This window comes from Azospirillum sp. TSH64, assembly GCF_003116035.1.
Classification (GTDB): domain Bacteria; phylum Pseudomonadota; class Alphaproteobacteria; order Azospirillales; family Azospirillaceae; genus Azospirillum.
On the sequence record NZ_LGQW01000015.1, the window covers coordinates 1552302 to 1661615 of the forward strand.

A 109314-nucleotide genomic window follows, 5' to 3' on the forward strand; every position below is an offset into this window, starting at 1 on the left:
GTTCGCGGCTCAGCACATGGTGGATGACCAGCCGGCCGATGTAGCGGTTCTTCAGGTCTTCCAGCTCCTCCCGGAAGATGATCGAGGAGACGGTGCGGTTGCCATAGACCAGCACGAAGCGGCTCTTCGGCTCCTGCGCCAGCACGGTCTTCAGGATCGACATCACCGGGGTGATGCCGCTGCCGGCGGCGAAGGCGACATAGGTGCGGGATGCTGCCGGATCGACGGGGGTGTGGAAGCGCCCCATCGGCGTCATCACCTCCAGCACCGCGCCGGGCGCCAGCGACTGGTTGGCGTGGGTGGAGAACAGCCCGCCATCCACCTTCTTCACCGCCACGCGCAACTCGCCGTCGCCTGCGCCGGAGCAGATGGAATAGGAGCGCCGCACCTCCTCGTCGCCGATGCGGGTCTTGAGGGTCAGGTACTGGCCCTGGACGAAGCGGAAGCGGTCGGCGAGATCGGCCGGCACGTCGAAGGCGATCGACACGGTGTCCGCCGTCTCCCGGCGGCACTCGCGGATGGTCAGCGGGTGGAAGCTGGGGCTGGTCATGGGGTCCGTCCTTGCGGCGCGGAGGGTGCTCCGCCGAAGCCGCTCAATGGCATTTGGATCAATGGCATTTGAACACGTCGAACGGTTCGAGGCAGGCGTTGCAGGCGTGCAGCGCCTTGCAGGCGGTCGAGCCGAAGCGGCTGATCTGGCGTGTGTCCTCCGATCCGCAGCGCGGACAGGCGATCACCTCGTCCGGTGCCGTCAGCGCCCGCTTGCCGGAGTGCGGCGGCGGGACGATGCCAACCTCGGCCAGCTTGTCCCGGCCGGCGTCGCTGATCCAGTCGGTCGTCCAGGGCGGGGCGATCACCACCGAGACGCGGGCGTCGAGGCGTGCGCGGGCCAGCGCGGTTTCCGCCTCCAGCACGATCACGTTGGTGGCGGGGCAGCCGGAATAGGTGGGCGTCAGGGCCACCGACAGCCGGCCGTCCGCATCGGCCGAGACGGCGCGGACGATGCCGAGATCGACGATGCTCAGCACCGGGATCTCCGGATCCATCACCCCGGCCAGCGCGCCCCAGGCGGCTTTCACCACCGCATCGGCACCCGGTTCCGGTCCCCAGCAGCCCGCTGCATCCGGCATGGCATCCTCACCAGGTCGCGTCGGGATAGGCGCGCGGCAGGAACTGCATCTCGGCCAGCAGATAGCCCAGATGCTCGCTGTGCTCGCCGCGGCGGCCGCCCTTCTGCATCCAGCCGTCGGCCGGGCGGTCGAGCGTGGCGTCCTCCAGAACCGCTTCGACGCGGGCGGTCCAGGCGGCCTTCAGCTCGGCCGGGTCGGGAACGATGCCGGCGGCGACCAGCGCCTGTTCGGCCTCGTCGCGCTCAAACATTTCGCCGGTGTAGGGCCAAAGCCGGCCCAGTGCGTCGGCGACCTTGGCATGGCTGATGTCGGTGCCGTCGCCCAGCCGCACCAGCCAATCGCCGCTGTGGCGGACATGGTAGCGCACCTCCTTCACCGCCTTGGCGGCGATGCCGGCCAGCGTCTCGTCCGTCGAGGCGCAGAGCCGCCCGTACAGCTCCACCGCCCAGGCATCGTGCAGGAACTGGCGGACGATGGTGTGGCCGAAGTCGCGGTTGGGCTGCTCGGCCAGCAGGTGATTGCGGTAGTCGAAGACGTCGCGCCGGTAGGCGAGGCGGTCCTCGTCGCGGCCCTTGCCCTCCAGCTCGCCGGCATAGGTCAGCAGCATGCGGGCATGGCCGACGAGGTCGAGCGCGACGTTGGTCAGCGCGATGTCCTCTTCCAGCTCCGGCGCATGGCCGCACCATTCCGACAGCCGGTGCCCAAGCACCAGCGAGGTGTCGCCCAGCCGCAGCGTGTAGCCGAACAGGGCCTCCTTGAGATCCGTGCTCATCAGATGGTCTTCCGGCTAGATGTTTTTGACGTCTGCGGGGATGTCGTAAAAGGTCGGGTGGCGGTAGACCTTGTCGTCGGCCGGGTCGAACAGGCTGGCCTTGTCGGTCGGGTCGGACGCCGCGATGCTGGATGCCGGAACCGCCCAGATGCTGACGCCCTCGCCGCGGCGGGTGTAGACGTCGCGGGCATTGTCCAGCGCCATGCGGGCGTCGGCGGCGTGCAGGCTGCCGACATGCTTGTGCGACAACCCGTTCTTCGGCCGGATGAAGATCTCGAACAGCGGCCAGTCCTTACGGTCCATCGTCTCTTCCCCTCGGGATTCTTCGGTCAGCCGGCCTTCTTCAGGGCGCGCTGCTTGCGTTTGGCGGCATGGGCGGTGGCGGCCTCGCGCACCCAGGCGCCGTCGTCCCACGCCTTTTGGCGGGCCTCGATGCGTTCGCGGTTGCAGGGGCCGTTGCCCTTCAGGATCTCGTTGAACTCGGTCCAGTCGATGGCGCCGAACTCGTAATGACCGGTCTCGGCGTTGAAGCGCAGCTCCGGGTCCGGGATGGTCAATCCCAGGAACTCGGCCTGCGGTACCGTGGCGTCGACGAAGCGCTGGCGCAGCTCGTCGTTGGAGAAGCGCTTGATCTTCCAGGCCATGTTCTGGGCGGAGTGGGCCGACTGGTTGTCGGACGGGCCGAACATCATCAACGACGGCCACCACCAACGGTTTAGCGCGTCCTGCGCCATCCGCTTCTGCTCGGCCGTGCCCTGGGCCAGCGCCAGCATCAGCTCGTAGCCCTGGCGCTGGTGGAAGCTCTCCTCGCGGCAGATGCGGACCATGGCGCGGGCATAGGGCCCGTAGGAGCAGCGGCAGAGCGGCACCTGGTTCATGATCGCAGCACCGTCGACCAGCCAGCCGATGGCGCCGATGTCGGCCCAGGTCGGGGTCGGGTAGTTGAAGATGCTGGAATATTTGGCCTTGCCCGACAGCAGCTGGCCGATCAGCTCGTCGCGCGACACGCCCAGCGTCTCGGCGGCGCTGTAGAGGTAGAGGCCGTGCCCGCCCTCGTCCTGCACCTTGGCCAGCAGGGCCACCTTCCGGCGCAGCGTCGGCGCGCGGGTGATCCAGTTCCCTTCCGGCAGCATGCCGACGATTTCCGAATGGGCATGCTGCGAGATCTGGCGGACCAGCGTGCGGCGGTAGCCTTCCGGCATCCAGTCGCGCGGCTCGATCTTCTCCTCCGCATCGACGCGCTCCTGGAAGCGGCCCTGGAGAGCCGTTTCCTGCTCCGTCACCAGCCGGGGGGACGGTTGAGCGCCCTGCTCGGTCTTGGCATCCAAACCCTGCGTGTACATCGGCATCCCCGAGATGGATTGCGCGTCCAGCGAACAATTTCTGAAGGAAAAATATGATACAGATCAAAGACTGTAAAGAGGAATTGTGTGTCGCTTTAGGGGTGGGGCGGCGTGGGCGCATAAAAGCGTTTCATAACAATGCATTGATTTGAAAATCCCGAGCGCATGCCGGGGTGGTGCGCAGGGAGAATGGGCACAGGAATACCGCCACCGATACACCGATGCTGCGGTTTTGCGGATTTTGTGCGGCGCAGAAAAGGCTGGGCGGGCAGGGGGGATCGCTGCCGGACCGATGGTTGACCCCGGCGCTGCGGATTGGGCCGGCGGCACGCATCGGTCGGGCGCAGGCGTCCCGTCAGGAGCCGCTCCGCCGGGCGGGGGAGGGCTGGTGACGGGGAACTGCGACGCTAGCGGATGGGGGGAGGGAGGCGCGGCTTCGGGGGGATTTGAACGGCCGAAGCCAGCGCCTTACGCGCCGGCGCCGGAAAAGGTGCGCTCCAGGCGACGGGGGGCGCGGATCATATGGAGGTACAACTCGTCGAACTGACCGACGGAGGCAAGCTGGCGCACGTCGTTGACGGTGATGCGCTGGCCATTCACTTCGATCAGGCCACTGTCGCGCAGCCGGCGCAGGGTCCGGTTGATGTGGACGATGCTCAGACCCAGCGCGTCGGCCAGGATCTCCTGCGTCACCGGCAGGACGAAATGGCCGTCGGTCACCATGTTGACGATGCTGAGGCGGCGCAGAAGTTCGACCAGCAGGTGGGCGGTGCGCTCCAGCGCGGTCCGCCGCCCCAGGCTGAGCAGCCGCTCCGCCAGGATCGCTTCCTCGCGTGCGCCCGACCAGGCGAGCGCCGCGGCGAGGCGCGGAAAGGAGCGGAACATCTCGCCGAGCCGTTCCGGCGGGAAGCTCGCCACCTCGACCGGGGTCAGCGTGGTGACGCTGTGGTCGGCCGATTCGAACAACGTGCAATACATGCCGATGATGTCGCCCGGCAGGACGAAGTTCACGACCTGACGCCGGCCATCGGGCAAAGCCTTGTGACGGATCGCCCAGCCGTCCCGCATGATCCGCACGTCCCGATATCTTTCACCCTGTTGGAGTAGATCGGTTCGTGGAGACACTCGGGCAATTGTCCTTTCCAAATCGGTAAGGTACAACTTTTCCTCGTCCGACAGGATGAGGTAGCTGCTCAATTTAAGCCACAATGGAGTGGGCTCTAGGGCGCGGCTCGCCGGTGCGCGAGTCATGGTCGTCTTTGCCTTCTTTGTCCTAATATTGGCGCTTTGATAAACGGACGCGCAGTTGACCCGGTTCCGCGTGAGCTCGAACGTTTAGGGTTTTCGGCAAAGGCGGCCACAACATAGGTTAATCAGCCAAATATTTTTCTCGAACGGTCTGTGACGCGCGGCCGACCGTGGTGTTGTTCCCTATGCAATTGGACGTACCGGCAGCATGGCCGGACGGTAAGCACCATCCAATAACACGGGGGGCATGATGACGGCGGAGGATGGGGCGGCGGGGATGGCCGCTCTCTCGATTTGTGAATCGTTGGTGATCGCCATGGTGGAAAAAGGCCTCCTTACGGTGGAGGAGGCCCGGGGCGTGCTTGAGGACGCGGCGGCGGCTCATCTGCGGCAGGAGACTGCCGGATTGGCGGACGGGTATCAGCAAAGCGCCGTAAGGGCGATAGAACGGCTGGTTCTGCAGGTGGACGCCGCCGGGCAATCCGGCCGCAGATGACCTGAGGGGCGCGTCGGCCCACTCGAACCGGTTCAACCGGTCAACCGGTTCGAGTGAGCCCGGCGCGATCAGCCCGGCAGGATGACGGGATTGCGCCGGCTGCCGGTCTTCCGCCCACCCTCGGTTCCGGCCCGCTCCGGAACGGCGTCGCTCAGCAGTTGCGCGACCTCCTTGGCGGCAATGGGCTTGTGCAGGATGCGGTAGCCGCTGGCCTCCGCGTCGGCGATACGCTGCGGTGCGGTGTCGCCGGTCAGGACCACGCTGGTCGGAACCCTGAAGCCCCGGCCGCGCAGGGCGACCTCGACGGCCTGGATGGCCTGCAGACCGGTGGCGCCCGCCTCCAGCCGGTAATCGGCGATCACCAGATCGGGCGGACGGTCCTGGCCGCTCAGCAGGCGCAGCGCATGGCCGGCGCTGTCGGCCGCGGTCACCCTCCAGCCGAAATCCTCGATCAGCAGGGTCAGGCCTTCGCGGACCAGAGGATCGTCGTCGATGACCAGGGCGGTGCCGCGTCCCGGCTCCGGCGCCTGTTCGGCCGGTGCCGGTGCCGACGGCGCCTCGACGGCCGGCAGGGCAGGGATGGGGATCTCCAGCGTGAAGCAGGACCCCTTGTTCGGCCGGGAGGCGACATGCACGCGGTATCCCAGCAGCCGTGCCAGCCGGTCGACGATGGCCAGCCCCAGCCCCAGCCCCTTGCCGCGGTCGCGGGTGGGGTTGGAGACCTGATAGAATTCGTGGAAGATCCGCTCCAGATGTTCGGGCGGGATGCCGATGCCGGTGTCGTAGACCTGGATGCGCAAGACCCCGCGGGCATGGCGGCAGCCCAGCAGGATGCGGCCATGGTCGGTGTAGCGCAGGGCGTTCTCCACCAGATTGCGGATGATCCGCTCCAGCAGTGCTGCGTCGGCGTTCAGCCTCATGCCGGTGGGAACGCTGCGGAAGGCGACACCCTTCTCCGCGGCGCGCAGGCGGTACTCGTCCTCCAGCCGCGCGAAGATGGTGCCGAGCGACACCGCCTGCACATTGGGCGACACCGTGCCGGCATCCAGCTTGGAGATGTCGAGGATGGCGTCGAGCAGGCGGCACAGCGCGTCCATCGACGCCTCGATGCTGCCGACCAGGGAGGCGGCGGGGTGGTCGCCCAGCCGGATCGCCAGCGCCGAGGTCAGCAGGACCAGCGACTGCACCGGCTGGCGCAGGTCGTGGCTGGCCGCGGCCAGGAAATGCGTCTTGGCGGCGTTGGCGCGCTCCGCCACCATCAGCGCCATCACCGCCTCCTGGCGCGAGCGTTCCGTCTCGTTGCGCGCGCTTTCCGCCTCGGCGCGGGCCTGCTCGGCGCGCTCGGCCAGCGTGCGCTGGATGGTGATCTCCTCCGCCGCGCGCATCTCGCGGTCGCGCTGGATGCCGGCGATGTGGTCCAGCATGGCGTTGAAGCCGCGCGCCAGGGCGGACACCTCGTCGTTGCCGCGCACCTCGGCGCGCTGGCCGGTGAAGCCGTCGGTGGCGATGGCGCCGGCCAGCCGTTCCAGTTCGCGCAGGGAGCGGGTCATGTGGTTGCCGACGGCGCGGCTGCCGACATAGATCGCCAGCAGGGCGGCCAGCCCCACCATCCCGTAGGCGGGCAGCATCCAGGAGAGCAGCGCCGAGGGCGGTGTTTCCGGTGCCTCCAGCCGCAGCGTCAGCCCCAGCGACGCCAGCCGTTCCGGCACGCTCAGCGGCACCGTCACCGCCATCATGTCGGGCGGCGGCGGCTTCGGTGCGTCACCGGCGTAGAGAAGCTCGGCCTCCGGATGCAGCACCAGGAAGTCGAGCGGCACCTTGTAGAGCAGCGCCCCTTCCGGCGACATCGTGCGGGAATAGATCAGCATCTCCGCCGCCAGCAGGAACTGCGTGTCGCCCTGCTGCACCACGCGTGCGGCCGGCTTGCCGGCGGCGATGGCGGCGCGCAGCCAGGCCATGTCGGCGGGTGCGACGGCCAGCGGGTCGGCATGGCGGCCGTTGTCGGCGATCGGCTCCCCTTCGAAATCGGTGAAGACCAGGGCTACCGGAACGCTGGCGATGTGGTTGAAGCTGCCCAGGAAGGGGATCAGGTAGGTTTCCTTGCCGGCGGAATCGACCAGCGCGGTGGCGAGCATGCTGTTGTCCGCCAGCTCGCGCACCGTGGTCACCAGCGTGTTCAGCAGCCCTTCGGTCTGGCGGGCGGCGAGGCTGGCGTTGGCTTCCACATTGGCATGGTGCTGGCGGGCCAGATGGCGGCTGGACACCACATACAGGCTGGCGCCGATCAGGATGGCGATCAGCACGCCCAGCATCAGCGACACCAGCGCGAAGCGGCGCGCCAGACGGCCCGAGGTCAGCATCCGCTGCGCGGTGCGCGGGATGGTGCCGTAGGCCGGCGGATCGAGGGGGGTGGGATCGGTCATCCGTGTTCTCAATCCACCGGGACCAGCACGCCGTCGCTGCGGAACCGTGCCATCAGCAGGTCGTCGGACCCAAGCGCCTCGTGGCGGCCGGGGGCGAAGGGGCGGTCGAAGTCACGGATCACGCCGCGATAGGGGCCGACCTGTTCCAGCGCGTCGCGCACCGCGGCGCGGTCGGTGGTGCCGGCACGGTCGATGGCCAGCGCCAGGATGCGGGTCAGATCGTAGGCATGCAGGAAGCCCACCGGCGACACGATGTCCTCCGGCCGGCGGATGCCGAACAGCCGCCCGGCGGTCTCCAGCACCGGGGCCAGCCGGTCCGGCGGGATGCGGAGGGGGCTGACCGTCTGGATCACGGTGAAATCGACCTCGCTGAGCGCCGCGCCTGCCTGTCCGACGAAGTTGCCGCCGGTGACGCCCCAATGGCTGAGGATCGGCAGCCGCTGCTGCGCCGGCAGGGCGGCCACCTCGCGCACCAGAACGGCGGCCTCGTCGTCGTTGGCGACCAGCAGGATCGCCTGGGCGCCGTCCTCGGCCAGCGCCTGATACTTGTCGAGCAGCGAGCGGTCGCGCCAGTTGTACCAGGCGGTGCCGGCCAGATCCGGGATCTTGTGGCCGGCGAGATGGCGTTTGGCGGCTTCCAGGTTGGAGCGGCCCCAGGCGGTGTTGGTCAGCAGCAGCCCGACACGGGTGAAGCCGCGGTCGGCGGCGCGCTTCAGCAGGAAGGGCATCGCCAGGCTGTCGCGCAGCGACAGGCGGAAGATGTAGTTGGGCTCCATGTCGTTGTCGACGATGGCGTCGGCCGACGACCAGGGGGCCAGGAACAGGGTGCGGGTCTGTTCCAGGACCGGCAGCTCCTCGATCACCACCGGGCTGAACCGGCCGCCGAACACGGCGATCAGATCCGGAATGGTGGCCAGTTCCCGGATGTTCTTGATGCCGCGGGCGGAGATCGACCGGTGTTCGCGCGTGATCAGTTCCAGCGGCCGCCCGCCCAGCACGCCGCCCTGGCGGTTGATGTCGTCGATGGCGGTCAGGATGCCGCGTTCGATGGCCTCGGCCGAGGTGCTGTTGGTCAGCCCGAATTCACCGTCCAGCGCCAGGATCACCGGCTCCCGGCCCAGTTCCCCACCCAGCTCCCTGCCCAACTCTCCCACGGTCTGGGCGGCGGCAGCCGTCGCCAGCGCCGCGAGCGGCAGCGCGAACAGAAGAAATATCGGCCGGCAAAGGCGAAGGACTGCGATGAACATTGACCGTCGTTCGATGGGATCGGCGGACGGAAGATGGGCTCCCGCACACGCAAGGCCGCACTATGGGTGGGCGGAAGCGGCGGGGTCAATCTGCCCTTCGGCAGAGCGGAAGGTTTGGAAGACATGAAGCGCCGCGGCAGCTTCGCCGCCGGTGGCTCGCTGCATTATCTGCACCGGTACGCTTGCTGCCGCGGGACGCTGCCTTTTCTGCGGGACGGGTCAGAGAAGCTTGGCGGTCAGGCTGATCTGGGTGCCGGCCAGCGCCTTCGACACCGGACAGTTGGCCTTGGCGCCGTTCGCCTGTTCCTGGAAGGTGGCCTCGTCGATGCCCGGGATTTCCGCCTCGCACTCCAGCTCGATCCGGCTGATGGCGAAGCCGGCACCGGCCTTCTCAAGATGCACCTTGGCGGTGGTGTGGACGCGGGTCGGCGTGTGGCCGGCCTGGGAGAGCCCGGCCGACAGCGCCATGGAGAAGCAGCCGGCATGGGCCGCCGCGATCAGTTCCTCCGGATTGGTGCCCTGGCCGTTCTCGAAGCGCGACGGGAAGGAATAGCTGCCTTCGAAGGCGCCGCTGCCCAGCCGCATCGTGCCGCTGCCCGATTTGAGGTCGCCACGCCATTCGGCGTCCGATTGCCGCATCGCCATGTTGATGTCTCCCTTTGAATATCGTGGTTGGTCCGGTGGCTCGCTGTCGCGTGACCGGTCCGGCCTGACCTAGGGCAGGGGAACGCCACTGCCAGCCATGTACCACCTCCGCGCTGCCTGCCGTCCGTCGCCAGCCGTCAGGCCTCCTGGACGGTCTCGATCTCCGACAGGTCCGACAGGCGGCGGGCCAGACGTTCGGTGCAGCGCACTTCCAGAATGCCGAAGCCGGCGTTGGGGGCGATGGTGTGGAGGTCGCCGGCCATGCCGTTCTCGCTGGCCAGCCGCCGCACCCGGTCCACCATGGCGTCGCGTTCCGGCCGTCCCGGACGCAGCCCCGGCAGCGGGCGGGTGAAGTGCAGCTTGTATCGCTTGAAGATCGAGGGAGCCATTCTGGTCACGGATGCCGGGTCATGGGTGCGACGTGGGGGCGGCCCCCCGGCATGAAGCCTGCGGATGCCGCCCCCGGATCTCGCACAGGCCGGCGGTGCGATGCCAGCCTGAAAAGCCCGTATTCCCGCAGCCTACTTCTTCGGCTCGACATTCTCGGCACCGGCACGGGTGCCGCCGAAGCGGTCGGCGCCCTTGGCGTCGGGGGCGTCCGGCTTCTTGTGGTTGCCGGTGTTCTGCTCGCCCTCGGTATGGCGGACGGTCTCTTCGGTGTGGGGCTGCTTGTTCTGCTGGCCGGTCATCGGCGACGCTCCTTCTATATATAAGGTGTCTTCCGTTAACCGGATCGGGCCGCTTTGGTTTCGGGCGCTCTCACCGTTGCCGTGCGATCTGCTGGGCGATGGCCTGGGAGATGGCCTGCGCCAGGGCGATCCAGCGCTCCTCCTCGTCCGCTCCCTCCCCCTCGTCGCGCAACACGCGCAGGGGCGGCCAGACGCCGAGCCGGCTGGAGCGGCGCAGCGCGAAGAACCGGTCGAGTTCCTCGTCGGTCGGCAGGCGGTCGTCCTTGCGCTGGTTGCAGCGGCGGTGCGCCAGCACGACGTTGGCCGGATCGTCGATCCCGCCATAGGCCTGGGGGATCAGATGGTCGAAGGTGGCCTTCGCCCCCACCGGCCCGTCGCAGAAGAAGCAGCGCCCGCCCTGCTGGACGTCCATCAGTCTGGCATCGTCCGGCGTGACGGGCATGGCGCTCTCCAGTCGGTCGATAGACAGGGTTCAGAGATCGCGCTCGACGCTGCCCCACAGGTCGTACTCGTCGGCATGCTCGATGGTGACGTCGACCATGTCGCCCGGCTTCAAGCCGGTCTCGCCGTTCAGGAAGACGTTGCCGTCGATCTCCGGCGCATCGGCATAGGAGCGGCCGATGGCGCCGTCCTCGTCGACCTCGTCGATCAGGACGCCCAGCGTATAGCCGACCTTCTGCTGGAGCCGTTCGGCGCTGATCGCCTTCTGCGTCTCCATGAAGCGCTCCCAGCGCTCCTGCTTGACCTCTTCCGGGACGGCGCCGGGCAGGTCGTTGGCGGTCGCACCCTCGACCGGCTCGTACTTGAAGCAGCCGACGCGGTCGAGCTGGGCCTCCTTCAGCCAGTCCAGCATGAACTGGAAGTCCTCCTCCGTCTCGCCGGGGAAACCGGTGATGAAGGTGGAGCGCAGGACCAGATGCGGGCACTCGTCGCGCCACTTGCGGATGCGGTCCAGCTGCTTTTCCTGGGCGGCCGGGCGGCGCATCGCCTTCAGCACGGTGGGCGAGGCATGCTGGAACGGGATGTCGAGATAGGGGAGGATCCTGCCCTCCGCCATCAGCGGGATGACCTCGTCCACATGCGGGTAGGGGTAGACATAATGCAGGCGGACCCACAGGTCGAAGTTCGCCAGCTCGTTGCACAGGTCGAAGAAGCGGGTGCGGACCTCGCGGTCGTACCATTTCTCCGACTTGTACTTCACGTCGACGCCGTAGGCGCTGGTGTCCTGCGAGATGACCAGCAGTTCCTTGACGCCGGCAACCGCCAGCTTCTCCGCCTCGCGCAGGACCGAATGGATCGGCCGGCTGACCAGATCGCCGCGCAGGGACGGGATGATGCAGAAGCTGCAGCGGTTGTTGCAGCCTTCGGAAATCTTCAGATAGGCGTAATGGCGCGGGGTCAGCCGCAGCCCTTCCGGCGGCACCAGATCGGTGAAGGGGTTGTGCGTCGGCGGCACCGCCTCGTGCACGGCGCTGACCACCTGCTCGTACTGGTGCGGACCGGTGACGGCCAGCACCCCGGGGTGGACTTGCCGGATCATGTCCGATTCCACGCCCATGCAGCCGGTGACGATCACCCGCCCGTTTTCCTTGATCGCCTCGCCGATGGCGTCCAGAGATTCCTTCTTGGCGCTGTCGAGGAAGCCGCAGGTGTTGACCAGCACGACGTCCGCGCCGTCGTAGCTGGGGGAGATCTCGTACCCCTCCGCGCGCAGGCGGGTGAGGATACGCTCTGAATCGACGAGCGCCTTCGGGCAGCCGAGGCTGACGATGCCGACCTTCGGGGCGCCCATGGTCTGGGCGGCGGCCGGCGATGCGGACTTCGGAACGGGGGATGTGGTCATCGCGCGCGTATACCGCCGATTCAAAGATTACGCCAGTGAAACATGGCGTTTGAGCGCCCGGGCATGGCCGGCATGCCGGTTTTGCCGGGGTCTGTCATGCCTTTGAGGTCTTCCAGCGCCTTGTCCATCCCTTTGCTCCTCCTTCGCCGGGCTCAAGCCAATGCGACAATTTGCAACAAAAGGATGAAGTGTTCGATGTTCCGTTTTGTGTTCAGCCACGCTAGTATGTATGACGATCTTATGATCGATGTGGCTGCCGCCTTACAGCGATAGCCGCCAGCCTTGTGATGCGCCCATCGTATAGCCACTAAACTTTATAGAGTGGAAAAAATGGACTTCGCAAAAGTGCGCGGTGTTGCTGCGGGCCGGATGTCGGTCCGGAACAACGGGACGCTGGACCGGACGCCGATCGGAGCCGGAGCCATCGGAGCCACCATGGACTTCGCCGAACCCGATCACGCGGGGGCTGCCTCGCCGCAGGCCATCGCCGACGTGATGCTGCAGATCTCCCATATTGCCGACAGCCTTGGCTATACCCATGGCCTGAAGCCGTCGCAGTGGACGGCGCTCCGCTATTTCGCCGGGGCCAACAACAGCCAGCGCACCGTGTCGGCCTTCGCCGATTTCCACGCCACGACCCGCGGGGCCGCCTCGCAGATGGTCGAGGTGCTGGTGGGCAAGGACCTGCTGGTCCGCGTGCCGGTTCCGGAGGACCGCCGCGTCACCCAGCTGCACCCGACGCCGAAGGCGCTGGAACTGCTGCGCCACGACCCGCTGAACGACTTCGCCGGCATCATCGCCGCGCTGCCGGGCGACGAGCAGTACAAGCTGGCCGAGACGCTGACCAGCCTGCTGCGCGGCCTGCTGGAAAAGCGCCAGTCCGTCTGACCGCCCGGCGTGGTTCGGGCGTTTGAGCCCGGCCGCCCGTCAGGGCTTGCGGCAAGCGGCGACCGCCGCCTGCAGACCGCGCTGGTCGCGCTCGTTGAGGCGGTTGGCGACGAAGCCCTCCCATAGGCCATTGCGCGCCAGTTCGGATTGCACGCAGCCGCAGTTGGCGGTGCAGGTGACTTTCGCCACGCCGGCGCGCTCGCAGCTTGCCACGCAGGACGCCTGGAAACTGCGTACGGCGAGCGTTTCCGCCGGCATCAGCTGCGCCGCGGCCCAGGCGATCCCGAACAGCAGAGGCTGGTGCAGCAGATAGACGGCAAGGCTGTGCCGGCCGCCGAAGGCGAGCAGCCGCGCGGCGCGGCCGTTCACCGCCACCCCCTCGCCCAGTCCAGGCCGCAGCCGGCCAAGCCCGATCCCGGCCAGCACGCCGCCGATCCAGGGCAGAAGCGGCACGTAATCGTTGGAATCCGGCGCCACGCTGGTCAGCCCGATCCAGCGCAGCCAGGGGCTGTCGAACAGCGGGAAGCCCTGGGTCGTCCCGACCAGCACCGCCGCTGCCGCCGCCGTCAGGGTCACACTGGCGGGCAGGCGGACGAAGGCGAGGCCGATGACGCTCGCCACCGCGATGTGGTGCAGCACGCCGAAGAAGATCGGGCTGTCGGGAAACAGGGCATAGGATGCCGCCGAGACCGCCGCGGCCCCGGCCGCCACCCGCCCCAACCGGCGCAGGAAACGCCCGGCGTCGATCCCGTCGCGGCTCGCCAGCACCAGCCCGATGCCGGCCAGCAGCAGGAAGCTCGACAGAATCGCGGTGCGGGCAGCCAGCCACAGCGGGTCGCCCAGCAGGTCGAAGCCGGCGAGGCCGAAATAGGTGGCGTCCCAGCTTCCGTGATAGGCCGCCATCGCCAGCAGCGCCAACCCGCGGGCCACGTCGATTGCCGGCCGGCGCGAGGGCCGCTGTGCGAGGCCCTGTGCCGACGTGATGCCGATTGCGCTCATGATCCGGTCATTCCCACCCCGAAGATCCACCCCTCCTGCCGCCTTGCGGTGTCGTCCAGCCCCGGCGGTGCCCAGGCGCGCGGGGTGCCGGCGAGCCAGCGCAGGCCGGCGGCCGACACCAGCGCATCGCTGTCATGGTCGCTGACCGCCCCGGTCCGCTCCAGCGGATGCGAGCCCAGCCGGCGAAGCGCCTCGTCCATCTCGGCGCCGTCGCGGATCTTGCGCTGGCCGAAGCCGGTGTGTTTCAGGAACAGGCGCGGGTAGATCTCCACCATCACGCTGGCGCCCGGTGCCGGGTCATCGAAGGGCCAGACCGCTAGCCGGCCGGGCAGGGCGGTGCGCAGGGCGCGCAGCACCCGCATGCCGGCAAGCGCCCCTTTGCCGACCTGACGCGAGCCGATCAGCTTGTAGGGGCTCTGCGGGTGGCCCAGCCCATCGGCGCGGCAGGCCCATTCGGTGGCGCGGTGCGGGTCCTCGTACCAGTCCGGCTGCGGCCCGCCATGCCAGAAGCCGACCCCGTGCAGCGGATGGCTGGCGAAGGGACCACCGCCGAAGTCGGGCTCCGCCGCGCAGATCTCCTCCACCGCGTCCCATAGATCGAAGACGGTGGCCTCGCGCCCAGGAAAGCCGTGCGCCGCCACCGCGAAGGGCAGGGAGAAGGCGCAGTCGATTCCCACCAGGGCCGGTTCTTTCGGCAGTTCCGCACGCAGCCAGTCGAACACCGCCGTCCGCGACCACCAGCCGCCGGGGCCCTCGACCAGCCGTGGGGCGGCATCGCCCGCGGCACATTCCGCCACCGCGATGCCGGCGTAGCGCTTGGCCAGCGCGCCGGACCAGTCGATGGCGATGAAGCGCCCGAAGGCGGGCGCCGCCACCGTCATCAAAGCTCCGCCACCTCCACCACGCCCGGCACCGCCTTCAGGGCCGAGCGGCTCTGCGCGGTGATGGTGTAGCTGCCGGGCAGCTCGATCTCGATCTCCTTCAGCGGGTCGACCTCGACCAGCACATTGATGCGGCTCTTGCCGCGCGACAGCCGATCCAGCGTGGCGCGCAGATGCTCGATCGGGCCGGGGTCGCGCAGGACGACGCGCAGGCCGGCGCTGACCGAGGCGACGGCCTCCTCCAGCGGCTTGATCTCCTGGCAGGTCAGGCGGATCTCTTCGCCGTTCAACTGGACGTCGACGGTCAGCAGAACCGCGTTGCCCGGCTCCAGCAGGGCGCGGTTGGCCGCCAGGATTTCCGAGAACAGCGTGACCTCGTAGCCGCCGGCGGCGTCCGACAGCTCGACGAAGGCGAAGCGGTTGCCGGACTTGGAGGTCTTCTCCTTCTTCGACACGATGATGCCGGCCATCGCGCGGCGGGTCATGCCGCCGGCCTTGGCGACGTTCGCCAGATCGGCCGAGCGCACCACCTTCATGCGGCCGAGCGGGCCGGAATAGGCGTCGAGCGGGTGGGCCGACAGGTAGAAGCCGATGGCGCCGAACTCGTGCTTCAGCTTCTCCAGCGGCTCCCAGTCCTTGACCTTGGGCAGTTCCGGTTCGGGCAGGCCGCCCCCGCCGCCGCCAAACAAGTTGCCGATGCCGCTGTCGCGCTCCGCCGCCTCCGCCTGGGCGTAGCGGATGATGGTCTCCAGCGCGGCATGGACCTGGGCGCGGTTGGGGTTCAGCCCGTCGAAGGCGCCGGCGCAGGCGAGATTCTCAAGCTGGCGCTTGTTGATGGTCTTCAGATCCAGCCGGCGGGCGAAGTCGAACAGGCTCTTGAAGGGGCCGTTCTTCCGCCGCTCCTCCACCACCGCGCGCATGGCGGGCTGGCCGACGCCCTTGACGGCGGCCAGCGCATAGCGCACCGCCTTGGTCCCGTCGGCCAGCTGCTCGACCCCGAAGATGGAGTCGGATTTGTTGATGTCCGGAGTCAGCAGCTTGACGCGCAGCCGCGCCAACTCCTGGCGGAAGACGTTCAGCTTGTCGGTGTTGCCAAGGTCGAGCGTCATCGACGCCGCCATGAACTCCACCGGGTGGTTGGCCTTGAGATAGGCGGTGTGGTAGGCGACCAGGGCGTAGGCGGCGGCGTGGCTCTTGTTGAAGCCGTAGCCGGCGAACTTCATGACCTGGTCGAAGATCATGCTGGCCAGATCGGCCTTGACGCCGCGCGACTCCGCGCCGTCGCAGAAGATCTTGCGCTGGTTGTCCATCTCCTCCTTGATCTTCTTGCCCATGGCGCGGCGCAGAAGATCGGCGCCGCCCAGCGAATAGCCGGACAGCACCTGGGCGATCTGCATGACCTGTTCCTGGTAGATCATGATCCCGAAGGTCTCCTTCAGGATGCCTTCCAGGCTGTCATGCATGTAGTCGGCTTTTTCCTCGCCGTTCTTCACCCGGATGTATTTCGGGATGTTGTCCATCGGGCCGGGACGGTAGAGCGACACCAGCGCGATGATGTCCTCCAGCCGGTTCGGCTTCAGCCGGCGCAGGACGTCGCGCATGCCCGAGCTTTCCAGCTGGAACACGCCGGTCGCCTCGGCCCGGCTGAGCAGCTGGTAGCTCTTCTCGTCGTCCAGCGGGACGGTGGTCAGGTCCGGCTTCTCGGGGATCAGGTCGACCGCCGTCTTCAGCACGGTCAGCGTCTTCAAACCCAGGAAGTCGAACTTCACCAGGCCGGCCTGTTCGACATATTTCATGTTGAACTGGGTGACCGGCATGTCGGAGCGCGGGTCTCGGTAGAGCGGCACCAGCTCCTGCAAGGGCCGGTCGGCGATCACCACGCCGGCGGCGTGGGTCGAGGCGTGGCGATAGAGGCCTTCCAGCTTCAGGGCGATGTCGATCAGGTGGCGCACGGTGTCGTCGCCATCGCGTGCCTGCCGCAGCATCTCCTCGCTGTCCAGCGCCTGCTGGAGCGTCACCGGGTTGGCCGGGTTGTTCGGCACCATCTTGCAGATCTTGTCGACCTGACCGTAGGGCATCTGCAACACGCGGCCGACGTCGCGCAGCACGGCGCGCGCCTGGAGCTTACCGAAGGTGATGATCTGGGCGACGCGGTCGTAGCCGTACTTGTTCTGGACGTAGCGGATGACCTCTTCGCGGCGGTCCTGGCAGAAGTCGATGTCGAAGTCGGGCATCGACACGCGCTCGGGGTTCAGGAAGCGCTCGAACAGCAGCCCGAAGCGCAGCGGGTCGAGGTCGGTGATGGTCAGCGCCCAGGCGACGACGGAGCCGGCGCCCGACCCGCGGCCCGGACCGACGGGAATGTCGTGAGTCTTCGCCCATTTGATGAAGTCCGACACGATCAGGAAGTAGCCGGGGAACTTCATCTTGACGATGACGTCCAGCTCGAACTCCAGCCGCTCGAAATAGGTCCGCCTCGTCTCCGCGCGCTGCTCCGGCGTCATGTCGGGGGTGTAGACGACCTTCTCCAGCCGCTCCTCCAGGCCGGCGCGCGACTGGGCGCGCAGCTCGTCGTCCTCGGTACGGCCGCCTTCGCAGGCAAACGGCGGCAGGATCGGCTTGATCGGCTTCAGCAGGAAGGAGCAGCGCCGGGCGATGGCGACGGTGTTGTCCAGCGCCTCCGGCAGATCGGCGAACAGCAGCCGCATCTCCTCCGCCGACTTGAAGCGGTGGTCGGGGGTCAGGCGGCGGCGGTCCTCCTGGCTGAGATAGGCGCCCTCGGCGATGCACATCAGCGCGTCGTGCGCCTCGTACATGTCGGCAGTGGCGAAATAGCAGTCGTTGGTGGCGACCAGCGGCAGGCCGTGGGCATAGGCGAGGTCGATCAGCGCCGGTTCGATGGCGTTCTCCGCCGCGGCGAAATGGCCGCGCCCGCCCTCGTGCCGCTGAAGCTCGACATAGAGGCGGCCGGGGAACAGCCGCTTCAGCCGCTCCAGGACGTCGAGCGCCAGATCCTTCTGCCCCTCGTGCAGCAGCCGGCCGACCGAGCCGCCGGGTCCGCCGGTCAGCGCGATCAGCCCGGCCGAATGGCCGTCCAGCGCGTCCAGCGTCACCTGCGGGCCGGCCAGCGGGTCCGACTCAAGGAAGGCCTTGGACACCAGCGCTGCGAGGTTGCGGTAGCCCTCCTCGTTCTGGCAGAGCAGGACGAGCTGGTCGGGGGTGGCCGCCGCCTTGCCGGGCAGGCCGGGCTTGGTCTGAGCGGGGCCGACGCGGGTGATGCCCAGCACGGTGCCGATGATCGGCTGCACGCCGGCATCGGAGGCAGCCAGCGCGAATTCCAGGGCGCCGAACAGGTTGCCGGTGTCGGTGACCGCGACGGCCGGCATCTGCTGTTTCAGGCAGAGCTTGACCAGCTCCTTCACCTTGATCGCACCTTCCGACAGCGAATAGGCGGAATGGACGCGCAGGTGGATGAAGTCGGCGTGGGGCATGGCAACCGGGGGCTTGCTTGCTACGGGGCCCCTGGTTCTAGCACAGCCCGGACGCTTCCCGCGACGGTCGCGCGGGGGCATGCGAACGTGGTATGGAAGTCGCCGCAACACGTTCAGGGATGGGGAGGACGCCGCGATGGATCGGCAGCACCTTGCACCCGTCGTCCGACTGCGGCCGGTCCTGCGGGACCGCCATGCCGTCCGGGCGGCGACGCCTTCGGCCCTGCTGACCGGGGCGCTGCTGACCGGGTTGGCGCTGGCGCTGTCCGCCTGCGAGACCGTGCCGCCGCCGCCGGCAGCGGCCCAACAACCCGCAGCCGGGCTGCCGGACGGGCCGTCCAAACCCTTCAGCTCCGGCAAGGGCTGGACCGTCACCATCCACACGCCCCCCGGCGGCAAGCCCTTCTGCGTCGCCGAGCGCGGCATCCCGGTCGGCCAGAACGCCGCCCCGCGCCTCAGCTTCCGCACCGCCGCCGCCGAGTCGGGCTTCATCCTGTCGGGCTTCACCCCGTCGGACAGCGGGGCGACGGTGAAGCCCGGCGAACGCTACGACCTGGCGGTGATGTCCGACCTGGGGCCGCGCCTGTCCTTGAGCGCCCGCGGCCTGCCCAACGGCAGCCTCTACGTCGCCGTGCCGACCAAGGGGTTCCTGGAGGAGATGGAGCCGCTCGCCCGCGCCCACCGCGTCAGCTTCCGCAGCAGCGGGTTGGGGGATATCGGCACGATGCTGCTGTCGGGATCGTCCTGGGCGATCAACGCATCGGACGAATGCCGGATCCTGCACGCGGAGTCGTAAAACCTGCTCCCCGCCCGTGGGGGTGACGCGCAGGTCAGCCACGCTGGCCGCGCGCTCCGCCGCCGATTGACCGGTCCGGCAGGGCCCGTTTAGCCTTCCGATCATGCGCGCTTCCCACATCCTGCTCGCCGTGGCGGTCGCCGCCGTCTGGGGCCTGAACTTCGTCGCGATCAAGGTCGGATTGCGCGATTTCCCGCCGCTGCTGTTCTCCTGCCTGCGCTTCGCGCTGGCGGCGCTGCCGGTGGTGGTGCTGGGCTGGGGCAAGGGGCCGCCGGTGCCCTGGCGCTATGTCATCGGCATCGGCGTGATGCTGGGCGTGGTCAAGTTCCCGCTGCTGTTCCTGGGCATCGACGTCGGCATGCCGGCGGGGCTGGCCTCGCTGGTGTTGCAGGCGCAGGCCTTCTTCACCGCGATCTTCGCCGCCTTCGCGCTCGGCGACCGGCCGGGGCCGCGTCAGGTCGGCGGCATGGCCGTCGCCTTCGCCGGCGTCGGGCTGATCGCGCTGGAGATGCCGGCCGGCGATTCGCTGCTCGGTCTCGGGCTGACGCTGGCGGCGGCGGCGGCCTGGGGTGTTGCGAACATCGTGATGAAGCAGGCCAAGGCCCCCGACCTGTTCAGCCTGCTGGTCTGGGTCAGCCTCGTTCCACCGCTGCCGCTGCTGGCGATGTCGCTGGCGCTGGAGGGGCCGGACCGCATCGTCCATGCCTTCACCACCCTGACAGTGGTCGGAGTCGGCTCGCTGATCTACATCGCGGCGGGGGCGACCTTGTTCGGCTTCGCCGCGTGGGGCTTCCTGATGCGGCATTATCCGGCGAGCCTGGTCGCGCCCTTCTCGCTGCTCGTCCCCATTTTCGGCATGAGTTCCAGTGCCTTGCTTCTGGGCGAGACCTTCACCACGGCGAAGCTGGCCGGCGGACTGCTGGTGTTCGCCGGGCTGGCCCTGTCGGTGCTGAGACTGCCGGCGCGGGTGCGGGTGCGGGCCTGATCATAGGCCGATTTGGGGCCGACTGGGGGCCGATTGGAGATCGGATGGGGCTGGCAGGAGGAACCAGCCGCATTAAAGTCCTATTGAACTCGATGAGCTTGACGCGGCGCTATGGCGTCCGGATCATTCCGGTCGATAGTTGCGTCCCTAAACCATAGGCAAGCCTTGATCTCTTCCGACAGGACCGCGCAACCGAATGGTGGAATGCCAAACGGTGGAATGCCGATTCCGCCGATCAGGCACTGGCAGGCCCATCTGCGCGCCAGCCGGCCCCTGCGCGTCCTGCTGCTGATCGGCGGGCTGTCGGTCGCCGTGCTGCTGGCGGCGACGGTCCAATACATCGACAGCATGCGCGACCGCGAGATGGAGGGGGCGGAGCGCGAGCTGTCCACCCTGAACCTGTCGCTGGCGGAGCAGACGGCCAGCGCGACTCAGAGCGTCGATCTGGTGCTGACCACCATCATCGAGCAGCTGAAGTCGGACGGGATCGACACGCCGGAGGAGTATGTCCGCCGGATGGGCGGGCGCGACACCTACCAGATGCTGCGGGCGCGCATCACCGGCCTGCCGCAGCTGGATGCGGTGACGATGATCGCGGCCGACGGGCACCTGATCAACTTCTCGCGCTATTACCCGATCCCGCCGGTCAACGTGTCCGACCGGGATTACTTCGCCTATTTGCGCGACCACGACACCACCGCCCCGTTCATCAGCGAACCGGTGCAGAATCGCGGCAACGGCAGCTGGACGGTCTATCTGGCCCGCCGCATCAGCGGCCGGGACGGCAGCTTCGTCGGGCTGGTGCTGGGCGCCATCGAGCTGAGCTATTTCCAGAGGATCTACAAGGCGCTGCAGCCCGATGGCGACGGCAGCATCAGCCTGTGGCGCCGCGACGGCATCCTGCTGGCCCGCCACCCGGTGCTGCCGGACATCGGCCGGCCGCTGGGCCAGCGCCAGTTCCTGAAGGTGCTGGAGCGCGCCAAGTCCGGCGTCTATTTCTCCTCCGGCGGGCTGAACGACGGCGCCCGTCTGGTGGCGACGCGGGCGCTGGCGGACTATCCGCTGGTGGTCAACGTGACGCGCAGGCTGGACGCCGTGCTGGACAAATGGCGCATCCAGGCCTGGACCATCGGTGCGGCGAGCGCCGTCGGCATCGCGGCGCTGCTGCTGTCGCTGTGGGCGCTGGCCCGCCAGTTCAGCGCCTACGAGGCGGCGACGCGGGCGATGGATGCCGCCCGCCGCGCCGTGGAGGGACGGGAGCAGGCCGAACAGGCGCTGCGCCAGAGCCAGAAGATGGAGGCGATCGGCCAGCTGACCGGCGGCGTCGCCCACGATTTCAACAACCTGCTCCAGGCCATCGGTATCAACCTGCACGTCATCGACAGCCGCACCGAGGACGAGCGCATCGCCGGCCCGGCCCGGCTGGCCTTGCAGGCGGTCGAGCGGGGCGCCACCCTGACCCAGCATCTGCTGGCCTTCTCGCGCCGGCAGCAGCTTCGCCCGGTCCCGGTCGATGTCGCGACGCTGGTGGAGCGGAGCAGCCGCCTGCTCGGCCGCACGCTGGGCCAGTCGGTGCGGGTCGAGACGGAGGTGGCACCCGGCCTGTGGCCGGCGATGATCGACCCGACCCAGCTGGAAATGGCGGTGCTGAACCTGGCGCTGAACGCCCGCGACGCCATGCCCGGCGGCGGCACGCTGTGGATTCTGGCCGGCAACCGGACGGTGGCCAGCCCGGAGGCCGGCGAGCCGGCGGCTGGCGATCCGGCGATTGCCGGCCGGTTGCCGGGCGCCGGTCCGCTGCCGGTGCAGGTGGAGGGGCTCGCGGGCGGCGACTATGTGGTCCTGCGGGTGCGCGACACCGGCACCGGCATGGCGGCCGAAGTCGCCGCCCGCGCCTTCGAGCCCTTCTTCACCACCAAGGAGGTCGGGCGCGGCACCGGGCTCGGCCTCAGCATGGTGCATGGGCTGGCGACCCAGTCCGGCGGCGGGGTGGAACTGGACAGCCGGCCAGGGCTGGGCACCACGGTGACGCTCTATCTGCCGCGCGCCGAGCAGGCGGCGGACGTGGCCGCGGTACCGCCTGCGCCGCCGCCGGCGAGGACGAAGGTAACGGACACGGCAGCGATTGGCGCCGGCTGCGCCATCCTGCTGGTGGACGACGAGGAACTGGTGCGCTCCGCCACCGCCGGCTATCTGGCCCAGGCCGGCTTCGCCGTGCGCGAGGCGGCCGATGCGGCGGCGGCGCTGTCGCTGCTCGACCATGGGTTCCGGCCGGACGTGATCGTCACCGACCACATGATGCCGGGGATGACCGGGCTGGAGATGGCCCGCACCCTGCGCGCCCGCCAGGACGAGACGCCGATCCTGATGGTCACCGGCTATGCCGAGGATCTGACCTCCACCGCCGCGGTGCGCGAAGTGTCGCTGACGGTGCTGTCCAAACCGATCGAACCGTCGCGGCTGGTCCGCTCCATCCGCGACATGGCGTCGGTCGAGGGGTGAGGGCAGGGCGGCGTTTCGGGAAGGCCTCGTGGGGAACATCGGGGGAGTGGCGGCGTTGGAAGGGCGATCCCACCCATTTTAGCCCCCGGAGAAGCCATGAACGCCCAATCCACGATCCGCGACGCCTATGACAGCGTCTTTGAAGGCCACACCAACCTCGGCATGGGCGAGCGCATCGTCTCGACCGGCCTCGGCCTTGCCGTCGCGGCGGGCGGGCTGCGCAAGGGCGCCAGCATTCCCGGCGCCATCATGGGCCTGGTCGGCGCCGCGCTGGTCGCCCGCGGCATGAGCGGCCATTGCCCGCTGAAGGACCGCCTGTCCGGCGATCACCAGGACCGGCTGGGCCATGGCGGCTCCTATGGCGAGTCGCAGGCCGTCGACCATTCGCGCATGGCGGAAACCTACTGATCCGCCCCGCGACGGGTCCATCCCGTCACCGGATGACGCAGTCCGGTCACGGGAATGTGTGACGCCATTAACCCTGATGGTGAATTGTTGGGCAGGCCAGCGACGGGGTGAAGACCGGGGACCGCGGGTGTGACATCCTGCGGGGCCCGGGCAGCAGCCCCCGACCTGACGTCCCGCTCAGGAGTTTCACCGCATGTGGTTCCCCGCTTTCCGACCCCGGTCCACCAGTGCGGCGGTGACGGCGTTCTGCGTCGGCTCCGCCCTGGTGCTGCCGGTGCCTGCGCCCGCCCAGACCGCTGCGGCCCCGGTATCGACCCAGGCCCCGGCCCCCGCATCGGCATCGGCTTCGGTCCGCTACGACCTCGGCTACAACATCTTCTATCCCGTCCGCAGCCGGAACGGGATGGTGGCCTCCGAGCACCGGCTGGCGACCGAGATCGGCGTCGACATCCTCAAGCGCGGCGGCAACGCGGTCGATGCGGCGGTGGCCGTCGGCTTCGCCCTGGCGGTGGTGCTGCCCAATGCCGGCAACATCGGCGGCGGCGGCTTCATGGTCGTGCATGACGCCAAGAGCGGCAAGGACGTCGCCATCGACTTCCGCGAGATGGCGCCGGCCAAGGCCTTCCGCGACATGTATCTCGACCAGCAGGGCAAGGTGGTCCCCGACCGCTCGCTCTACACCCATCTGGCGGTCGGCATCCCCGGTACCGTCGCCGGGCTGGCCCATGCGCTGGAAAAATACGGCACGATGACGCTGGCCGACGTGCTGGCCCCGGCGATCAAGCTGGCCCGCGAGGGCCACACCGTCACGCCGCAGCTCGCCGGGCTGCTGGAGGTCGAGCGCGACCATCTGGCCGCCTGGGACTCCACCCGAGCCATCTTCTTCAAGGACAACCGCCCGCTGACCGCCGGCGAGACGCTGGCCAACCCCGACCTCGCCAATTCGCTGGAGTCGATCGCCCAGCAGGGGCCGAAGGCCTTCTACGAGGGGGCCATCGCCGACAGGATCGCCGCCGAGATGTCCCGCCACGGCGGCTACATCACCAAGGACGATTTGAAGGCCTACAAGGTGGTGGAGCGCGAGCCGGTCAGCGGCAGCTACCGCGGCTATACCGTGAAGTCGATGCCGCCGCCCAGTTCCGGCGGGACGCACATCATCCAGATGCTGAACATCCTGGAGCGCTGGCCGCTGAAGGAGTACGGCCCGGACAGCGCCAGGTCGATCCACCTGATGGCGGAGGCGATGAAGCTGGCCTATGCCGACCGCTCCGAATATCTGGGCGATCCCGACTTCACCAAGGTGCCGGTGAAGGGCCTGACCTCGCGCAAATATGCCGACGAGCTGGCGGCGAAGATCGATCCGGAGAAGGCGACCCCGGCCGGCAGCATCAAGCCCGGCAAGCCGGCGCCCTACGAGAGTGACCAGACCACCCATTTCTCGGTGGCGGACAACCAGGGCAACGTCGTCAGCACCACCTACACGCTGAACCTCAATTTCGGCAGCGGCATCGTCGCCGAAGGCACCGGCATCCTGCTGAACAACGAGATGGACGATTTCTCGGCCAAGCCGGGCGTGCCCAACGCCTTCGGTCTGGTCGGCGGCGACGCCAACGCCGTCCAGCCCTACAAGCGGCCGCTCAGTTCGATGTCGCCGACCATCGTGCTGAAGGACGGCAAGCCCTGGCTGGTCACCGGCAGCCCCGGCGGCAGCCGCATCATCACCACCACCATGGAGACGGTGATCGATCACATCGACTTCGGCATGAATCCGGCCGAGGCCGCCGCCCTGCCGCGCGTCCATCACCAGTGGACCCCCGACGAGCTGCGGGTGGAGAAGGGGCTGAGCCCCGACACCGTCCGCCTGCTGGAGCAGATGGGCCACAAGGTGGCGGTCAAGCCGACGATGGGCCGCACCCAGACCATCCAACTGCGCGAGGACGGCCTGTACGGCTTTTCCGACCCGCGCAATCCCGACGGGATGACGCTGGGATATTGAGGGAGCAATTGGGGAGGGAATTGGCCGGAGGGCAGTGACCGGATGGGAAGACGGGCGCCCGGCGACGGCCGGGCGTCACAATTCCCGTATACAAAGAAAAAGCGGCGTGCTTTGGTAACCTTCGATCCGCCATGACCGGCGGCGCAGGGGCCAAAGGCTCGTGCCCGTTCGGGAAAGGCAACGGAACAGTTGGATTAAGGCGGGCCTGTCGGTTAGCCTTTGCAGGAGTGAACCGGAGCATTTGCCGTGGACAAGGCCTTGGTTGAAAAGAACCGCGAGTGGACCTATCAGCGTGAAGGAAAGCAGCCCGTCACCATCCGGGTCGCCGATTTCGAGCGCGAGGGGAAGCGCATCGTCGCCTTCCTGGAACAGACCGACATCGCCAAAGCGGCCGGGTTGCCCCAGCCGGCCGTGAACGATTGGCCCCGCATCGCCGAGGCCTATGCGAAGGAACAGGGTGTCGGCCTCAACGACATCTATTGGTACGAGCTGCATCCGCGCCGCTTCGCCAATGGCCGCCCCAACGTTTCGGAATACCGTCCCGGCATGGCCGAATGGCGGTTCGAGACCAGCATTCCGCTCGCCCGCGCCATCGTGGAGCAGCTGGGCTTCGACCCGGACAACCTGCCGCTCGACATCTGACAATCCTGCATGCGGCCCCCGCGCGCAGCCCCTGTGATGCGCCGCGGGACCGGTGTATGATGGCGCCATATCTCAGGCGGCCGGCGGGACGGTTTCCGCGGACCGCTGCCGGGAGATAGAGGCCGGGAGACGAAGATGAAGACGGTGCGGAGGGCGGTCGCCCTGGGTGCTGCGATGCTGGCGGTTGCGGCCGCAGCCGCCGTGATGTCCGTTCCGGGTGCTGCACAGGCGCGCGCGTCGGTATCGGTCGGCATCGGCGTTGGACCGATTTTCCCGGCCTACGGCTATTACCACCCGTACCGCTACTACGCGCCGCCCCCGCCGGTGGTGCAGTATTACGCGCCGCCGCCGGTCGTCTACGCGCCGCCGCCGGTGCAATATTATGCACCGCCTCCGGCCACGGTCGGCGCCGATCCGGCCGGACCGGTCTATTATTCGCGAAGCGGCCAGCAATGCCGCGAATACCAGAGCAGCGCCATGGTCGGCGGCCGGCCTCAGCCGGTCTACGGCACCGCCTGCCTCCAGTCCGACGGGACCTGGCGGATCGTGAACTGAGGGCAGGTCGAATCAAGGGCGGATCGTGAAACGAGGGCCTCACCGGCCCTCGCGCCCGTTCAGGCACGTCCTTTCAGCCGCGCTTTTCAGTGATGAATCGCTTCGGGAACGAGGTCGGACGGCTCTTCGGCGTTCTCGTGGTGGATCCTGCACACGTCGTCCCAACGCGACAGGAAGGCGTCCAGCAGCGCCGGGTCGAAATGGCGGCCGCGGTTCTCGGCCATGTAGGCGCGCGCCTCCTCCAGCGTCCAGGACTGCTTGTAGGGGCGGGCGGAGGTCAGGGCATCGAACACGTCGGCGATGGCGACGATGCGGCCGGACAGCGGGATGTCCGTCCCGGCCAGACCGTTGGGATAGCCGCTGCCGTCGAACTTCTCGTGATGGCTGAGCGCGATCTCCGCCGCCAGACGCAGCAGCGGGATGGGGCTGTCCGCCAGGATGCGGTGGCCGATGGCGGCGTGCTGCCGCATCACCGTCATCTCTTCCGGCGACAGGCGTCCCGGCTTCAAGAGAATCATGTCCGGGATGGCGATCTTGCCGATGTCGTGCATCGGCGCCGCCTTCATCAGCTCCTGGGCGAAGGCGCCGCCGCAGCCGGCCGCTTCGGCGACCAGCTTCGAATAGAGCGCCATCCGCTCGATGTGGGCGCCGGTCTCCGGATCGCGGTATTCGGCGGCGCGCGACAGGCGGTTGACCAGCTCCTCGCCCTGGCGCTGGAGGGCGGCGGTCACCCGCTCGACCTCGGCAGCCAGCAGGGCGGCGCGGTCGCGCAGCAGGGCGCGGCTGTGGCGCAGCGCCAGCAGGTTGCGCAGGCGCGCCTGCACCTCCGGCACGACCACCGGCTTGGTCAGGAAATCGCTGCAGCCCTCGTCGAGCGCCCGCACGCGGATGTCGACCGCCGTGTTGGCGGTGATCATCACCACCGGCACGGTGTCCAGCCGCGCATCGTCGCGGATGTGGCGCAGCAGCTCGATGCCGTCCATGTCCGGCATCATCTGGTCCAGAAGGATCAGGTCCGGCTCGTTCCCGCGCAGCCATTCGACGGCCTCCAGCGGGCTTTCCATGGTCACCGGCTCCGCATCGTCCAGGCGGCGGACGATGGCGGCCATGATGAACAGATTGGTGCGGTCGTCGTCGACGATGAGGATGTTCATCTTGCGGCGTCGCCTTTCCGGTCGCTGTCCTTGCGGGCGGCGAGCAGCCGGCCGACCTCGGCCAGCAGGGCCTTCAGGTCGACCGGCTTTTCAAAGGCCGCCTCGGCCCCCAGCAGGCGGGCCATCCCCGGCAGTTCCATCCGCAGGCGCACGCTGCCGCCGGTCACCGCAATCAGGGGCGGGCGCGACTGTTGTGACTTCAGCCGCAGGATGATCTCGTACCCGTCGGCCTCCGGCATGATGATGTCCGTCACCACCAGATCGACCGCGTGCCGTTCCATGACCGCCAGTGCTGCGTTTCCGTTCTCAGCCTCGTGCACGGTGTAGCCGGCGCGCTGGAAGGCCGTCCGCACCATCCCGCGGAAGTCGGGGTCGTCGTCGACCAGCAGGATCGACGGAGCGGATTCAGTTGTTGTGGAGGGGGTGGACCGGCTCCGCAACTCGAAAAGGGACATTTCCATGGTTGCCGCTTCCGTAAACCGCCGCGTGACCGCCGGGCCGCGCTGAAGAGAAATCGCTAGGCTTCACCATAACCGGCTGCCGGCGCGCGCACCCGCTGTGTCTGGGATAGTGGAGACGGGAAATGGGATAGCGGGGATATTATCCTGCGTCCATGAAGACGCGGCGCCGGACGGAGATGGAGAAATATGACCGGCATGCAAAATTATGACTGGCATGAAATATGGGGAAGCCACGAAAACTTAAGATTTCGGCCAGTATAACAGAAAATCTTGATACTATGGGACGAGTGGTTGCCGAGGGTGGCGGAGGCTGGTTGATGAAGATCCTGGTGGCGGACGACCATCCCTTGTTCCGGGACGCGTTGGAGCTGTCGGTCCGTCAGGCTTGGCCGGATGCGGAAATCGGCTGCATCGGCTCGCTTTTGGAATTGCCTGCGGCGCCGGCTTCGGCCGACGGCAGCCCTGCCATGCTTTTCCGCTATGACCTGATCGTGCTCGACTGGCGGATGCCCGGTGCGGAGGGAAGCAATCCGATCGCCGTGCTTCGCCAGGCGGGGGTCCAGGGGCCGGTCGCCGTGGTGACGGGTGCGGAGGATGCGCTGACCGCCCTGGAGGTGCTGCGCTGCGGGGCCGAAGCCTTCCTGCCGAAGACGACGCCGCGCCGAATCCTGGCCCAGGCCCTGCGTCTGGTGGCCGAAGGCGGAAGCTTCGTGCCGAAATGCGTGGCGCTCGACCTGCTGCACATGACCGACTTGTCGCTCGACATCGACGAGGCGGAGGAGGCCGACGGACCGCCGCTGGAGGGGGAGGGGGCGCCGTCCTCGCCCCTGACCGACCGGGAGGAGCAGGTGCTGTCGATGCTCGCCACCGGGGCGACCAACAAGGAGATCGGGCGTCACCTCGGCCTTCAGGAGGTGACGGTCAAGCTGCACACCCGCCGCATCCTGCGCAAGCTGGGTGCCCGCAACCGCACCGACGCCGTGCGCCGCGCCCAGCAGGCCGGGCTGCTGTCCCGCAGCCTGGACGAAGCGTCGTCCTGACTCCGGCAAGACCGCTTGCCGCATAGGGCTGGTCCCAGCAGCGGAAGGCCGGCCGTTCTGGTATGGTCGCCTCCTCTCGTCACACGCCTTCGTCCGGTGCGGCAGAGATGGGCTAACCGCTATAGGGCCGCAAAAAATGGGGCCGCATTCCGAGTCGCCGATGAGCCCATCCGACCATCCCCTGCCTGCTCCGCAAACGGTCCGCGCCGCGCCCGCCACCGCCGCGCCCGCCATCGCGGCGCTGTGCGGTGCGGCGGTGCTTCTGCTGTCCGCGCTCGACCCGCTGCGCGAGGCGGCGCCCCTGGCGCTTCCGCTGCTGGCCGCCGGCTGCGGTGCGGCGGCCGGGCTGACGCTGCTGTCGGTCTGGAATGCCGGGCGCCGCAAGGCCGCGCGCGACAAGGCGGCGGAGTCCACGCCGTTTGCCGTCCCGTCCACCATCCCTTTCCCTGGCCCCATCCCCGGTCCGGTGACGCCGCCGGGGCGGCCGGCCTCCCCCACAGTCCCCGACATGGCTGCCGACATGGCCGCCGGGGCCACCGTCCGCATCGCCGCGCTGGAAGAGGCGTTGCGGCAAAGGGACAGGCAGGCTGCGGAGCGGCTGCGCAGCCAGCAGCTGGCGGCGATGGACGTCCGTGCCGAGCTTGCCTGCGCCATCGTCCACGACATGAACAATGCGCTGGGTGCCGTCTCGGGCTATGCCGACTTCCTGGTCAGCGACCTGCCCGCGGACTCGCCCCAGGCCGACTATGCCAACCGTGTCCTGGCGGCGGTGACCCGCGTCGGTCCCGGACTGCGCAGGCTGGTGTCGGCTGCAAGGATGGAGCCGGTCCCGCTGAAGCCCGAGCGGGCCGTCGGCATTCTGGACGAGGCGGCCGCACTGCTGCGGACCGTTCCGGTGCAGCCGGGCAGCCTGGCCGTCCGCCACGATCCCGGCGTGCCCGATCCGGTCTGCAACGCCGACCTGCTGGCGCGGACCCTGGCGGGTCTGGCGGCGGAGATCCTCGCCGCCTCCGGCCGGGCCGGCGATGCCCGGCTTTGCCTGCGCGCCTCGGTTCCGGGCCAGTTGGGGGCAGGGCTGGGGGCAGGGTTGGGATCGGAGCTGGGTGCGGATCAGGACGATCCGGATCGGGACGCCGCCGGCTGGACCGTCCGGCCGCTCCTGACGCCGCGCCGCGGGCCGCACATCCTGTTCGAACTGCGGGTCGATGGCCCGCCGCTGGCCGACGCCCTGCTGTCCATGCTGGTCGACCCGCTGCTGTCCGCCCGCGCCTGCTACCGCCGCGGCCAGTCGGAGCGGGAGGAGGGCACCTCCTGGCCGGCAGCCCTGCTGACCGCGCGGCTCCATGACGGCGGGCTGAGCCTGCTGACGCACCCGGTGGAAGGAACGGCGGTGCGGCTGCACATTCCCGCCGTCCCGCCGCCGCCCCGCACCTCCAGGGCGGCGACACCGCAACCGGAGAACGCGCCGCCACAGCAGCCGCAGCAGGCGCCGCCGCTGCTGCCCCGGCAGGTGCCGGGTCCGGCGACGCGCAGTTCCGCGCCGGCCTGCAAGGTTCTGGTCGTCGATGCCGACCCGGCGTCCGGAGACCGGTTCCAGACCGGGCTGGAACGGCAGGGATTCGAGGTGTCGGTCTGCGACGACCTTCGCGATGCGCTGGACGTCGTCGCCGACGAGCCGGGTTTCTTCGATGCGGTGGTCATCGGTCCGGGGCTGAGCGCGCTTCCCGCCGGCCTTGCGCTGGCCGGCCGCCTGAAGGCGCTGCGGCCGGACCTGCTGTGCGTGCTCTATGGTGCGGCCGGCACGGAGCTTTCGGAGGCTGGCGCCGTCCCGCTTCCTGCCGAGGCCGGCGGACCGGCCGACCTGCTGCTGCCGTTGCCGGTCGACCTGCCGCGGCTGGCGCGCGCGGTGGCGGCACTCGCCGCCGGCGGCAGCCGGATGGGCAGCGGGGACGGGATGGCCGGAGGGCGGCGCTGATGCGTGGACGTCTTCATCTGCAAGGCTTCATCGGCGCCATCTGGACGGCGACCCTGGTGATCGCCACCGGACTGTGGGCGGCGGCCCTGACGCTGGCCCATTACGACGATGCCGAGGCGATGGCGCGGGCCGAGCGCGACAGCGGCAACCTTGCCCGCGTCGTCGCCGAGCAGGCGACACGAACCATCGCCGAGGCCGACCAGATCCTGCTGTTCCTGATCGACGATTACCACGAGCATGGCGACAGCTGGACCCAAGGCATCACCCAGATGCTGCGGCAGGCGGTGGAGCGGTCGAGCATCCTGGTCCAGCTGGCGGTGATCGACGAGCATGGCGACCTCATCCACACCAGCGTCGAGGATGCGCCGGCCCGCATCCATCTGGCCGACCGCGAGCATTTCCGTGTCCATGTCAACAACCCGGCCACCGGCCTGTTCATCGGGAAGCCGGTGTTCGGCCGCGCCTCCGGCAAATGGTCGATCCAGCTGACGCGGCGCATCGACAACAGCGACGGCAGCTTAGCCGGGGTGCTGGTCGCGTCGATGGACCCCTTCTATTTCAGCCGCTCGCTGGAGGAGCTGGACGTCGGCCCCAACGGGGCGGTGGCGATCATCGGCACCGACGGAATCCTGCGCGCCCGCTCGCTGATGAACGACCGCATCGTCGGGCGGGACGTCGGCGGATCGCCGACCCTGCAGATGGCGCGCCTCCAGCCCACCGGCTTCGTGCGCACCGCCAGCCCGATCGACGGCATTCCACGCCTGCAATCCTTCCGCACCCTGTCCACCTATCCGCTGGTCGTCACCGCGGCCTTCGACGAGGGCTCCTTCCTGGCCGACACGCGGCGGCGGCAGCGGGTCTATCTGCTGGCGGCGGTGGCGTGCAGCGCCGGGCTGGTCGGGCTGGCCCTGCTGGCGACGCGGCAGACGGCGCGGCTCGCCGCATTGGCCCGCCAGCTGGCCCAGAGCGAGGAGCGGTTCCGCGACCAGGCGGAAACGGCGTCCGACTGGTTCTGGGAGATGGACGCCGACCTGCGCTTCTCCAACCTGGCCGGGCCGCTGGTCCCGCATGTCGTCAACGGCACGCTGCCCATCGGCCTCAGGCGCGAGGATGTCGCGCTGCGCGAACCGGGGGATGCGCCCAAGTGGGAGCGGCACCGTCAGGCGATGGAGCGGCGGGAGCCGTTCCGGAACTTCCGCTACCGGGTGATGACGGCGGCGGGCTTGCGCTATTTCAGCGTCAGCGGCCGTCCGGTCTTCGACGAGAGCGGGGAATTCCGCGGCTACCGCGGCTCGGCCACCGACATCACCGAGCGGGAGTTGGCCGCCAACCGGCTGGCCTCCAGCGAGGCGCGCTACCGCGCCATGTTCGAGGCGGTCGGCCAGCCGATCGTCACCATCGACGAGCATGGCACCATCGACGCCTTCAACCGCGCGGCGGAGCGGCTGTTCGGCTACCGTGCGGCCGACATGGTCGGCGGGCCGATGACCCGGCTGATGCCGACCGCGATGGGCGCCGTCCATGACGGGCTGCTGGCCACCTACCGCGAGAGCGATGCCTCCGCGCCGCGCTCGGAGGTCCGGGAGCTGACCGGCCGCCGCAAGGACGGCAGCGAGTTCCCGCTGGAGGTGACTTTGGCCGGCTGGCGCGAAGGCGACCGCCGCTACGTCACCGGCGCGCTGCGCGACGTCACCGCCCAGCGCGAGATCGAGGCCAGCCTGCGCCGCGCCAAGGAAGCCGCCGATCAGGCCAACCGCGCCAAGGGCGAGTTCCTGGCGACCATGAGCCACGAGATCCGCACGCCGATGAACGGGGTGCTGGGGGCGCTCGCCCTGGTCGAGGGGCCGAACCTGAACGAGGAGCAGCGCCAGCTTCTGGACGTCGCCAACCGGTCGGGCAACGCGCTGTTGCAGATCATCGACGACATCCTCGACCTGTCCAAGCTGGAGGCCGGCAAGGCGGAGGTCGAGCCGGTGGATTTCGAGCTGCGCGCCGTGCTGGGCGACAGCATCGACCTGCTGGAGCCGACCGCCTGCGGCCGCGGCCTGATCCTGACGCGGGAGGTGGCGCCCGCCGTGCCCGACCGGGTGCGGGCCGACCTGCGCCGCATCCGGCAGGTGCTGGTCAATCTGGTCGGCAACGCGCTGAAATTCACCAACCGGGGCGGCGTGTCCGTGCGGGTCGGGCTGGAGGCGGCCGGAACGGGGGCGGCAGATGGCGGCTTCGTCCTGCGGTTCGAGGTGGCCGACACCGGAATCGGCATTCCGGAGAATGTGCAGCAGACCCTGTTCCGCCGCTTCACCCAGGCCGACAGCTCCACCACCCGGCGCTTCGGCGGCACCGGGCTGGGGCTGGCGATCAGCCGGGAACTGGTGACGCTGATGGGCGGGCGCATCGGTGTGGCCAGCACCGAGGGCAAGGGCAGCACCTTCTGGTTCACCGTCCGCTGCGAACCCGCCGCCGATCCGTCGGCCGGGGTGCTGACCGTGCCTTGCGCCCCGGAACCGGTGACGGCGGCAGGGGGCGGGGCAGCGGGCGGGGCAGCGGGCGGTGCAGCGGGCGGAACCGCGCAGGCGGCCGGCCTGCATGTCCTGGTCGCCGAGGACAACGAGATCAACCGCGACATCGTCGTCACCATGCTGCGCCGCGCCGGCAATCGCGTGACCGCGGTGGAAGACGGCCTGCAGGCGGTGCGTCTGGTGGAGGAGGGCGGCTTCGACCTCGTCCTGATGGACGTGCAGATGCCGGTGATGGACGGGGTCACCGCGACCCGGCACATCCGCACCATGCCGGGCGAGGCCGCCCGCCTGCCCATCGTGGCGCTGACCGGCAACGTCATGCCCGGCCACCGCGCCGAGTATCTCGCAGCCGGCATGACCGCCTATCTGACCAAGCCCATCGTTTCCGCCGACCTGTTCGACGTGCTGGCCTCGGTGGCCGCGTCGCGGGCGGCGGGCGGGACATGGGGGGAGTCCGGCCTGCCGCCGCGGGTGCCCCTGGCATCGATTTCCCCGGCCGCCCCGTCGCCCGCCCCGTCCGAGGCGGAGATCTGGCGCGCGGCCCCGCTGCTGGATGACGGGCAGGCCTCGTCGCTGCGCGCGGTGATCGGCGAGGAGGCCTGGGCGCAGACGGTGGTCGCCTTCCGGCGGACGGTGGGCGACAGCGTGGCCGCCATCCGCAGCGCGGCCGGGCGGGAGGGGGGCGCCGTGCCGCCGGTCCGCATCGCCCACACGCTCAAGGGAACGGCCGCCAACATCGGCGCCGTGCGCCTCAGCCGTCTGGCTTCGCTGCTGGAACAGCAGGCGCTCGACCATGGCGGCTGGACGGCCGGAGACCCGCACTGCGAAGCGCTGGAGGGCGTGGCCGAGGCAACGCTGGATGCCCTGGCGTCCCAGTTCCAGCCGGCGGACGACGCCGCGATGGAGCAGGAGACGGCCTGACGCAAGGAATACTCTGGCGGCCGTTACTTTGTTTCCGAAGAGAATTCACAGAGTTTCTCAAGAAGAACAGCGACTTCGCGTCGCATATGCATCCGTAAGAAAGTATTTTCGGTGACCGAACGGTGTGGAAGGTCTAGGGTGCGCAGTCTCGGCCTGCGCCGATCATTCGTACTCTTAACCAGTAAAGTTCCTCATCATGATGGCTGCCGGAAGCATTCTCCACGTCATCTCGATCCGGGCGAAGGTCGTGGCGGTCGCGGTGTTCGTCTTCGCCGCGGTCGGCCTGTCCTCCGTCCTCACCATGCGCGACATGAACGGGCAGACCGACCATCTGTCGGAGGTGCAGCGCGATACGCATGACCTTGTCGGCAGCGTCATCCCCCTGGTTTCCCTGGTCGGGGAAATCCGGTTCGACGTGGTGCAGACACAGCAGTGGCTGACCGACGTTTCCGCCACCCGCGGGCTGGACGGCATGAATGACGGGCCGGAGAAGGCCGCCGACTATGCCCGCCGGTTCGAGGAGCACACCGCCAGGGCCACCGAACTGGCGCAGGCGCTGGCCCTGCCGCAGGTGGTCGACGAGATCGGGCGCGCCCGCAAGGCCTTCGGTCCCTATTACGAGATGGGGCGGCGTATGGCGCAGGCCTATATCGACGGCGGGCCGGAGGCCGGCAACCGGATCATGGGCGAATTCGACAGCGTCGCCGACGCCATGGGCGACAGCATGGAGGCGCTGGGCGCCAGCGTCGTCGCCCTCAGCGCCGACCGGCTGAAGGCGCTGACCGGCGGCATCGGGGCGGTGCGGGAGGCGGCCGACGGTCTGCGCTGGACCCTGACCGGCGCCGGGCTGGTCATCCTGCTGATGGCCTCGGCCTGCGTCGTCTTCCTGGAGGCGGCGATGATCCGCCCGCTGGAGCGGCTGCGCAGCGCCATGGTGGCGCTGGCCGGCGGCAGCCTGGACGTCGAGGTCGGCCTGAGCGAGCGCCGGGACGAGATCGGCCATATGGCCGACACCGTCCGCGTCTTCCAGCAGGGCGCCCGGGAGAATGCCCGGCTGCGCCTTGCCCAGGAGGAGACCCGCCGCCGGGGCGAGGAGGAGCGGCGCCGGGCGCTGGAGGCGATGGCGGAGAAGGTGGAGCGCGAGACCCGCGTCGCCGTCGATCATGTCGCCGAACGGACCGGCCGCATGAGCGGCAATGCCGGCGCCATGGCGGAATCGGCGGTGCAGGTCAGCGACAACGCCCAGAACGTCGCCGCCGCCGCACAGCAGGCGCTGAGCAACGCCGAAACCGTCGCCGCCGCGACGGAGGAGCTGTCGGCCTCCATCGGCGACATCGGCATGCAGGTGTCCACCGCAACCCAGGTCACCGGCCGGGCGGTGGAGCGGGCGGGGCTGGCCCGCTCCACCATCGAACGGCTGTCGGCATCGGTCGAGCGTATCGGCGCCGTCGCCCGGCTGATCGGCGACATCGCCAGCCAGACCAACCTGCTGGCGCTGAACGCCACCATCGAGGCGGCGCGGGCCGGCGATGCCGGGCGGGGCTTCGCCGTGGTGGCGAACGAGGTGAAGACCCTCGCCAGCCAGACCGCGCGGTCCACCGAGGAGATCGGCTCGCTGATCGCCGAGGTGGAATCGGTGACCGCATCGGCCGTCGGCGTCGTCGGCGAGGTGGCGGAAACCATCGACGAGGTGGCCGGGATTTCCTCCTCGATCGCCGCCGCGGTGGAGGAGCAGGCGGCGGCCACCCAGGAGATCGCCCGCTCGGTCAGCCAGACCAGCGACGCGGCGAAGGAGGTGTCGCTGCGCATCGGCCGCGTCTCCACCGAAGCCGACGCCACCCAGAACCGCGCCGGCGAGGTGCGGACGGTGGCCGACGACGTTGCCGGCGGCATCGACGCCCTGCGCAATGTGCTGATCCGCGTTGTGCGAACCGCCACAAGCGATGTCGACCGCCGCCAGCGCCCGCGTTTCGCCGTGTCGATGGGCTGCGGCCTGGAGATCGCCGGCGCCGTCCCGGTGCGTGCCGTCGTCGCCAACCTGTCGGCGGGCGGCGCCATGCTGACCGGCGCTCCTGACCAAGTGACCGGCGGAATGGTGACCCTGCGGATCGACGGGGTGGCCCGGCCGCTCACCGCGCGGGTGAAGTCCAGCGAGCGCGGCCGGCTGCACGTGAAGTTCGATCTGTCCGATGCCGACCGGCAGGCCTTCGAGCGCGAGGTGGAGCGCCTGACCCATGGCCTGACGCCGATGGCCGCCGTTGCGTGACGCAACGTGACCCGCGGCTTCGCGGGGGCCGGCCTACAGCCCGCCCCTACAGCCCGCCCCCTAAAGCCCGCCCCCTAAAGCCCGATGAAGGGCTGCATCAGCCGGCCCATCAGGCCGGTGAAGCGCAGCGGCGCGTCGGTCGCGATCAGGCAGATGCAGTCGCGGTGGCTGTCGGCGATGGGCTGGTGGTTGGTGTCGCCATCGACCTCCGCCAGATCGCCGGGGCCGTAGCGGCCGAGTTCGTCGGCGAAATGGCCGCTCAGAACCACGGTCAGCTCCAGCCCGCCATGGCCGTGGTGGGGCAGGGCGGTTCCGGGCGCGATGCGCAGAAGCTGCGCCGCGCCGCCGGACGCCGTGCGCGGCAGCAGTTCCACCCGCCGCACGCCGGGGGCCAGACGCTGCCAGGACAGGCTGTCCAGGGATGGGACATAGGCGCGCAGCGGACGGGGCAGCCCCATCGCCGGTTGCGGCGCGGAGCCGGCTTTCGGCTTGCCCAGCGACGGCTTGCCCAAGGACGGCTTGAGGCGCAGGGCCTTGCAGGGGTTGGCCGGCGCCTCCTCCCGGTCCAGCCGGTCCAGGGTGGCGGCCAGCGACAGGCTTTCCAGCGGGGCCGGCGGCAGATCCTCCAGCAGGGCGCCGCCCAGCGCCTCCACCTCCGCCAGGGTGGCGCGGCAGTCGGGGCAATGGGCGAGATGAACCGCCACGGCCAGCGACAGCCCCTCTCCCAGGCTGCCGGCGCCATAGGCCACCAGCAACGCATCGCTGGGATGGTGGTTCGGCAGCAGGGCCAGGGCGGCATCGGGGTGGTGGGCGGTCATCGGTCGTCGTCTCCCAACGCCTTGCGGATCTTGGCCATGGCCAGACGCAGGCGCGATTTCACTGTGCCCAGCGGCACGTCCAGCCGTTCGGCGATGGCCGGATGGGCAAGGTCGGCGAAGAAGGACAGCCGAACCACCTCAGCCTGCTCCGGCGTCAGCGCCGCCAACGCACCGCGCAGGCGGCGGGCGCGGCGGTCGCCGTCCAGCAGCTCGTCGGCGGGTGGGCGGTCGTCCTCATGCTCCAGCAACTCGTCGTCGGACACCTCCGGATGCCGTTCCCGGCGCAGCACGTCGATGCGCAGGTTGCGCGCGATGGTGAAGACCCAGGTGGCCGCCTCCGCCTTCGACGGATCGTAGAGCTGGGCCTTGCGCCAAACCGAGAGCATGGTGTCCTGCGCCAGATCCTCCGCCCGCTGCGCCGGCATCCCCAGCTTCAGCATGTAGGCCTTCACCCGTGGGGCGAAATGGGCGAACAGCCGGGCGAAGGCCTGACGGTCACCTGCGGCCACCGCGACCAGATCGGCGGACAGCCGGGCTGCCGCCGGATCGTCGCAGCCGCGTGCCGCCAGCCCGGCTTTTGCCCGGTCCGCTCCGGCGGCGTGCGTCAGAAGAGTGGCGAGGGGGGCGATCATGCTGGAGTTACGCCGACGCCTGCGCTTCGGATCACTGCCGCCCCTTGTCTTTTTTCCGTTCGGCCGGGCGGCGGGAAAGCGCGAGCGTCGCGATGATCCATCCGCGCCCGTCCACCGTATCCCGATCACACGCCGAGCCTACCCAATTCGGATAGAGTGCGGCCCCGGATATCGTCGAAACCCTGGCCGGTTACCGCCAAGTCCCCCAAAGAGGACCGCCCCATGCCGCATTCTCCGTCCGAGACCAGCCCGCCGGTCCCGCTCGACATCGCCGTCATCGGCTCCGGCATCGCCGGAATGTCGGCGGCGTGGCTGCTGTCGAAGTCGCACCGCGTCACCCTCTACGAGAAGGAGGACCGGCCGGGCGGCCACGCCAACACGGTCGAGGCGGATGGCGCCGGTCCGGTCGACACCGGCTTCATCGTCTACAACGAGCCCTGCTATCCGAATCTGGTGGCGCTGTTCGACCATCTGGGCGTGGCGACGCGGGCGACGGACATGAGCTTTTCCGCCTCGCTGGACGGCGGGCGGGTGGAATATGCCGGCAGTTCCCTCGCCACCCTGTTCGCGCAGAAGCGCAACCTGCTGCGCCCGCGCTTCTGGCGGATGCTGTCCGACCTGCTGCGCTTCTACCGCGAGGCGCCGGGGCTGCTGGCGGAGTTGCAGCAGGGCCCGGCGGCGGAGACGCTGACGCTGGGCGATGTGCTGGACCGCGGCGGCTATTCCGATGCCTTCGTCCGCGACCATCTGCTGCCCATGGCCGCCGCGATCTGGTCGACCCCGGCCCAGTCGATGCGCGACCATCCCGCCGCCGCCTTCATCCGCTTCTGCGACAATCACGGCCTGCTGAAGATCAAGGGCCGGCCCGTCTGGCGCACGGTGGAGGGCGGCAGCCGCAGCTATGTGGAGCGCATCCTGGCCGACATGCCCGGCGCCCTGCGCCTGAACTGTGCGGTGGAGGGCATCGTCCGCGAGGGGGGCCGCGAGGGGGGCCGTGTGCTGGTGCGCGACCGCCGCGGTGCGGTGCGCGCCCACGACCATGCGGTGATCGCCACCCATGCCGATCAGGCGCTGGCCCTGCTGGAGGATGCCGGCGAGGAGGAGCGCCGGCTGCTGGGTGCCTTCGGCTATGAGCGCAACCTTGCCATCCTGCACAGCGACGCCTCTCTGATGCCGAAGCGCCGGGCGGTGTGGTCGAGCTGGAATTATCTGGCCGAGCGGAGGGACGATGGTCAGGGGACGGACGCGGTTTGCGTCAGCTACTGGATGAACCGCCTGCAAGGCTTCCTGCCCCGGGAGCGCGACCTGTTCGTCACGCTGAACCCGCTGCGCCCGCCGCGCGAGGGCAGCATCCTGCGCAGCGTCCTCTACGACCATCCCATCTTCGGGATGGAGGCACTGGCGGCGCAGAAACAGCTGTGGAGTTTGCAAGGGCAGCGGCGGACCTGGTTCGCCGGCTCCTATTTCGGCGCCGGCTTCCACGAGGACGGCGCACAGGCCGGGCTTGCGGTGGCGGAGGCCCTGGGCGGCCTGTCCCGGCCCTGGACGGTGCCGAACCAGTCCGGCCGCATCCATGTCGGACAGGCGCCGGTACCGGGCCCGCGTGCCGCCGCGCTGGAGGCGGTGTGATGGAGGGGCTGCCCTTCGCCTCCGGCCTCTATGTCGGCAGCGTGATGCACCACCGGGTGAAACCGGTGCGGCACCGGCTGTCCTACCGGGTGTTCAGCCTGCTGGCCGATCTGGACGAGCTTCCCCGGCTGGACCGCGAGCTGCGGCTGTTCGCCCACAACCGTTTCGGACTGCTCGGCTTCCGCGACCGCGATTTCGGGCCGTTGGGCGGTATGGGGTTGGGCGGGATGGGGACGGACCTCAAGGGCTGGGCCGAGGGCCAGCTCGCCGCCGCCGGGATCGAGGGGGGAGGGCCGGTCCGGCTGCTCTGCTTCCCGCGGATGCTGGGCTTCGTCTTCAACCCGCTCAGCGTCTGGTTCTGCCATCGCCGCGACGGGTCGCTCGCCGCCATCATCCACGAGGTGTCCAACACCTTCGGGCAGCGCCACGCCTATCTGATCCCGGCCGCGGCCGGACCGGACGGGCTGGTGCGCCAGCGCTGCGACAAGGGCTTCTACGTCTCGCCCTTCATGGAGATGGAGACCGCCTATCACTTCCGCATCCGCCCGCCCGGCGGGCTGGCGGGGGAGCCGATGGCGGTGTCGATCCGCCAGACCGATGCCGAGGGTCCGGTGCTGCACGCCGCGCTGACCGCCCGGCGGGTGGAGCTGACCGACGGCGCCATCCTGCGCGCCTGGGCCCGCCATCCGCTGATGACCGCCAAGGTGGTGGCCGGCATCCATTGGGAGGCGCTGCATCTGTGGCGCAAGGGGCTGGCGATCCGCCCGCGCCCGCCGGCCCCCGCCCATCCCGTCACCATCGTGAACAGCGCCATCCTGACCGTTTCCGAGAAGGCTTTCCGCCCATGACCGACGTTGTTACCGATATCGCAACCGACATCGCTGCGGGCGGGATCCGACGGCAGCCCCGATGGCTGCGGCTGTTGACCGGACGGGATTTGTGGACCGGCGCCCTGGCGAGGGTGGCCGGCCGCATCCGCCGGGGCGAGCTGACCCTGCGCCTGCCCGACGGGCGGACGATGTGCGTCGGCGATCCGGCCCAGGGACCGCGGGCCGACCTGACCCTGCTGGATGGGACGGCGGCGCGGCGTCTGCTGCTGGGCGGCGGCATCGGCATGGCGGAGGCCTACGGCGACGGGCTGTGGCGCACCGGCGACCTGCCGGCGCTGATCGAATTGGCGATCCGCAACGAAGGGGAGTTGGGCGGCGCGTCAAAGAGAAATGTGCTGAAGGGCACCCTGGCGCCGGCGCTGGCCAACCGCCTCTTCCACCGCAGCCATGCCAATTCCCGCCGCGGCAGCCGCCGTAACATCGCCTTCCATTACGATTTGGGCAACGACTTCTACCGGCTGTGGCTCGACCCCGGCATGACCTATTCCTCCGCCCTCTACGGGCGGGAGGGCCAGAGCCTGGAGGAGGCGCAGGACGCCAAGATCGCCCGGGTCGCCCAGCTGTTGCAACTGCGTCCCGGCGACCGGGTGCTGGAGATCGGCTGCGGCTGGGGCGGCATGGCGGAGCATCTGGCCGGCCGCTTCGGCGCCTCGGTCACCGGCTTGACCCTGTCGGCGGAGCAGCTCGCCTTCGCCCGCGGCCGCATGGAGGGCGCCGGGCTGGCGGACCGGGTCGATCTGCGGCTGATGGATTACCGGGATGCCGGTGGCGGCTTCGACCGCATTGTTTCCATCGAGATGATCGAGGCGGTGGGGGAGGAGCATTGGCCGCGCTACTTCGCCACGCTGCGCGACCGGCTGGTGTCCGGCGGAGCGGCGGTGGTTCAGGCGATCACCATCGACGACGCGCGTTTCCCGTCCTACCGCCGCAACTGCGATTTCATCCAGCGCCACATCTTCCCCGGCGGCCTGCTGCCCTGCCCGTCGGCCCTGCGGGCCGAAGCGGCGCGGGCCGGGCTGGTGGTGGAGCATGTCGAGACCTTCGGGGACTCCTATGCCCGGACCTGCGCGGAGTGGCGGCGGCGCTTCCTGGAGGCCGGGCAGCAGGTGGCGGCGCTGGGCTTCGACGAACGGTTCCGCCGGCTGTGGGATTACTACCTCGCCTATTGCGAGGCCGGGTTCCGCGCCGGGACCATCGATGTCGGGCTCTGGCGTTTCCGCAAGCCGTGAGCGGGGGGACCCTTGCGATGAAGATCGAGGATTTCGCCGCCAACGCGCCCGAACTGCGGATCGAGCAGTATTTCGCCGGTCGCACCCATGCCTGGGGGGTGTTCGAGGACCGCTTCGGCACCCTGCGCCGCAGCTTCACCGTTGCCATCGACGGGGAGTGGGATGGGCGGGAACTGGTGCTGGACGAACGCTTCCTCTATGCCGACGGCGAGACCGAGCGCCGGGTCTGGCGCATCGCCAGGACGGCTGAGGGCCATTACGAGGGGCTGGCCGACGACGTGATCGGTACGGCGGTGGGGCGGTCGGCCGGCAATGCGCTGAACTGGACCTACGAGATGGCGCTGAAGGTTGGCAACGACCGCTGGCGCGTGCGCTTCGACGACTGGATGTGGCTGCAGCCGGGCGATGCGCTGATCAACCGCGCGAACGTCTATCGCTGGGGCCTGTGGATCGGCACGGTCAGCCTGTTCTTCCTGCCGGAAGGCCGGTTGGGGCGGCCCGGCGCCGTCAGTCCGGCGGAGACGCGCCAGGCTTCCGTCCCCCCAGCCGCTGCCGAATGAGGCGCAGCGGCGCGCCCAGCAGCGGCAGGCGCAGATAGACATGCTCGCCGGAGTCCCAATGGTCGATGTGCTCGGCCACCCGACCGTCGGAGGCCTGCCGCACCTCGCTGGTGCCGATGACGTCCATGCGGCCGATGCCGGTCACCGTCGCCTCGAACCGCCAGCGCAGGATCGCCAGATCGGCGGCATACAGCCGGTGGGTGACGGTGAAGCGCAGGTCGCGGCAGCCGTTCAGCGTGTGGACCAGCACCGCGTGCACCGCATCGCGCCCGCGGGCGTCGTTGAAGGGATCGCGGAACCGCACCTCCGGCACCGTCAGCGCGGCAAGCCGGTCGAGCGTGTCGAGGCTCAGATGCTCGAAGAAGTCGGCCCAGGCGTCCAGCCCCTGGCTTCTGGCGTCGTCCGTCATGCTCCCGTCGCCTTGCGGACCAGGGGGAAGTAAAGCCGATAGGGCAGGCAGCGCGCCAGCTTCAGCTTGCGGGTGAAGCGACGGGGAAAGGCGATCTCGAACCGGTCGCCATCCAACCCGTCGGCGAGTTCCCGTGCCGCATCCTCGACCGGCATCAGGTCCGGCATGCGGAAGCTGTTGCGGGCGGTCAGCGGCGTATCGACGAAGCCGGGGCAGACCAGCTGAAGCCTGATCCCGGCACGGTCGCAGTCGGGCTTCAGCGATTCGCACAGGTTGATCAGCGCCGCCTTGGTCGGGCCGTAGGCCGCCGCCGTCGGCAGGCCGCGGTAGCCGGCGACCGAGGCCACCACCGCCAGCTGTCCGCGCCCACGCGCCCGCATTCGCGGCAGCAGCGCCTCCAGCCCATGGACGACACCCATATAGTTGACCTCCATCAACCGGCGGGCGGTGTCGGCGGAGAAATCCTCCAGCGACATCGGGCTGTGGGTGCCGGCATTCAGCACCGCCCGGTCGATGGGACCCATCCAGCTTTCGATGGCGGCGACGGTGGCCGCGGTCGCCTTGCGGTCGGTCACGTCCAGCGGGAACATGCGCATCCGGTCTGGGACCATCTGGATGGCCGTCGTCAGATCCTCGACGGTGCGGGCGGACAGCGCCACCCGCGCCCCGGCATTGGCGAGGTGGATCGCCAGCGCGCGGCCGATGCCGCTGCCGGCCCCGGTGATCCAGGTGACGCCCTGCGAACTCCCGTCCGTGCCGTTGCTCATGTCACTGCCCGTACCGTCCATGGCGTGCGCTCCGCGCGGTTCAGCCGTCGCGGTACGCAGCCAAGGCTGCGCTGGATCACCGGAGTTGGCGGGCCAGCCGGTCGCCGCGCTCCGACAGGTCGCGCATCAGGGCGCGGGCTTCCTCCTCTCCGGTCCAATGGGCGACCGAGGCCATGCCGTCGGGCGTGTCCGCGGCACCGTCGCGGCCGCCGCCGGAATCGTCCGGCAGGCCGAACACCTGTCCCGCCCGCGCCTCCACCACCGCGAAGCGGCCGTCGCCGGCCACCAGACGGAAGCTGCCCCTCTCCTCCACCACCGAAACCCGGGTCATCGGCCGTCTCCCTGGCGCTGTTCCATGGGCGGTTCAACCGGCGGGAGCGCCAGAAGGTTGCGGTGCGTCGAGATTCTTCGCGACAGCGGGTCGGAACAATGGTAGTGAGACTTATTCGCACTCAGCGGTCGCGGCCGCCATCAGTGGCTTCGGAATGGTTCGCCAGACCAACAAAAGCATGGTCCGACGATGGCGAATTCCCACAAAAAACGACTGAATCCCCGCTGGGCGCGGTCGATTTTCAGTGCGAGTGCGACTCATTCGCACTATAACCGCGGTGGGGTATCTGCTTCGGGTCCATTGCTCCGGAGCGCCATCGGGTTTTTTGCAGTGCGCGTGCGGGGCACGCGCCGAGTGGGAGTTGGACCGCCATGCCGACATCGTTTCGCCACCGTCCTGTCCTGGCCGCCGCCCTTGCCGGCGCCGGGGCGCTGATGGCCGGCGCCGTCCGGGCGCAGGAGGCTGCCGCGCCCGCCGCCGCCGTGCCGGCGGTCGGGCCGGGGGTGGTTCAGGGTGTGGCGCAAGGGGCGGCATCAACGGTAACTCAGGGGGCGGCCCAGGGAGCGGCGCAGGGCGTGCCGGACGCCGCGGCGGCGTTGGCGTCGCTGCCGCACGACCTGTCGCCCTGGGGCATGTTCGTGACGGCCAGCCCGGTGGTGCAGGCGGTGATGGTCGGTCTGGCCCTCGCCTCGGTCGTCACCTGGACCATCGCCATCGCCAAGACCGCGGAAGTCACCTCGGCCAAGCGCAAGGCGCGGGCGGCGCTGGAGATGCTGGAGGAGGCGCGGTCGCTGTCGCAGGCGGCGGAGCGGGTCGGCTTCAGCCAGGGCACCGCCGGCGCGCTGGTCCGCGCGGTGCTGGCGGAGACCCACATGTCGGCCGATGCGCCGTCGCGCGACGGGCTGATGGACCGCGCCGCCTCGCGGCTGGAGCGGATCGAGGCGGCGGCCGGCCGGCGCATGGCGCGCGGCACCGGCATCCTCGCCACCATCGGCTCGACCGGCCCCTTCATCGGCCTGTTCGGCACGGTGTGGGGCATCATGACCAGCTTCATCGGCATCTCCAAGGCGCAGACCACCAACCTCGCCGTCGTCGCCCCGGGCATCGCCGAGGCGCTGCTGGCGACCGCCATCGGCCTCGTCGCCGCCATCCCGGCGGTGGTGGTCTACAACGCCTGCAGCCGCGCCATCGGCGGGCACAAGGCGCAGCTGACCGACGCGTCGGCCGCCGTGCTGCGCCTGCTGAGCCGCGACATCGACCGCCATGCCCTGCCGCGCCCCCATGCGGTGCAGGGCCACGCCGTGGCGGGCCATGCCGTTCCGGCCCACGGCAATTCCCGTGCGGCGGAGTAACGGCGATGGGTGCGCGCCTCGGCTCCGGCAACGAAGACGATCTGACCGAAACCCATGAGATCAATGTCACGCCCTTCATCGACGTCGTCCTCGTCCTGCTGATCATCTTCATGGTCGCGGCACCGCTGGCGACGGTGGATGTGCCGGTCGATCTGCCCGCCTCCACCGCGACACCGACGCCGCGGCCGGACAAGCCGCTGTTCCTGACCATCCAGGCCGACAAGACGCTGTCGCTGGGCGAAACCGCGACGACGAAGGAAGCGCTGGGTGCGGCGCTGGACGCCGCCACCAACGGCGACAAGACGCAGCGCGTCTTCCTGCGTGCCGACAAGACCGTCGATTACGGCGCCCTGACCGAGGTGATGAACAGCCTGCGCGGCGCCGGCTACCTGAAGATCGGCCTCGTCGGGCTGGAATCGGCGCCGACGCCATGAGTGCCGCCTTCGACCATGGTCCCGCCGACTGGTCCGCTGGCGACGGGGAACGGCCGGGGCGGGGAGCCTTCCGCTGGGGCGGCAGCCTGATGGTTGCACTGGGCGTCCATGCCGCGGCCGGTGTCGCGATGGTCGCCTGGCATGTGCCGATCATGCCGTCCGACGCCGAACCGCCGGCCGTGCTGCTGGAACTCGCCCCGCTGCCGGTGGCCCCGCCGGAACCGACGCCGGCCATCGATATCCCCTTGCCGGAACCGATGCCGGAGCCGGTGATCGAACCGCCGCCGCCCGAACCCGAGCCCGAACCGGTCGTCGAGGAACCGCCCCCGCCGCCCGAGCCGCCCCCCGTGGTCGAGCCGGAGGTCGTGCTGCCCAAGCCGCCGCCCGACCCGCCGAAGCCCAAGCCCGAGGTGAAGAAGGAGGCGCCCAAGCCCCAACCGGAAAAACCCAAACCGGAGAAGCCGAAGCCGCCGCGTCCGGTCGCCCAGCCGGTGCAGCCCGCCCCGGTGGCTGCACCGCCTGCACCGGCCCAGGCGCCCGCCCCGGCGGCCCCGGCGCCGTCGGCCGCGCCCAGCCGGGCGGTGCCGAGCTGGCAGGGCCGGCTGCTGAGCCATCTGGAGCGGCACAAGCGCTACCCGCGCGCCGCCCAGGCCCGCCGGCAGGAAGGTGTTGCCCAAGTCCGCTTCACCATCGACCGCGAGGGCAACGTCCTGTCGGTCCAGCTCGACCGCAGTTCCGGCGTCAGCTCGCTGGACGAGGAGACGGTGGAGATGGTCCGCCGCGCCTCCCCCCTGCCGGCCCCGCCGGAGGAGATGGCGAAGGACCGCATCGAGCTGGTGGTTCCGGTCCAGTTCTTCATCCGCTGACCCGCTGCCCGTCCAACCGCCTTCTCCCGTCAGAGCCCATCCCATGGCCAACGCCAGCAAGCCGCGCAGCCAGCGCCTGTGGTACCGCACGCTTCAGAACATCCATCTGTGGGTCGGGCTGATCCTCTGCCTGCCTCTGGTCGTCCTCGGCATCACCGGGTCCATCCTGGTGGTGGACGAGGAGCTGCGCAGCCTGACCGGCGACGCGCCGGCCCGGGAGGTGTCCGGCGCTCCGACCGACGGTCCGATGCAGCCGGTGTCCGCCATCCTGGCCGCCGCGCGCGCCGCCGCACCGGCCGGGACGCAGCCGGGCTTCCTGGTCCTGCCCGAAGAGCCGGGCCGTCCGGCCACGGTGCGCCTCGTCGCCGCGCGCGGCGGTGACAGGGGTGGCGAACGGGGTGGCGAACGGCCGCAGGGTGCTGCTCAAGGTGCTCTCCAGGGCGCTCCGGCGCCGCAGGGTGGACCGGTCGGCATGCTCAGCATCGATCCGGTGTCGCTGGTGGTGAGCGGCGGCGCCAACCCGGCGCAGGCGTCCGGCGGCTTCCTGCGCACGGTCCACATTCTGCACGGCAACCTGCTGATCCGCGACCGCAGCGGCCGTGAACTGGTCGGCTGGCTGGGCGTGGCGATGCTGGTGCTGGGCGTCAGCGGCCTCGTCCTGTGGTGGCCGCGGCCGGGCCGCTGGAAGGCCGCCTTCACCGTCAAGGCCGGCGCCCGCGGCGTCCGCCTGCACCGCGACCTGCATGGCGCGGTCGGCATCTGGTCGCTGCTGGTCTTTGTGATCGTCAGCTTCTCCGGCGTCTATCTCGCGTTTCCGCAGACGCTGGGGGCCGGCGTGTCGTCGGTTCTGCCGGCCCGCGACCTGCGTGCCGCGGTGACGGTCCAGCCGGTGAAGGGCGCCACCCCCATCGACGTCGACCGCGCGGTCGCCCTGGCGCAGGACGCGATGCCGGGGGCGGCCCTGCGCTCCGTCTCGCCGCCGGCGCGGCCGGATCAGGCGTACCGGATCGGTCTCGCCCCGGCCGGGCAGGCCGATGGCGCCCCCATCGCCACGGTGTTCGTCGATCCCTGGACCGCGCAGGTGGCCGAGATCCGCGACCCGGCAGGCTACAGTGCCGGCGAGACGGTCATCGCGTGGCAGCGCCCGCTGCATGCCGGCGAGGGGCTGGGGCCGCTGTGGAAATGGGCGGTCTTCCTGTCCGGCATCCTGCCGCCGCTGTTCGCCGTCACCGGCACGCTGATGTGGTGGCTGAAGCGCAAGGCCCGCCGGGCCAAGAACGCCGAGCGCGTGGCAGCGCTGGCGGCCGCGGAGTAAGGGGAGGGGCGCCCGCTGACGGCGCCCGTCCGCCCTTCAACCCCGCCCCTCAATCCAAAGTCGGTTCCATCCGCTTGCCCACCCGCCGTTGGGAGTCGACGGCGGCACGCAGGCGGTCGCGTGCGGCACCGCGGCTGCCGGCGGTGGCGGCCGGGCGCAGGCCGTTCAGGGCCGCCAGGAAATTGGTGCCGGCGCGGCCCTTCGGTTCGGCAACGATCCGGGCCGGCAATGCCGGGATCTCCTGCGTCACCACATCCCGGCTGGTATCGATGCCTGCGGTCTCCGCCGTCTTCGCCTGGACGCGGGCCTGCTGCGCCTCCACCCGCGCGCGGGCGACGATACGCTCGCGCAGCTCGGCGTCGAGCGTGCGGAACACGCGCGACGCCTCGGTCAACTCGTTCTCCCGGCCGCTGTCCAGCGTCCGCTTCAGGGCGTTGGCGAGCAGGCGGCATTCCAGGACGCCGGGCACCCGCTCGCGCTCCACCGCGCGGGCGAGGACGCCGACGGCTTCGAGGGTTTCGCGGTCGAGAGTGCCCTGGGGCATGGTGCGGCCCGATCCAAAAGGGTTAGGGCCGACACTATCGGTCGGCAAGCGAGCTTATTCAACCCGCTTGTTAACCTTTTGTGCGGCGCACCCGGATCAGCGCCCGGCGGTGGCTTCCGGCCGGTCCTGCTCCACCGCTCCGCGTCGCTGGAGCCACTCGGCGATCATCCAGCAGAAGGCCGCCCAGGCGGCGCCGACGCTCCAGCCCGCCAGCACGTCGGTCGGCCAGTGGACGCCGAGATAGACGCGGCTCGACCCGATGATGAGGGTCAGCACCATCGCCCAGGTCAGCAGATAGGCCTTGGTGCGCCGGCCCTCGACGAACTGGGTCAGCAGGGCGCCCAGCGTCAGGTAGACGACGGCCGACTGCATGGCATGGCCGCTGGGGAAGCTGGCGGAGATCACCTCGTCGCCATGCGGCACCAGATCGGGGCGGGCGCGGTCGAACAGCATCTTCAGCACGGTGCTGAGCATTCCGCCGCCGCCGACCGACACCAGGACCAGCAGGGCCGCCGCCCGCTTGTGCAGCAGCAGCAGGAAACCCAGCGTGGCGACGGTCAGGATGGCGAGGATGGTGGTGCTGCCGAGCGAGGTGATATCGCGCGCCACCCGGGCCAGCCACCAGGGGCCGCCGGGCTGGTCGGGGTTCAGCGGATCGCGCAGCGCCATCAGGATGCGCTTGTCGAAGGCGGTGGTTTCGCCCTCCATCACCTCGCCGGCCAGTTCGACGAAGCCGAACAGCAGGCCGGCGATCACCGAGAGGCTGACGAGCATGCCCAGCCGGTGCCGGCTCAGATTCGCCCAGAACCCGTTTTTGCCGAACCCGTTTCTACCGCCCCCTCCGACCGCTTCGTTCCGGTTCACCCGCACCCTCCATCCCGGTTGCCGTTCAGGCGGGAGAGAGAAGCCGCACCGGTGAGCCGGCCGTCCAGGCCAGGATGTCCTCCAGGGCGTCGCGGTAGAACACCGCATAATTCTCCCGCGTCACGTAGCCGAGATGGGGCGTCAGCACGGTGTTGGGAAGGTCAAGCCAAAGGCTGTCTTTCGGCAGAGGCTCGATGGGGAAAACGTCGATGCCAGCGCCGCCGATATGGCCATGGCAGAGCGCATGGGTGAGCGCCACCTCGTCCACCAGCCCGGCGCGCGAGGTGTTGACGAACAGCGCGGTCGGCTTCATCGCGCCGATCTCTTCGGCCCCGACCACGCCGCGGGTGCGCTCGCTCAGCACCAGATGGACGCTGACCACGTCGGAGGTGGCGAACAGCGCGCGCTTCTCCACACGGGTCACCCCGGCCTCGGCGGCGCGTTCGTCGGTCAGGTTGGGGCTCCAGGCCACCACCTCCATGCCGAAGGCCTGGCCGACCCTGGCGACCTTGCTGCCGAGCTTGCCCAGCCCGACCAGACCCAGCCGCTTGCCGCCGAGATCGCCGGTCAGGCCGGTCTGCCAGCGGCCCTCGCGTAGCGCCCGCTCTTCGGCCGGGATGCGCTTGGCCAGCGCCAGGATCAGGCCCCAGGTCAGTTCCGCCGTCGGCGCGCCGACCATGCGGGTGCCGCAGACCGGGATGCCGCGGGCGGCGCAGGCCTTCAGGTCGATGGCGTTGTTGCGGGCGCCGGTGGTGATCAGCAGCCTGAGGTTCGGCAGCCGCCCGATCAGGGAGGCCGGGAACGGCGTGCGTTCCCGCATGATCACCAGCACGTCGAAGGGCTCCAGCGCCACAGCCGCCGCGTTCTCATCGCCGAGCGGCTTTTCGAACACCGTCAGGCTGCTTCCCGCCGGAAGCTGCGACCAGTCGGCGAGGTCGCGGGCGACCCCCTGATAGTCGTCGAGGATGGCGATGCGCATGGAGCCCGTCCCCTTTACTTGGTGAAGTAGGGCGCCAGATTGGCGCGGATGCGGTCCAGCACCGGGACGGCGGTCGCCGGCACCTCGAACGGGCGGCCGGTGATGGTCTCGCCGGCTTCGATGTAGACGCGGGCGGCCTCCAGAACCACTTCGGCGGGGATCTCCGGAACGTCCTGGGTGTAGGGATCGCAGCGGGCGACGACCCAGTTGCGAACAAAGTCCTTGTCGAAGCTCTCCGGCTTCTCGCCGGCCTCGAACCGCTCCTGATAGCTGCCGGCGAACCAGTAGCGCGAGCTGTCGGGGGTGTGGATCTCGTCGGCCAGCAGGATGTTGCCGTCGGCGTCGAAGCCGAACTCGTACTTGGTGTCGACCAGGATCAGGCCGCGCTCGGCCGCCATCTTCTGGCCGCGGGCGAACAGGGCCAGCGCCTTGTCCGACACCTCGTCCCACTGGGCGCGGGTCAGCAGGTTGCGCTCGACGATCTCGGTCGCCGTCAGCTCCTCGTCATGGCCGGCGTCGAAGGCCTTGGTGGTCGGCGTGATGATCGGGGTGCCCAGCTTCTGGTTCTGGCGCAGTCCGTCGGGGAAGATGTGGCCGTACATCTCGCGCCGGCCCTGCTTGTACATCGACCAGATCGAGGTGCCGGTGGTGCCGGCCATATAGTCGCGGACCACGACCTCGACCGGCATGATGGTCAGCCGCTTCGCCACCACCACGTTGGGGTCCGGGTATTCCAGCACATGGTTGGCGCAGATGTCCTTCGTCGCCTCGAACCAGAAGCGGGCGGTCTGGGTCAGCACCTGCCCCTTGAACGGGATGGCGGTCAGGGCGCGGTCGAAGGCCGACAGACGGTCGGTGGTGATGAGGATGCGCCTGCCGTCCGGAAGGTCGTAGTTTTCACGCACCTTGCCGCGGTAATGATTGGGCAGCTCCGGGATGAAGGCGTCGCGAAGAACGTTGGTCAGATGCGGGGCGAGCAGGGCGGTGTCAACCATGGGATCCTGGTCCGGATGCAGGGGCGGATGCGAGAGGCGCGCATGATACCCGAAACCCCTGCCGGAGCCAGGACGCTAATTTAGGAGGGAGGATCGCTGTCCGATGCATGACGGGACCATCGAAATGCCGGATCCTGAGCTTGCCGGCGACTATGTCCTGACGCCCGGAGTCGTCCGCGTCTGGTTCGCCGATCTCACCCGGCTGTCCGGACAGAAGGCGGCGATGCGCGCCCTGCTGTCCGCCGACGAGGTGGAGCGCGCCGACCGCTTCCTGATGGAGCGGTTGACCGACCGCTTCATCCTGCGCCGCGGGCTGCTGCGGCTGCTGCTGGGGCGCTGCACCGGCCGCGATCCGGCGGGGCTGGTCTTCGACTATGGGACGCACGGCAAGCCGTCGCTGCCCGGCGGCCCGGCCTTCAACCTCAGCGACAGCGAGGACAGCCTTGCCATCGCCGTCGCGGCGGAGGGGCGGATCGGCGTCGACATCGAGCGGCTTCGTCGGATCGAGAGCGCCGACGGCATCGCCGACCGCTTCTTCCACGTCACCGAGCGCGCAGCGCTGCAAGGGCTGGGGCCGGAGCGGCGGGACGAGGGCTTCCTGCTGGCCTGGACGCGGAAGGAGGCCTTCATCAAGGCGGCCGGCGTCGGGTTGTCGATGCCGCTCGACCGGTTTGCGGTGGAGGTGAGGCCGGACGCGCCGCCGGCCCTGCTGGAGATCGGCGAGGATCTGCGCGGCGATGTCGGCCTGCCGGCGGACTGGAGCCTGTTCGACCGCCGGGTGCTCCCCGGCACCATCGCCGCCATCGCGGCGCATGGCACCGGCTGGACCGTGGAGACCAGGGTGATCGATGTGGGGTTCGCGGGGTAGGGAGACCCTACCTCACTCTCCCCCGGCCAGCGTGCCGGTCAGGCGGTTGCGGATGGCGGAGACGGCGCATTCCAGCGGGCGGTCGTCGTCGGGCTTGGGGGCCTTGTCCATCACGTCGGGGCACATGTCCTGCGCCATCCACACCTGCGCCTTCGGCGGGACCGGGGCGTTGGGGTCGCAGGTCGCCGGGTCGGGGTGGGTTTCCTCGGTGCTGCCGTGGGTCGGCTTGACCTCCAGGTTCGGCGAGACGCCGAAGCAGTCCACCAGCGCGCCCGACGGGCGGTAGTAGCGGGCGGTGGTCAGCCGGATGCCGGTGTCGACGCTGAGCGAGGAAATCGTCTGCACCGAGCCCTTGCCGTAGGAGCGGGAGCCGAACAGCAGCGCCCGGTGATGGTCCTGCAGGGCGCCGGCCACGATCTCCGACGCGGAGGCCGAGCCGCTGTTGATCAGCACCACCACCGGCAGCCCGGCCATCAGGTCGCCGGCGGTGCCGCGGTAGGTGCGGGATTCCTCGGGATCCCGGCCGCGGACGGACACGATGTCCACCGTCTCCAGGAAGCGGTCGGCCACCTGCACCGCCTGCTCCAGCAGGCCGCCGGGGTTGTTGCGCAGGTCGATGACGGCGCCGGTAAGCCGGCCCTTCGATTGCCGGCGCATGTCCTCGATCGCCGCATCCAGCGCCGAGGAGGTCGACTGGTTGAAGGTGGCGATGCGGACATAGGCGACGTTGCCCTCCAGCCGGTAGCGGACGGGCTGGATCTTGACGATGGCGCGGGTCAGCGAGACGCGGGTGTTGGCGTCGGTCGCCGGCGGGCGGCGGATCGACAGGGCAACCGAGCTGCCGACGGGCCCGCGCATGCGGGCGACGGCGTCGTGCAGGTTCAGCCCCTTCACCGCCACATCGTCGATGCGGGCGATCAGGTCGCCGCTGCGCAGGCCGGCACGGGCGGCGGGCGAACCGTCGATGGGGGAGACGACCTTGATCAGGCCGCTCTCCTCGTCCATCGTCACCTCGATGCCCAGCCCGCCGAACTCGCCCTGCGTCTGTTCGCGCAGGTAGCGGTAGCGCTCGGCGTCGAGGAAGCTTGAATAGGGATCGAGCGAGCCCAGCATGCTGTCGAGCGCCGCCTCGGTCAACAGCCGGTCGCTGGCCTTCGGATTCTCCGCCTTCTTCTTCTTCAGCCCGTCTTCCGCCTTGTCGATCAGCACCTGCGGATCGAAGGGCTTCACATGCTCCGTCAGGACGCGGCGCATGGCGTCGGAGAAGAGGACGTAATTGCGGTCGGCGGTCGACAGCGAGCCGTAGCCGCGGATTTTCGCGAAGTCCGTGCGGTAGCGGTCGAGCGCCGCGACGGTGTCGGCACGGCTGGTGGGCGCCACGGCGCAGGCGGGCCCGATCGCCACCATCATCAGCAGCAGGGCAGCCAGCAGCTTCGCCATCCTTGGACCCTCTTGACTGGCCGATCCGGCCGGCGGTCTTGCACGCATCGTTCACTATACCAGGGTTTCGCCGGTTGCCCCGACCCTAGCACGTCGTTCGCCCATTCTCAAAGTCCACCCGATTTCGGCAAGAGGGCATGCCGGGGGTGGAACGGCCGAACCGCACGATGGAGCGGAGTCCTGACATAGGATGCACAAACAGCGATGTCGCGCGCCCCGATGGGACGCACGACCGGCGCGAACGGACGAGTGCTTTCGGAGGGTGGGGACGCTAAAGGACCTGGGGAGAGGCGCTCAGTAGGCGCCGCTGCCCTTCACCACGACGCGCACGGTGCGCAGCATGATGCCGATGTCGGCCCAGAAGTTCCAGCCGACGACATAGGCGGTGTCGAGCTGGACGCGGCGCACGTAATCGACGTCGCTGCGGCCGCTGACCTGCCACAGCCCGGTCAGGCCGGGGCGGCAGCGGGTGTAGAAGGGAAAGCAGGCGTGATAGTAGGACACCTCGTCGTCGATGATCGGGCGGGGACCGACCAGGCTCATGTCGCCGCGCAGCACGTTGACCAGCTGCGGCAGCTCGTCCAGGCTCGATTTGCGCAGGAAACGGCCGACCGGGGTGATGCGCGGGTCGTTGCGCAACTTGCGCGTCGCCAGCCATTCGGCGCGCGCCTCCTCGTCGGTGGCGAGCAGCCGTTCCAGCACCTCGGCCGAATTGACCACCATGGAACGGAACTTCAGGCAGGTGAAGGAACGCCCGTCGGCGCCGACGCGCCGGTGGCCGAACACCGCCGGTCCGCCGTCGCGCGCCACCATCCAGGCCAACACCAGCATCAGCGGTCCGAAAACGGCAAGCAGCCCCAGCGCGCCGACGATGTCGAAGGCGCGCTTGATGCGGTGCCGGTGCAGGGGAGGGCAACCGGGAAGCCGGTCCATCGCCTGCATCGCCGACCGGGTCCCGGCCATCCGGCCGGGGTCCAGACGGGGAGCGCCCAAAAGAGCGATGTTGGACAACGCCATTGTAATCTCTCGTCGCTGAACGTCTCTGGTCAGAGCATAGGACCATCCGAGAGAGGCAACGGCCAGCGCGCGAAAGGGGTCCCGCCAATGGGACCGATTGTTTGGAAACAGCGGGTTAGCCCGCCGGTACGTATCAGCAGATACGGGGAAGCTGTTCTCCGGTCAGCCAATCCACGATCCGGCGGCCGCCGAAACGGGTCTCCATCTGAACGAAGCGGTGGGAGTCTTCCACCACCCGTCCGATGCAGGCGGCGTCCCGTCCCAGCGGGTGATCGCGCATGACGGAGAGCAGGCGGTCGCACTCCTCCTCGGCACAGATTGCGATCAGCTTACCCTCGTTGGCAGCGTAAAGCGGGTCGAGTCCCAACAATTCGCAGGCCGCCGTCACCTGCGCCCGCACCGGAATGTCGGATTCGCGCAGCCGCATGCCGACACCGGACTGGTGGGCGATCTCGTTCAGCGTCGTCGCCAGCCCGCCGCGGGTCGGGTCGCGCAGCACATGCACGTCCGGCACCGCCGCCACCATCGCAGCGACCAGCCCGTTCAGCGCGGCGCTGTCGGACAGGATCGCCGTTTCGAAGCCCAGATTGTCGCGGGTCGACATGATGGCGACGCCATGGTCGCCCATGGTGCCGCTGACCAGGATGACGTCGCCGGGCCGCGCCCGGTCACCGGAGGGGGAGACGCCGGGCGGCACCATGCCGATGCCGGTGGTGGTGATGAAGAGGCCGTCGCCCTTGCCGCGCTCCACCACCTTGGTGTCGCCCGACACGATGGCGACCCCGGCCTCGCGCGCCGCGGCGGCCATGCTGTCGACCACACGCTTCAGGTCGGCGAGGGGGAAGCCCTCCTCTATGATGAAGCCGGCGGTCAGGTGCAGCGGCACGGCACCCGCCATGGCGACGTCGTTGACCGTCCCATGGACGGCCAGCGAGCCGATGTCGCCGCCGGGAAAGAACAGCGGCGAGACGACGAAGCCGTCGGTCGTCATCACCATGCGCCCGCCCGGCACGTCGAAGGCGGCCTGGTCGTTGCCCTGGTCGAGATACGGGTTGGCGAAGGCGGCGGCGAACAGCTCGCGCACCAGCTGCGCCATCGCCTTGCCGCCCGACCCGTGGGTCATGTCCACCGCCCCGCGGGCGATGTCGAGCTTGCGGGTGAAGAGGCGGCGGTCGGTCATGGCGGGGGTCCGGGTGGTCGGCGGGTGTGTGGAGGGCAGGGGCGTCAGGCCGAGGCTTCGGCTTCGGCCTGGGCGACTTCGGCCAACAGAGCGAGCGTTCGCTCGGCTTCCTCCGCGTCCAGGCGGGACAGGGCGTAGCCGACATGGACGATCACGTAATCGCCGACGGCGACACCCTCCACCAGCTCCAGCGAGCAGGTGGAGGTGACGCCGCCCAGGCTGACGGTGGCGCGGTCGTCGGGCAACAGGGCGGTGACCAATGCTGGGACGGCAAGGCACATGGCGGCGATCCCCCCGGTCAGACGGCTGCGGTGGCGGTATGGGACGCGCGGGCCTCGGCCAGCCCGTCGGCGATCCAGTCGTACCAGTCCTCCAGCCCTTGGCCGGTGGTGGCCGACAGCTGGATCACCGCCAGCGACGGGTTGAGGCGCTGGGCATAGCCGATCATCCTCTCCACATCGAAGGTCAGATGGGGCAGCAGGTCGATCTTGTTGACGACCAGCAGGTCGGCGCGGACGAACATGTCCGGGTATTTCAAAGGCTTGTCCTCGCCCTCCGTCACCGACAGCACGACGACGCGGTGGGTCTCGCCCAGGTCGAAGCCGGCGGGGCAGACCAGATTGCCGACATTCTCGACGAACAGCACGCCATCCTCGGCGAACTGGCCGTCGGCCGCCAGCTTGTCGGCAGCCTGCGCCACCATCGAGGCGTCGAGGTGGCAGCCCTTGCCGGTGTTGACCTGCACCGCCGGAGTGCCGGTGGCGCGGATGCGGTCGGCGTCGAAGCTGGTCTGCTGGTCGCCCTCGATCACCGCGACGGGGAACCGGCCCTTCAGATCGGTCAGGCTGCGGGTCAGCAGGGTCGTCTTGCCCGAGCCGGGGCTGGACATCAGGTTCAGCACGAACACGCCGCGCTCGGCGAAGCGGCGGCGATTGACGGCGGCTAGCCCGTCGTTCTTCGCCAGGATGTCGCGTTCGATGGTGATCAGCCGCGGCTGGTTCAGCGCCGCGCCGCCGTCGATGGCGTCCGGCCGGTCGGGGCGGTGGTGGGCATGGTCATGGTCATGGGCGGCGTGATGATGGTGGACGTGGCCATGGTCGTGGTGATGCCCATGGTCGTGCCCGTGCTCATGCCCATGATCGTTATGGCTGTGGCGGAACACCGTGCCGTCGGGGGCGACATGCTCGTGGGTGTCGTCATGGTGATGGTGGGCATGGGGATGCGTGTCGCCGTGGCGGTGGCGGTAGACCTTTCCGTCGGGGCCGATGTGCTCATGATCGGCATCGGCGGCCTTGCCGTCGATCCGGGTTTCGCCTTCGCCGCATCCGCAAACCGTGCACATCACGCCCTCTCCCACTCTTCCATCCGCAAGACGCCCGCCCATCATCGACTTGCCTGCGGGCTTCGGCAAGCGCTCGTCATTCGTGTACGTCTATGCCGCAGGCGACGCAGGGATCCAGCATCGCGACCAGCAGCCGCACACGCTCCACCGCATCGTCACGGTCGCGCACCGCCGCTCCGGCGAGGCCGCGCGCCAGCGGGCCGTCGGCGGCGAAATTCCAGTCGGTCGGCGCCACCATGCGAGCATCGGCCAGGCGGCCGTCCCCGTCCAACCGCAGCCAGTGTGCCAGCCGCCCGCGCGCGGTCTCCGCCACGCCGCAGCCCTCGCCCGGACCGCAGGAGCCGGTGGCGGCCGGATCGGTCGGCCGAAGCGCGGCTATGGTCTTTTCCATCCGCCGCGGCAATTCCGCCAGATCGGCGAGCCGCGCCGCGAACAGCCGGGCCAGCCCGTCGCCGAAGCGCTCCGTCACCGAGGCGACCAGCAGGTGGTCGGCCTGCCGTTCCAGCGGGCCGGTCAGGGCCGGGGCACCGTTGCGGCGGGGGGTGGTGGCGAAACCCGGATCGCCGGCCAGCGCCGCCGCGAACCAGCCGGGCGACCGTTCGCCGAGCAGCGGCACGCCGCAGGCGCCCCAGCCGGCCAGATTCGGCGACAGCAGCCGGGCGGCCAGCCGTGCCGCGTCCGTGCCGCCGCGCGCCGCCCAATCGGCCAGCTCGTCGGCATCCCGCGGTGGCGGTCCGGCGAAGACCGTCGCCTCCAGCCAGCCGGCCACCCGGTCCAGCGCGTCGCGCAGAGCCGCCACGTCCGGCCGCAGCATGCCGCCGCCGGGGCGCAGCCCATCCTTGGCCGGATAGAGCGCCGGCAGGACGGCGGACGCCGCGCTCCGAAGCTCGCGCAGGGCCGCCGGCCGCGGCGGTACGCCCAGGCGCGCCGGCCATTCGACCACCGCCTGCCAGCCATGGCTGTCCAGCGCCTCCGCATCGGCCAGCAGGCCGCGCGCCGCGTCATGGGCGCTTGCGTCTTGTCCCAGCGCCGCCTCGCAGGCGCGGGCGACGGCCAGCCCCTGGGCGCTGCCGCACAGGCTGAACAGCAGGGGCGCCAGCCGCGCCGCCTCCTCCGCCCTGCGGCCGACCAGGGCGGCGACGGCGCGCGGGCGGCGGGTGGCGACCTCGGCCCGGCGGATGGTCATGCCCTCCCGACCGTTGTCCAGCCACAGCCGGACGGACACCGAACCTTCTCCGGGAAGCGTGGGGGTGGACATCGAAGGTTCCTGGGGCGGCATCTGCCGGGGGTTAACGGATCGCATCCTGACGGATCGGGGGTGCAACTCATTGACCTGCGTCAAAATACGTAGATCCGGCGGGGTGGGAGCGCTGTCTCGGCCATGGCCGGGCCGGCGCTTTCTGCTACACTTCGCCCCAACCGCGCCACACCGTCCGGTTTCCCCTGCGTCGGGCGGGAAAGCCGGGACGGCATGATCCGATGGGCGCGACACGACATCAGAGGATGCTGGTCCATGAAACGTTTCCCTCTCGCCTCGGCCGTCCTGCTGGCCGGGCTGGTGCTGCCCGCGGTCGCCGACGCCCACACCTTCGGCGCCCATGACGCCGGTTTCGCCCACGGCTTCCTGCATCCGGTGGGCGGCTGGGACCATCTGCTGGCGATGGTGGCGGTCGGGCTGTGGGCGGCGCAGCGCGGCGGTGCCGCCTTGTGGGCGCTGCCGACGGCCTTCGTCACCGCCATGATCGGCGGCGGCCTGCTGGGCATGACCGGCATCGGGCTGCCGGCGGTGGAGCTAGGGATCGCCGGGTCGGTGATCGCGCTGGGCGCCCTGATCGCCGCGCAGTCGCGCCTGTCGCTGCCGGTCTCGCTGGTCGTGGTCTCCGCCTTCGCCCTGTTCCACGGCCATGCCCATGGCGCCGAGATGCCGGAGGCGGCACAGCCGCTGCTCTACGGCCTGGGCTTCGCGCTCGCCACCGCGCTCCTGCATGGCGCCGGCGTCGGCGCCGCCCTGTCGCTGCGCGGCATCGTCCGCGGCGGCACGGGCGCGCTGGCCCTGCGCGGGCTGGGTGCCGCCATCGGCCTCGGTGGCGTGGCCCTGGTGGCGCTGGCCTGAGCGCCGCCACCGGTTCGCCCAAGATGGCCAATCGATGATGGAAGGGCCGGGCGGGAAACCGTCCGGCCCTTCGGCGTTGTGGGCCCCGCGACATTTTCTACCCCGGCCGGGTGACGACGTTGCGCCGCTGCGCGTTCACGCGCTATAGGGCGGATCGTCCCCGCCCGCCCCCCCTCCACCGACAATCGACGGACCGCCCGTGGACTCGCTGATTCCCGAACTGATCGCGCTTGGCCAGGTGGTCTTCATCGACCTCGTGCTGGCCGGGGACAACGCCATCGTCGTCGGCATGGCCGCCGCCGGGGTGGCGCGGGAAAAGCGGGCCCGCGTGATCTTCTGGGGCATCGCCGCCGCGGTGGTGCTGCGCATCGGCTTCGCGCTGGCGGCGACGAAGGTGATGGACATCATCGGCCTGACGCTGGCCGGCGGTCTGCTGCTGCTGTGGGTGTGCTGGAAGCTGTTCCGCGAACTGCGCAGCCAGCGCGAGGAGGCCCAGGCTGCGGCGCTGGTCGCCGACGGCGATGAGGCCGGCGACGGCGGGACCGCAGCCCCGGCCGGCGGCGGCAAGTCGGTGCGCACCGCCGTCTGGGAGGTGATCGTCGCCGACGTGTCGATGTCGCTCGACAATGTGCTGGCGGTGGCAGGTGCGGCGCGCGAGCATCTTTGGGTGCTGGCCATCGGGCTTCTGCTGTCGGTGGCGCTGATGGGGGCGGCGGCCAGCGTGATCGCGCGGCTGCTGAACCGCTTCCATTGGATCGCCTATCTGGGACTGCTGGTCATCGTCTATGTCGCCGTCCGCATGATCTGGCAGGGCAGCATTGAGGTGATGGCCTTCGCCCAGATTATCGGCTGACCTTATGGGTTGACCCGCAGGGGGCGAGGCGGGCGGGACCGGAACAATCGGCCTTCGATGGTGTTGCAAGCCGGCAGCCCCCACAGGAGACGCCCGGCATGACCCATCAGAACGACGCCATTCCGTCCGCCGCTCCTCCCGACACGACAGCGCCCCAGGGCCGCCGCCCGGAAGAGATCGAGCACGAGATCCAGTCGATCCGCGCCCGCATGGATTCGGTGATCGACGAGATCGAGTTCCGCCTGTCGCCCGGCCAGATGTCCGGCGGTGTGGTGCAGGTGGTGCGCGACGTGATCCAGGGCGGCGGCGACGGACTGTCCGGCCGCATCGCCCGCGCCGTGCGCGCCAACCCGATTCCGGTGGCGCTGATGGGCGTCGGCGCCCTCTGGCTCGCCGTGGCGGTCGCCCGCACGCCGGACTCCACCACCGAATTCGACGATTACGCCCCCAATGGCCGGCAGCTCGACCCGCGCAGCCGGCATCTGCTGACCGACCTGACCGGCGCCTGCCGCGACGGGGCCGAGGCCTTCCGCCGCGCCGACATGACCATCGCCGACCCGTCGCTGTCCGGCCGCCTGCAGGAACTGGCCGACCAGCTCGACCGCAGCGCCGTGGCGCTCGATGCCGAACTGCGGCAGGGCGGCGGCTGGATCGAGACCGCCGGCGACGGTGGGCGCGTCTGGTCGCCGATGCACGGGCTGGCTGAGGCCAGCGCCCGCAGCGTGATCACCGGGGCCGGCGGACCGGGTGCCCGCGGCGACCTGCTTGCCCGGCTGGAAAGCGGGCTCGACGGCACGCTGGCGCTGTTCCGTGACGCCCTGCGCGATGCGCCGGACGACCATCTCCAGGTCGCAATCGGCGCCCAGTTCCACGCCCTGGAAACGGCGCGGCACCGGGTCGGCGCGCTCCGCGAAGCCGTGGCCTGAGGAGGGCGGAGGATGCTGGGGCTGAGCCGCCGACATTATTACGAGCACCGCAACCGGGTGAACCGGCAACACGGTGGGCAGCATGGCGGCGGGCATGGCGCCAATGACGGGGCCAATGCCGGCGACGGCCGGGGCCGGTCGGCGGACAGCCCGTCGGAGATTCCCAAGAAAGGCTGGAAGGACATCCTGCTGCGGGTGTGGGACGAGCAGAGCAAGGACAATGTGTCGATGCTGGCCGCCGGCGTCGCCTATTACGCCCTGCTCGCCATCTTCCCGGCCATCGCGGCGCTGGTGTCGATCTATGGCCTCGTCGCCGACCCGTCGACGATCGAGAGCCAGCTGAACCAGCTGGGCAGCCTGCTGCCGCCCGAAGCCCTCAGCATCGTCAGCGACCAGGCGCGCAAGGTGGCGACCGCACCGTCGCAGGGGCTGGGCTTCGGCCTGATCTTCGGCCTGATGCTGACGCTGTGGAGCGCCTCGCGCGGGACCAACTCGATGGTGTCGGCGCTGAACATCGCCTACGGCGAGAAGGAGACGCGCGGTTTCCTCATGCTGGCGGCGCTGTCGATGGGGCTGACGGTGGCCGGGCTGCTGTTCGTCATCCTCGCCATGGCGATGATCATCGCCGTCCCCGCCGCCATCAACATCATCGGGCTACAGGACACGCCCATCGGCTGGATCGCCAGCCTTGCACGCTGGCCGATCCTGGCGGTGACGATCATGCTGGCGCTGGCCGTCTTCTACCGCTACGCCCCCGACCGGCGGGAGCCGAAATGGCGCTGGGTCAGCTGGGGTTCGGCGATGGCGACGGTCGTCTGGCTGCTGGGCTCGCTCGGCTTCTCCATCTATGTGTCGAACTTCGGCAGCTACAACGAGACCTACGGTTCGGTCGGCGCCGTTGTGGTCCTGCTGCTGTGGTTCAACCTGACCTCCTACGTCGTGCTGCTGGGGGCGGAGCTGAACGCGGAGATCGAGCACCAGACCGCCCGCGACACCACCGACCGCGACGGCCGTCCGGCCCGGCCGCTGGGCCAGCGCGACGCCTATGTCGCCGACACGGTGGGGGAGCGCAAGGCGAGCTAGCCGCGGACGCGTTCCCTTGGCCAAATCTCTCTTGGCAAGCCGGCGGCCGCGCGCTATGGTCGCCGCTATGCAACAGATGCTCGCCATCGCGTCCTGTGGACGCTCCCGATATTTTGGCCGCTGGTTTCGTTCGGCGGCCTAGGAACGCGCATCTGTCGCTCACTCCCGAAGCCGCCCGGACCGACCCGCGGCGGCTTTCGTGTTTGTGATCCCCGGCCCTCGATGGGCTGCACATCCTGAAAAATCCGAACACGGGCGACCCGGGCGGCTTCATCACAAGCCAAGAGAGGTTGTCATGTTCGATTTCGATGTCGTCACCGGTCCCACCCAGCCGCCCCATTGCCATCTCGCCGACGAAGCCGCCGGCCCGGCCGCTTCCGAGTCGGTCCTGCCGCCGGCCAACCTGATCGGCGCTGCGGCCGCCACCCTGGCCGAGCCGCATACGGCAAACGGAGAAAAGCCGCGATCCTGATGCGGATCGGGCCGCCGACCGTGGCGTGCAGGGTCCGCATCCCAGCTTTCGACCAAAAAAATCACGAATCCTACCTATGTTCGGCCGGCTGTTGTCGTATACTCCCTTTGGGCAGACGTGTCCGGGTGGCGGCTCAGCCGGCCGCACTCTTGTTGGCAGGTCCTCGCCGACGTCCGTGTCGGGATGGGCGCGATGGTCGGATCGGAAGAAGGATGACGAATCATGGCGGATGATGCTCTCTCAGGCGTCAACTCTATGGTCTCCAGCCTCAACGCGTCGATCAACAACGCGGTGGAGGCCATCAAGAAGTCGCAGAGCAATCAGGCTGTCGGCGACGTCAAGGAATACTCCAAGACGGTCAAGAAGTCGGCGCAGACCACCACGGCTGGCGCCACCGACATCGGCGTGCTTGCCAAGAACACCACCCGCCTGAACGTCGCCAGCACCCTGGCGCCGAACGACAAGGTCGATTTCTACAAGTTCAAGGTCGTCCAGAAGGGCGAGATGACCATGGGGCAGGTCGGCGACGACGGCCTGCGCGTCCAGGTGATGAACAGGCTCGGCCGCGTGGTGGCCGACAGCGATCCGAAGGCCGGCGACGATTACAAGGCCTTCAAGCAGTTGCAGGCCGGCAACCTGACGGTCGACAAGGGCGACTACACCCTGCGCGTGAGCCGCGAAAAGGGCCAGTCGGACAAGGACCCGAAGAATTACGCCATGCAGCTGGTCATGGGGAATTACAGCCAGGATTACGACACGGTCGCCAAGCAGCCGGCCAAGGGTGACACCGGGCAGTCGCTCACCACCGGGCAGCAGGCGACGCTCGACGGGCTGAACCAGGCCATCAGCAGCATGAACTCCATCCCCACCGGACAGACCGGCACCCAGAAACTGATGGGCAGCTTCAGCCTGTTCGTGTGACGCTGGGCGTTGGGCCCTGCGCCATGACGGAACTGTGCTATGACGGAGCGGAGCCGATCCGTTTCGGAGCCAAGATTTTGCCGTCCATCACGCGCCTGAGCCCCGCCGACCATCGCCGCGTTCCCTGGAAGAACGGTGGCGGCGTCACCACCGAGCTGGCGATGGAAGCGGCCGCCGATGGCCGCCCCGATGGCCGTTTCGTCTGGCGCGTCAGCATCGCCGACGTGGTCGAACCCGGTCCCTTTTCCGCCTTTTCCGGTTATGATCGTCTGATCGCCGTGGTGGAAGGCGACGGCATGCGCCTGTCGGTCGATGGCGCCCCGCCGGTCGAGCGCCGCCGCCTGGACCCCGCCTTCGCCTTTCCCGGCGAGGCCCCGGTGTGGTGCGAGCCGACGGCCGGTCCGATCCGCGACGTCAACCTGATGCTCGACCGGGCGTCTGCGGCCGGCATGTTGACCCTGCTGTCCGGCTCCGCCGCGCAAAGGGCCAATGTGCACCGGGCCGAAGCCGATGTGATTCTGGTCCACGCCCTTGCCGGCATGCTGACGGTAACGCCCGAGGACGGGGAGGCGCTGACGGTTCCCGCCGGCCACAGCCTGCTCCTGCATGGCGCGGCGGCGCTGGTGGAGGCGCCGGACGGGGCGGAGGGCGTCTGTGCCGAGGTGTGGCGCCGTTAGGACTTCGCCGCCCGGATCAGCTCCGCATACCAGCGCGCCGAGTCCTTGCATGTGCGGGCCAGGGTCTGGAAATCGACGTGGACGATGCCGAAGCGTTGGCCGTAGCCGCTGCCCCACTCGAAATTGTCCAGCAGCGACCAGACGAAATAGCCGCGCACGTCGGCACCCTGGGCCATCGCGTCGCGCATCGCGGCGTTGTAGATGGTCAGGTAATTGATGCGGTGCGGGTCATGCACGGCCCCGTCCGGGCTGACGGTGTCGCTGCCGCCGCAGCCGTTCTCCGTCACCACGATGGGCAGGCGGTAGCGGCGCTGGATGGTCAGCAGCTCGTCCCGGAAGGCGTCGGGGAAGATGGCCCAGCCGACGCCGTGGGTCGGCTGGTCGGCCGGCGCGTCGCCCCAGCCATAGCCCCAGGTGCGGGCCGGATCGGCCTTGGCGAAGATCGGGCCGTAATGGTTCAGCCCGAACCAGTCCACCGGCCGGGCGATACGCGCCATGTCGCCGGGCCGGACATGGGGCTCGATGGCGGCGGCGGTCTGCGGCGGGTAGTGGCCCAGGATCTGCGGGTCGCAGAAGACCAGATTCCAATGCTCGTCCAGCAATGCCGCGGCGGCGCGGTTCTCCGGCGTGTCGGTTTCCGGGATCACGACCTGACGGTTGTGGATGGCGCCGATGGAGGCGCCCGGCACCATGTCGCGCAGCACGTCCACCCCGGCGCCATGGGCGAGGTTGACATGGTGGATGGCGCGCAGATGCTGCGCCCGGTCGACGATTCCCGGCGCAGCCCAGGGAATCGCATAGCCGAACAGGGTGAAGACCGAGAATTCGTTGAAGGTGATCCAGCGCTTCACCCGGTCGCCGTAGCGCCGGGCGCAGAGTGCCGCGTAGTCGGCGTACCAGCCGGCGCAGTCGCGCGACGACCAGCCGCCCAGATCCTGCAAGGCCTGCGGCAAATCCCAGTGATAGAGGCACAGCCAGGGCTCGATGCCCGACTCCCGAAGCCGGTCGATCAGCCGGTCGTAGAAGTCCAGCCCCGCCCCGTTCACCGCCCCCTTGCCGCGCGGCATCACCCTGGGCCAGGAAACGGAGAAGCGGTAGGCATCGACGCCCAGCCCCTTCATCAGGGCCACATCCTCCGGCATGCGGTGATAGTGGTCGCAGGCGACGTCGCCGGTGTCGCCGTTCACCACCCCGCCCTGGGTGCGGCAGCGCACGTCCCAAATACTGGCGCCACGCCCGTCCTCGGCAGCGGCTCCTTCGATCTGGTAGGCGGAGGTGGAAACGCCCCAGACGAAGCCCGGCGGGTACAGGGTGGGTGGAGTTGGGGAGGGCCGGTCGGTCATCGTCAGGCTGCGATCTGGTTGATGCTGCGGCAGCGGGCCTCGAAGGCGTCGGAGATGAATTCCGGGCGCTTGTAATAGCCCTTGATCCAGCTCGCCAGCAGGCAGAGCTCCTCCAGCTTCACCAGCTCGTCCAGCGTCCCGTCGGGAAAGCGGATGGCGAAGCTCTCGGCGATGTATTCCAGCACCTGCTCGACCTGGTCGATGGACAGCTGGATGTCGGTCTCCAGCGTCGCATTGCGGGTCAGCAGAGCCTCGTCGACCCCATACTCGTCGCGGATCAGCTTCACGATCCAACGGAACATGTGCATCCAGTTGGATACACCCTCGATCGACTTGCTCATCGCGACGCTCGGCTTCGGTTGCGCGAAAGGGGTATGCGGCAGCGACTGTACGCACGGATCGTTAAAGAATAACGCAGTCCCCGTCGGGGTCTCCAGCCGGGCGCGGCAATAAACCGCGCGGCTTTTGCCACCTGTGCGGGCAGCGGCGCCATGGATTTGCCCAGGCATTGTGCAGTGGCGGGCGGGGATACGGCCGGAAGCCGCCATCCGCCAGGGCGGCACGCCCCATGCAGAACGAAGCCGACCGATTGCAGAGCGAGGCTTCCGCCATGAAAAGCGCCGCCACCCCCGATGTCCATCCCGTCGACGAGGTTCTGGCGCCTTGGCGGCTGCTGGCGCTGGGTCTGCAGCATGTGCTGGTGATGTATGCGGGGGCCATCGCGGTGCCGCTGATCGTCGGCGGCGCCCTGAAGCTGCCGAAGGACCAGATCGCCATGCTGATCAACGCCGACCTGTTCGCCTGCGGCGTGGTCACGCTGATCCAGGCGGTGGGGGTCTGGCGATTCGGCATCCGGCTGCCGGTGATGATGGGCGTCACCTTCGCCGCCGTCGGCCCGATGGTGGCGATGGCGACCAACCCGTCGCTCGGGCTGCTGGGCATCTACGGCGCGGTGATCGGGTCGGGCATCTTCGCCATCCTGGCCGCCCCGCTGGTCGGCCGGCTGCTGCCGCTGTTCCCGCCGGTGGTGACCGGCAGCGTCATCGCCATCATCGGCGTCTCGCTGATGCGGGTGGGTGTCGGCTGGGCCGGCGGCGGGGTCGGCAATCCGCGATTCGGCGACCCCGCCTTCCTGGGCGTGGCGGCCTTCGTGCTGCTGACGATCCTGGCGCTGATGAAGCATGGCCGCGGATTCGTCCGCAACGTCGCGGTGCTGCTGGGTCTGGTGGCCGGGATGGTGCTGGCGATGGTGCTGGGCATGGTCGATTTCAAAGGGCTGGGGGAGGCGCCGTGGGTGGCGCTGGTCCAGCCCTTCCAGTTCGGCATGCCGGTGTTCGATCCGGTCGCCATCCTGACCATGTCGCTGGTGATGATCGTGGTGATGATCGAGTCGACGGGCATGTTCCTGGCCGTCGGCGACATGGTCGGCCGTCCGGTGAGCCGCGAGGATCTGGTCCGCGGCCTGCGCACCGACGGGCTGGGCACGCTGATCGGCGGCGTCTTCAACACCTTCCCCTACACCTCCTTCTCGCAGAATGTCGGGCTGGTCGGAGTGACCGGCGTGCGCAGCCGCTGGGTGTGTGCTGCAGGCGGGCTGATCCTGCTGCTGCTTGGGCTGCTGCCGAAGCTTGCCCATGTGGTGGCGTCGGTGCCGGCCTTCGTGCTGGGCGGGGCCGGGCTGGTGATGTTCGGCATGGTGGCGGCGACCGGCGTGAAGATCCTGGCGCAGGTCGATTTCGCCGGCCGGCGCGAGAATTTGATCGTCGTGGCGGTCAGCGTCGGCGTCGGGCTGATCCCGCTGGTGTCCGACAAGTTCTTCTCGCAGATGCCGGCCTTCCTGTCGCCGCTTCTGCACAGCGGCATCCTGCTCGGCACCCTGACCGCGGTGGCGCTGAACTGGTACTTCAACGGGCTGGCGAGTGCCGACCGCGCCCGCCACGACGTCGCGGCAGCCGCGCAGGGGGTGGAGGCTTAAGCCTTCCCCCGCAGCAGGTCCTTGCTGGCGAGCAGCGATCCGCCGGCGATCAGGGCGCAGGACACCCAGATGATGCCTGAATTGGGGGCGAGGCCGAACAGGACCAGCAGCAGGGTCGACAGCAGGGGCGCCAGATAGGACAGCGCCCCCAGCGCCCGGATGTCGCCATGGCGCACGCCATAATCCCAGACGAAGAAGGCCGCACCCACCGGTCCCAACCCCAGCAGAAGCATCGCGCCCCAGCCGGCGGCGCTGTCCGGCCACACCGTCCGTTCCAGGGCCAGATGGCAGAGCAGCGACAGGATCGCCGTGACGAGGCAGAAGGCGCTGACCGCGTCGGTCGGCGCCTCGCCGATCTGGCCCAGCCGGCGGCGCAGCACCGAATAGCCGGCCCAGGTGACGGCGCTGCCGAGTGCCGCGGCATAGCCCGGCAGATGCGCCGGGTCGATGGAAAATCCGCCCCCGCCGCCGCGGGCGATCAGCAGTGCGGTACCCGCCAGCCCGGCGACGGCGCCGCCGACATGCCACACCCGCAGCTGCTCGCCCGGCAGCAGGGCGGAGAACAGCACGATCAGCAGCGGCCACAGATAGTTGATCAGGTTGGCCTCCACCGGCGGGGCCGCCTGCAAGGCCATGAAATAGAGGAAATGGAAGCCGAACAGCCCGCCGACCCCCAGCGCCCAGGCCGCGACCGGCTGGCGGAAATAGCGCAGCGGGTTGTCGCCGCGGGATGCGGTCCAGCAACTGCCGACCAGGAAGGCCAGCAGGAAGGAGGTCGCCACCAGCTGGAACGGCGGCACCATGGCGGCCAGCGTCGCCAGCGGGGCCAGCGTCGCCCACAGCAGGATGGCGATGAAGCCGACCAAAGTGGCGCGGTTGGATGAGCGGCGGTCGGGCAGGGTGGCGGTGGAGGAGGCGGTCATCGGGTGTATCGGTCGGTTGACGTCGAGGTGGCGACCATAGCCGGCCGGCGGAGGGCTGTCTTGACCGGACCTCCGCCGCGCATTGACCGAATCTCCGGCCTTAGAAACTCCGGTCTCAGGCCGTCATCGGCAGCGGCTCGGTCCGGGCGAAGGCGGTCATCACCATCGCCTCGGCCGCCTCGGCCGCCAGCGGGCGCGAGATCAGGAAGCCTTGCAGGCAGTCGCAGCCGGCCTCCGCCAGCCAATGGCGCTGCTCGGCGGTCTCCACCCCCTCCGCCACGGTGGACAGCAGGAGCCGCTGGGCGAGCGCGATGACGGTGGAGGCGATGTCGGGGGCATGCGGCAGGTCGTTGACGAAGCTGCGGTCGATCTTCAGCACATCGACCGGCAGCTGGCGCAGATAGGCCAGCGAGGAATAGCCGGTGCCGAAATCGTCGATGGCGATGCGCACCCCCAACGCCCGCAGCCGGTTCAGCGTCGGCAGATGGTGGCGCACGTCCTTCATGATGACGGTCTCGGTGATCTCCAGCTCCAGCAGGTTGGGCGGCGTGCCGTGGCGCTGCAACACCTGTTCGACCAGCCGGGCGAAGCCGGGATCGGCAAGCTGGCGGGCGGAAACGTTGACCGCCACCGGCACCGGGCCGTGGTCGAGCGCCCAGCGGGTCGCGGTACGGCAGGCTTCCTCCAGCACCCAGCGGCCGATCTCGATGATCAGGCCGGTGTCTTCGGCGACCGGGATGAAATCGGCGGGCGAGACCGCCGCCCCCTCGTGCCGCCAGCGGATCAGCGCCTCGAAGCCGGTCAGCCGGCCGCCCGCCGCCTCGATCTTCGGCTGATAGACCAGCTCGAAGGCGCGCGCCGCCACCGCCTCGCGCAGGCCGGATTCCAGCCGCAGCCGGGTCTCCGCCCGGTCGGTCATCTCGCGGGTGTAGAAGACGAAACGGTCGCCGCCCGCGGCCTTCGCCGCCTGCATCGCGGAATCGGCCATCCGCATCAGGCCGGCGGCGTCCGGCGCTTTGCCATTCCCTGTCGCAGGATGGACGGCCACGCCGATGCTGGCGGTGAGATGGACGCGGTGCTCGCCCACCTCGCGCAGGGAGGACAGGCCGTCGAGCAGCCGTTGCGCCACCATCGCCGCCTCGTCCCGGTCGGCGACGCGCTCCAGCACGACCAGGAACTCGTCGCCGCCCAGCCGGCCGACGGTGTCGCAGCGGCGCACGCTGACGCCCAGCCGGTCCGCCACCCGGCAGAGCAGCAGGTCGCCGATGGCGTGGCCCAGGCTGTCGTTCACCCGCTTGAAGCGGTCGAGGTCGACATACAGCACGGCCAGTCGGCCGGCATCCGGTTCGCGTGCGCGGTTCGCCAGTTCGATGGCGTGGTCCAGCCGGTCTAGCAGCAGCGCCCGGTTCGCCAGCCCGGTCAGCGGGCAGCGCGTCGCCAGCCGCCGCAGCTCGTCATGCTCTTGCTCCAGCAGGGTGAGGGTGTGGTTGAAGCGGGCGATGACGAAGCCAAGCTCGTCGTCGGCATGGCCGCGCGGCACGGCCAGCGGCTGGCCATAGGGCTTTTCCGGGTCGATCCGCGCCACCGCGCGGCCGATCTGCAACAGCGGGCGGGTCAGCAGCCGGTGGAACACCACCGCCATCGCCAGCCCGATCAGCAGGTTGCGCAGGGTCCCCGCCACAAGCGCCGCGGAAACATAGGTAAGGAAGCCGGAGGCTGCCCGTCCGGTGTCGATGCCGACGACCAGCTGTCCGATCCGCGAGGCGTCGGCGGCGCGCGGTCCGCTCGCCGATCCGTTCGGCGGGGTCATCAGCTCGTGCGTCACCACCGGCCGGTCGACGAACAGCAGGGCGGTCGCCCCGCGTTCCAGCAGGCTGGCCGGCTTGGGCGGGCGTTCGCGGCGCGCCAACAGGGTGCCGTCACCCAGGCGGATCTCCGCCCAGGCGGCGTTGGCACGGACCATCCCCTGCAACACCTGCCCTGCCAGCTCCGCGTCGATCAGCCAAGCGGCGCTGGCGGCCGGCCCCTCGACCAACGCGACCACATCCTTGACCTGCGCCAGCGCCGTCGCCCGCTCGCGCGTGGCAGTCCAGGCGAATTCGGCCGCGGTGATGGTCAGGCCGATGACGAAGGCGGCGAGGACCGCGTGAATCGCCTGCTTCAGCGTCAGGCTGCGCAGGACTGGGATCGCCATCGCACCGTTCCTAAGGCCGGGTGTTTCGCACCGCCGTCCCTGCCGGGGGTAAACCTTTCGGCGAGGACGGCGAACCGCAGCATTAGTGGTGCGGGCGATGACCGGGACGCGGCGGATCTGTGAAATTTTTGTAACCGAGGATGTGCTCTATTGCTGACAATGCATATTGCTGCATAGGGCTATTCCCGCAGCGCATGGCTACCATTCAGCATTGGTAATACCAGTTCGTGTGCGCCGCAGCATATTCTGCCCTTGCCCATTCTCGGGGCGTTTCCTCCCTAAACTACAGGGCCGCGCGATTGCGCGGCCCTTTTTCTTTTTCGACGTCTTGTGGGGAGGCGAGGGCGGATCAGACCCGACGGGCGAGCGCCAGCAGGCCGCCGGCGCCGATCATCAGGCCGCCGGTCAGGCGGTTCAGCGACCTGGCCGCGGACACCGTGGTGAGCTTCGCCGCCAGACGGTCGCCGCCGGTGGCATAGGCCATGATCCAGCCGAACTCGATCACCACCATGGTGGCGACCAGCGCCACCAGCTGCGGCGCCAGCGGGGCGGTGGCGTCGATGAATTGCGGGAACAGCGCGCCCATGAAGACCAACGCCTTCGGGTTGCTGAAGGCGACCAGCGCGCCGCGCAGGAACAGGCGCACGGGGGTGCCCTCCCCCGAAGCGGCGGCGGCGGCATCGCGCTCGCCCGGCTGTTCGACCGGCGCCCGCCATGCGGCGATCCCGAGCCAGGTCAGATAGGCGACGCCGGCCCAGCGCACGATCTCGAAGGCGAGCACGGAGGTGGAGAGCAGGGCGCCCAGCCCGAAGGCCGACAGCGCGGCCATCACCGCCAGTGCCGCGCACATGCCGGCTCCGCCCCAGGCGGCGCGGCGTGCGCCGAACCGCAGGCCGAGGCTCATCGCCAGCAGCATGTTCGGGCCCGGCGTCATGGAGATCACGAAGGCGGTGGCGAAGAAGAAGGCGAGCGTTTGCCACGTCATGGCTGGAAACCTCGATGCCGGAGGGATGCCGGGGAGGAAGCGACAATCGGCCACATCACAGCAGCATGCGCCCGGTTCCGCCGCAAGCGGCAGCGGCGAAACACAGCCATGCTTGCGGAACCGGCTTTCCGATGCCGGCCGAAACGGGTCAGTGCGCCGCCGTCCGGATCTGCCAGGCCCGGAAGGCGAGGTTGGCCGAATCCTGGTCGGGCCGCTTGTAGGAGGCGAAGCGGCGGTCGCGGATGCGCCCGCGCGCCTCCTTCCACACGGCGTTCCAGTCGATGGCGCCGTCGGCCAGCAGCCGCTCCTCCATGATGCCCAGCAGGGCCTCGTTGACCGTCGACACGCCGATGTTCTGGGTCGCCAGAACCAGCGCATCGGGGGCGCGTTCCAAGGTCGAGCGCAGGCGCGTGTGTCCGCCGCAGGAACCCCAGAAGACCAGCGCCGTGCCCGGCGCGATCTCCGTCATGGTGGCGTCCTCGTGATAGCTGTGGCCGCGATGGATGACGATGGACGGGGCCAGACCCTCGCGCGCCATCCAGTCCCAGGCGGCGGCTCGGCCGGCGTCGCCGGCACCGGGGATGTCGGCGACGATGACGATCCGGCGCCCGTGGCGTTCGGGACTGATGGCGACGGCAAAGCCGGACTGGGCGTGCAGCGCCCAACCCTGCGCGCGGTGCTGGCGCAGGAAGCCGCGGAAGGACGCCCGACCGTCGGGATCGTCGTAGAAGGTCATCCGCTGCACGTTGATGCCGTTGCGGAACAGGCGCTGTCCGCTCAGGACCGGCAGGGCGGCCAGCGGATGGTTCTGGGAAAAGCGTTCCGCCTCGAAGGCCGGGGTGGCCGCCCGGCCGGACAGCCGTGCCGCGTGCAGGCTGCCCGCCAGCCCGATTATGCCCCGGGCCGGCGTGTCGCCGATCCCGCCCCGGATGGACACGTCCTGTAGTCCGGTCTTTGCCGGCGGTTCGCCGGCGGCGCGGTAGCGGGCGGCCAGCTCGTCTTCGAGTGCCGCGCGGATTGCGGGACTGTCAAGATCCATGGCGTCGGCCAGAGCGCCGATCACGACCGCGGTGTCGATCGCCGGCGGCTTCCCGTCGGCCGGCAGCAGGGCCCGCAGGCTCTCGCGCATCAGCTCCCGCGCGATGGCCGGGTTGGTGCCGAACAGGCTCGCCGCCCGTCCGCCGGCGACCGTTGCGACGAAGAACTCCGCCCACAATGGCCGTGTCCGCTCCTCGCGCGCGAGGGCGAGGAAACTGCGCTTCTCCAGCTTCACCTGGATCCGCAGGATGTTGACCAGCCCGTCGAGCGAGGAGGTGTAGAGCTGCGGCCCGATCCGCGCGATCAGCCCGAGCAGATCCTCCGACGACATCGCCATCGTGATGCGGAAGCGGTCGGCCGGCGGATCGTCGACCATGTCGTCGAGCAGCGCGCCGATCTTCGGCGCCATCCCCGCCGGATCGCGCGCCAGCGAGGCCGCCAATGCCTTGGCCGCATGGATTTCCAGCGCCCGGAGATCCGTCTTGGGCAGGCGTTTGCGCAGCTCGTGCCGTGTCTCGTAGAAGGGCATGCCCCCCTCCAGCGAGCGGGTCAGCAGCCCGAGGTCGAGCGCGCGGGCGATGATCTCCTCCCCGCCGGGGCGGGTGCTCAGCTGATCGGCGGCTCCGACCGCATCGAAAGGCGCCTGCGGAACGGCGTCGCGCAGGGCGGCCAGCGCCGCGTCGCCGGGGAACAGGCTGGAGCAGCGGAACGCCTCGGCCGGCGACCGGCGGGCCAGATCTGCGAAGGCCGCATCCCCGCCGAACAGGGCGTCGAGCACTTGCTGGCTCGCCGGCTCATGGTCGGCGCAGGCGGTCTGCCCGTCCGGCGGCCGGCTGTCGGAGGCCCGGCTGCTCATGATCCGCTCGTCGGCGGCCCTGGCTTCAGCCATTTTGGCGGCTCTTGCCGCTTTCGCGGCGGCGGCTCTCGCCTCTGCGGTCTGCGGATCGGCGTTCGGCGCAGTGGAAGGCGTGGCGGGCGGCTTGGCGGCGACGGGTTGGGTCCGGCCCTGCGGTCTGGGCCGCTCGGGCGCCATCAGTTCCGCGGCATGGATGGGCGTGGGCGGCAACTCCGCCACCGTGATCGGTGCGGTCGTCGTCACCGGCTGCGCTATGCCCGAAGCTGAAAATCCGGTTGCGAGGACGGTGCAGACGGACAGCAGCAGCCGGCTGGTCCATCGCGACGGTGAAGCCGCAGCGGGAGCGGGGAGCGAACGACCAGGGAGCACGTCGATGGCTGCTTCGGAGATTGAACGGGGCGGGTGGCGGCGCGGGATGGCGCCGGCCTGACGGCGTACCCCGATAGGACTAGCCTATGCAGGCAATATCGGTTTTGTCACCCGTTACCCGCGGTCCGCCTGCATATTCTTGTACTTCCGGCGGTGGAGTACCCCGCACTGGCCGTCCGGCGGGATCGGAATAGACCAGTGAAGCATGGACAGGGAGCGTTCGCGCACCAATCCTCAGTCCTTCGTCCGGCGCCCAGGCCGGACCGGTGGCTGGATGGAGGGTGCGTATGCGTGCATACCGTCTCTTGGCCCACGTCTTGGCGCGCGCCTTCGCCCCTGCGGTCGCCCGTCTTCCGATGCTCGCCCTTTTATGCCTGCCCGCATTCATTGTCCCGGCCGCGGCACAGACGCCGGTGGACGTGGAACTGGTCTTTGCGGTCGACGTGTCCGGCAGCGTCGATCCGGACGAGGCGAAGCTTCAGCGCAACGGCTATGTCCAGGCCTTGCTGAACCCGAAGGTGCAGGCGGCGATCCGCGGTGGGCCCTTCGGCCGGATCAGCGCCACCTATGTGGAATGGGCGGGGGAAAGCCACCAGCACACCGTCGTCGGCTGGACCGAACTGAGCGATCCGGCCAGCATCGAACGCTTCGCCGCCAGCGTGGCGGAGGCGCCGATGATGACGGAGCAGTGGACCTCGATCAGCGCGGTCATCGACTACGCCGTCCCGCTGTTCGGCAACAACGGGTTCGAGGGGACGCGGCGGGTCATCGACATTTCGGGCGACGGCGAGAACAACCGCGGCCGTCCGGTGGAGGAGGCGCGCGACGCCGCGGTCGCCCGCGGCATCACCATCAACGGCCTGCCGATCCTGAACGACCGCCCCAACCCCTGGGGCGGGGCGGCGCCGAACGATCTGGAAGCCTATTACCGCGAGCATGTCATCGGCGGCCCCGGCGCCTTCCTGGTGCCCGCCCGCGACTTCGACGCCTTCGCCGACGCCATCCTCAGCAAACTGCTGCTGGAGGTGTCGGGCGTTCCGCCGACCGGGCGGGGGCGAGGGCGGGACTTCGCCGCCCGCTGACCGTGCGAGAGGCGGTCAGTTCACCGTCCGGCCGTCAGTTGACCGTGCGGTCGATGGCGCGGCCGGCCTTTTCCGCCGGGCCCGGCGGATCGATGGCGTCCTTGACGCTCTGGCCCGCATTGTCGAGGGACTTGCCGGCCCGCTCGGCCGGGCCTTCCTGGTGGCAGGCGGCCACGGCGACCAGCGGCAGGACCAGGGCGGCGGCGCGCAAAAGCCTCAGCATCGGATTCTCCTTCACTCGTGGCGCGCGGCGTCCGGTGATGGGCGGCGCGCTGCAGTGCGGAAGGAACGCCATGGCCGGGCTTCGGGTTCGCCCGCCTAGCCGATTTCTCCGCCGATGGCCACGCCTGAGCCGGAACGCTGCCGTTCAAGCTACTCCCCCTGATCGCGCCTTCCTCTCTCCGGTCTGCATTTTGTGTTCTACGGTCAACTGCCCACCGCGGCACCCGTGCCACTCTTGCGTCCGTAATGAGACGGGCGGGAGGCCGGCATGGCTGGTTACCAGTGCGACCTGGGGCGGCAGCGCCATCGGTTCGACGATCTGAAGGCGGTGATGGCCTGCGCCTCGCCGCGGCGGTCGGGCGACGAACTGGCGGGCATCGCCGCCGACAGCGACGAACGGCGGGTGGCGGCGCGCATGGTGCTGGCCGACCTGCCGCTGAAAACCTTCCTGACCGAGGTGCTGGTCCCCTACGAGACCGACGAGGTGACGCGGCTGATCATCGACCGCCATGACGCCGACGCCTTCCGTCCGGTGGCCCACATGACGGTCGGGCAGTTCCGCGACTGGCTGCTGTCCTACCAGGCCGACAGCGCCGCGCTGGCCGCACTCGCCCCCGGCCTGACGCCGGAGATGGTGGCGGCGGCATCCAAGCTGATGCGCAACCACGATCTGGTCTCGGTCGCCGCCAAATGCTCGGTCGTCACCCGTTTCCGCACCACGGTCGGGTTGCCGGGGCGGCTGTCGAGCCGCCTGCAGCCCAACCACCCGACCGACGACCCGACCGGCATCGCCGCCTCGACGCTGGACGGGCTGCTCTACGGCATCGGCGACGCGGTGATCGGCATCAACCCGGCGACCGACAATGTCCCGGCCTGCATCGCTCTCCTGGAGATGCTGGATGCCGTCCGCACCCGCTTCGACATCCCTGTGCAGTCTTGCGTGCTGGCCCATGTCACCACGACGATGCAGGCGATGGAGCGCGGGGCGCCGGTCGATCTGGTGTTCCAGTCCATCGCCGGCACCGAGAAGGCCAACCGTGGCTTCGGTGTCACCCTGTCCTTGCTGGCCGAGGCGCAGGAGGCGGCGAAATCGCTCAAGCGCGGCACCATCGGCGACAACGTCATGTATTTCGAGACCGGCCAGGGATCGGCGCTGTCGGCCGATGCCCATTTCGGTGTCGACCAGCAGACGGTGGAGACCCGCGCCTATGCCGTCGCCCGCGCCTTCGACCCGCTGCTGGTCAACACGGTGGTCGGCTTCATCGGACCCGAATATCTGTACGACGCCAAGCAGATCACCCGCGCCGGGCTGGAAGACCATTTCTGCGCCAAGCTGCTCGGCGTGCCGATGGGCTGCGACGCCTGCTACACCAACCATGCCGAGGCCGACCAGGACGACATGGACGTCCTGATGACGATGCTGGCGACCGCGGGCGTCAATTTCCTGATCGCGGTGCCCGGCGCCGACGACGTCATGCTGAATTACCAGAGCCTGTCCTACCACGACGTGCTCGGCCTGCGGCATCTGCTGAAACGCCCGCCGGCCCCGGAGTTCGAGGCGTGGCTGGACAAGGCCGGCTGGCTCGACGAGCAGCGCCGCCTGCCGCCCTGGCCCGACCAGAGCCTCGTCGTCTCCGCCCTGTTGGGGAGCGCGGCCCGATGAGCGACACTCCAAAGGATAAACCGCAGGATCCGTGGGCGCGCTTCCGCAGCGCCACCCGTGCCCGCATCGCGCTCGGCCGCAGCGGCGACGCGCTGCCGACCAAGGCTCTGCTGGAGTTCCAGCTGGCCCATGCCCGTGCCCGCGACGCCGTCCACAATGCGGTCGATTTCGACCGGCTGGCCGCCGACCTGTCGCCGCTGGAGACCATCCGCGTCCACAGCGCCGCGCCCGACCGGCCGACCTATCTGCGCCGCCCGGACCTCGGCCGCCGGCTCGACCCGGCCAGCGCCGCCGGGCTGCCGGCGGGGGAGTGGGATCTGGTCTTCGTGATCGCCGACGGGCTGTCGGCCGCCGCGGTGCAGGTCAACGCCGCGCCGCTGGTCCAGGCCTGCATGGCGCGGCTGGGGCATCTGCGCATTGGGCCGGTGGTGCTGGCGGGGCAGGCGCGGGTCGCTCTGGGCGACGAGGTGGCCGCGGCCATGGGCGCCCGGCTGGTGGCGCTGCTGGTAGGCGAGCGGCCCGGCCTGTCCGCCGCGGAATCGCTGGGCGCCTATCTCACCTGGGACCCGAAGCCCGGCCGCGCCGATTCCGAACGGAACTGCATATCGAACATCCATGCCGACGGCCTGTCGATCCAGACGGCCGCCGACAAGCTGTGCTGGCTCGCCACCGAGGCGGCGCGGCTGAAACTGACGGGGGTCGCCCTGAAGGAGGACGCCCCGTCGCTCGCCGGTCCGGACAACGAGAAAAACCAACTGACCGACCGGTCGTGAGAGAGCGCCGCCAACGGCATCAACGCCACTGAATCCAAAGCCTTGAACAGGGGCAGGAGGCAACATGTCTGGGAACACGAAACCTGAATTGAGCAAAAGCCTGAGCGGGCTCCATCTGTGGGGCATCGCCGTCGGGCTGGTGATCTCCGGCGAATATTTCGGCTGGAGCTATGGCTGGGCGGCGGCGGGGACGCTGGGCTTCCTCGTCACCACGATCCTGATCGCGGCGATGTACACCACCTTCATCTTCAGCTTCACCGAGCTGACCACCGCCATTCCCCATGCCGGTGGTCCCTTCGCCTACAGCTACCGCGCCTTCGGACCCAAGGGCGGCTTCGTCGCCGGCTTCGCCACGCTGATCGAGTTCGTCTTCGCCCCGCCGGCCATCGCGCTGGCCATCGGCGCCTATCTGAACGTGCAGTTCCCTGGACTGGACCCGAAGACCGCGGCGGTCGGCGCCTACATCCTGTTCATGGGGCTGAACATCGCCGGCGTCTCCATCGCCGCCACCTTCGAGCTGTTCGTCACCATCCTGGCGATCATCGAGCTGGTGGTGTTCATGGGGGTCGTCTATCCCGGCTACTCCTGGGCCAACTTCACCGCCAACGGCTGGGCGGGGCAGGCCAGCTTCAGCAAGGATGCGCTGGGCGGCATCTTCGCCGCGATCCCCTTCGCCATCTGGTTCTTCCTGGCGATCGAGGGGGCGGCCATGGCGGCGGAGGAGACCAAGGACCCGAAGCGCACGGTGCCGCGCGCCTATATCGGCGGCATCCTGACGCTGGTGGTGCTGGCCTTCGGCACGATGATCTTCGCCGGCGGCGTCGGCGACTGGAACGCGCTGTCGAATATCAACGACCCGCTGCCGCAGGCGATGAAGGCGGTGGTCGGTGAGTCGAGCGGCTGGCTGCACATGCTGGTGTGGATCGGCCTGTTCGGCCTGATCGCCTCCTTCCACGGCATCATCATGGGCTATTCGCGCCAGATCTTCGCACTGTCCCGCGCCGGCTTCCTGCCGCCGGTTCTGGCCCGCCTGCACCCGACGCGCAAGACCCCGCACTGGGCGATCCTGGCCGGTGGCGTGATCGGCATCGCCGCCATCTATTCCGACGAGCTGATCCAGATCGGCGGCCAGCCGCTGACCGCCAACATCGTCACCATGTCGGTCTTCGGCGCCATCGTCATGTACATCATGAGCATGGCGGCGCTGTTCCGGCTGCGCGCCACCGAACCGGCGCTGGAGCGTCCGTTCCGCGCACCCTTCTATCCGGTGTTCCCGGCGATCTCGCTGGTGCTGGCGGTGCTGGCCCTGGTGACGATGGTCTACTACAACACCCTGGTCTTCGGGCTGTTCGTGGCGCTGTTCGCTCTCGGCTACCTGTTCCACCTCGCCACCGCCGGCATGCGGGTCAAGGCCGGCGCGTCTTCGGGGCTGACGCACATGGATGCCTTTACCGAGGCGCGGAGCATGGTTGACTGAGAGCTTTCAACTGGTTGACGTCAGAAAAGGGGCGCCGGTGTTCGGCGCCCCTTTTCTGTTTTCACTCGCCGTCGTGGCTTTGGATGAAGCTGCGGATTTCCGGCAGGATGGCTTCGCGCCAGCGGCGGCCGTTGAAGATGCCGTAATGGCCGACACCCTTCTGGAAATGCGTCTTGCGCATCTCGTCCGGCAGCGACGAGCACAGGCGCTGCGCCGCGATGGTCTGGCCGGGGGCGGAGATGTCGTCCAGCTCGCCTTCCACCGTCATCACTGCGGTCTTGCGGATCGCCGACGGCTCCACCTTGCGGCCGCGTGACACCATGGTGCCTTCGGGCAGGGCGTGCTTCTGGAACACCGTCTCGATGGTCTGCAGGTAAAAGTCCGCCGACAGGTCCATCACCGACAGATATTCGTCGTAGAACCGGCGATGCTGCTCGGCCGAATCGCCGTCGCCGCGGACGAGATGGCGGAACAGCCCGACATGCTCGTTGATGTGGCGGTCGAGGTTCATCGACATGAAGCCCGACAGCTGGATGAAGCCCGGATAGACGCGGCGGAAGGCGCCCGGATAATAGACCGGGACCGTGGTGATCACGCTGCGCTCGAACCATTTCAGCGGGCGTTCCATCGCCAGCTTGACCGGCACCGTCGGGTTGGCCATCGGATCGATGGGGCCGCCCATCAGGGTCATGCTGCGCGCCTGCACCGGCTCGTCCGCCGCCGCCATCAGCGACACCGCCGCCATCACCGGAACCGCCGGCTGGCACACCGCGATGACGTGGGTGTTGGGGCCCAGGAAGCGGATCAGCTCCGCCACCGTGTCGATGTAGTCGTCCAGATCGAAGCGCCCGGCCGACATCGGTACCAGCCGCGCGTCGATCCAGTCGGTGATGTAGACGTCATGGTCGCGCATCAGCGCTTCCACCGTGCCGCGCAGCAGCGTGGCGTGATGGCCCGACATCGGGGCGACCAACAGCACCTTCGGCTGGCGCGGCGTGCCGTCCGGCTTGGCGAAGTTCAGCAGCTTGCAGAAGGGCGACTGCCAGACGAACCGCTCGGTGACCGGAACGGTCTGCCCGTCGACCACCGTCTCCGGCAGACCGAAGGCGGGCTTGCCGAAGCGGCGGGTCGTCCGCTCCACCAGCTCGGCCCCGGCGGCGACCGCCCGGCCCAGCTTGGTGTAGGACAGGGGCATCAACGGGTTCTGGAAAGTCTGCTGGGCGGCTTCGGCCCAGAAACGCATCGGCCGCATGGCAGCGTGTTGCATGTCGTACAGGTGATACAGCAAATCAGATCCTCACGTCACGGCTACCCCCGGGCGGCCAGGGTTCGTTGTTCCTTCGATCAGCGCATTGATCGTATGACCAACCATATCCTTCGTCGGGGATCGCGTATAGGTCAAGAGCCTCTTCGCATTTGCAAAGCTCTGTTGTGCAATGAACATTGCAGCGCACAAAAAATTATCAACTGCAACAATCCCGCTATGACCTCCGCGCAGGATTCCATTGGTCATACTGACGTTTCGGACCAATCCTGGACGGTCAGGGCACGGCCAGCACGGCGCGGACCGGCAGATGGTCCGATGCCCGACGGGTGAGGATGGTGCGGATCACCTCGAAAGCGGGGATTTGCAGGCCGCCCGTCACATAGATGCGGTCGAGCCGCAGAGTCGGCATGCGGGCGTGGAAGCTGCGCGGATTGGCGACGTCGGCGAAGGAGGACGCCAGCTGGCGCAGCCGGGGGGAGCTGGGGGTCCATTCGTTGAGGTCGCCCATGAACAGGGTCGGCAGCTCCGGCTGGCTCTCCACCCGCGACACTATGTCGCCGACCTGCTTTGCCCGTTCCCAGGGGTCGAGGCCGAGATGGGCGACGATCACCCGCACGGGGCGGCCCTGCACCTCCACCACCGCGTCGATGCCGCCGCGCGGCTCGCGCTTGCCGACCGACAGGTCCAGCGTCTCCATCGACCGCACCGGCAGGCGGGTCAGCAGGCAGTTGCCGTAATGGGCGCGCTCGCTGTGCTTGGTCGGGCCGGCATAGGCTTTCAGCCCGGTGTTGCGCTCCAGGAAGGCGAACTGGTCCATGCCCGATTCGCCGCGGTGGTGCCAGCCGACCTCCTGCAGGCCGATCAGGTCGACGTCGAGGTCGCGGATCACCTGGGCGATGCGGTCGGGGGCGAAGCGGGCATCGAGCCCGACGCAGCTGTGGATGTTCCAGGTGGCGACGCTGAGCGCCGCCATGCCGTCGGGAACGGGGAGGCTGCGGCGGTCGGCACGGCGGGGGCGGCGGGAGCGGGCTGCGCGCAACACGGCGGCGATGCGCTGGACACGGTCGCGGCTGAAACGGATCACGGTTCCAAATTCCTTTCCTTTGGCCTTTCGTCAGCCCTGTCGTCTTGCCGGCCCGGCGTTTTGCCGGCCCGATCCCGGCCGGAGCGGCCGAGAAGCCGGCTGGTCAGCCAGCCCAGCCCGATCGCCACCGCCGCCATACCCGCCAGAAGGGCGAAGTCGGCGGCGCCGGGATTCGTTATGGTGCGCTCAAGCTGGTGCCCGAGCAGATTGAAGGCAAGGATGCCGGGTGCAAGACCGACCATGGTGCCGATCACGAAATCGCCGAAGCTCAGCTTCGAGGCGCCGGCGGCGAGATTGACCACGGTGTAGGGCGCAATCGGCACGGCGCGCACGCCGGCCACCGCGGCGATGCCGCTGTCGGCCAGCTTCCCGTTGATGCGGGCGATCAGCGGGCCGCCATGGCGGTCCAGCAGGTCGCGCCCAGCGATCCGCCCGGTCCAGAACATCGCCGCCGCCGAGGCGACCGCCCCGGCCATCGCGGTGGGGAAGCCCCACCACGGCCCCATGACGATGGCGGTGGCGGCGATCATCACCGTCAGCGGGAACATGACGTAGCCGCCGGCGACATAGGCCAGCATCAGCCACAGCGGCGCCAGCGGGCTGTCGCCCAGGCTGTGGAAGGCCGACATCACAGCCTCCAGCGTCGCCCAGTCCCGCAGCGCCGTGTAGCGCCACATGCCCCACAGCCCCAGCAGCGCCAATATGCCGGCCAGAGTCAGCCAGTGGCGCGTGCGCGGGATGCGCGACGGCAGCACGCGGCGGACGATCTCCACCGCGCCGACGGGGTGTTCGGGATCGAAGACGCGTGCGTCGGCCACCGCGGCAGCCAGCCCGTCCGGCTCGGGGTCGTGCAGCGGCTCCAGCGTGCGGCCGACCGGCTTGCGCAGCTGGTCGATGGCCGCGGCGAGCGAGCCCAGCCGCCGGTGCGCCGCCGCCACCTCCACCGCCGTGGAGCCCAGATGCTCGGCGATCAGGTCGTCGCGGGTGTGCAGGATGGCGCGGCGGGTGTCGGCATGCTCCGGCCCCGGCCCGGCCTCCAGCGCCAGGTCGCACTCGGTGTCGAGCCCCATGGAGCGGTTGTTCAGGTTGGCCGAGCCGATGCGCAGCAGCCGGTCGTCGACCACCATCACCTTGGCATGGACGGTGATGCAGGCGCCGCCGTCGGTCAGCGCGGCGAACAGGCGGAAGCGGCCATGGCGGTCGGCCTCGCGCAATTCCTGGGTCAGCCGGGCGCGGGCGCCGAGCATGACGGTGTTCTCCAGCCAGCTGGTGGTGCGCACCGGGTTGACGACGATCACCTCCGGGCCGTCGGGCTCCGCCAGCCGGGCCTTCAGCGCCTCGGCCACCGCGGTAGAGGCGAAATACTGGCTTTCCAGATAGATGACGTCGCGCGCCGCGGCGATGGCCGCCAGATAGAGCGCCTCGACCTCGCGGATCTCGTCGCGCCCGTTGCAGGCGGGGTCGGTGCGGGCGATGCCGACGCGCACGCCGCGCAGCATCGGCTCGAAGCCCGGCGGCCAGGGATCGGCGGCCAGCGGATGGCGGCGGGCGGGCCGGCCGGGGGCAGGGGCGGGGGGCTTCAGCGTCTCGCCGGTGGCGCGTGCCCAGCGGTCGCGGAACATCTCGCCCAGCGCGCGGGCGGCGTCGCCGTCCACCGCCATCATCACGTCGTGGAACGGCTCGTAGGGCTTGCCGTCGGGCTGGCGCCGCCGCGGGTCATGGGCATGGTGGGCGCGGGTGTCCCAGCGGTTGGCGGTGATGTCCAGCCCGCCGCAGAAGGCGACCCGGTCGTCGATCACCAGCATCTTCTGGTGATGGCAGGCGCCGGTCGGGTGGTCGCTGTCCAGCCGGTATTGCAGGCGCCGGTGGGTCAGCCAGTTGCGCAGCATGAAGGGGTGCGACCAGCGGGCGAGGTCGAACAGCTCGGCATAGTCCCACTTCAGCACATGGATGTGCAGGTCGGGCCGGGTGGTCGCCAGCCAGTTCAGCAGCGTGCCCAGCCGGTCGGGCCGGCGCGGCCGGCGGGTCTGCGGCATCAGGCGGATGCGGGCGTCGAAATCCCAGGCGGTCAGGTAGATGCTGCGCCGGGCGCGCCGCATGGCGGCCTTGGCCAGAGCGAAATAATCTTCTCCATCGACGATCACGCCAAGCCTTGCGGTGTCCTCCACCCGCCAGCAGGTCTGCCCCGGTTGCAGGATCGGCCGCAGCACACCGACCGATCCGGCGATGTCGGGCGTCGATCCGGCTGACGGAAGCGGCTGGGGCGAGTGGGCGTACATGGCGTCCGATCGGGTGGGTGTCCTGGGTCATAACATGTGGGAAGGCCGATCCTTCCCCACCCTTCGCCATTTGGTGAAAGCCAATGGGAATTGCAGCCACCCCGGCCACGCCCACGGTCGAACAATTGACCCTGGCGGCGGCGTTCCGGGGCCCCGGAGCCGCTCGATTGACCTCGCTCAGTGCGGGCGGGTGCCGGGCGTGGCAGGAGTTGAGCCGTCGTCGGGCACCGCCTTCGAGGGGACCGCAGAGCATGAAGATCGCTATCGGCACCAAGGATTTCGCCACCATCGCCACCCATGGCGGCCGCACCCGCCGCTTCCTGGTCTATGAGGCCGATGCCGGCACCGCCCCGGTGGAGGCCGGGCGGATCGAACTGGGGGAGGAGGAGGTGCTGCACCTCTGCGGCGACGGCCGGCCCCATCCCATCGATGCGGTGCGGGTGGTCATCACCGGATCGTCGGGCGCCGGCTTCGTCGCCCACATGAAGCGCCGCGGCATCGAACCGGTGACGACGACGGAAACCGACCCGCTGCGGGCGATCCAGGGCTGGTTCGCCGGCACGCTGGAGCCGGCGGCGGAACCGGCGCATCCCCATGAGCACCATGACGGTGACGGGCACGGGCACGCAATCCCCTCTCCCGCCGGGGAGAGGGGGAGCACTTAGACCGGGAAGCTGACGCTGGCCGTGGTGCCGGCGGCGTCGCTGTCGGTGGACAGCGTGTCGCCGAGCTGGCCGGCCAGCGCTTCGGCCAGCATCAGCCCGTCCTCGGCGGTGGTGTCGAAACCGGCGGGCAGGGCGCGGCCGTTGTCCTCCACCGTCAGGCGGGCGCGGCCGCTGTCGCCCTGCTGGCGCACGGTGATGCGGATCCAGCCGTCGTCGGGGAAGGCATGGTGCAGGCAGCTCGTCACCAGCTCCGCGATGATCAGGCCGAGCGGCATCGCCTCGTACAGGCCGATCTGGATCGGGTCGGAATTGACGGTCACCGGCACGCGCGACAGGGCGCCCGGCGTGCCTTCCCGCACCGCTTCGCAGAGTGCCGTGACATAGCGGCCGAGATCGACATGGGTGCCGGCACCGCTCTCGTGCAGCTGGCGGTAGAGGATCGCCAGCGCCTCGATGCGGACCATGGTCTGCTCGTAGGCGGCACGGGCGTCGGGATCGCGGATGCGTCCGGCCTGCAGCTTCAGCAGGCTGATGACCAGTTGCAGGCTGTTCTTGGCACGATGCTGCAACTCCCGCAGCTCGGCTTCCAACTCCTGGATGCGCGCCGTCAGCCGGTCGGCCGGAGACAGGCCGGACACGCCTGACGCGATGCCGTCGCCGGTCTGGTCCGGAGGAGAATAGGCGGTCTGCGACCGCGGAAGCATCGGCATGGGGACGGACTCGGCTCGATCGTCACGGGTAAGGATCGTCGAAAACATTCGTCAATCTAAGCGCTTGTCCGGCAGGCCCCACCGGTTCTGAGGGAGTAACCCGCCGCGCCTAGCCGATATGACCGGGCCGTTATGAGAGAGGTGGCGTAGCGCTCACGCTGCATCCTGCCGTATGTCTGACGCCGCGACCGAAAGAAAGCCAAAAGAAATATTGTATCCCTCGGTTGCACTGGCAAGAGTGCCCCGATGACGATACGCAAAAGCTTGGCCTGGGGCCTGCTGCTGGTCGCCCTGTCCGGCGGTTGCGCCGCCGTGGTCGGTGCCGGCGGCGACTCCGACCCCACCCCCGGCCCCCTTTCCGTCACCGCCTCCGCGGTGCCGCTCGACCGCGGGCGGCCGGACAAGGTCGCGGTCGGGCCGTTGCGCTTTCTGGGCGGTCTGGACATCGCCGGGGGCGAGCGGGTCGGCGGCCTGTCCGGCCTTTGGATCGATCCGGCCGGCGACCGCTTCGTCGCCATCGGCGACACCGGGCTGGTGGTGGACGGCCGGCTGCAAACCGACGCCGAGGGCCGGCTCGCCAGAGTGTCGGAGGTCCATGTCCGTCCCTTGACGGTCGAGGAGGGGATCTCCCATCGCAAGCGCCGCACCGATGCCGAGGATTTGACGCGGCTGCCCGACGGCGGCTGGCTGGTGTCGCTGGAGCGCGACCACCGCATCCTGCGCTACAAGGGCGGCGATGGCAGCGACCGGGGGCCGGCGGGCACGCCCACGCCGATTCCGATGCCGCCGGGCATGGACAGCACGCCGGAGAATGGCGGGCTGGAGTCGCTGACCCTGCTTCCCGACGGCCGGCTGCTGACCATCGAGGAGGGCAAGGACGACGGCCATCAGGACCGCCGCGCCTGGATAACCCGCATGGGCTCGTCCAGGGACGGCGTGCCGGCGAGCGCCGCCGACTGGCAGCCCTTTACCTACCGGACGGCCCCGCGCTACCGCCCGACCTCCGTCGCCCCGCTGCCGGACGGCGGCGTGCTGGTGCTGGAACGCCGGGTGTCGCTGCTGGGCGGCTGGTCGTCGCGGCTGGTGCGGGTGGCGGCGCGCCAGTTGACAGCCGGCGCGGTGGTGGACGGCGAGGAACTCGGGCGTCTGGAGACGCCGCTGGTGAACGACAATTTCGAAGGCATCGCCACCCGGCCGGGGCCGGCGGGGGAAACGCTGGTCTATCTGGTCTCCGACAACAATTTCAGTTCGCTCCAGCGCACCTACCTGCTGATGTTCGCCCTGCACGGCCCCTCGTCGTGACCTCCAGGGTGTCCCACCAAAGTCGGACACGGCCGGTGACGCGGGGCGTTTGACAGGGCCATGGCTCTGCGGCTAGCTGGGCGGGACTGGTTGCAGGAGAAACAATCGTGGTGGCAAGCGATAAGACGGGTGCCGTTCCGGCTCCGGCGGTGCCCACGGCCGGGCGGGCGGCGCTGCTGACCGTGCTGGCGATGCTGGCCTTCGCCGCCAACTCCATCCTGTGCCGGCTGGCGCTGACCCAGACCGCCATCGACCCGGCCGGCTTCACCCTGGTGCGCATCGCCTCCGGTGCGGCCAGCCTGTGGCTGATCGCCCGGGCCACCGGGCACGCGAAGGCGGGCGCCGGCAGCTGGGGCGGGGCGGCAGCGCTGCTGGCCTATGCCGCCGCCTTTTCCTTCGCCTATCTGACCATGACCGCGGGGACCGGGGCGCTGCTGCTGTTCGGTGCGGTGCAGGCCACCATGATCCTGGCCGGGCTGTATCGCGGCGAACGGCTGGTGCCGCTGCAATGGGGCGGGCTGGCGCTGGCGCTCGGCGGGCTGGCCCTGCTGCTGGCGCCCGGACTGTCGGCGCCGGACCCGCTGGGGGCGCTGCTGATGCTGGCCGCCGGGGCGGCGTGGGGGATCTATTCCCTGCTGGGACGGGCCAGCCGCGACCCCATCGCCACCACCGCCGGCAATTTCCTGCGCGCCGCCCCGATGGCGGCGGTTCTGGCGCTGGCGGCGGCGCTGGCGGGGCCGCTGTCCGGCGGCGGCCTGCGCTGGGACCAGGGCGGGCTGGTCTATGCGGTGCTGTCGGGGGCGCTGGCGTCGGGTGTCGGCTATTCCATCTGGTATGCGGCGCTGCCGGCCCTGACCGCCGCCCGTGCCGCCTCCGTCCAGCTGAGCGTTCCGGTCATCACCGCGCTTGTTGCGGTGCTGGCGCTGGGGGAGCGGATCACGCCGGTCCTGGCGCTGTCGTCGGTCGCCGTGCTGGGCGGCATCGCCCTGGTCATTCTGGCCAAGTCGCGGCGGGGATAAGGGCACCCCGCCTCACACCGGAGCGGGCTGTGTCCGCTTCAGCGCCCGCAAGGGCTCCGACCGGTTGCGCAGCCGGGAGGGCGGGAACAGCACGGTGGCGGTGGTGCCCCGGCCCAGCACGCTCGACAGCACGAAGCGGCCGTCCTGCAACTCGACCAGCGACTTGACCAGCGGCAGCCCCAATCCGGTTCCGGCATAGCGGCGGGTGTGGGAGTTGTCGACCTGATGGAAGGGCTCCATCACCTGGTCCAGTTCGATGGCGGGGATGCCGATGCCGGTGTCGCTGACCCGCAGGCGCAGGCTGCGCGCCACCCGGTCGGCCTCGACGACGATCCGCCCGCCGGGCGGGGTGAACTTCACCGCGTTGGACAGCAGGTTCAGCAGGATCTGGCGCACCGCACGGGCATCGGCATAGAGGATGGGCAGGGAGGCGGGCAGCGCCGACGTGAGGGTCACGCCCTTTTCCACCGCCAGCGGCCCCATCTGGCGCAGGCAGTCGCCGATCAGGTCGTCGACCGGCAGATCCTCCTGATGCAGCACATATTTGCCCGATTCGATCTTGGTGGTGTCGAGGATGTCGTTGATCAGGCTCAGCAGATGCTGGCCGGACTTGCGGATGTCGCCGACATATTCGGTCTGCTTGGCCGACATCTGGCCGAAGATGCCGCTTTCCAGCGCCTCGGCGAAGCCGATGACGGCATTCAGCGGGGTGCGCAGCTCGTGGCTCATGTTGGCCAGGAACTGGGTCTTGGCCCGGTTGGCGGCGTCGGAGACCTGCTTGGCGGCGATCAGCTCGGCCTCGATCCGGTGGCGGGCGGCGATGTCCTGGATCAGCCGCTGCTGGCTGTCGCGCAGCGCCCGCTCGCTGTCCTGGAGATCGGCCATCGCCCGTTCCCGCCGCCCCGCCTCGCGCAGCAGGGCGAGCGTCATCGCCGCCAGCACCAGTGTCCCGGCAAGATCGGCCACCGCCAGCGTCATCGCCTTCGACCACCAGTGCGCCAGCACCGCGTCGCGCGACAACGAGACGGTCACCGCCACCGGCATCTCGGCCGACGCGCGATGGCTGAGGATGCGGCGCGGCCCGTCGCTGGCGCTGTCCAGCAGTTCGGTGCCCACCCGCGCCTGCTTCAGCAGCGTGGTGAACAGCGGCAGATGGTGGGCGGACAGGCCGATGTGGCTGTCGTGGTCGGGGAAGCGGGCGATCACCGGCCCGTCGGCGTGATAGAGCGTGACCACCGCGTCGCCGGACAGGGGAAGCGTCTGGTAGAAGCTGCGGAAGGCCATCGGCTCCATCACCGCGACCGCCACCCCGGCGAAGCGGCCGTCCGGCGCCTCCAGCCGCCGGCTCATGCTGATGAACCAGGTGTTGGAGGTGCGGCCGCGCACCGGGTTGCCGACGAAGACCGCATCGGCGCCGCCGGGAACCAGCCTGTCGCGGTGCGCCATCAGGTAATCGCGGTCCGACAGGTCGATGCCGGCCGGCTCCAGCGTCTGGGTGTCGTGGATCAGTTTGCCGTCGGCCGACACCACCAGGACGGCGCGGATCAGCGGCGAAAGCGTCGCCTGACGGCGCAGCAGGGCGAAGACATCGGCGTCGCCGCGCTCCCAGCTGTCGGCGCGCACGGCCAGGACCTCGACGATTCCGGCCAGGATTTTCGCCACGCCGGACAGGCTGTCGGTGGCATGGTGCTCCAGCACCAGCGCCATCGCCGCGCTGTCCTCCCGCGCCCGGGCCAGCGTCTCGTCGCGCTGGTGCAGCAGGTCGTGGCCGACCAGGGCGTTGAGGCCCAGGATCAGCGCCACACCGAATGCGCCCATTCCCCCTTTGAGACGCGAGATCAAGCGACGGCCCGCCATGTCCGGTCACGGATCACCCGATCCTACACCGTGCAGGGAATGGCCGGAAGTCGCCTTATCGTAGAATTAAGGGGTTTCCTGTTCCCTCAAAGGCGGACGGAAGTGCTGGAATAGCGCTCCGCGGTCGAGTGCCCCATCGCGTTCAGCACCGCAGCCGTGCCCAGTGCGATCACCGCCGCGGCGGCGAAGCCGAGGATCATTGCCTTCATTCCATCACTCCCTGACACATGCGCGACGTCGGTCGCATAAAAGCAAAGCGGGCGTGGCGGCGCAATCCGCGCTTTCCCGAACGCCGGAGGCCCGGCCGAAACCGCTCAGATCTCGTCGGGACCGACCAGCGTCAGCGAGATGACGTCGCTGTCGATCAGCACTTTGCCGGCATGCTCGAAATTGACGGTGATGCGGTTGCGGATGGCCGACTGCACCTGCCCCAGCCCCCAGTCGGGCTGGTCCGGGTGGCGCACCCAGGCGCCGGGCACCAGCGAATCGTCCATGTCGGGTCCCATCCATCGAACTATTGTACATAGGAAATGCGACCGCCTGTGCGGCGGGGCCGGGACAGTATAGAATCTCCAGCGCCGCGCCGTCGCCGTTCCTTTTTACCGGAGTCTGCCTCGTGACCGAATCGTCCTCCCTCCCCGTCAGCGTCGACATCCGCGTTCTGGAACTGCTGGCGTCGAAGCTCTGCCACGATCTGGTCAGCCCGGTCGGCGCCATCCGCAACGGGCTGGAGCTGATCGAGGAGATGCAGGAGGACGAGGATGGCGGGCCTGCCGGGGGCGGTTCCATCGGCGGGTTCCTGGGCGAGGCGGTGAAGCTGATCGACCATTCCTCCGGCCAGGCCGACCGCCGGCTGCGGGTGTTCCGGCTGGCCTATGGGGTGGCGGGGCGCGACCAGAAGGGCTTCGGCGACGCCCGTGCCGCCGCCGCCGGCTATGTCGAGGGCGGACGCACCCGGCTGGACTGGCCGGAACGGGTGCCCCACGACATGACCGCCCAGCGCCGCGGCGTGGTCAAGCTGGTGCTGAATCTGGTGATGCTGGCGGACGAGGCGCTGACCCATGGCGGGCTGGTCTCCGTCGCCGCCGACGGCGATGAGACGGCGGGCCGCATCACCGTGACCGCCGCCGGCCGGCCGGGCACCCTGAACCCGGAGGCCGCGGCGGCGCTTGCCGGAACGGCGACGGCCGGGGCGCTGACTCCCCGCACCATCCACGCCTATCTGGCCGGCCGGCTGGCCGAAAGCGACGGCTTCCGCATCGCCGTCGCCACCGAAAGCAGCGAGCGGCTGGTCTTCACCGCCGAGTGGTGAGGCGTCCCGCCGCTCTTCCGGCCGCGTCTACAGCTGTTTGAAAATCCGCGGCTCCACCACGACCTGCTCCACCCCGCCGGTGGTCTGGTGGGCCGTGGTGCGCAGCGTGATCGCCAGATTGTGGCGTGCGGCCTCCGCCAGCGCGGCGTTGAGCCGTTCCACGGCTTCGCGCACGGATTGGGCGATTTCGGCGTCGCTCATCGATCCTCCCTGTGAGAATGGACGCTGTGACAAAGGAACCCCGATCCTACCGGTAGCAGCTCCCGGAAGACTCCCTATCGGAAGAGGTAAGGTTCTCTTAATCAGTGTTTGACAGGCTCCCACCCTACCTGGACTGGAGCGCAACCGGCAGCCTTTCGATGCTGCCCGTTCGAGCCGCAGGCCGGCGCGGACCATAAACATTGGGCCTGGGGAATGCGACATGGATGATCTGCTGTCCGAATTTCTGACGGAGACCAACGAAAACCTCTCGGTGCTCGACGTCGAGCTGGTCAGGTTGGAGCAGAATCCCAACAATCCGGAACTGCTGTCGAACATCTTCCGGCTCGTCCACACCATCAAGGGAACCTGCGGCTTCCTCGGCCTGCCCCGCCTGGAAAAGGTGGCGCACGCGTCGGAGAACGTGCTGGGCAAGTTCCGCGATGGCGAACTGACGATCAACCCGGAAGCCGTTTCGCTGATCCTGCAGGCTCTGGACACCATCAAGAGCCTGCTGGCGGTGCTGGAAGCGACCGAGGCGGAACCGCCCGGCGACGACCTGCCGCTGATCGAGCGGCTGAACCTGTGCGCCGAAGGCAAGCTGGGCGGTCCCGCCCCGGCCGCAGCCGCTCCCCCGCCGCCCCCGCCGCCGACCGCCCCTGCGGTTGCCGCGTCGGAATCCCGGCCGGTGACGATGGACGAGCTTGAGGCGCTGTGGAACTCCACGCCCGGCCCGAACGACATTCCCGCTCCGGCGGCCGGCACCGCGGTCGCCACCCGTGCGCCCGAGCCGGCCGAGGAGCCGGCCCAGTCGCACGACCTCGTCGTGCCCGATGCCGAGCCGGTCGCCGCCAAGGTGCCGGCGCCGGTCGCCCCGATGGCCGGTGCTTCGGGCGGCGGCAACGCCGGTGCCGCCGATGCCGGCGCCGAGGCCGCGACCAAGGAATCGGCAGTCGCCGCCCAGACCATCCGCGTCAACGTCGACCTGCTCGAAAACCTGATGACCATGGTGTCGGAGCTGGTGCTGACCCGCAACCAGCTGCTCCAGATCCTGCGGTCGCAGAAGGAGAGCGAGTTCGCGGCACCGCTGCAGCGCCTGAACCATGTGACGTCGGAGCTGCAGGAAGGCGTCATGAAGACGCGCATGCAGCCCATCGGCAACGCCTGGGCCAAGCTGCCGCGTCTGGTGCGCGATCTGGCGCATGAACTGAACAAGAAGATCGACCTCCAGATGCTCGGCGCCGACACCGAGCTGGACCGCCAGGTGCTGGAGCTGATCAAGGATCCGCTGACCCACATGGTGCGCAACAGCGCCGACCATGGGCTGGAGATTCCGGCGGAGCGCGTGAAGGCCGGCAAGACGGAGACCGGCCGCATCACCCTGAACGCCTATCACGAGGGCGGCCACATCATCATCGAGATCCAGGACGACGGTAAGGGCCTTGCCATCGACCGGATCAAGCAGAAGGCGATCCAGAACGGGATGGCGTCGGAAGGCGAGCTGGCCTCGATGACCGACCAGCAGATCATCCAGTTCATCATGAAGCCGGGCTTCTCCACCGCCGCCAAGGTCACCAACGTGTCGGGCCGCGGCGTCGGCATGGACGTGGTGAAGACCAACATCGAGAAGATCGGCGGTACGATCGAGATCAAGTCGGCCCAGGGCAAGGGCTCGACCTTCGTCATCAAGATCCCGCTGACGCTGGCCATCGTCTCGGCCCTGATCGTGGAATGCGCCGGCGAGCGCTTCGCCATCCCGCAGATCAGCGTGGTCGAGCTGGTGCGCGCCGCCGCCGACAGCGAGCACACCATCGAGCGCCTGAAGGGCACTCCGGTCCTGCGCCTGCGCAACCGCCTGCTGCCGCTGGTCTCGCTCCAGCAGCTGCTGCGGCTGGACGACAGCGAGGGCGCCAAGAAGACCGAGGAAGAGACCTTCATCGTCGTCACCCAGGTTGGCACCTACACCTTCGGCATCATGGTCGACCGCGTGTTCGACACCGAGGAAATCGTGGTGAAGCCGGTGGCGCCGATCCTGCGCCACATCGAGATGTTCTCGGGCAACACGATCCTGGGCGACGGCTCGGTCATCATGATCCTGGACCCCAACGGCATCGCGTCGGCCACCGGCGAGATGGCGATGGGCGAGGCTGCCGGCAAGGAGGCTGCCGCGGTCCAGACCCAGCGCCAGGAGGACAAGATGGCGCTCCTGCTGTTCCGCGCCGGCGAGGGCGCACCCAAGGCGGTGCCGCTGTCGCTGGTCGCCCGCCTGGAGGACGTCGATCTCGCCACGGTCGAGTTGTCGAACGGCCTGCCGGTGGTCCAGTACCGCGGCAAGCTGATGCCGCTGGTCCCGATCGACCCGAACTTCGTCGTCGCCAACGAAGGCCGCCAGCCGGTGCTGGTGTTTGCCGACGGCGACCGCTCGATGGGCCTGATCGTCGACGAGATCGTCGACATCGTGGAGGAGAAGCTGAACGTCCAGCTGGCCGCGGAGCGTCCCGGCCTGATGGGGTCGGCGATCATCGCCGGCAAGGCGACCGAGGTGATCGACGCCGGCTTCTTCCTGACCCAGGCCTACAAGGACTGGTTCGGCTCCTCCACCCAGGAGGGGTTCGAGGAGGAGAAGCTGCAGCGCGTGCTGCTGGTGGACGACAGCCCCTTCTTCCGCAACCTGCTGACGCCGCTGCTGTCGGTCGCCGGCTACGACGTGACGGCGGTGGAGAATGCCGGCGACGCGCTGGCGCTCTGCGAGGCGGGCGAGGACTTCGACGTCATCGTCTCCGACATCGAGATGCCGGGCATGAGCGGCTTCGACTTCGCCGAGGCGGTGCGCCACGGCAGCCGCTGGCAGCGCGTTCCGATGGTGGCGCTGTCCAGCCACGCCAGCGCCCGCGATCTCGACCGCGGCCGGATCGCCGGTTTCAACGACTATGTCGCCAAGTTCGACCGTGACGCGCTGCTCTTCGCGCTCCAGCAGACGCTGACCGACCAGAAAGGTGCCGCATGAGCAACGCCAAGCTGCCGTCCACCGTCCGCAAGTCGCGGGGCGACGATCTCGTCGTCTCCGGCAACCAGGACTTCGTGACCATGACGATCGCCGACCAGATGTTCGGCATCCCGGTCCTTCAGGTGCAGGACGTGCTGGGCCATCAGCGGATCACCCGCATCCCGCTGGCCCCGCCGGAGGTCGCCGGATCGCTGAACCTGCGCGGCCGCATCGTCACCGCCATCGACGTCCGCCTGCGGCTCGGCCTGACCGGCCGTCCGAAGGACAAGCCCGGCATGTCGATCGTCGTCGACCTGCGCGGAGAACTGTACAGCCTGATGGTCGATTCGGTCGGCGAGGTGCTCAGCCTGACCAAGGAGGACTTCGAGCGCAACCCGGCGACCCTGGATCCGCGTTGGCGCGAGGTATCGACCGGAATTTATAGGCTGAACGGTCAGTTGATGGTTGTGCTGGACGTGCCCCGTCTGCTCAACTTCACAACCATCGAGACGGCTTGACGGTTTGCGGCGCCCTGCCCTCCGGGGGAGGGTGCCGCACCGGCCGGCCGGCTTTTGCCGACGAACAGATGACCTGAGGCCCTGCCGCAATGAAATCCTGCCTGGTGGTCGATGACAGCCGCGTTGTCCGCAAGGTCGCGCGCAAGATCCTGGAAGAGCTGAATTTCGCCTGCTTGGAGGCGGAGGACGGCAAGCAGGCGATGGAAGCCTGCGCGGCGCAGATGCCGGACGCCATCCTGCTGGACTGGAACATGCCGGTGATGACCGGGATCGAGTTCCTGCGCCGGTTGCGCAAAATGAGCGGGGGCGAACAGCCCAAGGTGGTGTTCTGCACGACCGAGAACGACCTTGCCCACATCCAGGAGGCGCTGTCCGCCGGGGCCAACGAGTACATCATGAAGCCCTTCGACAGCGACATCATCCAGACCAAGTTCGCGCAGGTCGGCCTTCTGTGACCCCGGGGCGGGATGTCGGGAGAGCCAGCGTTGAACCAGTCGAGTTGAAAGGCGAATCGCCGTTATGTCGGACAGTTTTGGCAGAGGTCCCCTCACCACCGCGCGACCGGCCAACCCGGATCCCGTCCGGGTCATGGTGGTGGACGACTCCGCCGTCATCCGCGGCCTGCTGACCCGCGCGCTGGAAGGGGACCCGGACATCCGCGTCGTCACCTCCGTCGGCGACGGCCAGATGGCGGTCAATTCACTGCAGCGCAATTCCATCGATGTCATCGTGCTGGACATCGAGATGCCGGTGATGGACGGGCTGACCGCCATACCGAAGCTGCTGGCGGTTGCGCCGCAGGTGAAGATCATCATGGCCTCCACGCTGACGCTGCGCGGGGCCGACGTGTCGATCCGCTGCCTGTCGGCGGGTGCCGCCGATTACATCCCGAAGCCGACCTCCACCCGCGAGATCGGCGGGGCGGAGGACTTCAAGCGCGAGCTGGTCGCCAAGGTCAAGGCGCTGGGCGCAGCCGCCCGGCGCGCCGGATCGCGCTCGCGCGGCGAGATCCGGCCGCTGACCCCGGCGGCTCCGCTGGGGCTGCTGAAGCGCGAGGTCGGGCCGATCGTCACCCGGCCGACTCCGGCCGGCACCATCGCCACCAAGCCGGACGTGATCGCCATCGGCAGTTCCACCGGCGGCCCGCAGGCGCTGTTCGAGGTGCTGTCGCACCTGAAGGCCGGCGTCAGCCAGCCGATCCTGATCACCCAGCACATGCCGGCGACCTTCACCACCATCCTGGCCGAGCACATCACCCGCCAATGCGGGATCGATGCGCGGGAGGCCAAGGACGGCGAGCCGATCGTGCAGAACCGCTGCTACATTGCGCCCGGCGACTTCCACATGCTGGTGACCCAGCGCGGCGGCGCCAACGTGATCGCTCTCAGCAAGGATCCGCCCGAGAATTTCTGCCGCCCGGCGGTCGACCCGATGATGCGGTCGATCCTGAAGGCCTTCGGCGGCCGCAAGATCCTGGCCTGCATCCTGACCGGCATGGGGCAGGACGGGTTGAAGGGCTGCACCGACGTGGTCAATGGCGGCGGCACCCTGATCGCCCAGGACGAGGCATCGAGCGTGGTCTGGGGCATGCCCGGTGCCGTGGCGCAAGCCGGCATCTGCAATGCCATCCTGCCGCTCAAGGAAATCGGTCCCCACATCCGCAAGCTCGCTTCGAGGGCAGCATGAGAGTCGAAGATTTCGACATGTTCTCCACGCTGCTCAAGCAGCGTTCCGGACTGGTCCTCACCCGTGACAAGGCGTACCTGCTCGAATCCCGGCTGATGCCGGTGGCGCGCAAGTGGAACATGAAGGGCCTCGAGGAGCTGGCGACCACCGTCCGCACCCGCAAGGACGAGGCGCTGCTGCGTGACATCACGGAAGCGATGACGACCAACGAGTCGTCCTTCTTCCGCGACCAGAAGCCTTTCGACCAGTTCCGCCAGCTGGTGCTTCCGAAGCTGATGGAGGCGCGGGCGGCCAAGCGGTCCTTGCGCATCTGGTCGGCCGCCTGTTCGTCGGGCCAGGAAGCCTATTCGCTGTCGATGATCCTGAACGACGAGGCGGCGAAGCTGGCCGGCTGGCGCATCGAGATCGTCGGCACCGACATCTCGGCGGAAATGGTGGAGCGGGCGAAGGCCGGCATCTACACCCAGTTCGAGGTGCAGCGGGGCCTGCCGATCACCATGCTGGTGAAGCATTTCAAGCAGAACGGCGACAAGTGGCAGATCAGCCAGCAACTGCGCCAGATGGCGTCGTTCCGCGAATGGAACCTGCTGGGCGATTTGTCGGCGCTGGGACAGTTCGACATCGTCTTCTGCCGCAACGTGCTGATCTATTTCGACCAGCCGACCAAGGCGAAGGTTCTGGAGTCGATTTCCCGCCAGATGCCGCAGGACGGCGTTCTGTATCTGGGCGGTGCTGAAACGGTGCTGGGCATCACCGACAAGTTCAAGCCGGTGGAGGGCCAGCGCGGTCTCTACAGCCTGGGCGGCTTTTCGGCCGCCGGCGCCAAGGTGGCGTAAATCCTGGGATCCTTGTCCTGACGGACGTCATCCCCGCGAGGGCGGGGATCCAGGCTTCCAACTCGATCGTTCGGACGGCTGGATCCCCGCCTTCGCGGGGATGACAGCCGGAAAATGCACCAACTCTCAGGCCGACGGCGTGATCGACTTGATCGGGCCGCGCGGATTGCCGGACATTTCGGCGATCTTGCGATCCTGCGCTTCGAGGAAGGTGCGGATGGAATTCTCGCGGTCGAACTGATCGATGTCGGCGGTCGGCACCTTGCGGTTCGAAGTGCGCGCACCGTCCTGGTAAATCACGTCGAAAAGCGCAAACGCGTTGTCGACGGGCTGTTTCTTCTGACGGGCCATGGCCTGTCCTCCGTATGGTCGCGGTCGGCCGCGCCTGCGGCCGTCCGTTCAGGCATTGTTGGTGTCGGTTTTGGTCTCGGCATCCGTGTCGGTATCGGTCGTCAGGGACTCGTCCTGACTCTCCGTCCCGTCCGGATCGCCGGCGCGGCGGGCGGCGACGCCTTCCTCGCGACGCTGAAGCTTTTCCTGCTTCCTCTGTTCCTTGGCCCGGTTGCGCTCGGCCCGCTGCTGGTTGTAATTCGGTTTGAAAGCCATCGCGGATCTCCTCTGGGCAGAGCCCTGCATCTGGGCGACAGGGACTTGTTCAACACGGAAAAAGGGCACCGGTTTCCCGATGCCCCTTTTTCCGCAGGTCGGCGGTCAGGCGGTCAGACCGCCTTCAGATTTTCCGCCGAGGTCTTGCCACGCTTCGGATCGCGCTGCTCCTCGTAGGAAATCTTCTGGCCATCGACCAGGCTGCGCAGCCCGGCGCGTTCGACAGCGGAGATGTGAACGAACACATCCGGGCCGCCGCTTTCCGGCTGAATGAAACCGAAGCCCTTGGTGCTGTTGAACCATTTGACGGTGCCGACGGGCATGTCTGTCTCCCATAACGCAAAGGGCGCCACACCACCGGTGCGGCGCATCAGACTGGGTGTGGGATTGGCGGCCCCCAGGTGCTCGCGATCGAATTTTGCGATGGCGAAAAAAGAGGGGCTGAGCGTGGGGGCTTTTGAAAGCCCCGCAGTCCGAAGCAGAATGACCCACCAAGTATGGGAACGCCCGGTCCGGCTTTCAAGGTGAAAGACGGCCGGGCGTGGAGGGGTGGGCAAAAGAAAAAGGAGAACCGGTGAAGCGTCAGCCGGCGGCCTGCTGTTGCGGCACGCGCGGCGGCGGCGGGGGATTGCCTTCGACGATTTCCTCGTGCGGGTCGCGCAGCACGTAACCGCGGCCCCACACCGTTTCGATGTAGTTGTCGCCCTGGGTCGCGGCGGCCAGCTTCTTGCGCAGCTTGCAGACGAAGACGTCGATGATCTTCAGTTCCGGCTCGTCCATCCCGCCATAGAGATGGTTGAGGAACATCTCCTTGGTCAGCGTCGTGCCCTTGCGCAGGCTCAACAGCTCCAGGATGCCGTATTCCTTGCCGGTCAGGTGCAGCGGCGACTGGTCGACCTCCACCGTGCGGGTGTCGAGATTGACGGTCAGGCGGCCGGTGCGGATGATGCTGTCGGAATGGCCCTTCGACCGGCGGACGATGGCCTGGATGCGGGCGATCAGTTCGCGCTTGTCGAACGGCTTGGTCAGGTAGTCGTCGGCGCCGAACCCCAGACCCTTGATCTTGTTGTCCATTTCGGTCAGGCCGGACAGGATCAGGATCGGGGTGGTCACGCGCGCGGCGCGCAGGCGGCGAAGAACCTCGTAACCGTCGATGTCCGGCAGCATCAGATCGAGGATGATGATGTCGTAATCGTAGAGTTTGCCGATCTCGAGTCCGTCCTCACCCAGGTCGGTAGAATCGACGATGAAACCTTCCGTGTTCAGCATCAGCTCGATGCTTTTGGCGACGGAGGAATCGTCTTCAACCAGCAGAACCCTCATGGCGATATCCCGACGTTTGATGGCGCGCTTTCGCTACCCGACCCCGGACATGGCCCCCGATCCTTGATGACCGATTTCAACCATCCCGTTTACACAAGTTAACAGACGATTCAGCTTAACGCCAGTGCCAAGCGCTTACACAACGTTAATCCTTCCATCGCAAGATGCGATCATGGTGGTTAACGTCCCCTCCGTCCACTGAGCTACCACTTAATAGAGGCGCCTCCCGTCTTGGGACCGCCTGCCCTGGAAATGCCGGTATCCGATCCATGACGTTCGATATCGATCAGTTGATCCGCGACATCGACCAAATCCCGGACTCCAGCCGGTACGGCCGCGTCACCGCCGTATCCGGCCTGATGGTCGAGGTCGGCGGGATCGAGAAGGAACTGTCGGTCGGCGGCCGCTGCATCGTCGAGACGCGCGACCGCCGTCAGGTCCCGTGCGAGGTGGTGGGCTTCCGCCAGGGCAGGGCGCTCGCCATGCCGTTCGGTGCGCTGGATGGGGTGGGGCTGGGCTGCCGGGCGCTGGTTGCGGGCGATCAGGCGCGGATCTATCCGACGGATGCCTGGCTCGGCCGCGTCGTCAACGCGCTCGGCGAGCCGGTGGATGGCAAGGGGCCGCTGCCCAAGGGGCCGCAGGGCACGCCGATCCGCAACACGCCGCCCAACGCCCATTCGCGGGCCCGCGTAGGCGAGAAGCTGGATCTGGGCATCCGCGCCATCAACGCCTTCCTCACCTGCTGCCGTGGCCAGCGCATGGGCATCTTCGCCGGATCGGGCGTCGGCAAATCGTCGGTCATGTCGATGCTGGCGCGCTTCTCCGCCGCGGAGGTCGCGGTGATCGGCCTGATCGGCGAGCGCGGCCGCGAATTGCAGGAATTCATCACCGAGGATCTGGGCGAGGAGGGGCTGGCCCGCAGCGTCGTCGTCTGCGCCACCTCGGACGAAGCGCCGCTGATGCGCAAGCAGGCCGCCTACATGACGCTGGCGGTGGCCGAGCATTTCCGCGACCAGGGCCGCGATGTGCTGTGCATGATGGACAGCGTCACCCGCTTCGCCATGGCCCAGCGCGAGATCGGCCTGTCGGCCGGCGAACCGCCGACGACCAAGGGCTATCCGCCGACCGTCTTCGCCGAACTGCCGCGCCTGCTCGAGCGCGCCGGTCCGGGGGTTGTCGGATCGGGCACCATCACCGGCCTGTTCACCGTGCTGGTGGACGGCGACGACCACAACGAGCCGATCGCCGACGCCGTGCGCGGCATCCTGGACGGCCACATCGTGATGGAGCGCCAGATTGGCGAGCGCGGGCGCTATCCCGCCATCAACATCCTGCGCAGCGTGTCGCGCACCATGCCCGGCTGCAACACGGCGAACGAGAACGAGCTGGTCGGCCATGCCCGGCGCCTGCTGTCGTCCTACGACAACATGGCGGAGATGATCCGGCTGGGCGCCTACCGCCGCGGCACCGACCCGCAGGTGGACGAGGCGATCCACTTCCAGCCGGCATTGGAAGCCTTTTTGAAGCAGAGCAAGCGCGAGGCCACCGATCTGGAGACCAGCTACGCCATGCTCGCTGAAATCTTTGGGGTGCAGTGGCCGCAATGAGCCTGAAGACGATCATCCGCCTGCAAAAGCTGCAACTGGACGAGAAGCGTCGCGTCCTGGCGGACCTCCACACGCTGGCCGACCGGCTGCGCAACGAGATCGAGAAGGTGAAGCAGGAGATCGTGCACGAGCAGGAAACGGTGCGCGACGACTTTTCGGTGTCCTTCACCTATTCCAACTTCGCCCAGGCGGCGATGGAGCGCGGCCGCAAGCTGGGCGAATCGCTGGGGCAGGTGGAGATGCAGATCAACATCGCCACCGACGAGATGGCCGAAGCCTTCCAGGAGTTGAAGCGCTACGAACTGGCCGAGGAAGAGCGGCTGAAGCGCGAGCGCGACAAGCAGAAGCGCAAGGAGGCCGCGATGCTGGACGAAACCGCGCTGGTGGGGTTCCGGCGCCGGCAGGCGGAGGAGGAGGCGACCGGGGGGTAAGGTTTGCGGGCAGGGCAATCGGACGCGCTGCCCGGTTCAAGGCTGCCCGGTCAAGCCCTTCAGACGGTCACCGAAACCAGTCCACCCGGCGACCCGCCGCCGTATCCGCCCGTCGCGGCCGGTGTGACGCCGCCGGTCGTCGGTGCTGCTGTGGCTGACCCTGCCGCCGTCCCGCTGCTGCCGGGGGCACTGGCGAAGGACACGCCGATCGACGGACTGGCCGCCGTGCCGGTCGTCGTGCCGGTTGATCCGAATCCGCTCGCCGCTGCGCCATAGCCGCTGCCGGACGATGTCCCCGCGCCGCCGGGCGATCCGTCCGAGCCGCTCTTCGCCGCTGCCGCTTTCCGCTCGTCCTCCTGCGACAGGCGATTGGCGGTGCGGCGGTATTCCTCAACCACGCGCTGGGACGGGATCTGGTCCTGGGTTTCGCCGGTGTCGAAGTCGCGGAAATACAGCACGGCCACCCGCGCGCCCTGGTCGTAGCGCATGAACGGGCTGATGAAGCCGGCTCCGGAGGATTTCTCCGCTTCGCCAGAGGTTCCGCTGCCGGATGCCTGGACTGGAGTCGACGGGGAAGCGGCGCCGGCTTCGGTCGGCTGGAAAGCAGTCGGGCGGAGTGCCGTCGTGCTGGAAACGCCACGGATCTCCATCGCTGCCTCCTGCGCTTCTTGCCCGCTTTCCAGGCGTTGCCCCTGGGACAACCCCTTGGCGGGCGCCGCCCCTCGATGCTCTCCTTGACCGACCCTGCCGCACCGGACCTGTCGTGTGATCCGGTATGGATCAGACCGTGATGTTCAGGTTCTGGCCGCGGGTGGCGGTGGTGTTGCCGCCGCTGGATCCGCTCTGGGCCGTCTGCGCCTCCTGCTGGCGGCGGGTGCGCTCGGTCTGGTCTTCCTGTGCGGATTCGACGGGCGAGGTCGACCGCTGCGCCGCGGCGGGGCCGCTGCTGAGCGGGGTGACGTATGGCTGCTGCTGATAGCCGCCAATTCCGCCAATGCTGCTGACGCCCATGATCGTTCCTCCGGTCGCTGACGCGACGCTTCTCAACCCAACTAGGCAAATTTTGCCCGATCGAAAGGGTTAGCGCCAGCGAAATCGCTTCGGTGGAGAAGCTTTTCCGGGAATGTCAACGATCAAAGTGACTTGCGGGCAAAGGGTCACAACTCTTTTTCGGCGGTTGCTTCCGCTCCGGCAACCTGCGCTGCGGGCTCCGGCGGCGACTCGGCGTTCCGCCACAGCGCCGCTTCGACCGCCAGCGTCCAGAAGCTTTCGGCCGCCTTGCTCTGGCGCGCGCGTGGGCGGACCAGCCGGATCTGCACCGGCACGGTCCAGCGTTCGTCGCCGGCCGGCACGCCGGCGCGCACCAGGGAGCCGCGCGCCAGATCCTCGGCGATCAGGCTTTCCGGCAGCCAGGCCACGCCGCGCCCGTCGCGCGCCAGCGTGCGCAGGACCGCAGCGAGGTGGGAGGTGAAGACGGTGTCGAGCGCATTGGGCAGCGGATGTGCCGCCCGCACCGCCTCCAGAATGCGGCCCATGCCGGATTCGCGGCTGTAGGACAAATGCGGCAGCGCGGTGTCCTGGCCGTCCGCCAGCAGATGGCGCGGTCGGCCGCCGGCATCGGGGGCGGTCACCGCCAGCAGCCGGTCGCCGCCGACGACGACGGAGCGGAAGGACTCCGCATCCAGCCGGCCGGCCGCCGCCGGATGGGCGTGGCAGAGCAGGAACTGCGCCTGGCCTGCCAGCATCAGCCGCTCGCAGGCCTCCATGCTGTCGGACGACAGGGTGATGGCGCCCAGCCTTGCCCGCGCCTCCAGCGCCCGCAGCCAGGAGGGGAAGAAGGTCAGCGACAGCGCATGGGTGGCGGCGAAGCGCAGGGTCGCCGCTTCCGACTGGGCGGCGAGCCGGGCCTCTTCCCGGCCTTGCAGCAGGCGGCGCACGGTTTCGTCGGCGAAGGGGCGGAAGCGCCGCCCGGCCTCCGTCAGGGTCACCGGCTGCCCACTGCGGTCGAACAGCGGGGTGCCGGCCCAATCCTCCAGCGCGCGGATGCGGCGGCTGAAGGCCGGCTGGGTCAGGTGGCGCATGTCGGCGGCGCGGGAGAAGTTGCCGCAATCCACCAGCGCCAGGAAATCGTCGAGCCAGGAGAGTTCCATCGCCCAATCTTCGTCACGTCTGCCGGCCCGGCCCGGTGCCCTTATGCCGAACCCGCATGATGCGTTCCGACCTTGGCATTGGCCCGGCGGCCCGCAACATCCCTACAGTGCCGGCACGAAACGCGCCACCACGCTGCAAGGGGAACCGCCATGCGCATCGTCGAAATCCGCGAGCAGACCGCCGGCATCAAGTCCGACATCGCCAACGCCTTCATCGATTTCAGCCAGATGACGTGCAGCGTCGTCGCGGTGGTCACCGACGTGGTGCGCGACGGCAAGCCGGTGATCGGCTACGGCTTCAACTCGAACGGCCGTTATGCCGCGGGCGGGCTGCTGCGCGAGCGCTTCATCCCCCGGCTGATGTCGGCCGCACCCGACAGCCTGCTCGACGACACCGGCGAGAACCTCGACCCGTTCCGCATCTGGGCGCGGCTGATGACCAACGAGAAGCCGGGCGGCCATGGCGAGCGCTCCGTCGCCGTCGGCACCATCGACATGGCGGTGTGGGATGCCGTGGCGAAGATCGCCGGCGTGCCGCTCTACCGCCTGCTGGCCGACCGTTACCGCGGTGGGGTGGCCGACGACAGCGTCTGGGTCTACGCGGCGGGCGGCTATTACTATCCAGGCAAGGATGTGACGGCGCTTCAGGACGAGATGCGCAGCTACCGCGACCGCGGCTACAAGGTCGTGAAGATGAAGATCGGCGGCGCACCGCTGGAGGAGGATCTCCGCCGCATCGACGCGGTGCTGGAGGTGGTCGGGTCGGGCGAGAACCTGTGCGTCGATGCCAATGGCCGCTTCGACCTCGCCACCGCGATCAAATACGCCGAGGCGCTGAAGCCCTACGGCCTGTTCTGGTACGAGGAAGCCGGCGATCCGCTGGACTATGCGCTGCAGGCCGAACTCGCCAACCATTACGACCGGCCGATGGCGACGGGCGAGAACCTGTTCTCCCACCAGGATGCCCGCAACCTGATCCGCCATGGCGGCATGCGGCCCGACCGCGACTGGCTGCAGTTCGACTGTGCCTTGAGCTATGGACTCGTCGAGTATCTGCGCACGCTGGACATGCTGAAAGACAATGGCTGGTCCAGCCGTCGGGTGGTGCCGCATGGCGGGCACCAGATGTCGCTGAACATCGCCGCCGGCCTGCATCTGGGCGGCAACGAATCCTATCCGGACGTCTTCAAGCCCTTCTGCGGTTTCGCCGACGGTATCGCAGTCGAGGATGGCCGCGTGCGCTTGCCCGATCTGCCCGGCGTCGGTTTCGAGGCGAAGTCGGAACTGTTCGCGACGATGAGCGGGCTGCTGGAAACCAGATAACTGCACTCAGGTTCAAGGTCCGGACCTGTTCCATTGGGAGACGGCATCGCCAATGGTCGATTCGGCCATTGACCGAGCGATTTACTGTGTCAATCTGTTGGAGGTCGCAACGTTTCAGAAAGGAGGTGATCCAATGTCTCATGGAGCCAGTCCGGTCGTCGCCGTTTTGTTCGGTCTCGCCACTCTCCTGACGGCGGGGATCGCCAACGCGGACTGTTCGCCCAACCACAGCGCGAGCGCGTCGCCGCCGCCGGCCTCCAGCACCGTCGGGTCTGCTGGAACACCGGCGCCCAGCAGCACGCGCGGCGGGTGACGGCCGAACGCTGACGACCAGGAAAATCCATGCACAGGAACGGGCCGCCCCTCACCGGGCGGCCCGTTTTCTTTGTGCCGCGCTTTCTGTGACTTGGTCCATGTGACAGCGGAGGGCGAAAATCGGTTGTGGCGGGGGCTATTCGAAAAGTACTGTACGAATGGATTTTTATTGCTTTTCCATATGGTGATATACCTTATGTCGTAATTTTTAATAATTTGCCGCCACCATTGCGCGTGAAACCTCGATATGGGTTCGAGGCGTGTTGGAGGGCAAGATGGATCACTCGACCGGTCATCACCATGGCTGCTGCCAGGGCGAACACAGCTCGCGCCGCGGGTTCCTGAAGCTGGCGACGCTGGGCGCCGGCGTGACGCTGATGGCGCCGATGATGATGAGCCGCCCGGCGCAGGCCGGGGGGGTCGACACGCTGCTGCTGACCTGCATGGACTACCGGCTGATGGCGCGGGTGGCCGAGTACATGGAAGGGCGCAGTCTCAAGGAGAAATACGACCATATCGTCCTGGCCGGTGCCAGCCTGGGCGCGCTGAACGACAAGAAGCCGGCCTGGGGCGAAGCCTTCTGGGATGAGGTGGAGATCGCCCGCGACCTGCATCATGTGAAGCGGCTGATCGTCATGGATCACCGCGATTGCGGTGCGTACAAGGCGTTCCTTAACCTCGATCTGGCCGGTGACCCGCGCCGGGAAAGCGACGTGCACGGCCAGTATCTGACGAAGCTCCGGACGATTGCCAAACAGCGCCATCCCGATCTGGAGGTCGAACTGCTGATCATGGATCTCGACGGCAAGGTCGAGACGATGGCGGCATAGCGGCAGGATGACCGGCACTCCTGCCCCGGTTCCGAGGAAGGAGTGCCGGCAGGCGGCCGTCACATGTCCAGACCCAGGTCCAGGTTCGGGGCGCTGTGGGTCAGCCAGCCGCAGCTGATCATGTCGACGCCGGTCTCGGCGATGGCGCGCACGGTGGCGAGCGTGACGTTGCCCGATGCCTCGGTCAGCAAACGGCCATCCACCATCCGCACCGCGCGGCGCAGCGTGTCCGGGTCCATGTTGTCGAGCAGCACGACATCGACCGGCAGGCCCAGCAGCTCGTCAAGCTGGTCGAGCGTGTCGACCTCGACCTCCACCTTGACCATGTGGCCGATGGCGGCGCGGACGCGCTCCACCGCCGGGCGCACGCCGCCGGCGACGGCGATGTGGTTGTCCTTGATCAGCACGGCGTCATCCAGCCCGAAACGGTGGTTGAAGCCGCCGCCCAGCTTGACCGCATGCTTCTCCAGAACGCGCAGACCCGGGGTGGTCTTGCGGGTGCAGACGATGCGCGTTTTCGTGCCCTCCACCTCGCGCACCAGGGCGCGGGTGGCGGTGGCGATGCCGGACAGCCGGCCCATCAGGTTCAACGCCGTGCGCTCCGCCGTCAGCAGGGCGCGGGCCTTGCCGGTCAGGGTGGCGATGGTGCCGCCGGAGAGCACGTCGTCGCCGTCCGCGCGCTCCACCGTCACCGACATGCCGGGGTCGAGCAGGCGGAAGGCGATCAGCGCCGCCTCCAGCCCGGCGACGCGGCCGTCCTTGCGGGCGGCGATGCGGGCGGTCGCCACCGCGTCGGCCGGGATGATGCTGTCGGTGGTGATGTCGCCGGCCCGGCCCAGATCCTCCGCCAGGGCGGCGCGGACGATGGGCTCGACGGTCAGAGGATGCAGCATGCGGCGTCTCCGGGCAGGGGGCCGGCGGCGCCGGCCAGGTCGCTGAGGGTCAGGGTGCGGGAGAGGGAAGCGGGGTTCGGCAGGGGATGGTCGCTGCGGCAATGGGCACCGCGGCTTTCCTCCCGCGCCAGGGCGGCATGGATGACCAGACGGCCGACCAGCAGCCGGTTGCGGGCCTCGCCCCAGTGCCGGACGATGTCCGGCGGAGCCTGGACGGTGTCGTGGGTGTCGCCGTCTTCGCAGCGGAGCATGTCGAGCGCCGCCGCCAGCCGGTCGAGCTTGCGCCGGGCGGCCAGCAGCCCCAGCCCGTTGCGGACCAGACCGGCCCCGTCATAGAGCGCCGTCCGTGCCTCCGCCCCGATGGCGTCCAGCAGGGCATGGCCGACATCGGCGGCGACCGCCGGCGGGCGGGGCAGGGCGAAGGGCGGCAGCGGCGCCAGCGGGCGCTCGGCCACGTCGCGGGCGACGCGGGCGCCGAACACCAGCGCCTCCAGCAGGGAATTGCTCGCCAGCCGGTTGGCGCCGTGGACACCGGTGCAGGCGACCTCGCCGCAGGCCCACAGCCCCTCCAGGCTGGTCCGCCCGTCGGCGTCGGTGACCACCCCGCCCATATGGTAGTGGGCGGCGGGCGCCACCGGCATCGGCTCCGCGAAAGGATCCAGCCCATGCTCGGCGCAGAGGGCCAGCACGGTGGGGAAGCCGTCCGGCTTGGCGGCCAGCGCCGGGCGCAGGTCGAGGAACACCGGCTCCCCCGCCGCGACGCGCCGGCCGATGGCGCGGGCCACCACGTCGCGTGGCGCCAGTTCCGCCAGCGGATGCTCGTCCGGCATGAAGCGGTGGCCCTGGCGGTCGAGCAGCAGGGCGCCCGCCCCGCGCAACGCCTCGGTCAGCAGCGGCACCGGGTCGGCATCGACGGCCAGCGCCGTCGGGTGGAACTGGACGAACTCCAGGTCGGCGAGAGTGGCACCGGCCCGCGCGGCGATGGCCAGCCCGTCGCCGGTGGCCTCAGCCGGGTTGGTGGTGCGGGCGAAGGCGGCGCCGATGCCGCCGGTCGCCAGGATCACGCGCGGCGCCCGGTGCAGCACCCAGCCCTGCCCATGGCAGGCCAGCAGACCGCAGACCCGGCCGTTGCGCAGCACGAGATCGACGGCGAAGGCGTCGGTCTCCACCCGCACCGACGGGGTGGCGCGCAGGCGGTCCGCCAGGGCGGTGACCAGGGTGCGGCCGGTGGCGTCGCCGCCGGCATGGACGATGCGCGCCGCGCCATGCGCGGCTTCCCGGCCGAGCAGCGGCGAGCCGTCGGGCGCGCGGTCGAAGGGCAGGCCGTCCGCCAGCAGCCGGCGAACCTCGGCGGCGCCGTTGCGGGTCAGCAGGGCCGCCATCGCCGCATCGACCAGACCGGCCCCGGCGGCGACGGTGTCGGCGGCATGGTCCTCCGGCCGGTCGCCGGGACCGACAGCGGCGGCGATGCCGCCCTGGGCGTAGAGGCTGGAGCCGCCGGGCAGTCCGGCGGTCTTGGTGATCAGCGTGACCGCGCGGGGCGCCAGTTGCAGCACCGCGGTCATCCCGGCAAGGCCGGAGCCGACGACGATCACCTCGGCATCGCGGACATCGTAAGGTGTGCTGGAGGTCATGGGGGACTCCTGACTCTCCCTTTCGAGGGCGTTTCTACACACTCACTTCGGCTTCACCGCCAGCATGCGCTCAACCGAGCGGCGGGCACGGGCGGCCAGCGCGTCCGGGATCTCGACGCGAGGTTCCAGGGTCCGCAGCGAGTCCAGGATGCTCGACAGCGTCACCGTCTTCATGTGCGGGCACAGGTTGCAGGGCCGCACGAACTCCGTCTCGGGCGAGGCAGCGGCGACGTTGTCGCTCATCGAGCATTCGGTGACCATCAGCACCCGCGGCGGCTTCTCGGTGCCGACGAAGTCGATCATGCGGGCGGTGGAGCCGACGAAATCGGCGGCCTCCAGCACGTCGGGCGGGCATTCGGGGTGGGCGATCACGGTCAGCCGGTCGAAGCGGCGGCGGAAATCCTCGATCTCGGCGCCGGTGAAGCGCTCATGCACCTCGCAATGGCCCTTCCAGGCGATGATCTCGACCTTGGTCTGGGTGGCGACGTATTTCGCCAGATACTCGTCGGGCAGGAAAATCACCCGGTCGACGCCGAGCGACTCCACCACTTCCACCGCGTTGCCCGAGGTGCAGCAGATGTCGACCTCCGCCTTCACCTCGGCCGAGGTGTTGACGTAGGCCACCACCGGGACGCCGGGATGCGCCTCGCGCAGCAGGCGGACGTCGGCGGCGGTGATGCTGTCGGCCAGCGAACAGCCGGCGTTGCGGCTGGGGATCAGCACGGTCTTGGCCGGATTGAGCAGCTTCGCCGTCTCCGCCATGAAATGCACGCCGGCCAGCACGATCACGTCGGCATCGGTCTCGGTCGCCTTGGCGGCCAGCGCCAGGCTGTCGCCGACGATGTCGGCCACGCCGTGGAAGATCTCCGGCGTCTGGTAGTTGTGCGCCAGGATGACGGCGTTGCGCTCGCGCTTCAGCTCGTTGATGGCGTGGACCAGCGGCGCGTGGAAGGGCCATTCGATGGCCGGCACGACACGTTTCATGCGCTCAAAGATCGGCGCGGTCGCCGCGGCGACGGCAGGGGTGTAGGCGAGTTCGGCGACCTCGGGCATCGGACGGCTCCGCTCTATGCTCGTTCTGAGCAAAACCATATGTGCTCGATAAGAGTATATCAAGAAGAAAAGGTGGAGCGGAAACAATCCGGCGCAAGCGGCGTTGTGCGGTGGCGGGGAAGGCCGGCAGCGTGGCCTGTCCCCCTGGTCAGCGCTGTCTGGAGTTTTGCCGATGAAAGCCTTCCTTGCCGCGCTCTGCGCCATCGTTGTCCTGGCGGGCGGCGCCTGGACGGTGCTGCCGAGCCTGTTCGCCCGCAGCGCCGACGAGACCTTCGCGTCGAGCGGAGCGCGGGTGGGAGAGGAGGCGTCGGTTGCGCACCGCAACTTCTCCGGCCGTCCGCAGATCGACCCCCAGCAGGCCGGCAACACGCAGAAATGATCCGGCCAACGGGGAAAACGGATGACCCCGGCAGGGTAGCCCCGACCGGGTAAGGCAACTTTTGCCCGCGCCGGCCGTTAACTAGGCTCGGGCCGACCATGGCCCCACACAGGGTTTCCGGAGCGGTTTGCGGGAGTGTGATGACGGTTCATGATCCGGAAAGCGGCGCGGAAGACTTGCGTGCCGACGTCTACCGGCTGCTGGCGCTGACGCTGGCCGCCCCGCCGGGCGCCGACCTGCTGGCGCTGCTGGGCAGTCTCACCGGCGACGCGACGCCGCTCGGCCGGGCCTTCGACGATCTGGCCGCCCGTGCCCGCGCCGCCGAACCAC

General features: G+C 69.2%; 109 protein-coding genes (2 of these 109 running past the window's edge). 50 read left to right on the top strand and 59 right to left on the bottom strand.

Annotation, left to right across the window (positions count from 1 at the left end; translation table 11 throughout):
• The 6 genes from paaE to TSH64_RS08635 all read right to left on the bottom strand — a co-directional run.
• Positions 1–550 carry the 5' portion of a 1,2-phenylacetyl-CoA epoxidase subunit PaaE gene (gene paaE / locus TSH64_RS08610; protein WP_109096393.1) on the bottom strand. 530 nt of this gene lie to the left of the window's left edge, so 550 of the gene's 1080 nt are visible here — the first part of the coding sequence; the start codon lies at positions 548–550; its stop codon lies off the left edge, out of view.
• A gap of 58 nt (positions 551–608) precedes the next feature.
• Positions 609–1130 carry a 1,2-phenylacetyl-CoA epoxidase subunit PaaD gene (gene paaD / locus TSH64_RS08615; RefSeq protein ID WP_109096394.1) on the bottom strand — a complete coding sequence of 174 codons (522 nt, stop codon included), beginning with the start codon at positions 1128–1130 and terminating at the stop codon, positions 609–611.
• A gap of 7 nt (positions 1131–1137) precedes the next feature.
• A complete protein-coding gene (paaC, locus tag TSH64_RS08620; protein ID WP_109096395.1) occupies positions 1138–1902 on the bottom strand; it encodes a 1,2-phenylacetyl-CoA epoxidase subunit PaaC in 765 nt (254 codons plus the stop codon).
• A gap of 15 nt (positions 1903–1917) precedes the next feature.
• Positions 1918–2205: a 1,2-phenylacetyl-CoA epoxidase subunit PaaB gene (gene paaB, locus TSH64_RS08625; RefSeq protein WP_109096396.1), complete on the bottom strand. Its 288-nt coding sequence runs from the start codon at positions 2203–2205 to the stop codon at positions 1918–1920.
• Positions 2206–2231: 26 nt separating this feature from the next.
• Complete coding sequence (paaA, locus tag TSH64_RS08630) at positions 2232–3245, bottom strand: 1,2-phenylacetyl-CoA epoxidase subunit PaaA (protein ID WP_109096397.1); 1014 nt, start codon at positions 3243–3245, stop codon at positions 2232–2234.
• Positions 3246–3713: 468 nt separating this feature from the next.
• The gene (locus TSH64_RS08635) at positions 3714–4313 is read right to left on the bottom strand and encodes a Crp/Fnr family transcriptional regulator (RefSeq protein ID WP_158285360.1); all 600 of its coding nucleotides are present in this window, start codon (positions 4311–4313) and stop codon (positions 3714–3716) included.
• A 457-nt stretch (positions 4314–4770) separates the two neighbouring features.
• Here TSH64_RS08635 and TSH64_RS08640 point away from each other — a divergent pair, with 457 nt between their 5' ends.
• The gene (locus TSH64_RS08640) at positions 4771–4989 is read left to right on the top strand and encodes a hypothetical protein (protein WP_146208013.1); all 219 of its coding nucleotides are present in this window, start codon (positions 4771–4773) and stop codon (positions 4987–4989) included.
• 68 nt (positions 4990–5057) lie between these two features.
• On the opposite strand, the gene TSH64_RS08645 is transcribed toward TSH64_RS08640, so the two are convergent.
• The 7 genes from TSH64_RS08645 to rimO form a co-directional block, all read right to left on the bottom strand.
• A complete protein-coding gene (locus tag TSH64_RS08645; protein ID WP_109096399.1) occupies positions 5058–7412 on the bottom strand; it encodes an ATP-binding protein in 2355 nt (784 codons plus the stop codon).
• A gap of 8 nt (positions 7413–7420) precedes the next feature.
• Positions 7421–8659 (bottom strand): ABC transporter substrate-binding protein, encoded by a 1239-nt coding sequence (locus TSH64_RS08650; RefSeq protein WP_247872820.1) that lies wholly within the window; start codon positions 8657–8659, stop codon positions 7421–7423.
• Between the two features lie 219 nt (positions 8660–8878).
• Positions 8879–9304, bottom strand: a complete 426-nt coding sequence (locus TSH64_RS08655; protein WP_109096400.1) for an OsmC family protein — start codon at positions 9302–9304, stop codon at positions 8879–8881.
• 137 nt (positions 9305–9441) lie between these two features.
• The gene (locus TSH64_RS08660; protein ID WP_109096401.1) at positions 9442–9693 is read right to left on the bottom strand and encodes a hypothetical protein; all 252 of its coding nucleotides are present in this window, start codon (positions 9691–9693) and stop codon (positions 9442–9444) included.
• Between the two features lie 132 nt (positions 9694–9825).
• Positions 9826–9993 carry a hypothetical protein gene (locus tag TSH64_RS35810; protein ID WP_174473426.1) on the bottom strand — a complete coding sequence of 56 codons (168 nt, stop codon included), beginning with the start codon at positions 9991–9993 and terminating at the stop codon, positions 9826–9828.
• A gap of 70 nt (positions 9994–10063) precedes the next feature.
• A complete protein-coding gene (locus tag TSH64_RS08665) occupies positions 10064–10435 on the bottom strand; it encodes an HNH endonuclease (protein WP_109096402.1) in 372 nt (123 codons plus the stop codon).
• A 30-nt stretch (positions 10436–10465) separates the two neighbouring features.
• A complete protein-coding gene (gene rimO / locus TSH64_RS08670) occupies positions 10466–11785 on the bottom strand; it encodes a 30S ribosomal protein S12 methylthiotransferase RimO (protein ID WP_109452426.1) in 1320 nt (439 codons plus the stop codon).
• Positions 11786–12271: 486 nt separating this feature from the next.
• Between rimO and TSH64_RS08680 the strand changes: the two genes are divergently transcribed.
• Positions 12272–12724 carry a MarR family winged helix-turn-helix transcriptional regulator gene (locus TSH64_RS08680; RefSeq protein ID WP_109452428.1) on the top strand — a complete coding sequence of 151 codons (453 nt, stop codon included), beginning with the start codon at positions 12272–12274 and terminating at the stop codon, positions 12722–12724.
• Between the two features lie 39 nt (positions 12725–12763).
• Here TSH64_RS08680 and TSH64_RS08685 read toward each other — a convergent pair whose 3' ends face one another.
• The 3 genes from TSH64_RS08685 to dnaE are packed head-to-tail and all read right to left on the bottom strand — an operon-like array spanning position 12764 to position 18095.
• On the bottom strand, positions 12764–13723 hold the full coding sequence (locus TSH64_RS08685) for a heparan-alpha-glucosaminide N-acetyltransferase (RefSeq protein WP_109096404.1): 960 nt from the start codon (positions 13721–13723) through the stop codon (positions 12764–12766).
• The gene (locus TSH64_RS08690; protein ID WP_109096405.1) at positions 13720–14604 is read right to left on the bottom strand and encodes a hypothetical protein; all 885 of its coding nucleotides are present in this window, start codon (positions 14602–14604) and stop codon (positions 13720–13722) included. The genes TSH64_RS08685 and TSH64_RS08690 overlap by 4 nt, the downstream gene beginning before the upstream one ends.
• Positions 14604–18095 (bottom strand): DNA polymerase III subunit alpha, encoded by a 3492-nt coding sequence (gene dnaE, locus TSH64_RS08695; RefSeq protein ID WP_109096406.1) that lies wholly within the window; start codon positions 18093–18095, stop codon positions 14604–14606. The genes TSH64_RS08690 and dnaE overlap by 1 nt, the downstream gene beginning before the upstream one ends.
• A 136-nt stretch (positions 18096–18231) precedes the next feature.
• Between dnaE and TSH64_RS08700 the strand changes: the two genes are divergently transcribed.
• The 7 genes from TSH64_RS08700 to TSH64_RS08730 all read left to right on the top strand — a co-directional run bounded on the left by TSH64_RS08700 (position 18232) and on the right by TSH64_RS08730 (position 25979).
• Complete coding sequence (locus tag TSH64_RS08700; protein WP_109096407.1) at positions 18232–18891, top strand: hypothetical protein; 660 nt, start codon at positions 18232–18234, stop codon at positions 18889–18891.
• A gap of 103 nt (positions 18892–18994) precedes the next feature.
• Entirely contained in the window at positions 18995–19876 is an 882-nt protein-coding gene (locus TSH64_RS08705; RefSeq protein ID WP_109096408.1) for an EamA family transporter, read from the top strand.
• A gap of 219 nt (positions 19877–20095) precedes the next feature.
• On the top strand, positions 20096–22378 hold the full coding sequence (locus TSH64_RS08710) for a hybrid sensor histidine kinase/response regulator (protein ID WP_158285361.1): 2283 nt from the start codon (positions 20096–20098) through the stop codon (positions 22376–22378).
• A 96-nt stretch (positions 22379–22474) separates the two neighbouring features.
• Positions 22475–22786, top strand: coding sequence for a DUF2892 domain-containing protein (locus tag TSH64_RS08715; RefSeq protein WP_109096410.1), 312 nt, complete (start codon positions 22475–22477; stop codon positions 22784–22786).
• A 193-nt stretch (positions 22787–22979) separates the two neighbouring features.
• Positions 22980–24782 (top strand): gamma-glutamyltransferase, encoded by a 1803-nt coding sequence (gene ggt, locus TSH64_RS08720; RefSeq protein ID WP_109096411.1) that lies wholly within the window; start codon positions 22980–22982, stop codon positions 24780–24782.
• Positions 24783–25028: 246 nt separating this feature from the next.
• Positions 25029–25424: a hypothetical protein gene (locus tag TSH64_RS08725; protein ID WP_109047856.1), complete on the top strand. Its 396-nt coding sequence runs from the start codon at positions 25029–25031 to the stop codon at positions 25422–25424.
• A 135-nt stretch (positions 25425–25559) separates the two neighbouring features.
• On the top strand, positions 25560–25979 hold the full coding sequence (locus tag TSH64_RS08730; RefSeq protein WP_109096412.1) for a hypothetical protein: 420 nt from the start codon (positions 25560–25562) through the stop codon (positions 25977–25979).
• An 86-nt stretch (positions 25980–26065) separates the two neighbouring features.
• On the opposite strand, the gene TSH64_RS08735 is transcribed toward TSH64_RS08730, so the two are convergent.
• Both TSH64_RS08735 and TSH64_RS08740 read right to left on the bottom strand, forming a co-directional pair.
• Complete coding sequence (locus tag TSH64_RS08735; protein WP_109096413.1) at positions 26066–27133, bottom strand: HD domain-containing phosphohydrolase; 1068 nt, start codon at positions 27131–27133, stop codon at positions 26066–26068.
• A complete protein-coding gene (locus TSH64_RS08740; protein WP_109096414.1) occupies positions 27130–27594 on the bottom strand; it encodes a response regulator in 465 nt (154 codons plus the stop codon). Before TSH64_RS08740 ends, TSH64_RS08735 begins: the two co-directional genes overlap by 4 nt.
• 317 nt (positions 27595–27911) lie before the next feature.
• Here TSH64_RS08740 and TSH64_RS08745 point away from each other — a divergent pair, with 317 nt between their 5' ends.
• The 4 genes from TSH64_RS08745 (at position 27912) to TSH64_RS08760 (ending at position 36315) form a co-directional block, all read left to right on the top strand.
• Positions 27912–28634: a response regulator transcription factor gene (locus tag TSH64_RS08745; RefSeq protein WP_109096415.1), complete on the top strand. Its 723-nt coding sequence runs from the start codon at positions 27912–27914 to the stop codon at positions 28632–28634.
• A 160-nt stretch (positions 28635–28794) separates the two neighbouring features.
• Entirely contained in the window at positions 28795–30609 is a 1815-nt protein-coding gene (locus TSH64_RS08750) for a two-component hybrid sensor and regulator (RefSeq protein WP_109452430.1), read from the top strand.
• The gene (locus TSH64_RS08755; RefSeq protein WP_109096416.1) at positions 30609–34049 is read left to right on the top strand and encodes a PAS domain S-box protein; all 3441 of its coding nucleotides are present in this window, start codon (positions 30609–30611) and stop codon (positions 34047–34049) included. Before TSH64_RS08750 ends, TSH64_RS08755 begins: the two co-directional genes overlap by 1 nt.
• 196 nt (positions 34050–34245) lie before the next feature.
• The gene (locus TSH64_RS08760) at positions 34246–36315 is read left to right on the top strand and encodes a methyl-accepting chemotaxis protein (RefSeq protein ID WP_247872821.1); all 2070 of its coding nucleotides are present in this window, start codon (positions 34246–34248) and stop codon (positions 36313–36315) included.
• 74 nt (positions 36316–36389) lie between these two features.
• On the opposite strand, the gene TSH64_RS08765 is transcribed toward TSH64_RS08760, so the two are convergent.
• Both TSH64_RS08765 and TSH64_RS08770 read right to left on the bottom strand, forming a co-directional pair.
• Complete coding sequence (locus TSH64_RS08765; RefSeq protein WP_109096417.1) at positions 36390–37133, bottom strand: ChrR family anti-sigma-E factor; 744 nt, start codon at positions 37131–37133, stop codon at positions 36390–36392.
• Positions 37130–37765, bottom strand: a complete 636-nt coding sequence (locus TSH64_RS08770) for a sigma-70 family RNA polymerase sigma factor (RefSeq protein WP_109096418.1) — start codon at positions 37763–37765, stop codon at positions 37130–37132. The genes TSH64_RS08765 and TSH64_RS08770 overlap by 4 nt, the downstream gene beginning before the upstream one ends.
• Before the next feature lie 222 nt (positions 37766–37987).
• Between TSH64_RS08770 and TSH64_RS08775 the strand changes: the two genes are divergently transcribed.
• From TSH64_RS08775 to TSH64_RS08790, 4 genes are read left to right on the top strand one after another with little or no spacing between them, the layout of a single operon-like run.
• Positions 37988–39394, top strand: a complete 1407-nt coding sequence (locus TSH64_RS08775; protein ID WP_109096419.1) for an FAD-dependent oxidoreductase — start codon at positions 37988–37990, stop codon at positions 39392–39394.
• Positions 39394–40242 carry a DUF1365 domain-containing protein gene (locus TSH64_RS08780; protein ID WP_199237514.1) on the top strand — a complete coding sequence of 283 codons (849 nt, stop codon included), beginning with the start codon at positions 39394–39396 and terminating at the stop codon, positions 40240–40242. Before TSH64_RS08775 ends, TSH64_RS08780 begins: the two co-directional genes overlap by 1 nt.
• Entirely contained in the window at positions 40239–41513 is a 1275-nt protein-coding gene (locus TSH64_RS08785) for a cyclopropane-fatty-acyl-phospholipid synthase family protein (RefSeq protein ID WP_109096420.1), read from the top strand. The genes TSH64_RS08780 and TSH64_RS08785 overlap by 4 nt, the downstream gene beginning before the upstream one ends.
• 17 nt (positions 41514–41530) lie before the next feature.
• Positions 41531–42073, top strand: a complete 543-nt coding sequence (locus TSH64_RS08790) for a DUF3833 domain-containing protein (RefSeq protein WP_109096421.1) — start codon at positions 41531–41533, stop codon at positions 42071–42073.
• Here the strand turns inward: TSH64_RS08790 and TSH64_RS08795 are convergent.
• The 3 genes from TSH64_RS08795 to TSH64_RS08805 all read right to left on the bottom strand — a co-directional run bounded on the left by TSH64_RS08795 (position 42021) and on the right by TSH64_RS08805 (position 43580).
• Entirely contained in the window at positions 42021–42482 is a 462-nt protein-coding gene (locus TSH64_RS08795; RefSeq protein ID WP_109096422.1) for a nuclear transport factor 2 family protein, read from the bottom strand. The two genes, TSH64_RS08790 and TSH64_RS08795, sit on opposite strands and share 53 nt — an antisense overlap.
• Complete coding sequence (locus tag TSH64_RS08800) at positions 42479–43249, bottom strand: SDR family NAD(P)-dependent oxidoreductase (protein WP_109096423.1); 771 nt, start codon at positions 43247–43249, stop codon at positions 42479–42481. The genes TSH64_RS08795 and TSH64_RS08800 overlap by 4 nt, the downstream gene beginning before the upstream one ends.
• Positions 43250–43325: 76 nt before the next feature.
• A complete protein-coding gene (locus tag TSH64_RS08805; RefSeq protein ID WP_109096424.1) occupies positions 43326–43580 on the bottom strand; it encodes a hypothetical protein in 255 nt (84 codons plus the stop codon).
• A 371-nt stretch (positions 43581–43951) separates the two neighbouring features.
• On the opposite strand from TSH64_RS08805, the gene exbB reads away from it, so the two are divergent.
• Genes exbB through TSH64_RS08825 form a run of 4 tightly spaced genes read left to right on the top strand, consistent with a single transcriptional unit; the run spans position 43952 to position 47547 of the window.
• Positions 43952–44932 (top strand): tonB-system energizer ExbB, encoded by a 981-nt coding sequence (gene exbB / locus TSH64_RS08810; RefSeq protein ID WP_247872822.1) that lies wholly within the window; start codon positions 43952–43954, stop codon positions 44930–44932.
• Positions 44933–44937: 5 nt separating this feature from the next.
• Positions 44938–45366 (top strand): TonB system transport protein ExbD, encoded by a 429-nt coding sequence (exbD, locus tag TSH64_RS08815; RefSeq protein ID WP_109096425.1) that lies wholly within the window; start codon positions 44938–44940, stop codon positions 45364–45366.
• Positions 45363–46232 carry an energy transducer TonB gene (locus tag TSH64_RS08820; RefSeq protein ID WP_109096426.1) on the top strand — a complete coding sequence of 290 codons (870 nt, stop codon included), beginning with the start codon at positions 45363–45365 and terminating at the stop codon, positions 46230–46232. The genes exbD and TSH64_RS08820 overlap by 4 nt, the downstream gene beginning before the upstream one ends.
• A gap of 43 nt (positions 46233–46275) precedes the next feature.
• Complete coding sequence (locus tag TSH64_RS08825; protein WP_109096427.1) at positions 46276–47547, top strand: PepSY-associated TM helix domain-containing protein; 1272 nt, start codon at positions 46276–46278, stop codon at positions 47545–47547.
• A 49-nt stretch (positions 47548–47596) separates the two neighbouring features.
• Here the strand turns inward: TSH64_RS08825 and TSH64_RS08830 are convergent, their stop codons facing one another.
• From TSH64_RS08830 to TSH64_RS08845, 4 genes are all read right to left on the bottom strand, one after another.
• Positions 47597–48091, bottom strand: a complete 495-nt coding sequence (locus tag TSH64_RS08830) for a hypothetical protein (protein WP_109096428.1) — start codon at positions 48089–48091, stop codon at positions 47597–47599.
• A 96-nt stretch (positions 48092–48187) separates the two neighbouring features.
• Entirely contained in the window at positions 48188–48865 is a 678-nt protein-coding gene (locus tag TSH64_RS08835; protein WP_109452438.1) for a phosphatase PAP2 family protein, read from the bottom strand.
• A 115-nt stretch (positions 48866–48980) separates the two neighbouring features.
• Positions 48981–49934 carry a D-2-hydroxyacid dehydrogenase family protein gene (locus TSH64_RS08840; RefSeq protein WP_109096429.1) on the bottom strand — a complete coding sequence of 318 codons (954 nt, stop codon included), beginning with the start codon at positions 49932–49934 and terminating at the stop codon, positions 48981–48983.
• A gap of 14 nt (positions 49935–49948) precedes the next feature.
• On the bottom strand, positions 49949–50929 hold the full coding sequence (locus TSH64_RS08845; RefSeq protein ID WP_109096430.1) for a phosphoribosylaminoimidazolesuccinocarboxamide synthase: 981 nt from the start codon (positions 50927–50929) through the stop codon (positions 49949–49951).
• A 103-nt stretch (positions 50930–51032) separates the two neighbouring features.
• Between TSH64_RS08845 and TSH64_RS08850 the strand changes: the two genes are divergently transcribed.
• On the top strand, positions 51033–51797 hold the full coding sequence (locus tag TSH64_RS08850; protein WP_109096431.1) for a 4'-phosphopantetheinyl transferase superfamily protein: 765 nt from the start codon (positions 51033–51035) through the stop codon (positions 51795–51797).
• A 12-nt stretch (positions 51798–51809) separates the two neighbouring features.
• Here TSH64_RS08850 and TSH64_RS08855 read toward each other — a convergent pair whose 3' ends face one another.
• The 6 genes from TSH64_RS08855 to TSH64_RS08880 form a co-directional block, all read right to left on the bottom strand.
• Complete coding sequence (locus TSH64_RS08855; RefSeq protein ID WP_109096432.1) at positions 51810–53237, bottom strand: S41 family peptidase; 1428 nt, start codon at positions 53235–53237, stop codon at positions 51810–51812.
• Between the two features lie 294 nt (positions 53238–53531).
• The gene (locus TSH64_RS08860; protein WP_247872823.1) at positions 53532–54254 is read right to left on the bottom strand and encodes a sugar transferase; all 723 of its coding nucleotides are present in this window, start codon (positions 54252–54254) and stop codon (positions 53532–53534) included.
• 133 nt (positions 54255–54387) lie between these two features.
• Positions 54388–55434, bottom strand: a complete 1047-nt coding sequence (hypE, locus tag TSH64_RS08865; protein ID WP_109096433.1) for a hydrogenase expression/formation protein HypE — start codon at positions 55432–55434, stop codon at positions 54388–54390.
• A 44-nt stretch (positions 55435–55478) separates the two neighbouring features.
• The gene (locus tag TSH64_RS08870; protein WP_109096434.1) at positions 55479–55715 is read right to left on the bottom strand and encodes a HypC/HybG/HupF family hydrogenase formation chaperone; all 237 of its coding nucleotides are present in this window, start codon (positions 55713–55715) and stop codon (positions 55479–55481) included.
• A gap of 17 nt (positions 55716–55732) precedes the next feature.
• Positions 55733–56776 carry a hydrogenase nickel incorporation protein HypB gene (gene hypB / locus TSH64_RS08875; protein WP_109096435.1) on the bottom strand — a complete coding sequence of 348 codons (1044 nt, stop codon included), beginning with the start codon at positions 56774–56776 and terminating at the stop codon, positions 55733–55735.
• A 76-nt stretch (positions 56777–56852) separates the two neighbouring features.
• Positions 56853–58034: a nickel-dependent hydrogenase large subunit gene (locus TSH64_RS08880; RefSeq protein ID WP_247872824.1), complete on the bottom strand. Its 1182-nt coding sequence runs from the start codon at positions 58032–58034 to the stop codon at positions 56853–56855.
• A 255-nt stretch (positions 58035–58289) separates the two neighbouring features.
• On the opposite strand from TSH64_RS08880, the gene TSH64_RS08885 reads away from it, so the two are divergent.
• The 7 genes from TSH64_RS08885 to TSH64_RS08915 all read left to right on the top strand — a co-directional run bounded on the left by TSH64_RS08885 (position 58290) and on the right by TSH64_RS08915 (position 63821).
• Positions 58290–58889 carry a HupE/UreJ family protein gene (locus TSH64_RS08885; RefSeq protein ID WP_109096437.1) on the top strand — a complete coding sequence of 200 codons (600 nt, stop codon included), beginning with the start codon at positions 58290–58292 and terminating at the stop codon, positions 58887–58889.
• Positions 58890–59088: 199 nt separating this feature from the next.
• The gene (locus tag TSH64_RS08890) at positions 59089–59742 is read left to right on the top strand and encodes a YjbE family putative metal transport protein (RefSeq protein WP_109096438.1); all 654 of its coding nucleotides are present in this window, start codon (positions 59089–59091) and stop codon (positions 59740–59742) included.
• 98 nt (positions 59743–59840) lie between these two features.
• Positions 59841–60668: a DUF3618 domain-containing protein gene (locus TSH64_RS08895; RefSeq protein ID WP_109096439.1), complete on the top strand. Its 828-nt coding sequence runs from the start codon at positions 59841–59843 to the stop codon at positions 60666–60668.
• A gap of 12 nt (positions 60669–60680) precedes the next feature.
• Complete coding sequence (locus TSH64_RS08900; protein ID WP_109096440.1) at positions 60681–61751, top strand: YihY/virulence factor BrkB family protein; 1071 nt, start codon at positions 60681–60683, stop codon at positions 61749–61751.
• A gap of 295 nt (positions 61752–62046) precedes the next feature.
• Positions 62047–62223: a hypothetical protein gene (locus tag TSH64_RS35615; RefSeq protein ID WP_158285362.1), complete on the top strand. Its 177-nt coding sequence runs from the start codon at positions 62047–62049 to the stop codon at positions 62221–62223.
• A gap of 222 nt (positions 62224–62445) precedes the next feature.
• Positions 62446–63144 (top strand): hypothetical protein, encoded by a 699-nt coding sequence (locus TSH64_RS08910; protein WP_199237515.1) that lies wholly within the window; start codon positions 62446–62448, stop codon positions 63142–63144.
• Positions 63145–63221: 77 nt separating this feature from the next.
• Positions 63222–63821 (top strand): HutD family protein, encoded by a 600-nt coding sequence (locus TSH64_RS08915; protein ID WP_109452442.1) that lies wholly within the window; start codon positions 63222–63224, stop codon positions 63819–63821.
• Here the strand turns inward: TSH64_RS08915 and TSH64_RS08920 are convergent.
• Complete coding sequence (locus TSH64_RS08920) at positions 63818–65164, bottom strand: GH1 family beta-glucosidase (protein WP_109096442.1); 1347 nt, start codon at positions 65162–65164, stop codon at positions 63818–63820. The genes TSH64_RS08915 and TSH64_RS08920 overlap by 4 nt on opposite strands.
• A 2-nt stretch (positions 65165–65166) precedes the next feature.
• Positions 65167–65505: an acyl carrier protein gene (locus TSH64_RS08925; RefSeq protein WP_098736002.1), complete on the bottom strand. Its 339-nt coding sequence runs from the start codon at positions 65503–65505 to the stop codon at positions 65167–65169.
• Positions 65506–65732: 227 nt separating this feature from the next.
• On the opposite strand from TSH64_RS08925, the gene TSH64_RS08930 reads away from it, so the two are divergent.
• Complete coding sequence (locus tag TSH64_RS08930; protein WP_109096443.1) at positions 65733–67139, top strand: nucleobase:cation symporter-2 family protein; 1407 nt, start codon at positions 65733–65735, stop codon at positions 67137–67139.
• Here TSH64_RS08930 and TSH64_RS08935 read toward each other — a convergent pair.
• From TSH64_RS08935 to TSH64_RS08950, 4 genes are all read right to left on the bottom strand, one after another.
• A complete protein-coding gene (locus tag TSH64_RS08935; RefSeq protein WP_109096444.1) occupies positions 67136–68062 on the bottom strand; it encodes an EamA family transporter in 927 nt (308 codons plus the stop codon). The genes TSH64_RS08930 and TSH64_RS08935 overlap by 4 nt on opposite strands.
• 115 nt (positions 68063–68177) lie before the next feature.
• Positions 68178–70256, bottom strand: coding sequence for a GGDEF domain-containing phosphodiesterase (locus TSH64_RS08940; protein ID WP_109096445.1), 2079 nt, complete (start codon positions 70254–70256; stop codon positions 68178–68180).
• Between the two features lie 349 nt (positions 70257–70605).
• Entirely contained in the window at positions 70606–71241 is a 636-nt protein-coding gene (locus TSH64_RS08945; RefSeq protein ID WP_109096446.1) for a LysE family transporter, read from the bottom strand.
• Positions 71242–71389: 148 nt separating this feature from the next.
• Positions 71390–73168, bottom strand: coding sequence for a hypothetical protein (locus tag TSH64_RS08950; protein WP_247872825.1), 1779 nt, complete (start codon positions 73166–73168; stop codon positions 71390–71392).
• Between TSH64_RS08950 and TSH64_RS36260 the strand changes: the two genes are divergently transcribed.
• Together TSH64_RS36260 and TSH64_RS08955 are read left to right on the top strand one after the other, a co-directional pair.
• Positions 73134–73565, top strand: coding sequence for a hypothetical protein (locus TSH64_RS36260; protein WP_247872826.1), 432 nt, complete (start codon positions 73134–73136; stop codon positions 73563–73565). The two genes, TSH64_RS08950 and TSH64_RS36260, sit on opposite strands and share 35 nt — an antisense overlap.
• Before the next feature lie 226 nt (positions 73566–73791).
• Positions 73792–74586, top strand: coding sequence for a DUF1194 domain-containing protein (locus tag TSH64_RS08955; protein WP_109096448.1), 795 nt, complete (start codon positions 73792–73794; stop codon positions 74584–74586).
• Positions 74587–74620: 34 nt separating this feature from the next.
• Here the strand turns inward: TSH64_RS08955 and TSH64_RS08960 are convergent, their stop codons facing one another.
• A complete protein-coding gene (locus TSH64_RS08960; protein ID WP_244592380.1) occupies positions 74621–74809 on the bottom strand; it encodes a hypothetical protein in 189 nt (62 codons plus the stop codon).
• Between the two features lie 267 nt (positions 74810–75076).
• Here TSH64_RS08960 and TSH64_RS08965 point away from each other — a divergent pair, with 267 nt between their 5' ends.
• From TSH64_RS08965 to eat, 3 genes are all read left to right on the top strand, one after another.
• Positions 75077–76471 (top strand): ethanolamine ammonia-lyase subunit EutB, encoded by a 1395-nt coding sequence (locus TSH64_RS08965; protein ID WP_109096450.1) that lies wholly within the window; start codon positions 75077–75079, stop codon positions 76469–76471.
• Positions 76468–77244: an ethanolamine ammonia-lyase subunit EutC gene (eutC, locus tag TSH64_RS08970; protein ID WP_109096451.1), complete on the top strand. Its 777-nt coding sequence runs from the start codon at positions 76468–76470 to the stop codon at positions 77242–77244. The genes TSH64_RS08965 and eutC overlap by 4 nt, the downstream gene beginning before the upstream one ends.
• A 64-nt stretch (positions 77245–77308) precedes the next feature.
• Positions 77309–78721: an ethanolamine permease gene (eat, locus tag TSH64_RS08975; protein WP_109096452.1), complete on the top strand. Its 1413-nt coding sequence runs from the start codon at positions 77309–77311 to the stop codon at positions 78719–78721.
• 61 nt (positions 78722–78782) lie between these two features.
• Here the strand turns inward: eat and phaZ are convergent, their stop codons facing one another.
• The 4 genes from phaZ to TSH64_RS08995 are packed head-to-tail and all read right to left on the bottom strand — an operon-like array spanning position 78783 to position 83351.
• Positions 78783–80009 (bottom strand): polyhydroxyalkanoate depolymerase, encoded by a 1227-nt coding sequence (phaZ, locus tag TSH64_RS08980; RefSeq protein WP_109096453.1) that lies wholly within the window; start codon positions 80007–80009, stop codon positions 78783–78785.
• Positions 80010–80018: 9 nt separating this feature from the next.
• Positions 80019–80234, bottom strand: coding sequence for a hypothetical protein (locus TSH64_RS08985; RefSeq protein ID WP_109096454.1), 216 nt, complete (start codon positions 80232–80234; stop codon positions 80019–80021).
• A gap of 28 nt (positions 80235–80262) precedes the next feature.
• Positions 80263–81072, bottom strand: coding sequence for an endonuclease/exonuclease/phosphatase family protein (locus TSH64_RS08990; RefSeq protein WP_109096455.1), 810 nt, complete (start codon positions 81070–81072; stop codon positions 80263–80265).
• A complete protein-coding gene (locus TSH64_RS08995; RefSeq protein ID WP_109096456.1) occupies positions 81069–83351 on the bottom strand; it encodes a VTT domain-containing protein in 2283 nt (760 codons plus the stop codon). The genes TSH64_RS08990 and TSH64_RS08995 overlap by 4 nt, the downstream gene beginning before the upstream one ends.
• A gap of 251 nt (positions 83352–83602) precedes the next feature.
• Between TSH64_RS08995 and TSH64_RS09000 the strand changes: the two genes are divergently transcribed.
• Positions 83603–84016 carry a NifB/NifX family molybdenum-iron cluster-binding protein gene (locus tag TSH64_RS09000; RefSeq protein ID WP_109096457.1) on the top strand — a complete coding sequence of 138 codons (414 nt, stop codon included), beginning with the start codon at positions 83603–83605 and terminating at the stop codon, positions 84014–84016.
• Here TSH64_RS09000 and TSH64_RS09005 read toward each other — a convergent pair.
• Positions 84013–84726, bottom strand: coding sequence for a histidine kinase dimerization/phosphoacceptor domain -containing protein (locus TSH64_RS09005; protein WP_098736200.1), 714 nt, complete (start codon positions 84724–84726; stop codon positions 84013–84015). The genes TSH64_RS09000 and TSH64_RS09005 overlap by 4 nt on opposite strands.
• Positions 84727–84972: 246 nt before the next feature.
• Here TSH64_RS09005 and TSH64_RS09010 point away from each other — a divergent pair, with 246 nt between their 5' ends.
• Together TSH64_RS09010 and TSH64_RS09015 are read left to right on the top strand one after the other, a co-directional pair.
• Positions 84973–86028 carry an esterase-like activity of phytase family protein gene (locus TSH64_RS09010; protein ID WP_199237516.1) on the top strand — a complete coding sequence of 352 codons (1056 nt, stop codon included), beginning with the start codon at positions 84973–84975 and terminating at the stop codon, positions 86026–86028.
• Positions 86029–86135: 107 nt separating this feature from the next.
• Positions 86136–87047, top strand: coding sequence for a DMT family transporter (locus TSH64_RS09015; protein ID WP_109096459.1), 912 nt, complete (start codon positions 86136–86138; stop codon positions 87045–87047).
• Between the two features lie 12 nt (positions 87048–87059).
• Here TSH64_RS09015 and TSH64_RS09020 read toward each other — a convergent pair whose 3' ends face one another.
• The 3 genes from TSH64_RS09020 to TSH64_RS09025 all read right to left on the bottom strand — a co-directional run bounded on the left by TSH64_RS09020 (position 87060) and on the right by TSH64_RS09025 (position 89398).
• Complete coding sequence (locus TSH64_RS09020) at positions 87060–88865, bottom strand: ATP-binding protein (RefSeq protein ID WP_109096460.1); 1806 nt, start codon at positions 88863–88865, stop codon at positions 87060–87062.
• Positions 88866–88990: 125 nt separating this feature from the next.
• Complete coding sequence (locus tag TSH64_RS36585; protein WP_282188101.1) at positions 88991–89113, bottom strand: hypothetical protein; 123 nt, start codon at positions 89111–89113, stop codon at positions 88991–88993.
• A 105-nt stretch (positions 89114–89218) separates the two neighbouring features.
• Positions 89219–89398, bottom strand: coding sequence for a DUF3553 domain-containing protein (locus TSH64_RS09025; RefSeq protein ID WP_109096461.1), 180 nt, complete (start codon positions 89396–89398; stop codon positions 89219–89221).
• 122 nt (positions 89399–89520) lie between these two features.
• Here TSH64_RS09025 and TSH64_RS09030 point away from each other — a divergent pair, with 122 nt between their 5' ends.
• Positions 89521–90216 (top strand): histidine phosphotransferase family protein, encoded by a 696-nt coding sequence (locus TSH64_RS09030; protein WP_109096462.1) that lies wholly within the window; start codon positions 89521–89523, stop codon positions 90214–90216.
• Between the two features lie 27 nt (positions 90217–90243).
• Here the strand turns inward: TSH64_RS09030 and TSH64_RS35815 are convergent, their stop codons facing one another.
• The gene (locus TSH64_RS35815) at positions 90244–90417 is read right to left on the bottom strand and encodes a hypothetical protein (RefSeq protein ID WP_174474538.1); all 174 of its coding nucleotides are present in this window, start codon (positions 90415–90417) and stop codon (positions 90244–90246) included.
• 220 nt (positions 90418–90637) lie between these two features.
• Between TSH64_RS35815 and TSH64_RS09035 the strand changes: the two genes are divergently transcribed.
• The 5 genes from TSH64_RS09035 to TSH64_RS09055 all read left to right on the top strand — a co-directional run bounded on the left by TSH64_RS09035 (position 90638) and on the right by TSH64_RS09055 (position 96440).
• Entirely contained in the window at positions 90638–93421 is a 2784-nt protein-coding gene (locus TSH64_RS09035; protein WP_109096463.1) for a chemotaxis protein CheW, read from the top strand.
• Positions 93418–93918 (top strand): chemotaxis protein CheW, encoded by a 501-nt coding sequence (locus tag TSH64_RS09040; RefSeq protein ID WP_109047908.1) that lies wholly within the window; start codon positions 93418–93420, stop codon positions 93916–93918. Before TSH64_RS09035 ends, TSH64_RS09040 begins: the two co-directional genes overlap by 4 nt.
• Before the next feature lie 89 nt (positions 93919–94007).
• Positions 94008–94373: a response regulator gene (locus TSH64_RS09045; protein WP_109096464.1), complete on the top strand. Its 366-nt coding sequence runs from the start codon at positions 94008–94010 to the stop codon at positions 94371–94373.
• A 64-nt stretch (positions 94374–94437) separates the two neighbouring features.
• Positions 94438–95604, top strand: coding sequence for a chemotaxis response regulator protein-glutamate methylesterase (locus tag TSH64_RS09050; protein ID WP_109096465.1), 1167 nt, complete (start codon positions 94438–94440; stop codon positions 95602–95604).
• Complete coding sequence (locus tag TSH64_RS09055; RefSeq protein WP_109096466.1) at positions 95601–96440, top strand: protein-glutamate O-methyltransferase; 840 nt, start codon at positions 95601–95603, stop codon at positions 96438–96440. The genes TSH64_RS09050 and TSH64_RS09055 overlap by 4 nt, the downstream gene beginning before the upstream one ends.
• Positions 96441–96566: 126 nt before the next feature.
• On the opposite strand, the gene TSH64_RS09060 is transcribed toward TSH64_RS09055, so the two are convergent.
• The 4 genes from TSH64_RS09060 to TSH64_RS09075 form a co-directional block, all read right to left on the bottom strand.
• Entirely contained in the window at positions 96567–96791 is a 225-nt protein-coding gene (locus TSH64_RS09060; RefSeq protein WP_109096467.1) for a hypothetical protein, read from the bottom strand.
• A 48-nt stretch (positions 96792–96839) separates the two neighbouring features.
• A complete protein-coding gene (locus tag TSH64_RS35620) occupies positions 96840–97046 on the bottom strand; it encodes a hypothetical protein (protein ID WP_158285363.1) in 207 nt (68 codons plus the stop codon).
• A gap of 113 nt (positions 97047–97159) precedes the next feature.
• The gene (locus tag TSH64_RS09070; RefSeq protein ID WP_012977930.1) at positions 97160–97369 is read right to left on the bottom strand and encodes a cold-shock protein; all 210 of its coding nucleotides are present in this window, start codon (positions 97367–97369) and stop codon (positions 97160–97162) included.
• 259 nt (positions 97370–97628) lie between these two features.
• Positions 97629–98369 (bottom strand): response regulator transcription factor CtrA, encoded by a 741-nt coding sequence (locus TSH64_RS09075; RefSeq protein ID WP_098736190.1) that lies wholly within the window; start codon positions 98367–98369, stop codon positions 97629–97631.
• 269 nt (positions 98370–98638) lie between these two features.
• Between TSH64_RS09075 and fliI the strand changes: the two genes are divergently transcribed.
• Both fliI and TSH64_RS09085 read left to right on the top strand, forming a co-directional pair.
• Positions 98639–99976 (top strand): flagellar protein export ATPase FliI, encoded by a 1338-nt coding sequence (fliI, locus tag TSH64_RS09080; RefSeq protein ID WP_109096468.1) that lies wholly within the window; start codon positions 98639–98641, stop codon positions 99974–99976.
• A complete protein-coding gene (locus tag TSH64_RS09085; protein WP_098736188.1) occupies positions 99973–100407 on the top strand; it encodes a flagellar export protein FliJ in 435 nt (144 codons plus the stop codon). Before fliI ends, TSH64_RS09085 begins: the two co-directional genes overlap by 4 nt.
• A gap of 59 nt (positions 100408–100466) precedes the next feature.
• Here the strand turns inward: TSH64_RS09085 and TSH64_RS09090 are convergent, their stop codons facing one another.
• The 3 genes from TSH64_RS09090 to TSH64_RS09100 all read right to left on the bottom strand — a co-directional run bounded on the left by TSH64_RS09090 (position 100467) and on the right by TSH64_RS09100 (position 102557).
• Positions 100467–101057: a hypothetical protein gene (locus tag TSH64_RS09090; protein ID WP_109096469.1), complete on the bottom strand. Its 591-nt coding sequence runs from the start codon at positions 101055–101057 to the stop codon at positions 100467–100469.
• A 130-nt stretch (positions 101058–101187) separates the two neighbouring features.
• Complete coding sequence (locus TSH64_RS09095) at positions 101188–101418, bottom strand: hypothetical protein (RefSeq protein ID WP_109096470.1); 231 nt, start codon at positions 101416–101418, stop codon at positions 101188–101190.
• Positions 101419–101564: 146 nt separating this feature from the next.
• Entirely contained in the window at positions 101565–102557 is a 993-nt protein-coding gene (locus TSH64_RS09100) for a LysR family transcriptional regulator (protein WP_109096471.1), read from the bottom strand.
• Between the two features lie 150 nt (positions 102558–102707).
• Here TSH64_RS09100 and TSH64_RS09105 point away from each other — a divergent pair, with 150 nt between their 5' ends.
• Positions 102708–103880: a mandelate racemase/muconate lactonizing enzyme family protein gene (locus TSH64_RS09105; protein ID WP_109096472.1), complete on the top strand. Its 1173-nt coding sequence runs from the start codon at positions 102708–102710 to the stop codon at positions 103878–103880.
• A 590-nt stretch (positions 103881–104470) separates the two neighbouring features.
• Positions 104471–105025, top strand: a complete 555-nt coding sequence (locus TSH64_RS09110) for a carbonic anhydrase (RefSeq protein ID WP_109452444.1) — start codon at positions 104471–104473, stop codon at positions 105023–105025.
• 59 nt (positions 105026–105084) lie between these two features.
• Here the strand turns inward: TSH64_RS09110 and nadC are convergent, their stop codons facing one another.
• Genes nadC through nadA form a run of 3 tightly spaced genes read right to left on the bottom strand, consistent with a single transcriptional unit; the run spans position 105085 to position 108605 of the window.
• Positions 105085–105918: a carboxylating nicotinate-nucleotide diphosphorylase gene (gene nadC, locus TSH64_RS09115; RefSeq protein ID WP_109096473.1), complete on the bottom strand. Its 834-nt coding sequence runs from the start codon at positions 105916–105918 to the stop codon at positions 105085–105087.
• The gene (locus TSH64_RS09120) at positions 105903–107552 is read right to left on the bottom strand and encodes an L-aspartate oxidase (RefSeq protein WP_109096474.1); all 1650 of its coding nucleotides are present in this window, start codon (positions 107550–107552) and stop codon (positions 105903–105905) included. Before TSH64_RS09120 ends, nadC begins: the two co-directional genes overlap by 16 nt.
• 42 nt (positions 107553–107594) lie before the next feature.
• Positions 107595–108605, bottom strand: a complete 1011-nt coding sequence (nadA, locus tag TSH64_RS09125; protein ID WP_109096475.1) for a quinolinate synthase NadA — start codon at positions 108603–108605, stop codon at positions 107595–107597.
• 172 nt (positions 108606–108777) lie between these two features.
• Between nadA and TSH64_RS09130 the strand changes: the two genes are divergently transcribed.
• Positions 108778–108984: a hypothetical protein gene (locus tag TSH64_RS09130; RefSeq protein ID WP_109096476.1), complete on the top strand. Its 207-nt coding sequence runs from the start codon at positions 108778–108780 to the stop codon at positions 108982–108984.
• A gap of 140 nt (positions 108985–109124) precedes the next feature.
• Positions 109125–109314 carry the start of a molecular chaperone TorD family protein gene (locus tag TSH64_RS09135; RefSeq protein ID WP_109096477.1) on the top strand. The gene runs 419 nt beyond the window's last position, so 190 of the gene's 609 nt are visible here — the first part of the coding sequence; the start codon lies at positions 109125–109127; the stop codon falls past the right edge of the window.

What these genes read in the sequence shown, in the direction of transcription:
- TSH64_RS09110 (WP_109452444.1), top strand. Translation starts at nt 104,471, where the DNA reads ATGGATCACTCGACCGGTCATCACCATGGCTGCTGCCAGGGCGAACAC.
- TSH64_RS08850 (WP_109096431.1), top strand. Translation starts at nt 51,033, where the DNA reads ATGCATGACGGGACCATCGAAATGCCGGATCCTGAGCTTGCCGGCGAC.
- TSH64_RS08935 (WP_109096444.1), bottom strand. Translation starts at nt 68,062, where the DNA reads ATGACCGCCTCCTCCACCGCCACCCTGCCCGACCGCCGCTCATCCAAC.
- TSH64_RS08885 (WP_109096437.1), top strand. Translation starts at nt 58,290, where the DNA reads ATGAAACGTTTCCCTCTCGCCTCGGCCGTCCTGCTGGCCGGGCTGGTG.
- TSH64_RS08745 (WP_109096415.1), top strand. Translation starts at nt 27,912, where the DNA reads ATGAAGATCCTGGTGGCGGACGACCATCCCTTGTTCCGGGACGCGTTG.
- TSH64_RS08770 (WP_109096418.1), bottom strand. Translation starts at nt 37,765, where the DNA reads ATGATCGCCCCCCTCGCCACTCTTCTGACGCACGCCGCCGGAGCGGAC.
- TSH64_RS08700 (WP_109096407.1), top strand. Translation starts at nt 18,232, where the DNA reads ATGGATCGGCAGCACCTTGCACCCGTCGTCCGACTGCGGCCGGTCCTG.
- TSH64_RS08800 (WP_109096423.1), bottom strand. Translation starts at nt 43,249, where the DNA reads ATGAGCAACGGCACGGACGGGAGTTCGCAGGGCGTCACCTGGATCACC.
- TSH64_RS08945 (WP_109096446.1), bottom strand. Translation starts at nt 71,241, where the DNA reads ATGACGTGGCAAACGCTCGCCTTCTTCTTCGCCACCGCCTTCGTGATC.
- TSH64_RS08895 (WP_109096439.1), top strand. Translation starts at nt 59,841, where the DNA reads ATGACCCATCAGAACGACGCCATTCCGTCCGCCGCTCCTCCCGACACG.
- TSH64_RS09100 (WP_109096471.1), bottom strand. Translation starts at nt 102,557, where the DNA reads ATGGAACTCTCCTGGCTCGACGATTTCCTGGCGCTGGTGGATTGCGGC.
- TSH64_RS08795 (WP_109096422.1), bottom strand. Translation starts at nt 42,482, where the DNA reads ATGACGGACGACGCCAGAAGCCAGGGGCTGGACGCCTGGGCCGACTTC.
- TSH64_RS08690 (WP_109096405.1), bottom strand. Translation starts at nt 14,604, where the DNA reads ATGACGGTGGCGGCGCCCGCCTTCGGGCGCTTCATCGCCATCGACTGG.
- exbB (WP_247872822.1), top strand. Translation starts at nt 43,952, where the DNA reads ATGCCGACATCGTTTCGCCACCGTCCTGTCCTGGCCGCCGCCCTTGCC.
- TSH64_RS08715 (WP_109096410.1), top strand. Translation starts at nt 22,475, where the DNA reads ATGAACGCCCAATCCACGATCCGCGACGCCTATGACAGCGTCTTTGAA.
- TSH64_RS08825 (WP_109096427.1), top strand. Translation starts at nt 46,276, where the DNA reads ATGGCCAACGCCAGCAAGCCGCGCAGCCAGCGCCTGTGGTACCGCACG.
- TSH64_RS08985 (WP_109096454.1), bottom strand. Translation starts at nt 80,234, where the DNA reads ATGACCAATGGAATCCTGCGCGGAGGTCATAGCGGGATTGTTGCAGTT.
- TSH64_RS08930 (WP_109096443.1), top strand. Translation starts at nt 65,733, where the DNA reads ATGCAGAACGAAGCCGACCGATTGCAGAGCGAGGCTTCCGCCATGAAA.
- TSH64_RS08640 (WP_146208013.1), top strand. Translation starts at nt 4,771, where the DNA reads ATGGCCGCTCTCTCGATTTGTGAATCGTTGGTGATCGCCATGGTGGAA.
- TSH64_RS09025 (WP_109096461.1), bottom strand. Translation starts at nt 89,398, where the DNA reads ATGGACGATTCGCTGGTGCCCGGCGCCTGGGTGCGCCACCCGGACCAG.
- TSH64_RS08710 (WP_158285361.1), top strand. Translation starts at nt 20,096, where the DNA reads ATGCCGATTCCGCCGATCAGGCACTGGCAGGCCCATCTGCGCGCCAGC.
- hypB (WP_109096435.1), bottom strand. Translation starts at nt 56,776, where the DNA reads ATGTGCACGGTTTGCGGATGCGGCGAAGGCGAAACCCGGATCGACGGC.
- TSH64_RS08680 (WP_109452428.1), top strand. Translation starts at nt 12,272, where the DNA reads ATGGACTTCGCCGAACCCGATCACGCGGGGGCTGCCTCGCCGCAGGCC.
- eutC (WP_109096451.1), top strand. Translation starts at nt 76,468, where the DNA reads ATGAGCGACACTCCAAAGGATAAACCGCAGGATCCGTGGGCGCGCTTC.
- TSH64_RS08665 (WP_109096402.1), bottom strand. Translation starts at nt 10,435, where the DNA reads ATGCCCGTCACGCCGGACGATGCCAGACTGATGGACGTCCAGCAGGGC.
- TSH64_RS08805 (WP_109096424.1), bottom strand. Translation starts at nt 43,580, where the DNA reads ATGACCCGGGTTTCGGTGGTGGAGGAGAGGGGCAGCTTCCGTCTGGTG.
- paaB (WP_109096396.1), bottom strand. Translation starts at nt 2,205, where the DNA reads ATGGACCGTAAGGACTGGCCGCTGTTCGAGATCTTCATCCGGCCGAAG.
- TSH64_RS09005 (WP_098736200.1), bottom strand. Translation starts at nt 84,726, where the DNA reads ATGCCGATGCTTCCGCGGTCGCAGACCGCCTATTCTCCTCCGGACCAG.
- TSH64_RS08965 (WP_109096450.1), top strand. Translation starts at nt 75,077, where the DNA reads ATGGCTGGTTACCAGTGCGACCTGGGGCGGCAGCGCCATCGGTTCGAC.
- TSH64_RS08790 (WP_109096421.1), top strand. Translation starts at nt 41,531, where the DNA reads ATGAAGATCGAGGATTTCGCCGCCAACGCGCCCGAACTGCGGATCGAG.
- TSH64_RS09060 (WP_109096467.1), bottom strand. Translation starts at nt 96,791, where the DNA reads ATGGCCCGTCAGAAGAAACAGCCCGTCGACAACGCGTTTGCGCTTTTC.
- TSH64_RS08960 (WP_244592380.1), bottom strand. Translation starts at nt 74,809, where the DNA reads ATGCTGAGGCTTTTGCGCGCCGCCGCCCTGGTCCTGCCGCTGGTCGCC.
- TSH64_RS08660 (WP_109096401.1), bottom strand. Translation starts at nt 9,693, where the DNA reads ATGGCTCCCTCGATCTTCAAGCGATACAAGCTGCACTTCACCCGCCCG.
- TSH64_RS08750 (WP_109452430.1), top strand. Translation starts at nt 28,795, where the DNA reads ATGAGCCCATCCGACCATCCCCTGCCTGCTCCGCAAACGGTCCGCGCC.
- TSH64_RS08900 (WP_109096440.1), top strand. Translation starts at nt 60,681, where the DNA reads ATGCTGGGGCTGAGCCGCCGACATTATTACGAGCACCGCAACCGGGTG.
- TSH64_RS08730 (WP_109096412.1), top strand. Translation starts at nt 25,560, where the DNA reads ATGAAGACGGTGCGGAGGGCGGTCGCCCTGGGTGCTGCGATGCTGGCG.
- TSH64_RS08685 (WP_109096404.1), bottom strand. Translation starts at nt 13,723, where the DNA reads ATGAGCGCAATCGGCATCACGTCGGCACAGGGCCTCGCACAGCGGCCC.
- TSH64_RS08760 (WP_247872821.1), top strand. Translation starts at nt 34,246, where the DNA reads ATGATGGCTGCCGGAAGCATTCTCCACGTCATCTCGATCCGGGCGAAG.
- nadC (WP_109096473.1), bottom strand. Translation starts at nt 105,918, where the DNA reads ATGCTGCATCCTCTGACCGTCGAGCCCATCGTCCGCGCCGCCCTGGCG.
- TSH64_RS08925 (WP_098736002.1), bottom strand. Translation starts at nt 65,505, where the DNA reads ATGAGCAAGTCGATCGAGGGTGTATCCAACTGGATGCACATGTTCCGT.
- TSH64_RS08845 (WP_109096430.1), bottom strand. Translation starts at nt 50,929, where the DNA reads ATGGTTGACACCGCCCTGCTCGCCCCGCATCTGACCAACGTTCTTCGC.
- eat (WP_109096452.1), top strand. Translation starts at nt 77,309, where the DNA reads ATGTCTGGGAACACGAAACCTGAATTGAGCAAAAGCCTGAGCGGGCTC.
- TSH64_RS08780 (WP_199237514.1), top strand. Translation starts at nt 39,394, where the DNA reads ATGGAGGGGCTGCCCTTCGCCTCCGGCCTCTATGTCGGCAGCGTGATG.
- hypE (WP_109096433.1), bottom strand. Translation starts at nt 55,434, where the DNA reads ATGACCGACCGCCGCCTCTTCACCCGCAAGCTCGACATCGCCCGCGGG.
- rimO (WP_109452426.1), bottom strand. Translation starts at nt 11,785, where the DNA reads ATGGGCGCCCCGAAGGTCGGCATCGTCAGCCTCGGCTGCCCGAAGGCG.
- TSH64_RS08840 (WP_109096429.1), bottom strand. Translation starts at nt 49,934, where the DNA reads ATGCGCATCGCCATCCTCGACGACTATCAGGGGGTCGCCCGCGACCTC.
- exbD (WP_109096425.1), top strand. Translation starts at nt 44,938, where the DNA reads ATGGGTGCGCGCCTCGGCTCCGGCAACGAAGACGATCTGACCGAAACC.
- TSH64_RS08705 (WP_109096408.1), top strand. Translation starts at nt 18,995, where the DNA reads ATGCGCGCTTCCCACATCCTGCTCGCCGTGGCGGTCGCCGCCGTCTGG.
- TSH64_RS08950 (WP_247872825.1), bottom strand. Translation starts at nt 73,168, where the DNA reads ATGGCTGAAGCCAGGGCCGCCGACGAGCGGATCATGAGCAGCCGGGCC.
- TSH64_RS36585 (WP_282188101.1), bottom strand. Translation starts at nt 89,113, where the DNA reads ATGAAGGCAATGATCCTCGGCTTCGCCGCCGCGGCGGTGATCGCACTG.
- TSH64_RS08860 (WP_247872823.1), bottom strand. Translation starts at nt 54,254, where the DNA reads ATGGCGTTGTCCAACATCGCTCTTTTGGGCGCTCCCCGTCTGGACCCC.
- TSH64_RS08645 (WP_109096399.1), bottom strand. Translation starts at nt 7,412, where the DNA reads ATGACCGATCCCACCCCCCTCGATCCGCCGGCCTACGGCACCATCCCG.
- TSH64_RS08830 (WP_109096428.1), bottom strand. Translation starts at nt 48,091, where the DNA reads ATGCCCCAGGGCACTCTCGACCGCGAAACCCTCGAAGCCGTCGGCGTC.
- TSH64_RS09070 (WP_012977930.1), bottom strand. Translation starts at nt 97,369, where the DNA reads ATGCCCGTCGGCACCGTCAAATGGTTCAACAGCACCAAGGGCTTCGGT.
- TSH64_RS08735 (WP_109096413.1), bottom strand. Translation starts at nt 27,133, where the DNA reads ATGAACATCCTCATCGTCGACGACGACCGCACCAATCTGTTCATCATG.
- TSH64_RS09020 (WP_109096460.1), bottom strand. Translation starts at nt 88,865, where the DNA reads ATGGGCGCATTCGGTGTGGCGCTGATCCTGGGCCTCAACGCCCTGGTC.
- TSH64_RS08870 (WP_109096434.1), bottom strand. Translation starts at nt 55,715, where the DNA reads ATGTGCCTTGCCGTCCCAGCATTGGTCACCGCCCTGTTGCCCGACGAC.
- TSH64_RS09095 (WP_109096470.1), bottom strand. Translation starts at nt 101,418, where the DNA reads ATGGGCGTCAGCAGCATTGGCGGAATTGGCGGCTATCAGCAGCAGCCA.
- TSH64_RS08995 (WP_109096456.1), bottom strand. Translation starts at nt 83,351, where the DNA reads ATGTACGCCCACTCGCCCCAGCCGCTTCCGTCAGCCGGATCGACGCCC.
- TSH64_RS09085 (WP_098736188.1), top strand. Translation starts at nt 99,973, where the DNA reads ATGAGCCTGAAGACGATCATCCGCCTGCAAAAGCTGCAACTGGACGAG.
- dnaE (WP_109096406.1), bottom strand. Translation starts at nt 18,095, where the DNA reads ATGCCCCACGCCGACTTCATCCACCTGCGCGTCCATTCCGCCTATTCG.
- TSH64_RS09105 (WP_109096472.1), top strand. Translation starts at nt 102,708, where the DNA reads ATGCGCATCGTCGAAATCCGCGAGCAGACCGCCGGCATCAAGTCCGAC.
- TSH64_RS35815 (WP_174474538.1), bottom strand. Translation starts at nt 90,417, where the DNA reads ATGAGCGACGCCGAAATCGCCCAATCCGTGCGCGAAGCCGTGGAACGG.
- TSH64_RS09120 (WP_109096474.1), bottom strand. Translation starts at nt 107,552, where the DNA reads ATGACCTCCAGCACACCTTACGATGTCCGCGATGCCGAGGTGATCGTC.
- TSH64_RS08765 (WP_109096417.1), bottom strand. Translation starts at nt 37,133, where the DNA reads ATGACCGCCCACCACCCCGATGCCGCCCTGGCCCTGCTGCCGAACCAC.
- paaD (WP_109096394.1), bottom strand. Translation starts at nt 1,130, where the DNA reads ATGCCGGATGCAGCGGGCTGCTGGGGACCGGAACCGGGTGCCGATGCG.
- TSH64_RS09075 (WP_098736190.1), bottom strand. Translation starts at nt 98,369, where the DNA reads ATGAGGGTTCTGCTGGTTGAAGACGATTCCTCCGTCGCCAAAAGCATC.
- TSH64_RS08955 (WP_109096448.1), top strand. Translation starts at nt 73,792, where the DNA reads ATGCGTGCATACCGTCTCTTGGCCCACGTCTTGGCGCGCGCCTTCGCC.
- TSH64_RS08785 (WP_109096420.1), top strand. Translation starts at nt 40,239, where the DNA reads ATGACCGACGTTGTTACCGATATCGCAACCGACATCGCTGCGGGCGGG.
- TSH64_RS09050 (WP_109096465.1), top strand. Translation starts at nt 94,438, where the DNA reads ATGTCGGACAGTTTTGGCAGAGGTCCCCTCACCACCGCGCGACCGGCC.
- ggt (WP_109096411.1), top strand. Translation starts at nt 22,980, where the DNA reads ATGTGGTTCCCCGCTTTCCGACCCCGGTCCACCAGTGCGGCGGTGACG.
- paaC (WP_109096395.1), bottom strand. Translation starts at nt 1,902, where the DNA reads ATGAGCACGGATCTCAAGGAGGCCCTGTTCGGCTACACGCTGCGGCTG.
- TSH64_RS35810 (WP_174473426.1), bottom strand. Translation starts at nt 9,993, where the DNA reads ATGACCGGCCAGCAGAACAAGCAGCCCCACACCGAAGAGACCGTCCGC.
- TSH64_RS09045 (WP_109096464.1), top strand. Translation starts at nt 94,008, where the DNA reads ATGAAATCCTGCCTGGTGGTCGATGACAGCCGCGTTGTCCGCAAGGTC.
- TSH64_RS08855 (WP_109096432.1), bottom strand. Translation starts at nt 53,237, where the DNA reads ATGGCGAAGCTGCTGGCTGCCCTGCTGCTGATGATGGTGGCGATCGGG.
- TSH64_RS09000 (WP_109096457.1), top strand. Translation starts at nt 83,603, where the DNA reads ATGAAGATCGCTATCGGCACCAAGGATTTCGCCACCATCGCCACCCAT.
- TSH64_RS09035 (WP_109096463.1), top strand. Translation starts at nt 90,638, where the DNA reads ATGGATGATCTGCTGTCCGAATTTCTGACGGAGACCAACGAAAACCTC.
- TSH64_RS08655 (WP_109096400.1), bottom strand. Translation starts at nt 9,304, where the DNA reads ATGGCGATGCGGCAATCGGACGCCGAATGGCGTGGCGACCTCAAATCG.
- TSH64_RS08755 (WP_109096416.1), top strand. Translation starts at nt 30,609, where the DNA reads ATGCGTGGACGTCTTCATCTGCAAGGCTTCATCGGCGCCATCTGGACG.
- TSH64_RS08820 (WP_109096426.1), top strand. Translation starts at nt 45,363, where the DNA reads ATGAGTGCCGCCTTCGACCATGGTCCCGCCGACTGGTCCGCTGGCGAC.
- TSH64_RS09130 (WP_109096476.1), top strand. Translation starts at nt 108,778, where the DNA reads ATGAAAGCCTTCCTTGCCGCGCTCTGCGCCATCGTTGTCCTGGCGGGC.
- TSH64_RS08920 (WP_109096442.1), bottom strand. Translation starts at nt 65,164, where the DNA reads ATGACCGACCGGCCCTCCCCAACTCCACCCACCCTGTACCCGCCGGGC.
- paaA (WP_109096397.1), bottom strand. Translation starts at nt 3,245, where the DNA reads ATGTACACGCAGGGTTTGGATGCCAAGACCGAGCAGGGCGCTCAACCG.
- TSH64_RS08740 (WP_109096414.1), bottom strand. Translation starts at nt 27,594, where the DNA reads ATGGAAATGTCCCTTTTCGAGTTGCGGAGCCGGTCCACCCCCTCCACA.
- TSH64_RS08775 (WP_109096419.1), top strand. Translation starts at nt 37,988, where the DNA reads ATGCCGCATTCTCCGTCCGAGACCAGCCCGCCGGTCCCGCTCGACATC.
- TSH64_RS08910 (WP_199237515.1), top strand. Translation starts at nt 62,446, where the DNA reads ATGGCGGATGATGCTCTCTCAGGCGTCAACTCTATGGTCTCCAGCCTC.
- TSH64_RS36260 (WP_247872826.1), top strand. Translation starts at nt 73,134, where the DNA reads ATGATCCGCTCGTCGGCGGCCCTGGCTTCAGCCATTTTGGCGGCTCTT.
- TSH64_RS35615 (WP_158285362.1), top strand. Translation starts at nt 62,047, where the DNA reads ATGTTCGATTTCGATGTCGTCACCGGTCCCACCCAGCCGCCCCATTGC.
- TSH64_RS09040 (WP_109047908.1), top strand. Translation starts at nt 93,418, where the DNA reads ATGAGCAACGCCAAGCTGCCGTCCACCGTCCGCAAGTCGCGGGGCGAC.
- nadA (WP_109096475.1), bottom strand. Translation starts at nt 108,605, where the DNA reads ATGCCCGAGGTCGCCGAACTCGCCTACACCCCTGCCGTCGCCGCGGCG.
- TSH64_RS08650 (WP_247872820.1), bottom strand. Translation starts at nt 8,659, where the DNA reads ATGTTCATCGCAGTCCTTCGCCTTTGCCGGCCGATATTTCTTCTGTTC.
- TSH64_RS09055 (WP_109096466.1), top strand. Translation starts at nt 95,601, where the DNA reads ATGAGAGTCGAAGATTTCGACATGTTCTCCACGCTGCTCAAGCAGCGT.
- TSH64_RS35620 (WP_158285363.1), bottom strand. Translation starts at nt 97,046, where the DNA reads ATGGCTTTCAAACCGAATTACAACCAGCAGCGGGCCGAGCGCAACCGG.
- TSH64_RS09090 (WP_109096469.1), bottom strand. Translation starts at nt 101,057, where the DNA reads ATGGAGATCCGTGGCGTTTCCAGCACGACGGCACTCCGCCCGACTGCT.
- TSH64_RS08635 (WP_158285360.1), bottom strand. Translation starts at nt 4,313, where the DNA reads ATGCGGGACGGCTGGGCGATCCGTCACAAGGCTTTGCCCGATGGCCGG.
- TSH64_RS08880 (WP_247872824.1), bottom strand. Translation starts at nt 58,034, where the DNA reads ATGTCCACCCCCACGCTTCCCGGAGAAGGTTCGGTGTCCGTCCGGCTG.
- TSH64_RS08940 (WP_109096445.1), bottom strand. Translation starts at nt 70,256, where the DNA reads ATGGCGATCCCAGTCCTGCGCAGCCTGACGCTGAAGCAGGCGATTCAC.
- TSH64_RS08835 (WP_109452438.1), bottom strand. Translation starts at nt 48,865, where the DNA reads ATGCTCGTCAGCCTCTCGGTGATCGCCGGCCTGCTGTTCGGCTTCGTC.
- fliI (WP_109096468.1), top strand. Translation starts at nt 98,639, where the DNA reads ATGACGTTCGATATCGATCAGTTGATCCGCGACATCGACCAAATCCCG.
- TSH64_RS09010 (WP_199237516.1), top strand. Translation starts at nt 84,973, where the DNA reads ATGACGATACGCAAAAGCTTGGCCTGGGGCCTGCTGCTGGTCGCCCTG.